Annotated in this window: 98 protein-coding genes and 2 pseudogenes (2 of these 100 running past the window's edge); 43 read left to right on the top strand and 57 right to left on the bottom strand. The window is 58.7% G+C overall.

Annotated elements, in window-relative coordinates; genetic code table 11:
• Positions 1-1,115: the 3' portion of a YccS/YhfK family putative transporter gene (locus JK232_RS04290; protein ID WP_072927439.1), read on the top strand. The gene continues 1,024 nt to the left of window position 1, outside the view; only the last 1,115 of its 2,139 coding nucleotides appear in the window; its start codon lies off the left edge, out of view; the stop codon is at positions 1,113-1,115.
• On the opposite strand, the gene argD is transcribed toward JK232_RS04290, so the two are convergent.
• From argD to ppiA, 5 genes are all read right to left on the bottom strand, one after another.
• Complete coding sequence (gene argD / locus JK232_RS04285; protein WP_212588861.1) at positions 1,105-2,322, bottom strand: bifunctional acetylornithine/succinyldiaminopimelate transaminase; 1,218 nt, start codon at positions 2,320-2,322, stop codon at positions 1,105-1,107. The genes JK232_RS04290 and argD overlap by 11 nt on opposite strands.
• Before the next feature lie 155 nt (positions 2,323-2,477).
• A complete protein-coding gene (locus JK232_RS04280; RefSeq protein WP_101827739.1) occupies positions 2,478-3,053 on the bottom strand; it encodes an aminodeoxychorismate synthase component II in 576 nt (191 codons plus the stop codon).
• 32 nt (positions 3,054-3,085) lie between these two features.
• Positions 3,086-3,688, bottom strand: a complete 603-nt coding sequence (locus tag JK232_RS04275; RefSeq protein ID WP_072927444.1) for a putative adenosine monophosphate-protein transferase Fic — start codon at positions 3,686-3,688, stop codon at positions 3,086-3,088.
• A complete protein-coding gene (locus JK232_RS04270; protein WP_072927445.1) occupies positions 3,678-3,848 on the bottom strand; it encodes a YhfG family protein in 171 nt (56 codons plus the stop codon). The genes JK232_RS04275 and JK232_RS04270 overlap by 11 nt, the downstream gene beginning before the upstream one ends.
• A gap of 163 nt (positions 3,849-4,011) precedes the next feature.
• Complete coding sequence (ppiA, locus tag JK232_RS04265; protein ID WP_072927447.1) at positions 4,012-4,581, bottom strand: peptidylprolyl isomerase A; 570 nt, start codon at positions 4,579-4,581, stop codon at positions 4,012-4,014.
• Between the two features lie 403 nt (positions 4,582-4,984).
• Here ppiA and tsgA point away from each other — a divergent pair, with 403 nt between their 5' ends.
• Positions 4,985-6,178: an MFS transporter TsgA gene (tsgA, locus tag JK232_RS04260; protein WP_101827740.1), complete on the top strand. Its 1,194-nt coding sequence runs from the start codon at positions 4,985-4,987 to the stop codon at positions 6,176-6,178.
• 113 nt (positions 6,179-6,291) lie between these two features.
• Here tsgA and trpS read toward each other — a convergent pair whose 3' ends face one another.
• The 12 genes from trpS to pilM all read right to left on the bottom strand — a co-directional run bounded on the left by trpS (position 6,292) and on the right by pilM (position 16,460).
• Positions 6,292-7,296 (bottom strand): tryptophan--tRNA ligase, encoded by a 1,005-nt coding sequence (gene trpS / locus JK232_RS04255; protein ID WP_072927450.1) that lies wholly within the window; start codon positions 7,294-7,296, stop codon positions 6,292-6,294.
• 1 nt (position 7,297) lies between these two features.
• On the bottom strand, positions 7,298-8,005 hold the full coding sequence (locus JK232_RS04250; RefSeq protein ID WP_101827741.1) for a phosphoglycolate phosphatase: 708 nt from the start codon (positions 8,003-8,005) through the stop codon (positions 7,298-7,300).
• Entirely contained in the window at positions 7,998-8,675 is a 678-nt protein-coding gene (rpe, locus tag JK232_RS04245; protein WP_072927453.1) for a ribulose-phosphate 3-epimerase, read from the bottom strand. Before rpe ends, JK232_RS04250 begins: the two co-directional genes overlap by 8 nt.
• A 67-nt stretch (positions 8,676-8,742) precedes the next feature.
• Entirely contained in the window at positions 8,743-9,561 is an 819-nt protein-coding gene (gene dam / locus JK232_RS04240; RefSeq protein WP_072927455.1) for an adenine-specific DNA-methyltransferase, read from the bottom strand.
• Between the two features lie 81 nt (positions 9,562-9,642).
• Positions 9,643-10,584, bottom strand: a complete 942-nt coding sequence (locus tag JK232_RS04235; protein WP_072927457.1) for an SPOR domain-containing protein — start codon at positions 10,582-10,584, stop codon at positions 9,643-9,645.
• A 113-nt stretch (positions 10,585-10,697) separates the two neighbouring features.
• Positions 10,698-11,789 (bottom strand): 3-dehydroquinate synthase, encoded by a 1,092-nt coding sequence (gene aroB, locus JK232_RS04230; protein WP_072927458.1) that lies wholly within the window; start codon positions 11,787-11,789, stop codon positions 10,698-10,700.
• Between the two features lie 69 nt (positions 11,790-11,858).
• On the bottom strand, positions 11,859-12,380 hold the full coding sequence (gene aroK, locus JK232_RS04225; protein WP_072927460.1) for a shikimate kinase AroK: 522 nt from the start codon (positions 12,378-12,380) through the stop codon (positions 11,859-11,861).
• A gap of 386 nt (positions 12,381-12,766) precedes the next feature.
• Positions 12,767-14,011, bottom strand: a complete 1,245-nt coding sequence (hofQ, locus tag JK232_RS04220) for a DNA uptake porin HofQ (RefSeq protein ID WP_420847729.1) — start codon at positions 14,009-14,011, stop codon at positions 12,767-12,769.
• Between the two features lie 179 nt (positions 14,012-14,190).
• Positions 14,191-14,535: a HofP DNA utilization family protein gene (locus JK232_RS04215; RefSeq protein WP_212588859.1), complete on the bottom strand. Its 345-nt coding sequence runs from the start codon at positions 14,533-14,535 to the stop codon at positions 14,191-14,193.
• A gap of 11 nt (positions 14,536-14,546) precedes the next feature.
• Positions 14,547-14,981 (bottom strand): hypothetical protein, encoded by a 435-nt coding sequence (locus tag JK232_RS04210; protein ID WP_165699698.1) that lies wholly within the window; start codon positions 14,979-14,981, stop codon positions 14,547-14,549.
• Positions 14,953-15,633, bottom strand: a complete 681-nt coding sequence (locus JK232_RS04205) for a PilN domain-containing protein (protein WP_212588858.1) — start codon at positions 15,631-15,633, stop codon at positions 14,953-14,955. The genes JK232_RS04210 and JK232_RS04205 overlap by 29 nt, the downstream gene beginning before the upstream one ends.
• Positions 15,630-16,460 (bottom strand): pilus assembly protein PilM, encoded by an 831-nt coding sequence (pilM, locus tag JK232_RS04200; RefSeq protein ID WP_101854206.1) that lies wholly within the window; start codon positions 16,458-16,460, stop codon positions 15,630-15,632. The genes JK232_RS04205 and pilM overlap by 4 nt, the downstream gene beginning before the upstream one ends.
• 119 nt (positions 16,461-16,579) lie before the next feature.
• Here pilM and mrcA point away from each other — a divergent pair, with 119 nt between their 5' ends.
• Positions 16,580-19,132 carry a peptidoglycan glycosyltransferase/peptidoglycan DD-transpeptidase MrcA gene (mrcA, locus tag JK232_RS04195; RefSeq protein WP_072927468.1) on the top strand — a complete coding sequence of 851 codons (2,553 nt, stop codon included), beginning with the start codon at positions 16,580-16,582 and terminating at the stop codon, positions 19,130-19,132.
• A 65-nt stretch (positions 19,133-19,197) separates the two neighbouring features.
• Here the strand turns inward: mrcA and nudE are convergent, their stop codons facing one another.
• On the bottom strand, positions 19,198-19,752 hold the full coding sequence (nudE, locus tag JK232_RS04190; protein ID WP_072927469.1) for an ADP compounds hydrolase NudE: 555 nt from the start codon (positions 19,750-19,752) through the stop codon (positions 19,198-19,200).
• A gap of 583 nt (positions 19,753-20,335) precedes the next feature.
• Between nudE and JK232_RS04185 the strand changes: the two genes are divergently transcribed.
• The 7 genes from JK232_RS04185 to JK232_RS04155 all read left to right on the top strand — a co-directional run bounded on the left by JK232_RS04185 (position 20,336) and on the right by JK232_RS04155 (position 27,280).
• Positions 20,336-22,480 (top strand): intracellular growth attenuator family protein, encoded by a 2,145-nt coding sequence (locus JK232_RS04185; RefSeq protein ID WP_072927471.1) that lies wholly within the window; start codon positions 20,336-20,338, stop codon positions 22,478-22,480.
• A 116-nt stretch (positions 22,481-22,596) separates the two neighbouring features.
• Complete coding sequence (yrfG, locus tag JK232_RS04180; RefSeq protein WP_072927473.1) at positions 22,597-23,271, top strand: GMP/IMP nucleotidase; 675 nt, start codon at positions 22,597-22,599, stop codon at positions 23,269-23,271.
• A 21-nt stretch (positions 23,272-23,292) separates the two neighbouring features.
• Positions 23,293-23,700, top strand: coding sequence for a ribosome-associated heat shock protein Hsp15 (gene hslR, locus JK232_RS04175; protein WP_072927474.1), 408 nt, complete (start codon positions 23,293-23,295; stop codon positions 23,698-23,700).
• A gap of 25 nt (positions 23,701-23,725) precedes the next feature.
• The gene (hslO, locus tag JK232_RS04170; RefSeq protein ID WP_072927476.1) at positions 23,726-24,628 is read left to right on the top strand and encodes an Hsp33 family molecular chaperone HslO; all 903 of its coding nucleotides are present in this window, start codon (positions 23,726-23,728) and stop codon (positions 24,626-24,628) included.
• 205 nt (positions 24,629-24,833) lie between these two features.
• Entirely contained in the window at positions 24,834-26,453 is a 1,620-nt protein-coding gene (gene pckA / locus JK232_RS04165; protein ID WP_212588857.1) for a phosphoenolpyruvate carboxykinase (ATP), read from the top strand.
• Positions 26,454-26,564: 111 nt separating this feature from the next.
• Positions 26,565-26,807, top strand: a complete 243-nt coding sequence (locus JK232_RS04160) for a FitA-like ribbon-helix-helix domain-containing protein (protein ID WP_072927480.1) — start codon at positions 26,565-26,567, stop codon at positions 26,805-26,807.
• Positions 26,807-27,280, top strand: a complete 474-nt coding sequence (locus JK232_RS04155; protein WP_072927481.1) for a type II toxin-antitoxin system VapC family toxin — start codon at positions 26,807-26,809, stop codon at positions 27,278-27,280. Before JK232_RS04160 ends, JK232_RS04155 begins: the two co-directional genes overlap by 1 nt.
• Positions 27,281-27,500: 220 nt before the next feature.
• Here the strand turns inward: JK232_RS04155 and envZ are convergent, their stop codons facing one another.
• A complete protein-coding gene (envZ, locus tag JK232_RS04150; protein ID WP_241506085.1) occupies positions 27,501-28,904 on the bottom strand; it encodes a two-component system sensor histidine kinase EnvZ in 1,404 nt (467 codons plus the stop codon).
• Positions 28,901-29,620: an osmolarity response regulator transcription factor OmpR gene (ompR, locus tag JK232_RS04145; RefSeq protein WP_009635740.1), complete on the bottom strand. Its 720-nt coding sequence runs from the start codon at positions 29,618-29,620 to the stop codon at positions 28,901-28,903. Before ompR ends, envZ begins: the two co-directional genes overlap by 4 nt.
• A 463-nt stretch (positions 29,621-30,083) precedes the next feature.
• Here ompR and greB point away from each other — a divergent pair, with 463 nt between their 5' ends.
• The 15 genes from greB to JK232_RS04070 all read left to right on the top strand — a co-directional run bounded on the left by greB (position 30,084) and on the right by JK232_RS04070 (position 48,323).
• Positions 30,084-30,632: a transcription elongation factor GreB gene (greB, locus tag JK232_RS04140; protein WP_212588856.1), complete on the top strand. Its 549-nt coding sequence runs from the start codon at positions 30,084-30,086 to the stop codon at positions 30,630-30,632.
• 130 nt (positions 30,633-30,762) lie between these two features.
• A complete protein-coding gene (locus JK232_RS04135) occupies positions 30,763-33,102 on the top strand; it encodes a Tex family protein (RefSeq protein WP_101827748.1) in 2,340 nt (779 codons plus the stop codon).
• A 383-nt stretch (positions 33,103-33,485) separates the two neighbouring features.
• The gene (gene feoA, locus JK232_RS04130) at positions 33,486-33,710 is read left to right on the top strand and encodes a ferrous iron transporter A (protein WP_072927483.1); all 225 of its coding nucleotides are present in this window, start codon (positions 33,486-33,488) and stop codon (positions 33,708-33,710) included.
• A gap of 38 nt (positions 33,711-33,748) precedes the next feature.
• The gene (gene feoB, locus JK232_RS04125; RefSeq protein WP_101827829.1) at positions 33,749-36,058 is read left to right on the top strand and encodes a Fe(2+) transporter permease subunit FeoB; all 2,310 of its coding nucleotides are present in this window, start codon (positions 33,749-33,751) and stop codon (positions 36,056-36,058) included.
• A 10-nt stretch (positions 36,059-36,068) separates the two neighbouring features.
• Positions 36,069-36,320: a FeoC-like transcriptional regulator gene (locus tag JK232_RS04120; protein ID WP_072927485.1), complete on the top strand. Its 252-nt coding sequence runs from the start codon at positions 36,069-36,071 to the stop codon at positions 36,318-36,320.
• A 209-nt stretch (positions 36,321-36,529) separates the two neighbouring features.
• A complete protein-coding gene (locus JK232_RS04115; RefSeq protein ID WP_072927486.1) occupies positions 36,530-38,209 on the top strand; it encodes an alpha-amylase family glycosyl hydrolase in 1,680 nt (559 codons plus the stop codon).
• A 19-nt stretch (positions 38,210-38,228) separates the two neighbouring features.
• Entirely contained in the window at positions 38,229-39,521 is a 1,293-nt protein-coding gene (locus JK232_RS04110) for an ABC transporter substrate-binding protein (protein ID WP_072927488.1), read from the top strand.
• Between the two features lie 116 nt (positions 39,522-39,637).
• Positions 39,638-40,456 carry a carbohydrate ABC transporter permease gene (locus JK232_RS04105; RefSeq protein WP_241506095.1) on the top strand — a complete coding sequence of 273 codons (819 nt, stop codon included), beginning with the start codon at positions 39,638-39,640 and terminating at the stop codon, positions 40,454-40,456.
• A complete protein-coding gene (locus JK232_RS04100; RefSeq protein ID WP_072927490.1) occupies positions 40,443-41,288 on the top strand; it encodes a carbohydrate ABC transporter permease in 846 nt (281 codons plus the stop codon). The genes JK232_RS04105 and JK232_RS04100 overlap by 14 nt, the downstream gene beginning before the upstream one ends.
• Before the next feature lie 40 nt (positions 41,289-41,328).
• A complete protein-coding gene (locus JK232_RS04095) occupies positions 41,329-42,381 on the top strand; it encodes a zinc-dependent alcohol dehydrogenase (protein WP_101827749.1) in 1,053 nt (350 codons plus the stop codon).
• A 29-nt stretch (positions 42,382-42,410) separates the two neighbouring features.
• Positions 42,411-43,202: a sugar phosphate isomerase/epimerase family protein gene (locus tag JK232_RS04090; protein WP_072927493.1), complete on the top strand. Its 792-nt coding sequence runs from the start codon at positions 42,411-42,413 to the stop codon at positions 43,200-43,202.
• A 14-nt stretch (positions 43,203-43,216) separates the two neighbouring features.
• On the top strand, positions 43,217-44,275 hold the full coding sequence (locus JK232_RS04085) for a Gfo/Idh/MocA family protein (protein WP_212588855.1): 1,059 nt from the start codon (positions 43,217-43,219) through the stop codon (positions 44,273-44,275).
• A complete protein-coding gene (locus JK232_RS04080; RefSeq protein WP_246538260.1) occupies positions 44,272-46,518 on the top strand; it encodes a glycosyl hydrolase family 65 domain-containing protein in 2,247 nt (748 codons plus the stop codon). Before JK232_RS04085 ends, JK232_RS04080 begins: the two co-directional genes overlap by 4 nt.
• 9 nt (positions 46,519-46,527) lie before the next feature.
• The gene (pgmB, locus tag JK232_RS04075) at positions 46,528-47,229 is read left to right on the top strand and encodes a beta-phosphoglucomutase (RefSeq protein ID WP_394853995.1); all 702 of its coding nucleotides are present in this window, start codon (positions 46,528-46,530) and stop codon (positions 47,227-47,229) included.
• A 2-nt stretch (positions 47,230-47,231) separates the two neighbouring features.
• Positions 47,232-48,323 carry an ABC transporter ATP-binding protein gene (locus tag JK232_RS04070; RefSeq protein WP_101827751.1) on the top strand — a complete coding sequence of 364 codons (1,092 nt, stop codon included), beginning with the start codon at positions 47,232-47,234 and terminating at the stop codon, positions 48,321-48,323.
• Positions 48,324-48,368: 45 nt separating this feature from the next.
• Here JK232_RS04070 and JK232_RS04065 read toward each other — a convergent pair whose 3' ends face one another.
• The 3 genes from JK232_RS04065 to bioH all read right to left on the bottom strand — a co-directional run bounded on the left by JK232_RS04065 (position 48,369) and on the right by bioH (position 50,931).
• The gene (locus JK232_RS04065) at positions 48,369-49,406 is read right to left on the bottom strand and encodes a LacI family DNA-binding transcriptional regulator (protein WP_212588854.1); all 1,038 of its coding nucleotides are present in this window, start codon (positions 49,404-49,406) and stop codon (positions 48,369-48,371) included.
• Between the two features lie 156 nt (positions 49,407-49,562).
• Positions 49,563-49,823 (bottom strand): YdgH/BhsA/McbA-like domain containing protein, encoded by a 261-nt coding sequence (locus tag JK232_RS04060; protein ID WP_072927888.1) that lies wholly within the window; start codon positions 49,821-49,823, stop codon positions 49,563-49,565.
• A gap of 310 nt (positions 49,824-50,133) precedes the next feature.
• On the bottom strand, positions 50,134-50,931 hold the full coding sequence (bioH, locus tag JK232_RS04055; RefSeq protein ID WP_101827752.1) for a pimeloyl-ACP methyl ester esterase BioH: 798 nt from the start codon (positions 50,929-50,931) through the stop codon (positions 50,134-50,136).
• A 47-nt stretch (positions 50,932-50,978) separates the two neighbouring features.
• On the opposite strand from bioH, the gene gntX reads away from it, so the two are divergent.
• Positions 50,979-51,659, top strand: coding sequence for a DNA utilization protein GntX (gene gntX / locus JK232_RS04050; protein WP_072927889.1), 681 nt, complete (start codon positions 50,979-50,981; stop codon positions 51,657-51,659).
• A 59-nt stretch (positions 51,660-51,718) separates the two neighbouring features.
• A complete protein-coding gene (nfuA, locus tag JK232_RS04045; RefSeq protein ID WP_072927501.1) occupies positions 51,719-52,294 on the top strand; it encodes a Fe-S biogenesis protein NfuA in 576 nt (191 codons plus the stop codon).
• A gap of 151 nt (positions 52,295-52,445) precedes the next feature.
• Here the strand turns inward: nfuA and malQ are convergent, their stop codons facing one another.
• Together malQ and malP are read right to left on the bottom strand one after the other, a co-directional pair.
• Positions 52,446-54,527, bottom strand: a complete 2,082-nt coding sequence (gene malQ / locus JK232_RS04040; RefSeq protein ID WP_212588853.1) for a 4-alpha-glucanotransferase — start codon at positions 54,525-54,527, stop codon at positions 52,446-52,448.
• Between the two features lie 9 nt (positions 54,528-54,536).
• Complete coding sequence (gene malP / locus JK232_RS04035) at positions 54,537-56,942, bottom strand: maltodextrin phosphorylase (protein WP_212588852.1); 2,406 nt, start codon at positions 56,940-56,942, stop codon at positions 54,537-54,539.
• A 350-nt stretch (positions 56,943-57,292) separates the two neighbouring features.
• On the opposite strand from malP, the gene malT reads away from it, so the two are divergent.
• Positions 57,293-60,007 (top strand): HTH-type transcriptional regulator MalT, encoded by a 2,715-nt coding sequence (gene malT / locus JK232_RS04030; RefSeq protein WP_072927507.1) that lies wholly within the window; start codon positions 57,293-57,295, stop codon positions 60,005-60,007.
• 280 nt (positions 60,008-60,287) lie between these two features.
• Here the strand turns inward: malT and JK232_RS04025 are convergent, their stop codons facing one another.
• The 6 genes from JK232_RS04025 to ulaA all read right to left on the bottom strand — a co-directional run bounded on the left by JK232_RS04025 (position 60,288) and on the right by ulaA (position 64,828).
• Positions 60,288-60,983, bottom strand: coding sequence for an L-ribulose-5-phosphate 4-epimerase (locus JK232_RS04025; protein WP_101854245.1), 696 nt, complete (start codon positions 60,981-60,983; stop codon positions 60,288-60,290).
• A 2-nt stretch (positions 60,984-60,985) separates the two neighbouring features.
• On the bottom strand, positions 60,986-61,867 hold the full coding sequence (locus JK232_RS04020) for an L-ribulose-5-phosphate 3-epimerase (protein WP_212588851.1): 882 nt from the start codon (positions 61,865-61,867) through the stop codon (positions 60,986-60,988).
• A gap of 9 nt (positions 61,868-61,876) precedes the next feature.
• Entirely contained in the window at positions 61,877-62,533 is a 657-nt protein-coding gene (locus JK232_RS04015) for a 3-keto-L-gulonate-6-phosphate decarboxylase UlaD (protein ID WP_101834453.1), read from the bottom strand.
• A 13-nt stretch (positions 62,534-62,546) separates the two neighbouring features.
• The gene (ulaC, locus tag JK232_RS04010; protein WP_072927511.1) at positions 62,547-63,026 is read right to left on the bottom strand and encodes a PTS ascorbate transporter subunit IIA; all 480 of its coding nucleotides are present in this window, start codon (positions 63,024-63,026) and stop codon (positions 62,547-62,549) included.
• Positions 63,023-63,343, bottom strand: a complete 321-nt coding sequence (gene ulaB, locus JK232_RS04005) for a PTS ascorbate transporter subunit IIB (RefSeq protein ID WP_072927513.1) — start codon at positions 63,341-63,343, stop codon at positions 63,023-63,025. Before ulaB ends, ulaC begins: the two co-directional genes overlap by 4 nt.
• Positions 63,344-63,427: 84 nt before the next feature.
• The gene (gene ulaA, locus JK232_RS04000; protein WP_072927515.1) at positions 63,428-64,828 is read right to left on the bottom strand and encodes a PTS ascorbate transporter subunit IIC; all 1,401 of its coding nucleotides are present in this window, start codon (positions 64,826-64,828) and stop codon (positions 63,428-63,430) included.
• A gap of 441 nt (positions 64,829-65,269) precedes the next feature.
• Here ulaA and ulaG point away from each other — a divergent pair, with 441 nt between their 5' ends.
• The 6 genes from ulaG to glpD all read left to right on the top strand — a co-directional run bounded on the left by ulaG (position 65,270) and on the right by glpD (position 71,898).
• The gene (gene ulaG, locus JK232_RS03995; protein WP_212588850.1) at positions 65,270-66,334 is read left to right on the top strand and encodes an L-ascorbate 6-phosphate lactonase; all 1,065 of its coding nucleotides are present in this window, start codon (positions 65,270-65,272) and stop codon (positions 66,332-66,334) included.
• Positions 66,335-66,462: 128 nt separating this feature from the next.
• A complete protein-coding gene (gene ulaR / locus JK232_RS03990) occupies positions 66,463-67,218 on the top strand; it encodes an HTH-type transcriptional regulator UlaR (RefSeq protein WP_072927518.1) in 756 nt (251 codons plus the stop codon).
• Positions 67,219-67,665: 447 nt separating this feature from the next.
• The gene (glpE, locus tag JK232_RS03985) at positions 67,666-67,995 is read left to right on the top strand and encodes a thiosulfate sulfurtransferase GlpE (protein WP_072927519.1); all 330 of its coding nucleotides are present in this window, start codon (positions 67,666-67,668) and stop codon (positions 67,993-67,995) included.
• A gap of 499 nt (positions 67,996-68,494) precedes the next feature.
• Complete coding sequence (gene glpG / locus JK232_RS03980; protein WP_212588849.1) at positions 68,495-69,331, top strand: rhomboid family intramembrane serine protease GlpG; 837 nt, start codon at positions 68,495-68,497, stop codon at positions 69,329-69,331.
• 35 nt (positions 69,332-69,366) lie between these two features.
• The gene (locus tag JK232_RS03975; protein WP_072927522.1) at positions 69,367-70,125 is read left to right on the top strand and encodes a DeoR/GlpR family transcriptional regulator; all 759 of its coding nucleotides are present in this window, start codon (positions 69,367-69,369) and stop codon (positions 70,123-70,125) included.
• Positions 70,126-70,386: 261 nt separating this feature from the next.
• Positions 70,387-71,898, top strand: coding sequence for a glycerol-3-phosphate dehydrogenase (gene glpD / locus JK232_RS03970; RefSeq protein ID WP_072927524.1), 1,512 nt, complete (start codon positions 70,387-70,389; stop codon positions 71,896-71,898).
• Between the two features lie 97 nt (positions 71,899-71,995).
• Here glpD and JK232_RS22810 read toward each other — a convergent pair whose 3' ends face one another.
• From JK232_RS22810 to asd, 8 genes are all read right to left on the bottom strand, one after another.
• Positions 71,996-72,298 carry an Abi family protein gene (locus tag JK232_RS22810; protein ID WP_246538257.1) on the bottom strand — a complete coding sequence of 101 codons (303 nt, stop codon included), beginning with the start codon at positions 72,296-72,298 and terminating at the stop codon, positions 71,996-71,998.
• A complete protein-coding gene (locus tag JK232_RS03965) occupies positions 72,299-72,961 on the bottom strand; it encodes an Abi family protein (RefSeq protein ID WP_246538255.1) in 663 nt (220 codons plus the stop codon). It lies immediately after the preceding gene.
• Between the two features lie 222 nt (positions 72,962-73,183).
• A complete protein-coding gene (gene glgP / locus JK232_RS03960; protein ID WP_072927528.1) occupies positions 73,184-75,631 on the bottom strand; it encodes a glycogen phosphorylase in 2,448 nt (815 codons plus the stop codon).
• Positions 75,632-75,757: 126 nt separating this feature from the next.
• Positions 75,758-77,194: a glycogen synthase GlgA gene (gene glgA / locus JK232_RS03955; RefSeq protein ID WP_072927530.1), complete on the bottom strand. Its 1,437-nt coding sequence runs from the start codon at positions 77,192-77,194 to the stop codon at positions 75,758-75,760.
• Positions 77,195-77,332: 138 nt separating this feature from the next.
• Complete coding sequence (gene glgC, locus JK232_RS03950; RefSeq protein WP_072927532.1) at positions 77,333-78,628, bottom strand: glucose-1-phosphate adenylyltransferase; 1,296 nt, start codon at positions 78,626-78,628, stop codon at positions 77,333-77,335.
• A gap of 20 nt (positions 78,629-78,648) precedes the next feature.
• Positions 78,649-80,634 (bottom strand): glycogen debranching protein GlgX, encoded by a 1,986-nt coding sequence (gene glgX / locus JK232_RS03945; protein ID WP_072927533.1) that lies wholly within the window; start codon positions 80,632-80,634, stop codon positions 78,649-78,651.
• A complete protein-coding gene (gene glgB / locus JK232_RS03940; protein ID WP_072927535.1) occupies positions 80,631-82,820 on the bottom strand; it encodes a 1,4-alpha-glucan branching enzyme in 2,190 nt (729 codons plus the stop codon). Before glgB ends, glgX begins: the two co-directional genes overlap by 4 nt.
• 331 nt (positions 82,821-83,151) lie before the next feature.
• A complete protein-coding gene (gene asd / locus JK232_RS03935) occupies positions 83,152-84,255 on the bottom strand; it encodes an aspartate-semialdehyde dehydrogenase (protein ID WP_072927536.1) in 1,104 nt (367 codons plus the stop codon).
• A 265-nt stretch (positions 84,256-84,520) separates the two neighbouring features.
• Here asd and JK232_RS03930 point away from each other — a divergent pair, with 265 nt between their 5' ends.
• Positions 84,521-85,114 carry a YhgN family NAAT transporter gene (locus tag JK232_RS03930; RefSeq protein WP_072927538.1) on the top strand — a complete coding sequence of 198 codons (594 nt, stop codon included), beginning with the start codon at positions 84,521-84,523 and terminating at the stop codon, positions 85,112-85,114.
• Between the two features lie 51 nt (positions 85,115-85,165).
• Here JK232_RS03930 and JK232_RS03925 read toward each other — a convergent pair whose 3' ends face one another.
• The 5 genes from JK232_RS03925 to gntT form a co-directional block, all read right to left on the bottom strand.
• Positions 85,166-86,173: a fimbrial protein gene (locus tag JK232_RS03925; protein WP_212588848.1), complete on the bottom strand. Its 1,008-nt coding sequence runs from the start codon at positions 86,171-86,173 to the stop codon at positions 85,166-85,168.
• Between the two features lie 13 nt (positions 86,174-86,186).
• Positions 86,187-88,691: a fimbria/pilus outer membrane usher protein gene (locus JK232_RS03920; RefSeq protein ID WP_212588847.1), complete on the bottom strand. Its 2,505-nt coding sequence runs from the start codon at positions 88,689-88,691 to the stop codon at positions 86,187-86,189.
• A 43-nt stretch (positions 88,692-88,734) separates the two neighbouring features.
• Entirely contained in the window at positions 88,735-89,445 is a 711-nt protein-coding gene (locus JK232_RS03915) for a fimbrial biogenesis chaperone (RefSeq protein WP_246538253.1), read from the bottom strand.
• A 58-nt stretch (positions 89,446-89,503) separates the two neighbouring features.
• Positions 89,504-90,061, bottom strand: a complete 558-nt coding sequence (locus JK232_RS03910; RefSeq protein WP_079205186.1) for a fimbrial protein — start codon at positions 90,059-90,061, stop codon at positions 89,504-89,506.
• Positions 90,062-90,359: 298 nt separating this feature from the next.
• Entirely contained in the window at positions 90,360-91,676 is a 1,317-nt protein-coding gene (gene gntT / locus JK232_RS03905) for a gluconate transporter (protein ID WP_072927894.1), read from the bottom strand.
• A gap of 281 nt (positions 91,677-91,957) precedes the next feature.
• Between gntT and JK232_RS03900 the strand changes: the two genes are divergently transcribed.
• Positions 91,958-92,476 carry a gluconokinase gene (locus tag JK232_RS03900; protein ID WP_072927545.1) on the top strand — a complete coding sequence of 173 codons (519 nt, stop codon included), beginning with the start codon at positions 91,958-91,960 and terminating at the stop codon, positions 92,474-92,476.
• 47 nt (positions 92,477-92,523) lie between these two features.
• Here JK232_RS03900 and gntR read toward each other — a convergent pair whose 3' ends face one another.
• The 6 genes from gntR to JK232_RS03870 form a co-directional block, all read right to left on the bottom strand.
• On the bottom strand, positions 92,524-93,519 hold the full coding sequence (gene gntR / locus JK232_RS03895; RefSeq protein WP_101827759.1) for a gluconate operon transcriptional repressor GntR: 996 nt from the start codon (positions 93,517-93,519) through the stop codon (positions 92,524-92,526).
• A gap of 78 nt (positions 93,520-93,597) precedes the next feature.
• Positions 93,598-94,518, bottom strand: a complete 921-nt coding sequence (locus JK232_RS03890) for a LacI family DNA-binding transcriptional regulator (RefSeq protein ID WP_101827760.1) — start codon at positions 94,516-94,518, stop codon at positions 93,598-93,600.
• Between the two features lie 36 nt (positions 94,519-94,554).
• Positions 94,555-94,857, bottom strand: coding sequence for a PTS lactose/cellobiose transporter subunit IIA (locus JK232_RS03885; protein ID WP_175558133.1), 303 nt, complete (start codon positions 94,855-94,857; stop codon positions 94,555-94,557).
• Positions 94,854-96,287: a glycoside hydrolase family 1 protein gene (locus tag JK232_RS03880; RefSeq protein ID WP_165699057.1), complete on the bottom strand. Its 1,434-nt coding sequence runs from the start codon at positions 96,285-96,287 to the stop codon at positions 94,854-94,856. The genes JK232_RS03885 and JK232_RS03880 overlap by 4 nt, the downstream gene beginning before the upstream one ends.
• 37 nt (positions 96,288-96,324) lie before the next feature.
• A complete protein-coding gene (locus tag JK232_RS03875; protein ID WP_072927562.1) occupies positions 96,325-97,647 on the bottom strand; it encodes a PTS sugar transporter subunit IIC in 1,323 nt (440 codons plus the stop codon).
• Positions 97,648-97,944: 297 nt separating this feature from the next.
• Positions 97,945-98,115 (bottom strand): hypothetical protein, encoded by a 171-nt coding sequence (locus tag JK232_RS03870; RefSeq protein ID WP_165698454.1) that lies wholly within the window; start codon positions 98,113-98,115, stop codon positions 97,945-97,947.
• Positions 98,116-98,597: 482 nt separating this feature from the next.
• Here JK232_RS03870 and JK232_RS23115 point away from each other — a divergent pair.
• Positions 98,598-99,173 (top strand): annotated as a pseudogene (locus tag JK232_RS23115) (BigA/YdbA N-terminal beta-barrel domain-containing protein); the annotation flags it as partial.
• Between the two features lie 69 nt (positions 99,174-99,242).
• A pseudogene (locus JK232_RS22995) lies at positions 99,243-100,508 on the top strand (autotransporter outer membrane beta-barrel domain-containing protein); the annotation flags it as partial.
• A gap of 64 nt (positions 100,509-100,572) precedes the next feature.
• Here JK232_RS22995 and JK232_RS03860 read toward each other — a convergent pair.
• Positions 100,573-101,268 (bottom strand): pirin family protein, encoded by a 696-nt coding sequence (locus tag JK232_RS03860; protein ID WP_072927565.1) that lies wholly within the window; start codon positions 101,266-101,268, stop codon positions 100,573-100,575.
• 379 nt (positions 101,269-101,647) lie between these two features.
• Between JK232_RS03860 and JK232_RS03855 the strand changes: the two genes are divergently transcribed.
• On the top strand, positions 101,648-102,145 hold the full coding sequence (locus JK232_RS03855; protein ID WP_101827763.1) for a GNAT family N-acetyltransferase: 498 nt from the start codon (positions 101,648-101,650) through the stop codon (positions 102,143-102,145).
• Between the two features lie 109 nt (positions 102,146-102,254).
• On the opposite strand, the gene iolE is transcribed toward JK232_RS03855, so the two are convergent.
• The 4 genes from iolE to iolD all read right to left on the bottom strand — a co-directional run bounded on the left by iolE (position 102,255) and on the right by iolD (position 107,232).
• Entirely contained in the window at positions 102,255-103,151 is an 897-nt protein-coding gene (gene iolE, locus JK232_RS03850; RefSeq protein WP_101827764.1) for a myo-inosose-2 dehydratase, read from the bottom strand.
• Between the two features lie 34 nt (positions 103,152-103,185).
• Complete coding sequence (locus tag JK232_RS03845; protein WP_072927571.1) at positions 103,186-104,070, bottom strand: sugar phosphate isomerase/epimerase family protein; 885 nt, start codon at positions 104,068-104,070, stop codon at positions 103,186-103,188.
• A gap of 62 nt (positions 104,071-104,132) precedes the next feature.
• Positions 104,133-105,155, bottom strand: a complete 1,023-nt coding sequence (gene iolG, locus JK232_RS03840; protein ID WP_072927573.1) for a bifunctional inositol 2-dehydrogenase/D-chiro-inositol 1-dehydrogenase — start codon at positions 105,153-105,155, stop codon at positions 104,133-104,135.
• A gap of 136 nt (positions 105,156-105,291) precedes the next feature.
• Positions 105,292-107,232, bottom strand: a complete 1,941-nt coding sequence (gene iolD / locus JK232_RS03835) for a 3D-(3,5/4)-trihydroxycyclohexane-1,2-dione acylhydrolase (decyclizing) (RefSeq protein WP_212588845.1) — start codon at positions 107,230-107,232, stop codon at positions 105,292-105,294.
• Positions 107,233-107,706: 474 nt separating this feature from the next.
• Here iolD and JK232_RS03830 point away from each other — a divergent pair, with 474 nt between their 5' ends.
• Both JK232_RS03830 and JK232_RS03825 read left to right on the top strand, forming a co-directional pair.
• Positions 107,707-109,641 (top strand): bifunctional 5-dehydro-2-deoxygluconokinase/5-dehydro-2-deoxyphosphogluconate aldolase, encoded by a 1,935-nt coding sequence (locus JK232_RS03830; RefSeq protein WP_212588844.1) that lies wholly within the window; start codon positions 107,707-107,709, stop codon positions 109,639-109,641.
• A 217-nt stretch (positions 109,642-109,858) separates the two neighbouring features.
• On the top strand, positions 109,859-110,728 hold the full coding sequence (locus tag JK232_RS03825) for a MurR/RpiR family transcriptional regulator (RefSeq protein ID WP_072927578.1): 870 nt from the start codon (positions 109,859-109,861) through the stop codon (positions 110,726-110,728).
• 104 nt (positions 110,729-110,832) lie between these two features.
• Here the strand turns inward: JK232_RS03825 and iolB are convergent, their stop codons facing one another.
• On the bottom strand, positions 110,833-111,651 hold the full coding sequence (gene iolB, locus JK232_RS03820; RefSeq protein WP_212588843.1) for a 5-deoxy-glucuronate isomerase: 819 nt from the start codon (positions 111,649-111,651) through the stop codon (positions 110,833-110,835).
• A gap of 45 nt (positions 111,652-111,696) precedes the next feature.
• Positions 111,697-113,202: a CoA-acylating methylmalonate-semialdehyde dehydrogenase gene (locus tag JK232_RS03815; protein ID WP_072927581.1), complete on the bottom strand. Its 1,506-nt coding sequence runs from the start codon at positions 113,200-113,202 to the stop codon at positions 111,697-111,699.
• Between the two features lie 519 nt (positions 113,203-113,721).
• Between JK232_RS03815 and JK232_RS03810 the strand changes: the two genes are divergently transcribed.
• Together JK232_RS03810 and JK232_RS03805 are read left to right on the top strand one after the other, a co-directional pair.
• Entirely contained in the window at positions 113,722-115,176 is a 1,455-nt protein-coding gene (locus JK232_RS03810; RefSeq protein WP_212588842.1) for a sugar porter family MFS transporter, read from the top strand.
• 24 nt (positions 115,177-115,200) lie between these two features.
• A protein-coding gene (locus tag JK232_RS03805; RefSeq protein WP_072927584.1) for a TIM barrel protein crosses the window boundary here: on the top strand, positions 115,201-115,343 show its 5' end (the start). 694 nt of this gene lie beyond the right edge of the window; only the first 143 of its 837 coding nucleotides appear in the window; the start codon lies at positions 115,201-115,203; its stop codon lies beyond the right edge, outside the window.

The following is a 115,343-nucleotide window of genomic DNA, read 5'->3' as shown; positions in this document are numbered from 1 at the left end:
CGGCCCAGAACCGCCTGCCGTTCTGGCCGGCGCTGCGCCGCTATCTGTCGTGGAAATCGATGTCACTGCGCAATGCGGCGCGCGTGGGAGTGATGCTGGCGACCGGCAGTACCCTCGGCCTGTTCTTTGACCTGCCCAAACCTTATTGGATTTTGCTGACCGCCCTGCTGGTCATTCAGAACGGTTATAACGCCACCCGCGTGCGCATCCAGCACCGGGCAGTCGGCACGCTGGCCGGGCTGGTGATTGCCGCCGGGGTGCTGCACCTGCAATTGCACCAGGGCATTATGCTGGGCCTGATGGTGCTGATTATGCTGCCCTCCTATCTGGTACTGCGCAAAAACTATGGGCTGGCGATGGTCGGGCTGACCGTCACCGCCGTGTACACCCTGCAACTGGTGACGCAGAACGGCATTAATTTCCTGATCCCCCGCCTGGTGGATACCCTGCTCGGCTGCGGGCTGGCGCTGGGCAGCACCATATGGCTCTGGCCGCAATGGCAGAGCGGATTGCTGCGGGAAAATGCCTACCAGGCGCTGGAAGCCGATCAGGAGGCCATCCGCCTGCTGTTGCAGGAAAACCCTGACCCGGCGAAGCTGGCCTATACGCGCGTAATGGCCAACCAGGCACATAACACGCTGTACACCTCGCTGAATCAGGCGATGCAGGAGCCGGGCTTTAACTCCCGCTACCTGGCGGACATGCGCCTGTGGGTGATGCACAGCCAGTCGATTGTGGAACACCTCAACGCGATGACGATCCTGGCGCGTGAGCATGACATGCTGTCGGCAGAACGCGCGCAGGCGTATCTGGAAACCAGCGAAATCGCCATTCAGAGCTGTCAGCAGCGGCTGATGTATGACGGCCCGGCTGAGGGCAGCCAGAACCAGCGCCCGCTGTTCCGCGCACCGGAGAGCGAGCCTGACATGCCGGTCACCGAGATGGAGCGCCATCTGCAACGTATCATCTCCCACCTCAGCGTGATGAATACCATTTCATCGCTGGCCTGGCCGCAGCGCCCGCACCACGGCATCTGGCTCAGCCGCCACCTGAAACAGGACAAAAAAAACCGCCCGGAGGCGGTTACACAAGACGAAGAGACCGCTACGCGCTAATGACGGTGGCGATCGCTTTCTCCAGCCGGGCCATGCCCTCTTTGATATCGTCAAACTCAATCACCAGGGACGGCGCAAGGCGCATCACATCCGGCCCGGCGTTCAGCAGCATCAGCCCATGCGCCGCGGCCGCCATCAGAATATCGCGTGCTTTGCCGCGGTACGCGTCATTGAGTTCAGCGCCGATCAGCAGCCCCATGCCGCGCACCTCTTTGAACACCTGATATTTCTGGTTAATGGCCTCAAGTGCCTGCAGGAAATGCTGGCGGCGCTCCTCAATCCCTGCCAGCACCGCCGGGGTGTTGATGGTATCCAGCGCCGCTTCAGCCACCGCACAGGCCAGCGGGTTGCCGCCATAGGTGGTGCCGTGGGTGCCGACCGTCATCGCCGAGGCGATTTCATGGGTGGTCAGCATCGCGCTGACCGGGAACCCGCCGCCCAGCGCTTTGGCGGTGGTCAGGATGTCAGGCGTCACGCCGTAATTCATGTAGCTGAACAGCTTGCCGCTGCGGCCCATGCCGCTCTGCACCTCGTCAAACACCAGCAGGGCCTGATGCTCGTCACACAACGCACGCAGCCCCTGTAAGAAGGCCGGGTCGGCCGGGGTGACCCCGCCCTCGCCCTGGATTGGCTCAACCACAATGGCGCAGGTATGGTCATCGATCACTGCTTTCACGGCATCAAGATCGTTATACGGCACATGGACGATGTCTGCCGGCTTCGGGCCGAAGCCATCGGAGTATTTCGGCTGGCCGCCGACCGACACGGTAAACAGCGTGCGGCCGTGGAAAGCGTTATGGAACGCGATGATTTTGCTTTTGTAGGGGCTGTGGCGATGGGAGGCGTAATAACGCGCCAATTTGAACGCGGCTTCATTGGCCTCGGCGCCGGAGTTGGCAAAAAACACGCGCTCTGCAAACGTGGCATCAATCAGCTTTTGCGCCAGCCGCAGCGCCGGTTCATTGGTAAAGACGTTGCTGACATGCCACAGGGTTTCCCCCTGCTGTTGCAGGGCGGCCACCAGCGCCGGGTGGCAGTGGCCGAGCGCCGTCACCGCGATGCCGCCGGCGAAATCTACGTACTCTTTGCCCTGCTGATCCCAGACGCGGCTGCCTTTGCCTTTTACCGGGATAAACTGCGCCGGTGCATAAACAGGCAAAATTACCTGATCAAAGGTGTCGCGCCCTACTGCTGCTTTATCTGTCATACCGCTCTCCATCTGCCGTTAGATCAGCCGGCACGAGCTTCGCCCGCGTCAACATGTGAAATTATAATCACGAAATATGCATAATAAATCACACTCAGGCAACCTGAAAGGCCACTGTATAGAAAAATAACCGCGCGTTTTACCCAGGCGGAACATTACAGCTGAAGAAAATTATCCAGCAGCTGTAATCCTTGTTCACTCAGGATGCTTTCAGGATGGAACTGCACGCCTTCCAGCGGCAGGCTGCGATGGCGGATGCCCATAATTTCATCCCGCGCACCATCACGGGTTGTCCAGGCGGTCACGCTGAAACAGTCCGGCAGGCTGTCCGGGTCAATCACCAGGGAATGGTAGCGCGTTACCGTCAGCGGCTGATTAAGTTGCCGGAATACACCTTGCCCGTCATGCGTAATCTGCGAGGTTTTCCCGTGCATCACCTGGCGCGCCCGCACGATCTTCGCCCCAAAACTCTGCGCCATCGCCTGATGCCCCAGGCAGACGCCCAGAATCGGTAATTTCCCGGCAAAATGGCGGATCGCTGTGAGCGAAATCCCGGCTTCATCCGGCGTGCACGGCCCCGGTGAGATCACCAGCCGTTCAGGCGCCATCTGCTCAATCATTGTCAGGGTCAGGTGATCGTTACGGACAACCTGTACCTCTGCCCCAAGCTGGCAGAAATATTGGTACAGGTTATAGGTGAAGGAGTCGTAGTTATCTATCAGCAACAGCATAAGTCATTCCGGCAAACTATCTCCGGGCAATTCTACGCATTTTCGCCGGGTTCACTCACGACTTTATTGAAGATGGCCGTCAGCGCCGTGAGGTCGCCAAAGGCAGCCTTTTCATTGGCGTCCACCCAGGCGGCATGATCGGTCTGCGACCAGTCGATCACATACCCGGCGTGAATCACCAGTTGCTCAAAGAAGATGCGTTGCGCACGGCCATTCCCTTCACGGAACGGGTGCAGCACATTCAGCTCACAATAGTAATAGGCCAGGCGCTCCACCAGCGTGTCACGCGGCAGATCCGCCAGGTAATCCTCATCTTCCAGCGCCTGCATCAGCGCATTGCCCTCTTTTTCGATATAGGCAAAGTGGCAGAAACGCGTGTCTTGTTTGTAGATATCCATCTCACGCAGCTCACCGGCCCAGGCGTAGAGATCCTGAAACAGGGCCTGATGGATGGCACACAAGTGCGGCAACCCACACTCACGCGGGCCAAGCTCAATGGTGGCGGCCCGCAGCGGTGTCAGCGCCAGCTCCGCTTCACGCAAGGTGGCCGCTTTACGGATGCCCAGCTTATTTTTCAGCACCTGTGAGTTGGCATACAGATAGGGATCGGCCCCGTCACCAAACTTATCGTTCATACTTTGCCCTCACCTGCTCAAGCTGTGCCAGCGCCTGCTCCGCAGAGAGCGCAACGGCTTCTACCTGATAGCCATCAAGCGCCATGCTCGCCTGGAAATTGGCATTTCGGTGTTGCTGAAACAGTTTCTCTTTCTGTTTCTGCGTCATTTTCTTCGCCACAGCAGACCTCCTTTTGGGCGGGTGATGCCTCCGGTAATAGCAGGACAATGCCTGCCGGTATGCGGCTAAGTATAGACAGTGGTATCGGGGGAAGCGGGCCGGAAGAAAGGATTATCGCGAGGCGGGCGTATCAGGCCGGCGTGATGGCCGGCCTGACAGCAGGTTACGGCAGAACTTTGGCGGACTGGATAACGATCGGTTTGGACGGCACATTCTGGTACGGGCCGACGTTCTCGCTTTTCACCTGCGAGATCTTATCTACCACGTCCATGCCTTTGACGACCTTACCAAAAACGGCGTAGCCGAAATCACGCTGGCCGTGATCCAGGAAGGCGTTGTCCGCAACGTTGATAAAGAACTGGCTGGTGGCGCTGTCTTTATCGGCAGTACGGGCCATTGCGAGGGTACCGCGCAGGTTACGCAGGCCGTTGTCCGCTTCGTTTTTGATCGGCGCGTTGGTGATTTTTTGCTGCATATCCGCGGTAAAGCCACCACCCTGCACCATAAAGCCAGGGATCACGCGATGGAAAATGGTGTTGTTATAGTAGCCACTCTGGACGTAATCGATAAAATTCTTTACGGAAACCGGGGCTTTCTGACTATCCAGCTCCAGCTCAATATTTCCCGCTGACGTGGTAAGCATGACATGTGTCTCTGCCGCGGCCAGGGCCGCCGGGGACAATGCCGTCAGGGAAAACAGCGTGGCCAGGGCCACCATAGTACGTTTGAACATGAACGGGTTCCTTTCTCCGGATACAAACAACACAAACGCCTTGATTCTAAAGAGGCTCCCCTACCCGCGCCAGCGCTTTACCTATATTTACTTTAACAAACGTGCAGGCCGGGCTACCGGGTAGGATGGAAGGTCACATTCACACGGCATTTTCCTGCAAACGCCTGTGATTTTTAGCGTTATGTCTGCCCTTCAAGGCGTTACGGCTACAGTGTACCGGGATGAAACCCGTGAAACCCGACAGACTTTTGCGCTTTATTGCATTCATTACACTTGAACTACGATATACGTCACAAATTATTACATGCCCTGTGTTACGATTCTGCGCTTCACGCCTGACCCTTCAGGCGGATTGCCAGTTCACACCCCCATACTTATGTTCAACTGACAACCAGGCACGTCTATGACTAACAGCAATCGAATCAGGCTCACATGGATTAGTTTCTTCTCTTACGCGCTTACCGGCGCGTTGGTGATCGTCACCGGGATGGTGATGGGCAATATCGCGCAGTACTTCAACCTGCCGATTTCCAGCATGAGTAACACCTTTACCTTCTTAAACGCCGGGATCCTGGTCTCTATTTTCCTTAACGCCTGGCTGATGGAAATCATCGCCCTGAAGCGCCAGCTGGTCTTTGGTTTCTTCCTGATGCTGATTGCCATTGTCGGCCTGATGAACAGCCACAGCCTGGCGGTATTCTCCGGCTGCATGTTCATTCTCGGTGTGGTCAGCGGCATCACGATGTCGATCGGCACCTTCCTGATTACCCATTTGTATGAAGGCCGTCAGCGCGGTTCACGCCTGCTGTTTACCGACTCCTTCTTCAGCATGGCCGGTACGCTGTTCCCGATCATCGCGGCCGCCCTGCTGGCACGCAGCATTGCCTGGTACTGGGTGTATGCCTGCATCGGCGTGCTCTATATCGCCATCTTCATCCTGACGCTGATGTCTGACTTCCCGAAACTGGGCAACGACGCACCGAAAGCGGCGCAGTCAGTGAAAAAAGAGAAATGGGGCATTGGTGTGCTGTTCCTGTCAGTGGCCGCACTGTGCTACATCCTTGGCCAGCTGGGCTTTATCCAGTGGGTGCCGACCTATGCCGCCAAACAGTTCAATATGGACATCACGCAGGCGGGCAGCCTGGTCAGTAACTTCTGGACGGCGTATATGGTCGGCATGTGGGTATTCAGCGCCGTGCTGCGTTTCTTCGACCTGCAACGCATTGTCACTATTCTGGCTGCGGCCTCGACCCTGCTGATGTACCTGTTTATCAGCACCTCTGATGCCGCGATGCTGCACTATTACATTCTGGGCCTGGGCTTTGTTTCCAGCGCGATTTACACCACGCTGATTACCCTTGGCTCGCAGCAGACCAAAGTCTCGTCACCGAAGCTGGTGAACTTTATCCTGACCTGCGGCACCGTCGGCACCATGCTGACCTTTGTGGTTACCGGCCCGATTGTGGCGAAAAGCGGTGAACACGCAGCGCTGGCCACCGCCAATGGCCTTTACCTGGTGGTGTTCGTAATGTGCCTGCTGTTGGGCTTCGTGACCAAACACCGGATGCACAGCCACGCAGCCGATGCGGCCCACTGATTTCCTGTCAGATTGACCCCAGGGTGCCCTTGCGGCACCCTTTTTTATGCCTGCGCCCCCGGGTTTCCGGCACAAAAAAACCGCCCGCAGGCGGTTTTTTTACAGCGTCAGGATTATGGCTGCGCCACAAAGCCTACTGCATCATAAACCTTTTTCAGGGTCTCCTGCGCACGGGCGCGGGCTTTGGCTGCACCATCACGCATGATCTGCTGCAACAGCGCCTCATCATTGCGGAAATGGTGGTAGCGTGCCTGCAGGTCAGTCAGCATACCGGACACCGCATCCGCCACCGCACCTTTCAGGTGGCCATACATCAGCCCCTCAAATTCCGGCTCCAGCTCGGCCACCGGTTTGCCGGTCACGCCTGACAGGATATCCAGCAGGTTGGACACACCCGCTTTGTTGGCAACGTCATAGCGTACCACCGGCGGCTCATCAGAGTCCGTCATGGCGCGTTTGATCTTCTTCGCCACCGCTTTCGGGTCTTCCAGCAGGCCAATCACGTTGTTGCGGTTTTCGTCCGACTTGGACATTTTTTTGGTCGGTTCCTGCAATGACATCACGCGCGCGCCGGATTTCGGGATAAACGGCTCCGGCACCTTGAAGACATCGCCATACAGGGCATTGAAACGGGCCGCCACGTCACGGCTCAGCTCCAGGTGCTGTTTCTGGTCTTCGCCCACCGGCACCTGATTGGTCTGGTAAAGCAGGATATCCGCCGCCATCAGCACCGGGTAACTGAACAGACCGGCATTGATGTTTTCCGCGTAACGGGAGGATTTATCCTTGAACTGCGTCATGCGGCTCAGCTCACCGAAATAGGTGTAGCAGTTCAGCACCCAGCTCAGCTGCGTATGCTCCGGCACATGCGACTGAACAAAGATGGTGCTTTTTTGCGGGTCAATGCCGCAGGCCAGGTAGAGCGCCAGCGTATCCAGCGTGGCTTTACGCAGCTTTTCCGCATCCTGACGCACGGTGATGGCATGGAGATCAACGATGCAGTAAATGCACTCAAACTCATCCTGCATCGTGACCCACTGACGCAGCGCACCCATGTAGTTACCAATGGTCAATTCACCAGACGGCTGCGCACCGCTAAATACAATGGGCTTACTCATTTTATGCTTCCTGATTCTTAAAGGATGACAGCCCAAGAGTGGGCAACAAGTCGGCAAAACGATCTATGGCTTGATCGGGCTGACTGAGCGCGATCGCCTCACCGTAGTTATAACCGTAGGTCAGGGCGATTGACGGGCAACCGGCTGCCTGTGCGGCCTGAATATCGTTACGCGAATCGCCGACAAACGCCATTTCGCCGGCCCGCATCCCCAGTTTGCCCAGCATCAGATAGAGCGGTGCCGGGTGCGGCTTCTTCACCACCACATCATCACCGCCGATGATCAGTGAGAAATACTCAGCAATGCCCAGGGCACTCAGCAGCGGTGCAACAAACGGCGTCGGCTTATTGGTGATAATGCCCATCGGCAGAGCGTGGCGGGCCAGTTGCGCCAGGGTATCGCGCACTTCCGGGAAAAGCTGGCTGCCGTGTTCCACGGTCTGGGCATAGAAGTGATCAAAGCGTGCACGCATCGCGGCGCGGCCGGGCAGGGTTGCGCCCTCACTTTCCGCCTGCGCCCACGCCAGCGCGCGTTCTACCAGCACATCAGCACCGTTGCCGATCCAGGTGCTTACCCGCGCCTCACCGGCCTGCGGTAACCCTGCTTCCGCCAGCGCCAGGTCAATGGCCTGCGCCAGCCCCGGCGCGCTGTGCACCAGCGTGCCGTCGAGATCAAATGCCAGCGCGCGGATCGCGCTGAAATCAGCCACGTGAAACCTTCGCCAGTTCGTCACGCATCTGGTCGATTACCGTGCGGTAGTCCGGCGCATTGAAAATGGCTGAACCGGCCACGAACATGTCGGCGCCTGCCGCGGCAATTTCGCCGATGTTTTCCACTTTCACCCCGCCATCCACTTCCAGCCGGATGTCATAGCCGCTTTCGTCAATGCGCTGACGCACCTGGCGCAGTTTGTCCAGGGTGTGCGGAATAAAGGACTGGCCGCCAAAGCCGGGGTTTACCGACATCAGCAGAATCACGTCCAGCTTGTCCATGACGTAATCGAGGTAACTCAGGGGAGTCGCCGGGTTAAAGACCAGGCCGGCTTTGCAGCCGTGGCTTTTGATCAGTTGCAGTGTGCGGTCAATATGCTCGGAGGCTTCCGGGTGGAAAGAGATGTAACTGGCCCCGGCTTCCGCGAAATCCGGCACCAGCCGGTCTACCGGTTTCACCATCAGGTGAACGTCAATCGGTGCGGTAATCCCATAATCACGCAGCGCTTTGCACACCGCAGGGCCAATGGTCAGGTTCGGGACATAGTGGTTGTCCATGACATCGAAGTGCACCACGTCCGCGCCTGCCGCCAGTACACGGGCGGTATCGTCACCCAGGCGGGCAAAGTCTGCCGACAGAATAGACGGCGCAATCAAAAATTGTTTCATCCGCATCTCCAAACGGTAAGGGTTAGTCAGCCTCAGGATCACGGACCGCGACCGGCCAGCGCCATCCTCAGCGTCTATACAGTGCCAAAAGCTCGTCCACTTTGCTACGCCCGAACGCATTGCTGCTGATGGTGCGGCGCACCTGAACCACGTGCATTTCGGCCGCCTGCTGATACCAGTCACGCGTCAGCGCCGTGTCATGGTTGGAAATCAGCACCGGGATCCGGCGTTCAGACGAAAGCAGCGATGCGAGGCGTGCCAGCTCCTGCTGATCGGCCATGCCGAAACCATTGGTATGGTAAGCCGTGAAATTCGAGGTTGCAGAAAGCGGTGCATAAGGCGGATCGCAATACACCACTGCGCCGGGGGCGGCGTTGGTCAACGTTTGCTGGTAAGTCTCACAGACAAAGGTGGCGTTTTGCGCTTTTTCGGCAAACCAATAGAGCTCATCGTACGGGAAATAGGGCCGCTTATAGCGCCCAAACGGCACATTGAACTCACCGCTCAGGTTGTAACGGCAGAGGCCGTTGTAACAGTGGCGGTTGAGATAAAGGAAAAGGGTTGCCCGCTCGTAAGGATCGCGGCTCAGGTTGAACGCCGTCCGCAGGGTGTAGAACGCCTCGGCGTTGTTGTAAGACTCGCTGAATAACAGGCGCGCATCACGTACAAAGTCATCCGTGCGGGTTTTAACGATGTTATACAGGTTAATCAGATCACTGTTGATGTCAGCCAGTACATAGGCATCATAATCCGTGTTGAGAAACACAGAACCTGCACCAACAAAGGGTTCGATCAGGCAGTCACCTGCAGGCAGGTGGCGTTTGATCTCCTCAATAAGGGGATATTTGCCACCGGCCCATTTTAAAAATGCGCGGTTTTTCTTCATGCCGTCGTTTAGCTACTTATACAATTCAGAGCCGCGGATTGTACTCTAGTTTCAGACAGCACATCAGCGCACAACTAAGGTTTATTTCTTCAGGTCCTGCTGTACCTGACGTACAGGTTTGACCCACGGTTTTTTGGCCTGCACCTCTGCCGGCAGCCGGCTGATCGCCTGTTTTGCTTCTGCTGATGACGCATAGTTGCCGCTCACCAGCACAAACCACGGTTTCCCGTCACGGCTGGTCTGGTAGACCTGATAGTTGGTCAGTTTTTGCTGGCGGGCAAAAGCATTCAGTGAATCCGCACGGGATGCGCTGCTCAGTTGCAGGGTGTAATGGCTGGCAGGGGCATTCCGCAAAGCGCTGCCGCTGCTGCCTGAGGCAGCCGGGGCCGTACGGGCCGGGGCAGCAGGTGCAGTTTTCACCGGGGCTTTATGCGGCGTAGCGGCATGGGTTTCCGTACGCGTCTGTGGGGCAGCCGGTTTTACCGCCGCCGGGCGCGGTGCCTGAACAGCGGACGGCGAAAGCGTTGCCGGCGCGGTTGGCAAGGTAGAGGTGCCCTCCCCGCCCATCATCTCCTGGGAAGCGGTATCCACCTGGCTCTGCTGCTGGGAAAGCGCATCCGTCATGTTGCCGGGCAGATCAAGGCGTTGCTGGCCGGTGGCCGGCTGGGCCGGGGCGGCTTGCGTCGGGGTGTCAGAAATCGGCGGCACGCTGATGTCCTGCGGCTGGCCCGCCGCCGGCGCATTGGCCGCAGCAGATGCCGGGGCACTCTCATTATTGCCGGACAAATTGATATCTTTCGGTGCATTGCTCTGCTGGCTGGCTTCCTGCGGGGTTGGCGCTTTTAAGGCAGAACCAATGCCGAGGATCAGCAGCAACAGCACCAGAATCCCGATGGCGATCATCAGGTGCTGGCGCGAAATGGCAAATCGGGGAGCGGAGGAGCGGGAGGCGGAGCGCCGGCGTGCAGGGCGGCGATCGCTGGTATCCGGTTTCAGGTCGTCTTCGGGTCTTAACTCATCCATCGTCATCCTCCAACTCAGAGGTAAAGCCTGCACCGCATGGGGTGCCGGCTGATTAACCTGTGTGCATCATTATAGAACCGGCCACCAATACAGCGCCGGGGTAAAAGTCAGGGTCACGCCCCGACCCGACAATCATCAATTGAGGCCAGCACCAGCTCATGCGGTACGCCGCTGCGCACTTCCGATTGGCCGATGGCCGTAGGCAGCACCAGGCGCAATTCGCCGGCCAGCACTTTTTTATCACGCAGCATATGGGGAAGATAGGCGGCGGCCGCCATTTCCTGCGGGCCGTTAACCGGCAGGTTGGCGCGTTGTAACAGCGCCTTGAGGCGTGCCACGTCTTCCTCACTGAACTGGCCGAGACGGCGTGCGGTATGCGCTGCCATCATCATGCCTGCCGCGACGGCCTCGCCGTGCAGCCAGTTGCCGTAACCCATTTCTGCTTCAATGGCATGGCCATAAGTATGGCCTAAATTCAGCAGGGCACGCTGACCGTTTTCACGCTCATCCGCCGCCACAACCTGGGCTTTCAGCTCGCAACAGCGACGGATGCAGTACGCCAGCGCCGTCATATCCAGCGCCATCAGGGCATGAATATTCTGTTCCAGCCAGACGAAGAACTCCGCGTCGAGAATCACGCCATATTTGATGACTTCCGCCAGACCTGACGACAGCTCACGCGGCGGCAGGGTTTGCAGGCAGTCAAGATCGACAATCACAGACACCGGCTGGTAAAACGCGCCGATCATGTTTTTGCCGAGGGGATGGTTGACGGCCGTTTTGCCGCCGACTGAGGAGTCAACCTGCGCCAGCAGCGTGGTGGGCACCTGAATGAAGCGCACACCACGCTGATAGCAAGCGGCAGCGAAACCGGTCAGGTCACCGATGACGCCGCCGCCGAGGGCAATAAGGGTGGTATCACGGCCGTGGGGTTTCTCCAGCAATGCGGAGAAAACCTGTTCCAGCACCGCGAGCGATTTGAACTGCTCGCCGTCCGGCAGGATAACGTGGTCAACACGCACGCCTGCCAGCTCCAGCACTGAACGCACCTTATCCAGATAGAGCGGGGCCAGGGTCTGGTTGGTTACCAGCATGGCCTGCTCACCGGCTTTCAGCGGGATAAAAGAAGCCGGATCGTTAAACAATCCGGCAGCAATCGTGATGGGGTAACTGCGATCCCCTAACGTTACGGTAATCTTCTCCATGTCGCGCTCAGTGACCTTTTTGACGTTTACCTGCTGTTAACCTGCACCCTCAGAGATGACGGGAATGAATCAATTGCTTTCCAGCATGTTGATGATCTGGTTAGCCACGACTTTGGCGCTTTGATCATCGGTGCGGATGGTGACATCAGCAATCTCTTCGTACAACGGATTGCGCTCTTTCGCCAGCGCTTCGAGCACTTCACGCGGCGGCGCATCAACTTGCAGCAGCGGACGTTTTTTATCGCGCTGGGTACGGGCAAGCTGTTTTTCGATGGTGGTTTCCAGATAGACGACAACGCCGCGCGCGGACAAACGGTTACGGGTTTCACGTGATTTCACTGAACCTCCGCCTGTCGCCAGCACAATGCCCTGTTTTTCCGTTAACTCATTAATGATTTTTTCTTCGCGATCGCGGAAACCTTCTTCGCCTTCCACGTCGAATACCCAGCCCACATCAGCTCCGGTGCGTCGCTCAATTTCTTGATCGGAGTCGAAAAACTCCATATTGAGTTGCTGAGCTAACTGACGGCCAATAGTGCTTTTGCCGGCACCCATAGGCCCAACCAGAAAGATATTGCGTTTCTCTGCCATGTTTTTCGGTATTACTAAGACAATTCGTTAATGATAACCCGCCCCGCCAATCAAATCAGCGGCGGGACCTAAACTGAAACCTCATGAGCGATAGTGCGAGATCAGACGAAAAATTATCTCAACACTCTTGGTAGTTTGGCAACCGAATAAATCGTTACTCTGCCGCAGGAGGGAAACCATACGTTTTTATCGGCATTTCTCGTGGAATAAGAATCTCGGTGCGCAATTCGGTAACCCTTGTATGCTAAATCGGTCGCAGCGTCAAACGCAGATGTCTCTGCCGACACAAAAAGTTGCATAACGCTGCCCGGATCGCCCCCGAATAGTTCCCCCTATTCAACCCCCTATCCTGTGGGCTGCCCGGTCACCCTCATGCTTTTTCACCCTCAGGATGCGCTGACCAGCGCAGGCGTGACAAAAATCACTAATTGGTGCTGGCTGTGCTTTTTGCGGTCGTGGGTAAACAGCGAGCCCACCCACGGAATGCTGGCAAGCCCCGGCACGTTGTCCTGGGTGTTTTCATGGTGTTGCTGAAAAATGCCGCCTAACACCACGGTTTCGCCGTCTGCTACCGTGACCTGGGTTTTGATCTCCTGCTTGTCGATCGCCAGCGCCTCCCCTTCCGCCTGCTGGATGCTGCGGCCGGGCATGTTCTGGGAAATTTGCAGGGCCAGCTGAATTCTGCCGTTACTCAACACTTTCGGCGTGACTTCCATGCCCAGCACGGCCTCCTTGAACTCAATGGAGTTGGCACCGCTGTCCCCATTGGAAACCTGATACGGGATCTCGGTGCCCTGTTTGATGCTGGCGGTCTGCAAATGTGCCGTCAGCAAACGCGGGCTGGCGATAATTTCCACCTGGTTTTCCTGCTCCAGCGCACTCAGCTCCAGGCTGAGCAAGCGGCTGTCTATCCGGGCCAGGGTAAAACCGGCAGTGGCGGTGCTGTCTGCCACCGGCAGGCCGACCGCAAAATTATTCAGGCGGAAGCTGCCTGCCGCCCCTTCGGCCTCAGCCAGCCCCCAGGTGACCCCCAGCTCACGCAGGCTTTCATTACTGATAGTCACGATATGTGCCGTCAGCTGAACTTGTTGCAGGGGCTGATCCAGTTCCGTGATCCACTGCTCCAGCGCCGCCAATTTTTCTTCTGTGTCATGAATAAGCAAGGTATTGGTGCGCGTATCAGTCACGATGCTGCCGCGGGGTGACAGCAAGGTCGCACGCTGTGCGTTGAGGCTGGCAGCAACGCCGGCCGCCTCTGCGTTTTCCAGCGTGATGCTCAGGGTGCTGAGCGGATGGTCGTCCGCTTGTTGCTTCTGCCGGGCGCGCTGCTGTTGCTGCTGTTCATCCTGATAGGTTTGCGGAAAGATCATCAGCACATTCTTTTCCCGGTTTTGCACCAGGTTGCCCATTTTGAGCACCACATCCAACGCCTGTTGCCAGGGCACATCGTTCAGCCGCAGGGTCAGGTTGCCCTCAACGCCCGGTGCCAGCACCAGATTCAGCTGCTGGTGATCGGCCAGTGCCTGAAGCACCACGCTGACCGGGGCGTCATGAAAAGCCAGATCCAGCGTGCCGGGCGGGGTTTGCGCGCCACAGCCAGCAGACCATAGCAGCAGCCCGCCTCCGGCCAGGGAAAAAACGGCACGCAGTGCGCTTGATAGTACGTGTTGTAACCAGTCTGCCGTGCAGGCCGGGAGAGAATAATAAAGGTGCAGAACCCAGTTTTTCATCAGATATCCTTATCGTTATGGCTGTTTTTTGCCCGCTTTATGGCGTATTGGTTTTCCACCGCTAATGGGTTTCCCACGCCTTATTTTTCCCATTGCAACCGGAGGGTGCCGGGGGCCGGGCACACATCCGGGTCGGCGGTCAGCGTCACGCCGCCTGCCGTAATCTGTTCTACCTGCCAGCCGGTTGTTCCCATCCGCACGCCGGGCATGACTTTTTGCCAGTGGCCCGCGGCATCCCGCAGCCAGGCGTGTTGCACTTCCCCTCCCTGCACAATGCCGCCCAGCGTCAGTGAAGCGACGTCTGCACAGGGTGGCAGCCTCTGCGGGGCGAACGGGTCACGGCCCGGTGTGGCAGCCCCCGCGTCCAACACACTGATAAGTAACCCGCAGGCCAGCCCGCCAAGCCAATAATGGGACGCGTTCATCGGTAACCCCTTCATTTTGCAGAGTCCGGCGCCGTCGCCAGCACTAAGGTGACGTCCAGCCCGTGCGGCCCCGGCTCAATGCCCATCTGTTCGATACCGGGCAACGGCAAACCAGCGACCGCCGCCAGAAAATGTTTTAACCCGTGGTAAGAGGCACGGATCGCCAGCCGCCAGCGCAGGGGCGACGCAGGAGACGGCCCGGTTACCGGCTCCCAGTTCAGCAGTTCGCTGTCGGACTGCCGGAGCGGCGCCGCCAGCAGGAAAGGCATCTCCTTTTCTACCGCGAGCGGGCGCGTCTGTTGCGCCTCAAGCTGCGCGATCTGTTGGTTCAGCCAGGCCGCGGGGGCCAGTGCAGCCAGCCGGGCCTGATGCTGGTCAATCGCCTGCCGGGTCGTGACGTGCGTTGCAGCGAGGGCGTTAACCTGCCGCCAGCCGGGCAACAACATGACCCGGCAACCGAGGCCGGTGAGTAATAAAAGCAGCAGCGAGGCCGCGCCGATCTGTTGCCTGCGCGGCCGGTGTTGCCACTGCGCCAGACTCTGTTGCAGACGAGGAGTCATCCTGTTCCCTCCCTTTCCATGTTGCCTGAAGCACAAAGTGAAGCAGCCCATCAGGTTGCTGGCGGACGCTTTCCAGCCTCACCGCCGCTGTTTCCCGGCCCTGCTCCAGCGCACGCGTAAACGCAATCACCCGGTCATAGCGCGCGCTCAACCCTTGCCAGCGCACGCTGCCCGGTTGCTCCTGCCAGTGGGTCAACCACACGCCCCCGGGAATAGCAGCTTCCACCTCTTCCAGCAGCCGCAGCGCGCGGCGGCGGGCGGTATGGCGCTGCTGCGCCTCATGCGCCTGTTGCAGTAATAATGTATGGCGCGCCATGAGTGCCTGTCGCTGAGCCAGTTGGTGCGTAAGCGCCTGCAACTGTGCGCCGGCCACCGCCTGCCGGGCTTTCAGGGTGACGGCCCGCAGATGCAGCCACCCACCGCCGCTTGCCAGCATGATAACCAGGAGCAGTAAGACGGCGGCTGTGGCGTAAATCGTCTGTTGCCAGCGCACCTGGCGCCGGCGCTGCCGCCACGGCAGCAGATTCACCTGCATCATTCATGATCCTCCGGCCGTACGGCTAACCCTGCCGCCAGCGCAAATGCCCCCGGCGGCGCACCCTCGGTCGGGCAGGCGCCCGGTAAAGAGGCAAAGGGTGTCCAGCCTTGCATACCGTCAGGGTTAGGCTCCGTCTGCTCAGAGGAGAAAAAGCAGGGCAACGCACGCAACGGTGCCGGCAGGGCGGCCAGCACGTCACCGGCGTTTTCTGCGGCGTCTGCCATGCCGGACTGGAAAGGACGATGGCGCGGCGACACCCAGACCCACCCTTGCCGCAGATGGTGGAGCATCAACGCATCAGCCGGTACGCCCGACAGCGCACCGATGTAATGCAGTGCACAAGGTGAGATGTCCACGGCGTCCGGGTACAGGCCCGCCGCCTGCAACAGGGCGAGCCAGGCAGCCAGCTCCTGCCGGTGCGCCGCCGTGACCAGCATCTGATCCGGCTGGCCGGGTGCGGTGCGGTAATCAAACACCAGTGCATCACGGTCCAGCGGGAAAAGCCGGGCCGCGTGCGCCAGCAGGAAAGCCTCACGGTGCGGTTCCTGCAATTGGGGAGCCGGCGACGGCAGGGTGCGTTGCAGCACTCTGGCGGCAGGCAACGCCAGCCGCAGAGAGAACTGCCGGGGCAACCCGCCACGCCAGCGGCGCAGCGTTTCTTTCTGGATATCCGGTGACGGCAAACCACCGGAAAGCGGGGCCGTACCGGCCAGCGGCTGGTGCCAGCAGCCGCGAAGCTGCCACTCACCCCGCCTGCGGACAACCGCGACCGCGTAATACGCATGCGGTTGAATATCCAGACCAATCTGCCATTTTTCCCTGGCCATCCTGTCCCCCCTCCCTGGCGTCTGATGATAAAAGAACGTATCTATGCTGTAGGGTTGCCTTTATACTACGCCGCGATTGTTTATAAACTGCCCAAACGACATTAAGTGGGAAATCTCAGGTGAAGTTCGTAAAGTATTTTTTGATTCTTGCAGTGTGTTGCATTGTGCTGGGAGCTGCCTCGATCTATGGCTTGTACAAATATATCGAGCCGCAGTTGCCGGATGTGGCCACATTGAAAGATGTGCGCTTACAGACCCCGATGCAGGTGTACAGCGCAGAGGGCGAGCTGATTGCCCAGTATGGCGAGAAGCGCCGTATCCCGTTGACGCTTGACCAGATCCCGCCGGAAATGGTGCATGCCTTTATCGCGACAGAAGACAGCCGGTTCTATGAACACCACGGCGTTGACCCGGTAGGGATTGTGCGTGCCGCGTCGGTGGCGCTGGCCTCCGGCCATGCGTCGCAGGGGGCGAGCACCATTACCCAGCAGCTGGCCCGTAACTTCTTCCTCAGCCCGGAACGCACGCTGATGCGTAAGATTAAGGAAGCGTTTCTGGCGATCCGGATTGAACAGTTACTGACCAAGGATGAAATCCTGGAGCTGTATCTGAATAAGATCTACCTCGGCTACCGGGCTTACGGTGTCGGGGCGGCTGCCCATGTCTATTTCGGTAAGGATGTCAGCCAGCTGACGCTGGGCGAAATGGCCGTGATTGCCGGCCTGCCGAAAGCGCCTTCCACCTTTAACCCGCTCTATTCCCACACCCGCGCGTTGTCACGCCGCAATGTGGTGCTGTCGCGAATGCTGGAAGAGAACTACATCACGCAGGCGCAGTATGAGCAGGCGCGGGATGAAGAGCTGGACGCGGATTACCACGGGCCAAGCATCGCTTTCTCAGCGCCTTACCTGTCAGAGATGGTGCGTCAGGAGATGGTGAAGCGTTACGGTGAAAACGCCTATAACGACGGCTACCGGGTTTACACCACGATTACCAAAAAGAACCAGCTGGCTGCGCAGGCCGCGGTGCGTAATAACGTGCTGGCCTATGACATGCGCCACGGTTACCGCGGCCCGTCCAAGGTGCTGTGGCAGCGCGGTGAGCCGGAATGGGATCAGCAGCAGATTACCAAAACGCTGAAAGCCCTGCCGGTGTATGGCCCGCTGTTCCCGGCGGTGGTGACGCAAGCCACGGCCGATCAGGCCACGGCGATGCTCTCTACCGGCGAAGCCGTTACCCTGCCGCTGGCAGGTGTCCGCTGGGCGCGGGCGTTCAAGTCTGACAACCTGCAAGGGCCGACGCCAAAGCGGGTGTCGGATGTGGTGCAGCCGGGCCAGCAGATTTGGGTACGCAAAGTTGAGAACGACTGGTGGCTGGCACAGGTGCCGGACGTCAACTCCGCGCTGGTTTCGCTTGACCCGAAAGACGGCGCGGTGAAAGCGCTGGTGGGCGGCTTTGACTTTAACCAGAGTAAATTTAACCGCGCCACGCAGGCGTTGCGTCAGGTCGGCTCCAACATCAAGCCGTTCCTTTACACTGCCGCGATGGACAAAGGGCTGACGCTGGCGACCATCCTCAATGACCTGCCGATCTCCCGCTGGGATGCCGGTGCCGGTACGGACTGGCGGCCGAAAAACTCCCCGCCGGTGTATGACGGGCCAATCCGTCTGCGCCAGGGGCTGGGGCAGTCTAAAAACGTGGTGATGGTACGTGCGATGCGCGCAATGGGCGTGGATTATGCAGCAGAATACCTGCAACGCTTCGGTTTCCCGGCGCAGAATATCGTTCACTCTGAATCGCTGGCGCTGGGTTCCGCCTCGTTCACCCCGCTGCAACTGGTCCGGGGTTATGCGGTGCTGGCCAACGGCGGTTTCCTGGTAGACCCGTATTTCATCACCAAAGTGGAGGATGAGAACGGTAACACGGTGTTTGAAACCACGCCGAAAGTGGTCTGTGAAAGCTGTAATCTGCCGGTGATCTACGGCGAAACCCAGCGTTCTGTGATGCTGTCGGATGATAATGTGGAAAACGTGGCCGTCTCGCAGGACCCGAATGCCAACGCCACCGCCCCGATGCCGCAACTGGAGCAGGTCAGCCCCGGCCAGCCGGCAGGCAATCAGCAGTATGCGCCGCATGTGATAAGCACCCCGCTGGCCTTCCTGATGCACGACGCGCTGAACAGCAACATCTTTGGTGAACCGGGCTGGATGGGTACCGGCTGGCGTGCCGGCCGTGAACTCAAGCGCCATGATATCGGCGGCAAAACTGGTACCACCAATAACTCGAAAGATGCGTGGTTCTCAGGTTACGGCCCGGATACCGTGACCTCGGTCTGGATCGGTTTCGATGACCATCGCCGCGATCTGGGCCGCAGCACGGCCTCCGGTGCCATTCCCGACCAGATTGCCGGGGCAGAAGGTGGGGCGAAAAGTGCCCAACCCGCCTGGGATGAGTACATGAAAACCGCGCTGGAAGGCATCCCGGAACAGACGGTGACCCCACCGCCCGGCATTGTCAGTGTGACGATCGACAAGCGCACCGGCAAACTGGGTGACGGCGGTGCCGGCAGCCGCAGTGAGTACTTTATCGATGGGACACAGCCCACCGAGCACGCGGTGCATGATGTCGGCACCACCCTGATGGACAACGGCCAGACACACGAGCTGTTCTGACGTCTCTTCAGGCAATAAAAAAGCCGGTCAGCAATGACCGGCTTTTTTTATACCTTGTGCGGTGTTTACAGCGACTGCTGGAAGAACTGCTGGGCCAGGAACAGTGCACTCACATTGCGTGCTTCCCGGAAATCCGGCTGTTGCAGCAGTTCCATCATGCGCGCGAGCGGCCAGCGCACCTGTACCAACGGCTCCGGCTCATCCCCTTCGAGCTTTTTCGGGAAGAGATCGCGGGCAATCACGATGTTCATTTTGCTGGAGAAATAGGAAGGCGCCATCGTCAGTTTGGTCAGGTAGTCAAAACGCTGCGCACCGTACCCTACCTCTTCCATCAGTTCCCGGTTGGCGGCCTCAAGCACCCCTTCACCCGGATCGATCAACCCTTTCGGGAAACCGAGCTCATAATCCTCAATACCCACCGCATATTCGCGGATCAGCAGCAGATCATCACCGATAACCGGCACAATCATCACGGCTTCACGCTCTGAGGGGCGCATCCGCTCATAGACGCGCTGTTCACCATTGCTGAATGCCAGGTCAACCGATTCCACGTTGAACAGCCGCGAGCGCGCCACGGTTTCAACTTTCAGGATTTTTGGTTTTTGCAGAGGTTTTTCCATGTCATCCCCAAGAATTCGAGCCTGCGACAGGCGTTAACCATGACCCTGTCATGGCATGCTACATTATGGCGTGTTACATCCCCATTGCGTACGATTACCCCAGGGCGTGCTGCCGCCCCGCGCGCTCAGGGTGCAATGGGCAGCCGGTGGCGTAGTGACCCGGCACGCGGTCCATTGTGCGTTACCCGGTATGGCCGCGGCAATTGCCTGCTGAGTTTTTACTTATTATTAACAGAGCCGGCCCGCTTGCTACAGGCTTTTTTCTGCACAGAACGCGCTTTTTTCCAGCATACCGTGACGGCGGGTGATTTCTTTTCGCCGCTTTGCAAGATCTTTTTCTATCAATTGGTTACGCTTACGGCGATTCGCAGGCAAAATAGGATTATGCCGATATTGGCAGGGCAAGCTGATTGTTATCATCCAATGAGGTCTATATTTGCCCTATCCTTTTGTCACCGCTGGTTAAGCCCGGTATACCGTTCTCTCTGGTGGTACGTTAAGCTGCTTGCATGTCACAACACACACTTAATATACTGTTTTTAAAAGAGTTGACACACGTCAGCGTCGCCCTAACGGGGAATAGATGAGCACAATAGCCGTAATATTGGCTGCACTGTTTGCCATGCTGATCGTTATCGGGGGTTATTTGAGAAGTATTTTGCGTCATCGTACGCCCTTTGCTTCGTCGCTGCCTTTCATGAAGCCAACCCATCGTAAACTGACACCAGAAGAACGTCAGGCCGTCGAGCGCTACCTGCGCCAAAGTGACCGGCTGAGCCTCAGCTCGCTCTCTGCCAGCAATAATATTTTCTCCCTGCGGGACAAACTCACCTTAACGCCGAAGAGCGATACCGTCTATTCACTGACCAAAGCGATCACCCGTTATGGGGTCGCCAGTGATGAGCCGAATAAATGGCGCTATTACCTGGATACGGAAGAGGTACACCTGCCGCCGTTCTGGGAGCCTTACATCACGCAGGACAACCAGGTTGAGATTATCCGCACCCAGACCATTCCGCTGGTGATCTCCCTGAACGGCCATTCGCTGCTCAACCATGTGTATGACCGCCGCACCCCGCCGGCCCCGGTCGTGGTGGCACCGTCGCAGAACGCCTCTATCCGCAAGGAAGAGAGCGAACACATTGAGCTACTGACCATCCGCCGTGAAACGCCGGAAGAGCACGCGCTTTATCAGTCCAATGGCGTGCGTGAAGCGTTGGCGCTGTCCGGCGCGATGATCCTGCTGTTTTTCAGCCTGACCAGCCCGATGGTGTTCCTGCCGTGGCTGATTTTGCTGGCCGTGATCCTGAGCGCCTGGGCAGGCTGGCGCCTGCTGCGCCGCCCGCAGGAGCGTGACCTGCAGGAGATCCACTGCCTGCGCGGCGCGCCGAAACGCTGGGGGCTGTTTGGCGAATCGAATCAGGGCAACATCAGCAATATTTCCCTCGGCATCATTGACCTGATTTACCCGGCGCACTGGCAGCCTTATGTCTCGCGCGATCTCGGGCAGGTCACGGATGTGGACATCTACCTCAACCGGCAGGTGGTGCGCCAGGGCCATTACCTCTCCCTGCATGACGAGGTAAAACATTTCCCGCTGCAACGCTGGGCCAAAAGCCTGGTGCTGATGTGCGGCTCGCTGCTGGTTCTGCTGATGCTGACCAGCTACATCTCCCTGAGCCTGCCGCTGAAACTGAGCCTGGCGTGGATCCAGGGGGCCAGCAGCACGCAGGTCACCAGCGTACAGGCGTTGGAAAATACGCCGCTGCGCATCGGGGATACCCTGCGGGCGCAGGGGAACGGCATGTGCTATATCCCGCCCCATTACCAGACCAGCAAACATTACGCCTTTATGCCGTTTGATTGCTCCGGCATTTACTGGAACAACGCCGCGCCGCTGCCGCTGCCGGAGTCTGACACCATTGATAAAGCCTCTGCCCTGCTGGCGGCGGTGAATAACCAGTTGCACCCGGCGGGCGGTACAGACCAGAACATCAACCCGCAACTGGCGACTGCCATTGAGAAATCGGGCATGATCCTGCTGGATAACTTTGCGGATATCGTGCTGAAAACCCAGGCGTTGTGCAGTAACGATGAAGATTGTGTGCGGCTGAAGAATGCGTTGGTCAACCTGGGGAATGCCCAGAACTGGAGCGCGCTGGTCAAGCGGGCGCAGTCCGGCAGTATGCGCGGCATGAATGTGCTGTTGCGCCCGGTAAGCGCAGAATCGCTGGATAATCTGGTTAACAGCGCGGCGTCTTCCTTCTTCTTCCACGAGACCCACCGCGCGGCAGAAGCGTTAAACAGCCCGCCGCCGGGCGGCTTCCTGATCACCAGTGATGAGGGCAAGCAACTGGTGAGCCATGCGCAGCCTGCCCTGTCGCTCTACGATTACAGCGCACAGGAACAGTGGCATGAGTTGCAGCGCCTTTCCGGCCTGCTGCTGCATACGCCGTTCCGGGCCGAAGGGATCATCACCAACATCACCATTGATGCCAACGGCACGCGGCACATCTCGCTGCACAGCGAGCCGGACATGATCACGTTGTGGCGCTATATGGGCACCAGCCTGTTGCTGCTGCTGGTCACGGTGAGCTTTATCGTGAATGCCGTGCTGCTGGTGAAACGCCTGCGCCGCCACCAGCGCCGGATCAGTGATATTCAGCACTATTACGATCACTGTTTTAACCCGTCACTCTCCCCGATGCCGCTGCGCCCCTTCAGCTGATCGCCTTCCTGCAAGACGCCGGGCAGAACCGCCCGCGTCTGTGCTAGGCTAAACGTTTAACGGCGCGCCCTCTTCCCCTTCTGCACGCCGCGGATTCACACAGACAGGAACTTTTTATGCCGCCGGATTTTGACTGGACCTGCATCGATACCGTTTTGCTGGACATGGATGGCACGCTGCTCGATCTGGAGTTTGACAGCTACTTCTGGTTGAAGCATGTACCGCAAACGCTCAGCGAACGGCGCGGGATCCCACTGGCGCAGGCGCAGGCACTGATTGAGGCGCAGTATCAGGCGGTGCAGCACACGCTGAGCTGGTATTGCTTTGATTACTGGAGCACCACGCTCGATCTGGACATCCACAGCATGACGCACGCCCTGGGCCACCGCGCCAGCGTCCGGGAAGATACCCTGCCCTTCCTCGACGCCCTGCGTGCGCAGGGAAAACGGACGATTTTGCTGACCAATGCGCACCCGCACAGCCTGGCGGTAAAAATGGCGCATACCGGCCTCGATGCGCACCTTGATTTATTGCTATCTACCCATACATTTGGTTATCCCAAAGAGGATCAGCGCTTGTGGCAGGCGGTGCAGCAGCACACCGGGTTCGATCCGGCGCGCACATTATTTGTGGATGACGGTGAACCCATTCTGGATGCGGCCAAACAATTCGGCATCCGCTACTGCCTGGGCGTTGAAAACCCGGACTCCAGCATGGCGAGAAAGACCTTTTTGCGCCATCCCTCAATGCATGACTACCGCACGTTGTTACCGGCCGCTTCCCGCCCATAACGACCCGTTCAGGAGGTTGCGATGAAGGAGACCCATCAGGATGACAATGCCGTCCGTCTGGATAAATGGCTGTGGGCCGCACGCTTCTATAAAACCCGTGCCCTGGCCCGTGAAATGATTGAAGGCGGCAAAGTGCACTATAACGGACAGCGCACCAAGCCGAGCAAGCTGGTTGAGGTGAATGCCGAGATCAAACTGCGTCAGGGAAATGACGACCGGACCCTGACTGTGCTGGCCGTGACCGCACAGCGGCGCGGCGCCCCTGAGGCGCAGCTGCTGTATGAGGAGACGGCGGCCAGTATCGAAAACCGGGAGAAAGTGGCGCTGGCGCGTAAAACCCAGTCGCTGACCATGCCCCACCCGGACCGGCGCCCGGACAAGAAAGAGCGCCGCAACCTGATCAAATTTAAATATGGCGAAGGTGAGTGAGCCTCCGCTGCACAGAGAGACTATTATGGCTAATCAAGATTCCAACGCGACGCACGACCAGCTGCATCGTTTCCTGTTCCAGAACCAGGCCGTGCGCGGCGAACTGGTGACCCTGAGCGACACCTATCAACAGGTGCTGGAAAACCACCACTATCCGGCACCGGTGAAAACCCTGCTGGGCGAATTGCTGGTGGCCACCAGTTTGCTGACGGCCACCCTGAAATTTGACGGTGACATCACCGTGCAGATCCAGGGCGACGGCCCGCTGAAGATGGCCGTGGTCAACGGGAATAACCGCCAGGAGATGCGCGGCGTCGCCCGTGTGCAGGAAGAAGCCGCCATCGCGCCGGAAAGCACGCTGAAGCAGATGATCGGCAACGGTTACCTGGTGATCACGATTACCCCGGCGGAAGGCGAGCGCTATCAGGGTGTGGTCGGTCTGGAAGGGGACACCGTGGCAGAATGCCTGGAGAATTACTTCCTGCAATCTGAACAGCTGCCGACCCGCCTGTTCATCCGTACCGGCGAAGCCGACGGCAAACCGGCCGCTGCCGGGATGCTGTTGCAGGTGCTGCCGGCGCAGAACGCCTCCACCGATGATTTCGACCACCTGACCCAGCTGACCGCCACCGTGAAAAACGAGGAGCTGTTCGGCCTGCCGGCGCATGAGGTGCTGTACCGCCTCTACCATCAGGAAGAGGCCACGGTATATGAGCCGCAGTCCGTGTGCTTCCGTTGCAGTTGCTCGCGTGAGCGCTGTGCGAATGCCCTGCGCGCCCTGCCGGATGAAGATCTGCAAAGCATTCTGGAAGAAGAAGGCCAGATTGATATGCATTGTGATTACTGCGGTGCTGACTACGTATTCGACAAGGTCGATGTCGGCGCGCTGCGCAATGCGGGCAATGAGCAAAACCCACAAATTCATTAATTTTTCTGAGGCAGCCTCCCGGCTGCCCTTTTTTTGTCCGATCCCCCGCCAATCTTGCCTGCGTTTCATTTTATGACGTGTGCTATCTCGCAGAATTGTTAAAAATAAGTGTTCTCTATTATTTTTTTTGACCCCCATCGCGTTTAATACAGACCGTGACCCTACACACTGTGTTAGTAACGTATAGCAACTAAGGAGTAGTGAAATGCGTGATCACGGTATAACACCTGATACCCTGGCCGCCTACGGCATCCATAATGTCAGCGACATCGTCTATAACCCGGACTATGCGCGTCTGTATCAGGAGGAGACTGCACCGGGGCTGGAAGGCTATGAGCGTGGCATTGAAACCAGCCTGGGCGCGATTGCTGTGGATACCGGCATCTTCACCGGCCGTTCGCCAAAAGATAAGTACATCGTCCGGGATGACATCACGCGGGACACCGTCTGGTGGGCGGATAAAGGGACCGGCAAGAATGATAATAAACCCTTAAGCCAGGAAACCTGGAACGCCCTGAAAGCCTGCGTGACGGATCAGCTCAGCGGCAAGCGCCTGTTTGTGGTGGATGCTTTCTGCGGTGCCAACCCGGACAGCCGCCTGAAAGTACGTTTTATTACCGAAGTGGCCTGGCAGGCCCATTTCGTTAAGAACATGTTTATCCGCCCGACTGACGAGGAACTTGCTGATTTTACGCCGGATTTCATCGTGATGAACGGCGCGAAATGCACGAACCCGAACTGGCGTGAACAGGGGCTGAACTCCGAGAACTTTGTGGCGTTCAACCTTACGGAAAACATCCAGTTAATCGGCGGCAGCTGGTATGGCGGCGAGATGAAAAAAGGGTTGTTCTCGGTGATGAACTACCTGTTACCGCTGAAAAACATCGCCTCTATGCACTGCTCAGCCAATGTGGGCGAGCAGGGCGATGTGGCGGTCTTCTTCGGCCTTTCCGGCACCGGCAAAACTACCCTCTCCACCGACCCGCAACGCCAGTTGATTGGTGATGATGAACACGGCTGGGATGATGACGGCGTGTTCAACTTCGAAGGCGGCTGCTACGCCAAAACCATCAAACTCTCCGAACAGGCTGAGCCGGAGATCTACCACGCTATCCGCCGCGATGCGCTGCTGGAAAACGTGGTAGTGCGCGAAGACGGCACCATCGATTTTGATGACGGCTCGAAAACGGAAAATACCCGTGTCTCTTACCCGATCTACCACATCGACAACATCGTCAAGCCGGTGTCGAAAGCGGGCCACGCGACCAAAGTGATTTTCCTGACGGCTGACGCCTTTGGTGTGCTGCCGCCGGTGTCGAAACTCACCGCCGACCAGACGCAATACCACTTCCTGTCCGGGTTCACGGCCAAACTGGCCGGTACCGAACGTGGCGTGACAGAACCGACCCCGACCTTCTCAGCCTGTTTTGGCGCGGCCTTCCTGAGCCTGCACCCGACGCAGTATGCAGAAGTGCTGGTGAAGCGTATGCAGGCGGCAGGCGCCCAGGCGTATCTGGTCAATACCGGCTGGAACGGCACCGGCAAACGCATTTCGCTCAAACATACCCGTGCCATCATCAATGCCATCCTCAGCGGTGAGCTTGATCAGCAGGAAACCTTCACACTGCCTGTCTTCAACCTGGCCGTGCCGATGGCGGTACCGGGCGTGGATGAGCACCTGCTTGACCCGCGCAACACCTACAGTGATGCCGCGCAGTGGCAGGCGAAGGCGGACGATCTGGCACGCCAGTTTATCGCCAACTTCGACAAATACACGGATACCCCGGCAGGCGCAGCCCTGGTGAAAGCTGGCCCGGCGCTCTGATCCCCCTCTTCAGGCGCACGCCGTGCGCCTGAATTCTTCTTTTGCCGGGTGCTTTTACCGCGCAAATTCTGTGTTATGCCTGTTTCCCCGGTTTATTGATAAGTGTTCCCTATGGCTACTCTGACGATCCGCAATCTCGATGATGAAATAAAAGAACAACTGCGCCTTGCCGCAGCACGCAACGGCCACTCAATGGAAGAAGAAGTGCGCGCCATCCTCCGGCAGGCGATGCTGGGCAGCACGCCCAATTACGGCCTGGCCAGCCGGGTCCGCCAGCGCTTTGCTGCGTTAAGTGACAGCGAACTGACCATCCCGGCACGCGATATGCCGACGCGCCAGCTGGAGATCGAATAATGATCGTGCTTGATACCAGCATTATCACCGAAATCATCCGGCCGGACCCGCACCGGCAGGTGATGCAGTGGCTGGACGCGCAAGACGCCAACCAGCTCTGCCTGACTGCTGTCACCGTGGCGGAACTGTTTACCGCCATCCAGTCCCTGCCCGGCCCGCGGCAGCGCCAGTTGAATACGGCACTGCTGGCGCTGCTGAATGAGGAGTTCACCCACCGGCTGCTGCCGTTTGATGCGCATTGCGCCCTACGCGCCGCCGCCCTGTCCGCAGAATTGCGCCGCCAGGGCCTGACCCTCGCGCAATCTGATCTCTACACCGCGGCAATCTGCCTGCACCATCAGGCGCAACTGGCCACCCGCCGCCCGGAAGATTTCCACTACTGCGGCCTTGCCGTGCTTAACCCATGGGGCGAACAGGGTAAACCGCGCTTCCACGAAGACGCGGCAGAATATTATGTGATGAGCCGGAAATAGCCTGAGCGGGAAACAGCCCTGAGCGGGAGACAGCCCTGAGCGGGAGACAGCCCTGAGCGGGAGACAGCCCTGAGCGGGAGACAGCCCTGAGCGGCAAATAACGATAGGCAAAACGCGGCGGGCAGGAAAGCGTGAGATAGGGCGCGGGGGCGGCCGATCCTGGCGGAATGCAGCACCGGGCATCACCCCCTGACGGTGAGCGATGGCCGGAACGTTTCCCTTAAGACGCAGGCGTTTCCCGGCTGTCTGATGCCGCTTTCGGCGGCTGCCCCGCACCGGGGGTATCGCCGTTCTTGCCTTTTACCGCCGGTAGCGGCAGATAGGCCCGGATGCGTAACCCGCCACGTTCGCTGGAGCCGATGTCCAGCGTCCCGGCGTGGGCGTCGATGATGCGCTGGACAATCGCCAGCCCCAGCCCGGTACCGCTGGTGCTGCGGGCGCTGTCACCCCGCACAAACGGCTGGAACAGGTGCTTGAGCTGATCGGGGCGGATACCCGGCCCGTCATCCTCGACCTGGAACCAGGCGCGCTGCAACTCATGGCCGCTGCTGACTTTAATCCAGCCATTGCCGTAGCGGGCGGCGTTGACCACCATGTTCACTGCGGCACGTTTCACCGACAGCGGATGCACATCCACCATCAGTTCTGCCGGGGCAAGATCGCTCTCAATCTCCCGCTCATAGCCGCTTTCTGCCGCAATCACCTCACCGAGAATGGTGTTGAGATCGCTGAGTTCCGTCTGCATCTCCTGGCCGGTGCGCAGGTAATCGATGAACTGCTCGATGATGGCGTTGCACTCTTCAATATCCTTATTGATCGACTCCGCCAGGTAGCCATCTTCATCGCCCATCATCTCCGTCGCCAGCCGGATGCGCGTCAGCGGGGTGCGCAGGTCATGGCTGACACCTGCCATCAGCAGCGTGCGGTCATCGGCCAGTTGCTTGACGCCCGCCGCCATCTGGTTAAAGGCACGGGTCACTGACCGCACTTCCGATGCGCCATACTCGCGCAACGGCGGCGGAATAATCCCCTTTCCGACCTGGAATGCCGCATGTTCCAGTTCCACCAGCGGGCGGTTCTGCATCCGGATAAACAGCCAGGCACCGCCAATCGCCAGCAGCATAATCGCCAGCGTGTACCGGAACAGTGGGGAGAAGTCGCCCTGGTGGATTTCGGTGAGCGGCACGCGCACCCAGATGTCCGGCGAGAGCCAGGTTTTCAGCCACACCACCGGGGTATTCTTGTTCATCTCGACGCGGACGTCCGTCGGGCCGCCCAGTTGCTGCGCCATCTGCTGGCTGAGGAACTGGTAATGCTGCGCCCAGCGCAGGCCGCTCTCTTCCGCCGCCGAGTTGGTGTAGAGCGAGATGCCCAATTCACGGTAGATCTCCCGCCGGAAGGCCGGCGGCACCTCCAGCAGGGTGCCGTCTTCCAGTTGCAGGCGATCTGTCATCAGCATCCGGACTTCATAGGCCAGCACTTTATTGAACTGTTGCAGGCTGGGCAGGATGGCGAAGTTCAGGACCACCAGGTAGGTCGTCACCAGGCTGACGAACAGCAGGGTGACGATCAACAGCAGGGTTCGGGCAAACGAGCTACGCGGTGAAAAGCGCAATCGCCTCATGCTTTACTGCCGTCCGGGACGAAGACGTAGCCAAGACCCCACACGGTCTGGATATAACGCGGGTGCGCCGGGTCCTCTTCCACCATGCGGCGCAGGCGGGAGATCTGTACGTCGATGGAGCGCTCCATGGCGCTGTATTCACGGCCGCGCGCCAGGTTCATCAGCTTATCGCGTGACAACGGCTCACGCGGGTGGCTCACCAGCGCTTTCAGCACCGCAAACTCACCGCTGGTCAGCGGCATCGGTTCATCTTCGCGGAACATTTCACGGGTGCCGAGGTTCAGCTTGAATTTGCCGAAGGAGATCACGGCCTCTTCCTGGGACGGCGCGCCCGGCAGTTCATTGGCCTGACGGCGCAGCACGGCACGGATACGGGCCAGCAGCTCACGCGGGTTGAACGGTTTCGGGATGTAGTCATCGGCACCGATCTCCAGGCCGACGATACGGTCAACCTCTTCACCTTTCGCCGTGACCATAATGATCGGCATCGGGTTACTCTGGCTGCGCAGGCGGCGGCAGATAGAGAGGCCATCTTCACCCGGCAGCATCAGGTCCAGCACCATCAGATGGAAGGATTCACGCGTCAACAGGCGGTCCATCTGTTCGGCGTTCGCCACACTGCGTACCTGGAAGCCCTGCTCCGTCAGATAGCGCTCTAACAGGGCGCGTAAACGCATGTCGTCATCCACCACCAGAATCTTGTGATTCTCTTGCATCTCTTTACTCCCAAAGGCTTAAGCCTGAACCCTCGCGGGCATAATTAACCCGGAAAACCTGTCGCGTGGACGGCCGGTTACCGCAGCCATACTCACTTATCTTTTCGCTCAGGCGCACCCTTTTTGCCGGTACGTCATGCGGCGTCGTAAACACGGGCTATTGTTAAAAAACTCCGCCGCTTCAGACAGCGTTATATGGTATATATTCTAGACGAAATTGTTACAAAGATTATTGATTTGCCCAATTATCAATACTTTTGCCGCTTCGCTGCTCACCTTCCGTTTCTCTGCCGCGCTGATGACGCTTTTCCGGCCGCTTTCTAAACTCCGGTGTTTATACCCCGTAACGCAAGCTTATTTCACTGACTTTGTGACAGAGCGGGCAGGCGGCAATAAGCGGTGTTAATTCCTGCCGTCAGAGGCTATAAAGAGCCGATGAGAGTGACACCGTAAAAGGCGCCGGATGAAAAGTGATTTGATCACCCGTGAAGGGTACAACAGGCTGAAAAAAGAGCTCGATTTCCTGTGGCGCGAGCGCCGCCCGGAGATTACCGAAAAAGTGGCGTGGGCCGCCAGCCTGGGCGACCGCAGCGAAAACGCCGACTACAAATACAACAAGCAGTTACTGCGTGAAATCGATCGCCGGGTGCGGTTCCTGCGCAAGCGGCTGGAAGTGGTGCGGGTCATTGATTACTCGCCGCAGCAAGACGGCAAAGTCTTTTTCGGTGCCTGGGTTGAGGTGGAGAATGAGGCGGGCGACGTCAAACGCTTCCGCATCGTCGGGCCGGATGAGATCTATGGCCGCAAACAGTACATCTCGATCGACTCGCCGATGGCGCGGGCGCTGATCAAAAAAGAGGTGGATGACGAGGTCAACGTCCCGACGCCGCTGGGCATTAAAGTCTGGTGCGTGAACCTGATTGAGTACCTGCCGGATGAACCCGATCAGCCGGTTGACCCTGACCTCTCCGGTGAGCAGGAACAAGACAACCCGGAGCCGCCGCCCGGCTGACGCACACGGCGGTAAATGTTCCGAAACCGCCCCACATCGCCGCCAAATGCCGCCCGCTGCTGGCATTTTGGCGGCACACTCCGTATAACGGTGCCCTGATTTGACAACCCCTTAGCTTACGACAGATACCATGATGAATGATCCCCTGAGCCGCAGTATTGCAAGTGAGTTGCAGGCCAGACCGGAGCAAGTTGACTCCGCTATCCGCCTGCTGGACGAAGGAAACACCGTGCCGTTTATCGCACGTTACCGCAAGGAAGTGACCGGCGGATTGGATGACACCCAACTGCGCCAGCTGGAGAGCCGCCTCGGCTACCTGCGCGAACTGGAAGATCGTCGCCAGAGCATCCTGAAATCGATTGAAGAGCAAGGCAAACTCACTGACGCGCTGGCCGCCTCGATTAACGGCACCCAGAGCAAAACCGAGCTGGAAGACCTTTACCTGCCGTATAAACCCAAGCGCCGTACCCGTGGGCAGATTGCCCTGGAGGCCGGGCTGGCCCCGCTGGCGGAGAGCCTGTGGAACGCGCCGCAGCAGGTGCCGGAAAACGCGGCCGCCGCGTTCGTGGATGCCGAAAAAGGCGTGGCGGATGTGAAAGCCGCACTGGACGGCGCACGCTATATCCTGATGGAGCGTTTCGCCGAGGATGCCGCCCTGCTGGCCAAAGTGCGTGACTACCTGTGGAAAAATGCCCATCTGGTTTCCCGCGTGGCAGAAGGCAAAGAGGAAGAAGGCGCAAAATTCCGCGATTACTTCGATCACCATGAACCGATTGCCACGGTGCCTTCACACCGGGCGCTGGCGATGTTCCGTGGCCGCAATGAAGGCGTGCTGCAACTCTCGCTGAATGCCGATCCGCAATTTGATGAGCCGCCGCGTGAGAGTTACGCCGAACAGATCATCATGGATCACGTCGGCCTGCGGCTGAACAACGCCCCGGCAGACAGCTGGCGCCGGGCAGTGATCAACTGGACATGGCGCATCAAAGTGCTGCTGCACCTCGAAACCGAACTGATGGGCAGCGTGCGCGAACGCGCGGAAGAAGAGGCGATCAACGTCTTCGCCCGCAACCTGCATGACCTGCTGATGGCCGCGCCGGCCGGGCCGCGCGCGACGATGGGCCTCGATCCGGGCCTGCGTACCGGGGTGAAAGTGGCGGTAGTGGATGCCACCGGCAAACTGGTGGCCACTGACACCGTCTACCCGCACACCGGCCAGGCGGCCAAAGCCGCTGCCGCCGTGGCTGCACTCTGTGTGAAGCACCAGGTGGAACTGGTGGCGATCGGGAACGGCACCGCCTCACGGGAAACCGAGCGCTTCTTCCTGGAGCTGCAAAAACAGTACCCGGCTGTCATCGCCCAGAAAGTGATTGTCAGCGAGGCCGGGGCGTCCGTTTATTCCGCGTCTGAACTGGCGGCGCAGGAGTTCCCGGATCTTGATGTGTCGCTGCGCGGGGCCGTCTCCATTGCCCGCCGCCTTCAGGACCCGCTGGCCGAGCTGGTGAAAATTGACCCGAAATCAATCGGCGTCGGCCAGTATCAGCATGACGTCAGCCAGAGCCAGTTGGCGAAAAAGCTGGATGCCGTGGTCGAGGACTGCGTAAACGGCGTTGGGGTAGACCTGAACACCGCCTCTGTGGCGCTGCTGACCCGTGTCGCCGGGCTGACGCGGATGATGGCGCAAAACATTGTCAGCTGGCGCGATGAGCACGGCCGGTTCAATAACCGTGCACAGTTGCTGAAAGTCAGCCGCCTGGGGCCGAAAGCCTTTGAACAGTGTGCCGGCTTCCTGCGCATCAACCACGGCGACAACCCGCTGGATGCCTCTACGGTGCACCCGGAAACCTACCCGGTGGTGGAGCGCATTCTGGCCGCCACCGAGCAGGCGTTGCAGGATCTGATGGGTAATCCCTCTGCCCTGCGCAACCTCAAAGCCAGCGATTTCACCGACGAACGCTTTGGGGTGCCGACCGTGACTGACATCCTGAAAGAGCTGGAAAAACCAGGCCGTGACCCGCGCCCTGAGTTCAAAACCGCGACGTTTGCGGAAGGCGTCGAAACCATGAATGACCTGACGCCGGGCATGATCCTGGAAGGTGCCGTCACCAACGTGACCAACTTCGGCGCCTTTGTGGATATCGGCGTCCATCAGGATGGGCTGGTGCATATCTCCTCACTGGCGGACAAATTCGTGGAAGATCCGCATACGGTGGTGAAAGCCGGGGATATCGTCAAAGTGAAGGTGCTGGAAGTGGATCTGCCGCGCAAACGTATCGCCCTGACCATGCGTCTGGACGAACAGCCGGGAGAAACCGCTGCGCGCCGCGGCGGCAGCGCCCCGGCCGGAAAAACGCAGACACGCACCGCAGGCCGTCAGGATGCACGCGGCGGCAAGCCGCGCGCTGCCCAACCCGCCGGGAACAGCATCATGGGCGACGCCCTGGCGGCTGCGTTCGGTAAAAAACGTTAATGCCGGCTCCGCCATCCTCCGGGGTGGCGGAATATTTCCTCTTCTGCCTTCCCGCCTCCCGATCCTCACATTTACATCATCACCACACTTTCGCCATAAAAAATTAACTTATATTACTGATTATTCACCATTAATCTCTCACAACCGTGTCGTTTACTCCGACGACAAAAGCCGCAGATTGGTTATTTTTTAGCTAAATTTGCCATAAATTTGATCTGGATTAGGTAAGGGCGAGATCGTGCCCGTTACCCGATTGCATACGATAACGCTTCTCAATACTCTCATGCTCGCCTGCCAGCACTGGCGATAAAAGAGGCACCCAGGCGCACGCATAACTGCCGCGTGTAACACGTTTTCAGCCCCCGCGAAAGAAGGTGACCGCCATGCCGCTTCAACCTCTGCATCACTACAAAATTGCCGGTTTTGCACCGCACATCAGCCCGGCTTACCGGCAAAAATTGCTCTCCCTCGGTATGCTGCCCGGTTCACTGTTTAAAGTGGTACGGGTTGCGCCGCTGGGCGACCCGATCCAGATCGAAACCCGCCGCGTGAGCCTGGTGCTGCGCCGCAATGATCTGGCGGCGCTGGTACTGGAAACCTGCGCCTGATCTTTACGGACGTTTCTTTTCCCACGGCGATACGCATGATGAACACATTAACGATTGGCCTGATTGGCAACCCAAATGCCGGCAAAACCACCCTGTTCAACCAGTTAACCGGCGCCCGCCAGCGGGTCGGCAACTGGGCAGGTGTGACGGTTGAACGCAAAGAGGGGCAGTTTTCCACCCCCCGCCACCAGGTGACGCTGGTTGACCTGCCCGGCACCTACTCCCTGACCACCATCTCTGAGCAGACCTCGTTGGATGAGCAGATCGCCTGCCGCTATATCCTCAGCGGCGAGGCTGATCTGCTGATCAACGTGGTGGATGCTGCCAATCTGGAACGCAACCTCTACCTGACTCTGCAACTGCTGGCGCTGGGCATTCCCTGCATCGTTGCGCTGAATATGCTGGATATCGCCCAAAACCAGCAGATCACCATTGATACCGCGGCGCTGGCCGACCGGCTGGGCTGCCCGGTGGTGCCGCTGGTTTCCACCCGCGCGCAGGGCATTGCCGAACTTAAACAGCAGATTGACCGCCCCTTCAGCGCGCCGCAGCCGGTTGCGCTCGACTACCCTGCACCGCTGCTTGACGCGGCCCAACAACTGGCCGCCGTCATGCCGGAAACCCTGACCGACAGGCAGGCGCACTGGCTGGCGCTGCACATGCTGGAAGGCGACATTTGCAGCCATGCCGTGGCCCCCCGCGCGGCGGCCCTGTTGCCCCAGGTACGCAGCACCCTGCGCCATGCCCTGCCGGATGATGCCGCCCTGCTGATTGCCGGTGCGCGTTACCAGTGCATCATGGCCATTTGCGCCGCCGTGAGTAATACCCACCAGGCGGCGTCCGACCGGTTGACGCAGCGGCTGGACCGGCTGATCCTCAACCGGCTGCTTGGCGTGCCGATTTTCCTGCTGGTGATGTACCTGATGTTCCTGCTGGCGATTAACCTCGGCGGGGCATTGCAGCCGATATTTGACCTTGGTTCCGCGGCTATTTTCATTCACGGCGTGCAATGGCTCGGCGCGGTGCTGCACTTCCCCGGCTGGCTGACGCTGTTCCTGGCACAGGGCATCGGCGGCGGCATCAACACCGTGCTGCCGCTGGTGCCGCAAATCGGCATGATGTATCTGTTCCTCTCATTTCTGGAGGACTCCGGTTATATGGCACGTGCCGCGTTTGTGATGGACCGGCTGATGCAGGCGATTGGGCTGCCGGGAAAATCGTTTGTGCCGCTGATTGTTGGGTTCGGCTGTAATGTGCCGGCCATTATGGGCGCCCGCACGCTGGATGCCCCGCGCGAGCGGCTGATCACCGTGATGATGGCGCCGTTTATGTCCTGCGGGGCGCGGCTGGCCATCTTTGCGGTCTTTTCGGCCACCTTCTTCGCGCAGGGCGGTGCGCTGCTGGTCTTCTCCCTCTACCTGCTCGGCATCGTGGTGGCGATCCTCACCGGGTTAATGCTCAAACATACGCTGATGCGCGGCGATGCTTCCCCGTTCGTGATGGAACTGCCGGTTTACCACGTCCCGCATGTGAAAAGTTTGCTGCTGCAAGCCTGGCAACGGCTGAAAGGGTTTGTGCTGCGGGCCGGGAAAGTGATCGTACTGGTGAGCATTTTTATCGGCGCGCTGAACAGTTTCTCCCTGAGCGGCAAACCCGCCGACAACCTCACTGATTCCGCGCTGGCCTCCGTGAGTAAAGTAATGACCCCGCTGCTGGCACCGATTGGCGTGCAGCCGGACAACTGGCAGGCCACCGTGGGGCTGGTTACCGGGGCGATGGCGAAAGAGGTGGTGGTGGGTACGCTGAACACGCTTTATACCGCCGAAGCCATTACCGACGCGCCTTTTGACCCGGCAGCCTTTTCGCTGGCAGATGAACTGACCCAGGCCGTGACCGAAACCTGGCAAGGCGTGAAAGAGACGTTCAGCCTGAGCGTGCTGTTCAACCCGATTGAAGCCAGTAAAGGGGATGGCGAAATGGCCTCCGGCCCCATGAGCATGATGGGCAGCAAATTCGGCAGCGTCGCCGCCGCCTACAGTTACCTGATTTTTGTGCTGCTCTATGTGCCCTGCATTTCTGCGATGGGCGCGATTGCGCGTGAGGCGGGACGGAACTGGATGATCTTCTCGGTGCTCTGGGGGCTGAATGTCGCCTATTCGCTGGCGGCGCTGTTCTATCAGGCGGCCACATTCCGCGCGCACCCGGCAGTCAGCCTGTTGACCATCACACTGGTCGTGCTGGTTAACCTGGGAATTTTCATCGGCCTGCGCCGTGCCGGCCATCACCCCGGCACACCCCCGTCACGCCCACCGGCAGTGACATCCCCGCACCAGCCGGCGTGCCATTGAGGAGAACGGCATGAATCCTCTGCTTGAGGTTTACCATCTTCTCGCGCTGCATGGGTCGCTGGACATGGCGCAGTTACAGCAGCGTTGCCGGGTCCCCCCGGCGATGCTGACGGCCCTGCTGAGCCAACTGGAAAGGATGAAAAAGATTGAGCCGGTGCCCGCTGCGGCCACCGGCTGCCCCACCGGCGCGTGCGGTGATTGCCCGGCAAGCACCCGCTGCGCGCCGGTGCGTTACCGTGTGTATAACGCCAGCAACATATAATTCGAATGAATATAAATAAAGCCTGCCATTTAATTAAATAGGGCTACCCTCCACGTATTTCCCTCCTTAAATTTGATTACCCTCACAAATAAAGAAAATATCTCCCTGTAACCCTGTCCCTGATCCTCGTCGCCCTGCGGTGCCGTTGACTTGGTTTATACGCCAGCGTAGCCTTTTTGTGGGAGCGCTCCCACGGACAAAGGTGCAACATGGAAACTATTAAAAAAATTCTGACTTCGATTTATGGAAATACGCTTCAACAGCACTATTTTGCTGAATTAAGCGATCTTATTCTGACTGCTAAAGCGGCTATTACGCGTTCGCGTAAATTGCATTGGGATGAAGAAGACATCGTATTAATTACTTACGCCGATCAATTCAGTGAAGATAACAGACCCACGCTGGAAACATTTACCGGCTTTTATAACCGCTGGTTAAAAAATACGTTTTCACTGGTTCATCTGTTGCCGTTTTATCCTTACTCTTCAGATGATGGTTTTTCAGTCATTGATTATCACCAGGTTAACCCGGTAGCCGGTGACTGGCAGCACGTGGCAGAACTGAACCGCTCAACCCGGCTGATGTTTGATTACGTCTGCAACCATATTTCTGCACAAAGCAGCTGGTTCCAGGGCTATCTGGCGCAACAGCCGGAGTATGACGATCACTTCATTGAGATGGACCCGGAAACCGATCTGCATCAGGTCACGCGCCCGCGTACCTCGCCGCTGCTGACGCCGTTTATGCTGGCCAATGGCGACACCCGCTACATCTGGACGACCTTCAGCGCCGACCAGATTGACCTCAACTTCGCCAGCCCGGCGGTATTGAAACGCATGGTGGATGTACTGCTTACCTACCTGGCGCGCGGCGGGGATTACATCCGGCTGGATGCGGTGGGGTACATGTGGAAAGAGCCGGGCACCTCCTGCATCCACCTGGAGAAAACCCATCTGCTGGTCAAATTATTCCGCGCCATTGCGGATTTTGTCGCGCCCGGCACCGTCCTCATCACCGAAACCAACGTCCCGCACCGGGATAACATCAGCTATTTCGGCCAGGGCGACGAAGCCCAGATGGTTTACCAGTTCCCGCTGCCGCCGCTGGTACTGCATGCTATCCACCGTGGGGAGGCCGGCACGCTGAGCCGCTGGGCCGCCTCGCTGGAGACTCCGGCCGCAGGCTGCACCTTCTTTAACTTCCTCTCTTCGCATGACGGCATCGGCCTCAATCCGCTGCGCGGCCTGCTGCCGGAAGAGGAGATTCTGGCGCTGGCGCAGGCGATGGAAAATCAGGGCGCGCGCGTCTCATATAAAAATAACCCGGACGGCAGCGCCAGCCCGTATGAAATCAACGTCACTTATCTGGACGCGCTGAATAAGCAGGACGACGATGACGCCCTGCGCGTGCGCCGCTTTATGCTGGCACACGCTATTTTGCTGGCTTTCCCCGGCGTCCCGGCGATCTATATCCAGAGCCTGCTCGGTTCACGTAATGATGATGAAGGCGTGATGCTCAGCGGCCATAACCGGGCAATTAACCGCCAGAAATACCCGTTAAGTGACATTGAACCACAAATTTCCGGCGGCAATACCTTACGCACCGATATATTTGTCGGGCTGCGCCATCTGATTGCCCTGCGTAAAACCTTACCGGCCTTCCATCCTGATTCCGCGATGCAGGTCATCACGCTGGATAGCGCCGTTCTGGCATTCCGGCGCACTGATAAAAATAATCACACGCTGCTCTGCCTGTTTAATGTCAGCGATCGTCCGATCACGGTGACATTGCCGGAAAATAATTACCTCGATGCCATCAGCGGGCAGGAAATAACCGGTGATCACGCCTTTACGCTGCAACCCTACGCCTATTACTGGCTTCACTCCTAAATAAAAACAGGAAATCATCATGAATAAGAAAAATACGCTTCTTATTTCAGCCCTGCTCAGTGCCCTGGCATTAACCGGCTGTGACGATAAAAAAACGGAATCCGTCACCATCGAATTTATGCACTCCTCTGTCGAGCAGGAGCGGCAGGCGGTTATTAACGATCTGATTCAGACATTTGAGCAGCAAAACCCTGGTGTGCACGTTAAACCGGTACCGGTGGAAGAAGATGCTTACAACACCAAGGTGATTACCCTGGCGCGCAGCGGCGCGCTGCCGGCGGTGATCGAAACCAGCCACGACTACGCCAAAGTCATGGATAAAGAGCAGCTGATTGACCGCGACGCGGTGAACGACGTCATTACCGGCATCGGCGCTGACAACTTCTACGACGGCGTGCTGCGCATTGTGAAAACCGAAGACGGCACCAGCGCCACCGGCGTGCCGATCAGCGGCTGGATCCAGGGCATCTGGTATCGCAAACAGCAACTGGCGGATGCCGGCTTCAGCGAGCCGCAAAACTGGCAGCAACTGCTCAGCATCACCACCGCCTTTACCCACCCGGAACAGAAAAAGTTCGGCATCGGCCTGCCGACCGCAGAAAGCGTAATGACGGAGCAATCCTTCTCACAATTTGCGCTCTCCAACGGGGCCAACGTGTTTGACGCCAACGGCGCAATCACCATCGACACCCCGGAAATGCAGCAGGCACTCGGCTTCTATCAACAACTGGCCAAAACCACCCTGCCCGGCTCCAACGACATCATGGAGATCAAAGACGCCTTTATGAACGGCACCGTGCCGATGGCCGTCTACTCCACCTACATCCTGCCGGCGATTTACAACGAAGGGTTTGCCCAGGACATCGGCTTTGCCGTGCCGGCAGAAAAATCACAGGCGGTCTACGGCACCATTACCTCCCTCACCATCACCGCCGGGCAGACCGAAGCACAGCGTGACGCCGCCAAAAAATTCATCACCTTTATGGAGCAGTCTGACAACGCCACCCGCTGGGTGCTGATGTCACCGGGCGCTGCGCTGCCGCTCACCAAACTGGTGACCAGCAACAGCAACTGGCAGGACAACCCGGTGGTGAAAGCGTTCGGCCCGCTCTCTATGGAGCTGGTGCAGCAGTTCGCCAACGTGCAGGTGTTCGGCTCAGTCGGTGAGAAAAACTTCACCAGCATGGGTGACATCACCGGTTCAGCCGCACTGAGTGAAATGGTGAACGCCGTGACGGTCGGCAATAAAGACGTGCCTGCCACGCTGGCGCAAACCCAGGGCCGGGTGACCCACCTTGTCCAGAAACGCTGAGTGAGGATTTGATGAAGCCTGCTTGTCAACCTTCCCTGCTGCCGGCGAAACGCCTGAGCCTGGGAAAACGCTTAAAAACGGACACGGCGTTTGCCTGGTATCTGCTGGCACCGAGCATGGTTCTGCTCGCGCTGCTGGTGGTCTACCCGATGATCGCCAACCTGCAACTGAGTTTCCTGCAGTTGCCGCTTAACCCACGTCTGTCCGACCGGTTTGTCGGGCTGGATAACTACCTGAGCATCCTCAGCGATCCGGAGTTTTACCACTCGCTCTGGGTTACCTTCTGGTACACCGCGCTGGTGGTGCTCGGCAGCACCGGCGTGGGGCTGGGGGTCGCGCTGTTCTTCAACCGGGAGTTCCGCTTCCGTAAAACCGCGCGCTCGCTGGTGATCCTCTCCTATGTGACGCCGTCCATCTCGCTGGTGTTCGCCTGGAAATACATGTTCAACAGCGGCTACGGCATCGTCAACTGGGTCGGCGGTGACCTGCTGCACCTGTTTGACCAGGCCCCGCTCTGGTTCGACAACCCCGGCAGCAGCTTTGTGCTGGTGGTGCTGTTTGCCGTCTGGCGCTATTTCCCGTACGCCTTTATCTCCTTCCTGGCGATTTTGCAGACCATCGACAAATCGCTGTATGAGGCGGCGGAAATGGACGGGGCCAACCTGTGGCAGAAATTCCGCATGATCACCCTGCCGGCGATCATGCCGGTGCTCGCGACGGTGGTGATCCTACGGGCGATCTGGATGTTCTACATGTTTGCCGACGTCTACCTGCTGACCAACAAAGTCAACATCCTGGGCGTTTACCTCTACAAAACGGCCTTTGCCCTCAATGACCTGGGCAAAGCAGCGGCGCTGTCTGTGGTGCTGTTCGGCATTATTTTCATTGTGATCCTCCTCGCGAGAAAACGGGTGAATCCTCATGGCAACAACTAAACGTTCCCTGCTGCGCCGCTCCGGGTTCTATCTGGCGCTGGCTGCATTTCTTGCGGTGGTGCTGTTCCCCTTCTTCATCATGCTGATGACCTCGTTCAAAAGCAGCAAGGAGGCGATTTCCCTGCACCCAACTCTGTGGCCGGAAAACTGGACCTGGCAGCACTACGCGGACATCTTCAACCCGACGATTTTCCCGTTTATGTCCTACTTCAAGAACAGCCTGAGCGTGTCACTGGTCGCCTCCGGCATTGCGGTGCTGCTCGGCATTCTGGGCGCCTATGCCCTGTCGCGGCTGCGCTTCAAAGGCCGGCTGACCATCAACACCAGTTTCTACACGGTGTATATGTTCTCCGGCATTCTGCTGGTGGTGCCGCTGTTCAAGATCATCTCGTCGATGGGGCTGTATGACACCCTGACCGCGCTGGTGATCACCATGGTGGTACAGACCCTGCCGACCGCCATTTTTATGCTGAAAAGCTACTTCGACACCATTCCAAAGGATATCGAAGAAGCGGCGATGATGGACGGCCTTAACCGGCTGCAAATCATCTTCTACATCACCGTGCCGCTGGCGATCTCCGGCATCATTTCCGTGTTCGTCTACTGCTTCATGGTGGCGTGGAATGACTACCTGTTCGCCTCGATTTTCCTCTCTGACGCGAAGCACTTCACCCTGCCGGTGGGCCTCAACGCCCTGTTCAGCACGCCTGATTACATCTGGGGCCGCATGATGGCCGCCTCACTGGTGACGGCGCTGCCGGTAGTTGCGATGTATGCCCTGTCGGAAAAATTCATCAAAGGCAATCTCACTGATGGCGGCGTCAAAGGCTGACGCCCGCCCTTACCCGTCGTGAACTTATAAAGGAGTCAGCATGAAAAAGTTAGTCGCCGTTGCACCGCGCGTTGCCGCACTGGTGGAGTATGAAGATCGCCCGTTGCAGGCCCATGAAGTACGCATCCGTGTGCAGTTCGGCGCACCGAAGCACGGCACCGAAGTGGTGGATTTCCGTGGCGTCAGCCCGTTTATCGATGAGGCCTTCTCCAGCGAATGGAACCTGTTTGTGCCGCGTGCGGAAGGCGAGGCGCGCGGTATCGAGTTCGGTAACTTCACCCTGGGCAATATGGTGGTCGGCACCGTCGAGGAGAAAGGCGGGCAGGTCACGCAATATCAGCTGGGCGACCGCGTCTGCACTTACGGGCCGTTGCAGGAGACGGTGATCGTCAACGGCGTGGACAACTACAAACTGCGTCACATGCCGGAAGGGGCCGCGTGGCAAAACGCCGTCTGTTATGACCCGGCCCAGTTTGCCATGAGCGGCGTGCGTGACGGCAACGTGCGCGTAGGTGACGTGGTGGTGGTGATTGGCCTGGGCGCGATCGGCCAGATCGCGGTGCAGCTGGCGAAAGGTGCTGGTGCAGCGCTGGTGATCGGCGTGGATCCGCTGGCCCACCGCGGCGAGATCGCCTGCAAACATGGCGCGGATGTGGCCCTCGATCCGACGGCCTGCGATTTGGGTCTTGAGATCAAACGCCTGACCGACAAACGCGGCGCAGACGTGATCATCGAAACCAGCGGCAATGCGCAGGCGTTACAGGCATCCCTGCGCGGCCTGGCTTACGGCGGCACCATCTCCTATGTGGCTTTCGCCAAACCCTTCCCGGAAGGCTTCAACCTGGGCCGTGAAGCGCACTTCAACAATGCGCGCATCGTGTTCTCCCGCGCCTGCAGCGAACCCAACCCGGATTACCCGCGCTGGAACCGCAAACGCATTGAAGACAGCTGCTGGCAGTTGCTGATGAACGGCTACCTCGATTGCCGTGACCTGATCGATCCGGTGGTGACGTTCCGCGACAGCGCCGAAAGCTACATGCGCTTTGTCGATCAGCACCCGGAACTGAGCATCAAAATGGGCGTTACCTTCTGATTACGTGTGACTTTACAGGAAATATTTAGATGAAAATCGGTACCCAAAATCAGGCGTTCTTCCCGGAAGGGATTCTGGCGAAGTTCCAGTACATCAAAAACATGGGCTTTGACGGCTTTGAAATTGACGGCAAGCTGCTGGTGAACAACCTGGCAGAGGTGAAAGCCGCGATTGCAGAAACCGGCCTGCCGGTGGTCAGCGCCTGTGGCGGCTATGACGGCTGGATCGGGGATTTCATTGAAGAGCGCCGCCTGAACGGCCTGCAACAGATTGCCGCCATACTGCGGGCGCTGGCTGAAGTCGGCGCGAAAGGCATCGTGGTGCCGGCCGCCTGGGGCATGTTCACCTACCGCCTGCCGCCGATGACCTCACCGCGCAGCGTGGCCGGTGACCGCCTGGCCGTCAGCAGCTCGCTGAAATTCCTCGACGGCATCGCCGCCGACACCGGCACCAAAATCTTCCTGGAGCCGCTGAACCGCTATCAGGATCACATGATTAACCTGCTGTCAGATGCCCGCCGCTACATCGAAGAGAACCAGCTGCACCACACGCAGATCATTGGTGACTTCTACCACATGAGCATTGAGGAAGATGACATCAGCGCCGCGCTGCACCAGCACCGCGACCTGCTGGGGCATGTCCACATTGCAGATAACCACCGCTATCAGCCGGGCAGCGGCTCGCTGGACTTTGCACGCCATTTCAACCAGCTCAAACAAGATGGCTATGACGGTTACGCCGTCTACGAATGCCGCGTGCGGGCGGCCGATCCGGCCAAAGCCTATCAGGATTCCCTCGACTATCTGCGCACCTTGCGCTAATCGGCAGGAAAAACATGGAGTTTACTGCTTACGCATCGCGGCCCTTGCGGGCCGCGATTATTGGTGCGGGCCAGGTGGCGGAGAAAGTGCACGCCGCCTATTACGCCACCCGCAAAGACGTCACGCTGGTTGCGGTGGTCGACAAAGAGGCTGAACGCGCTGACGCCTTTGCTGCCCGCAATAACATCCCCCGCGCCTACACTGACGCAGACGAGATGTACCGCCTTGAACAGCCGGATGTGGTCAGTATCTGTTCGCCAAACCGTTTCCACTCGGCACAGGTGCTTCAGGCGTTGCAGCATGGCTGCCACGTCATGTGCGAAAAGCCCCCGGCCATGACGCCGCCTGAGGCGCTGGCGATGGCCGACGCCGCCGACCGTGCCGGGAAAGTGCTGGCCTATGATTTTCACCACCGCTTCGCCGAGGATTGCCGCATTCTGCGGGAAAAAGTGGCAGCCGGAATGCTGGGCGAGGTTTACGTCACCCAGGCGCGCGCCCTGCGCCGCTGCGGCGTGCCGGGCTGGGGCGTCTTTATCGACAAAGAACAGCAGGGCGGCGGGCCGCTGATCGACATCGGCATCCATATGCTGGATGCCGCGATGTATGTGCTGGGCTTCCCCCAGGTCACCCGCGTCAGCGCCCACCAGTTCTGCAAAATCGGCAACCGCAAACACCGGGGGCTGTTTGGTGAATGGCAGCCGGAAAAGTACACGGTGGAAGATGCCCTGTTTGCCACGCTGGAGTTTGAGGGCGGCGGCATTTTACGGCTGGAAACCTCCTTTGCGCTGAATATCCCGGAAGAGTCAGTGATGAACGTGCAGTTTTGCGGGGCCGAGGCGGGGGCCACCCTCTTCCCGGCGCACATTTACACCGATGACGGCGGCAAACTGCTGACGCTTTACCAGCGCCAGGAAGCGGACAGCCAGCGCCACCACAACAGCATGAAAGCTTTTGTTGACCGCGTGATGGGGCAAGAGAGCGACGTGGCCGATGGCCGCCAGGGTTACCGCATTCAGCAACTGGTGGCAGCAATCTATCAGGCCGCTGAACAGGGTGAGAGCGTGACGTTATGATGACTTCCCCTTCCGCCCCGTTCTCCGTGCTGTGCGAGCCGGGTTTCAGCCCGCACCAGCTGAACAAATACGCCACCCTGATGACCTGCGGCAACGGGTATCTCGGCATCCGTGGCGGCCACGAAGAGGCCTACACCGATCAGGTGCGCGGCATGTTTGTGGCCGGGTTCTACCACCGCGCCACGCCGGATGAGGTCACTGAGCTGGTGAACCTGCCGGACATCACCGGCTGCAAAATTGAGCTGGGAAACACGCCTTTTTCACTGCTGGCCGGGACGCTGCTTTCCTACCGGCGGGAATTCCACCCGGAGTTGGGTGAGCTTTGCCGCGAACTGATCTGGCAATCGCCGGAGGGCGGTTTGTTCAGCCTGAAAAGCGCCCGGTTTGTGGCGCGTGCGCCGCAGCAACTGGTGGCCGCCACCCTGACACTGACCGCGCTGGATCAGGCGACGCCCCTGCGCCTCTCCACCGGCATTGACGCCACGCAGACCAACAGCGGCCGCCAGCACCTGACGGAAGCGAGCGTGCGCGTGATGCACCAGCACACGCTGCAAGGCTGCTACCGCACGCCCGAAGGTGACATGGCGCTGATGCTCACCAGCCATTGCCGTCTCTCCACTGATGACGTGAGCATCAGCTATGCCGCAAAAAACCGCCGGCTGACCCAGCAGTTCAGCACCACCCTACAGGTGGGCGTGCCGCTGACGCTGGAAAAATTCAGCTGGGTTGACGTTTGCCTGCCGGGCGATGCGGAACCGGCAAGCTGGGACGAACACTGCCTCGCGCAACTCGCCCCGCATGTTGAACAAGGTTACGCGGCGCTGCGCGCAGCCAGCCTGCAACAGTGGCAACACTGGTGGCCGCAGGCGCGGGTGGAGGTTGACTCCAGTGATACCTTTGACCAACTGGCGCTGGACATGTCCGCCTACCATCTCGCCGCCATGACGCCTGCGCATGATGAGCGGTGCAGCGTGGCGGCCAAAGGGCTGACCGGCGAAGGCTACAAAGGCCACGTGTTCTGGGATACCGACATCTTTATCCTGCCCTATCACCTGCTGACCCGGCCGGAAACCGCGCGGGCGCTGTTGCGCTACCGTTACCACCGTATCCCGCAGGCGCAGCAGAAAGCGGCCCGTTGCGGGTACGAGGGCGCGTTGTTCCCGTGGGAGAGCGCCTTTACCGGTGAAGAGGAGACGCCGGCTTTCGGCTTGATCAACATCCGCACCGGTCTGCGCCAGCCGGTGGCGTCGGCGCTTGCTGAACACCATCTGGTCGCGGATATCGCCTACGCCACCGTGGGCTACCTTCAGGCCACCGGTGACGCCGCCTTCCAGGCCACCGAAGCCCAGGCGCTGTTGAAAGCGTGCGCGCTGTTCTGGCTGAGCCGCACCACGGAAGTCAATGGCCGGCTGGAGCTGCATGATGTGATTGGCCCGGACGAGTACACCGAGCACGTCAACAACAATGCCTACACCAATTATCTGGCGCACTACAGCGTGGCGCAGGCGCTGCATTACCTGCCGGACACACCGGAACATGCCGGCTTCCGCGCCCGCGGGCGGGATTTCCTGGCCCGTTGCGTGTTGCCGCAGCCGGATAACGATCGGGTTATCCCGCAGGATGACAGCTTCTTCAGCAAACCGACGATAGACCTGACGCGCTATCAGGCAAAAGCCGGCACCCAGTCGATTCTGCTCGACTACTCGCGGGCGGAAGTCAACGAGATGCAGATCCTCAAGCAGGCCGACCTGATCATGCTGTTCTTCCTGCTGCCATCGCTGTTCAGCCGGGACGTGCAACGCGCCAACCTGGATTACTACCTGCCGCGTACCATCCATGACTCATCGCTCAGCAAGGCGATCTACGCGATTGTCGCCTGCCGCAACGACATGGCAGACCTCGCCTGGCCGCTGTACCGCGAGGCAATGGCTATCGATCTGGGGCCGGAGCCGCACAGCTGTGATGACGGCATCCACGCCGCCGCCACCGGGGCCATCTGGCTCGGGGCGATCATGGGCTTTGCCGGGCTGGAGTATCAGGAGGGGCAACTGGTGCTCTCGCCGCGCCTGCCGCCGCACTGGAAAACACTGCGCTTCCCGCTCCGCTGGCGGGGTGAACAGCTCCAGGTCAGCATCAGTCATCAGCACTTGCAGATTGAAAAAGCCACTGACGCCCCGCTGAGCATCAGCGTCCACGGCACGCTGCACTCTTTCACCCGCCGGCTGGTGCTGGCACTTCACTAAGGAAGCATGATGGCAATGAAGCCTTTACCCCAGGCGGTCGTGTTTGATCTGGACGGAGTGATCACTGACACCGCCGAATTCCATTTTCTCGCCTGGCAACAACTGGCGCAAAAACTGGGCATCAGTATCGATCGTGCTTTTAACGAGCAGTTAAAAGGCGTAAACCGCGCTGACTCCCTGACGCGTATTTTGCAGCGCGGCGGCCAGGCTGACGCCTATACCCCGGCGCAGCGTCAGCAATTTATGACGGAAAAGAACGATCTTTACCGGGAACTGCTGGCAACCCTCAGCCCGGCGGACATTCTGCCCGGCATTCTGCCGCTGCTGGCTGACCTGCGGGCGGCCGGGTGCCGCATCGGGCTGGCCTCCGTGTCGGAGAATGCCCCGCAAGTGCTGGCATCGCTGGGGTTATGCGACTGGTTCCATTTTTGCGCCGATGCCCGCGCATTAACCCACTCCAAACCGCATCCGGAAATTTTCCTGACCGCCTGCCGCGGGCTGGGGGTTGCGCCTGACCAGGCCATCGGCATTGAGGATGCGCAGGCCGGGATCACCGCCATCAACGCCAGCGGCATGTACTCGGTAGGGATCGGCGCATCGCTCACCGGGGCGGATTACCGGCTGAACCACACCGGGGAGCTGGCCTGGCCAGATCTGCTGGCCCATTGGCAGGCAGAACAGGCTTGCCCCACACCCATCACCAGGAGCTGAGCATGGCCCAGATTTCTTTACAGCACATTCAGAAGATTTATCCCAACAATGTCCACGTCGTAAAAGATTTTTGCCTGGAGATTGAAGACAAAGAGTTCATCGTGTTCGTCGGTCCCTCGGGGTGCGGCAAATCCACCACCCTGCGGATGATCGCCGGGCTGGAGGAGATCAGCGACGGCGACCTGCTGATTGACGGCCAGCGCATGAATGACGTGGCCGCCAAAAACCGCGGCATCGCGATGGTGTTCCAGAACTACGCGCTCTACCCGCACATGTCGGTGTATGACAACATGGCGTTCGCGCTGAAGCTGATGAACGTGGATAAAGCGGAAATTGAGCGGCGCGTGGCCTATGCGGCACAGATCCTCGGGCTGAAAGACCTGCTGCAACGCCGCCCGAGCGCACTTTCCGGCGGCCAGCGCCAGCGGGTCGCGTTAGGCCGCGCCATCGTGCGCGATGCCAAAGTGTTCCTGATGGACGAACCGCTTTCCAACCTCGACGCTAAATTGCGCGTCCAGATGCGGGCGGAGATCAGCAAGCTGCACCAGAAGCTCGACACCACCATGATCTACGTTACCCACGACCAGACCGAAGCCATGACCATGGCGACGCGGATTGTGGTGATGAAAGACGGCATTGTGCAGCAGGTCGGCAGCCCGAAAACCATCTACAACCGGCCATGCAACATGTTTGTCGCCGGGTTTATTGGCTCCCCGGCGATGAACTTTATCCGCGGGGCGCTGGATGGCGGGCACTTTGCGACGGAAAGCCTGCATATTCCGATCCCGGCGGCGGCGCTGGAGAAACTCAACGCGGCCGGGTATCAGCGCCAGCCGCTGATCCTCGGCATCCGCCCGGAGTCAATCCAACTGGCACAACCGGGCCAGCAGCAGATTGAGGCCAGCGTCTCCGTGGCGGAGCTGACCGGGGCTGAATTTATGCTGTATTGCCAGATTGGCGGGCATGAACTGGTGGTGCGCACGGACGCGCAATGTGACATTCACGCCGGGGAGAAACTGGGCCTGCGGCTGGACATGGCGCACGCCCACTTCTTTGACAGCGAAACCGAACAGGTGATCCCAACGCTTTCGTAAGCGCCGGGCAACCACACAGGGAGGGTGATGGCACCCTCCCTTTTTTTATGCCTTATGCCTGGGGGCCGGGGCGGCCGTTGAGCGGGCGTAACGGATTTCAGTCTCCACCAGCGTATGCATCTGCGAAGGTTCGCGCCCGGCAATGCGGGCAAACAGGAGGTCGCCGCCCTGCCAGCCCAGTTGGGCAGTCGGCACGTCGATGCCGCTTAACGGCGGCGTCAACAGCGGTGAAATACCGGTATTGCTGAACCCCATCACGGAGAGCCGGTCGGGAATGCTGCACCCCTGCTCCTGCGCGGCCCGGTAGAGGCTGAGAATTTTCAGCGCATCGGTCGCCAGCACGGCGGTCGGCAGCGACGGCAGCGCCAGCAACCGGCAAGCCGCCTCATACCCCTCCTCCACGCTGTTGCCGCCATCCACAATCCAGGCCGGGTCTACCGGCAATCCCGCGTCCGCCATTGCCTGCCGGTAACCGGCCAGCCGGTCAATCGACACATGGAAATCCAGCGAGGCGTGCAGGCAGGCGATCGCCCGGTGCCCCTGCGCAATCAGCACCTGGGTCATCCGGTAGCTGTCATGCACATTGTCGGTGTCCACCGAAAAGATGTGGCGGTACTGCCCTTCCACCCGGCCGATCACCACCACCGGAATGGTGTAGCTGTCGAGCTGGGCGAAAAAGGCCTCATCGGCCGGGGAGCTGAGCATGATGATCCCTTTCACCATCTTCTCTTTGATCTTTACGAGACATTTTTGCAGATCGTCCTCGCTGTTACGGGACGTCTGCAAAATCACGTCGAACCCCTCCTCTTCGGCCCTGGAGGCGATGGCGTGCACAATGTCTGCAAAGAAAGGGTTGCCGAGCGTGCTGCGGGTCGGGCGGGTGGAAATCACCATAATGGCGTCAAAGCCTGAGGACGTCAGCGCCCGTGCCAGTTTGCTGGGCTGGTAATTCAGCGTGTCGATCGCCTGCAACACCCGGTCACGGGCCTCAGGGGAAATATTGGGCTGATTGTTCAGCACACGAGACACGGTCGATTTGGAGACCCCGGCCATCCGTGCGATGTCATAAATCGTAGCTGCCACTGATACGCATCTCCGCGTCAACGTGAGGGTAAATTCGGGGCAATTATACCGTAACGGGGAAGGATGTAATCCGGCAGAGGGCGCGGGGAAAGAAGAAGGCGGACGCAGTAATAGAAAAGGCGCCGTTTGGCGCCCCGTTGACCGATCAATCAGAGATTATTTATAGACTTCGGCGATGGCGCTGACTTTGCCGTGTTCGCGGCCGGCGATCACAACAAAGTATTTACCGCCTTTCTCATCGGCCAGTTTGGAGAGTTCTTCTTTGGCATCCATTGGCGAGGTGGTTTCCGCCGTCGTGGTAACGGTGCCCACTTTCTCATACTTGGTGGCTTCTTCTTTGGAGATCTCCTGCGCTGCCAGTGCGCCAAATGACATCACACCCGCCAGCACCGCTGCCGTCATCGCTGAAGCCTTCATTGCAGACATAAATTTCATGACCTTACCTCTCGTAGAATGATTAGTGTTTAAGAAAGCAGTCAAGATAAGCAGGTAACGAACACCACGGAGACAGCATCATCCTTGTGCGAATGAACCCCGGCGATATCCCGCCCAGAAGCGTGACAGTCGCGTGAACAGGGCTGACGCGTTTATCCGCCCTGTTCACACCGTCTGTCAGTTAATCAGTTACCTGCCTGATACCTAAGTATTAAGCAGATTGCTGATTTATCCACTCGGGCCCCTAAATAATTCCACTTTATTGCGCTAAATAAACTCCATAAACAGCGGGTTATCGGGGCAAGGCCAGGCCGCCCGGCGAGTGTTCCGCGAGGAAATCAAGCAGCACCTGGGTGAAATCGTCCGGATGGGAAACAAAAGGCGCATGGGCGGCTTTGTCGAGGGTAACGGACGTTGACTGCGGCCACGCCTCATCCAGTTCCGGGATAATCTTACGCGGCACCAGGCCATCGAGCCGCCCATAGATGCGCAGGAACGGCAGCGTCAGCGCACGCAAAGGTTCACGCAGATCGGCCTGCCGCAAAATCTCCAGCCCGCCGTTCAGCACGTCCACTCCCGGCATCGGCTGCTCCAGCACCACCGCCTTCAGCAGCCGGACGTCGCGCCGGGCGCTCTCGGTACCCAGGGTTTGCAGCGCCAGAAAACGTTCCACCGTGCGCTGGAAATCCTCACTGAGCTGATGCTGGAACCCCTGTAATACCTCAGGGCGGATGCCGGGCCACTCCCCCTGCGCGGCAAAACAGGGGGACGAGGCTACGGTAATCAGCGAGTCCACCTGCGCCGGGGCGTCCAGCGCAATCTGGCTGGCCACCAGCCCGCCCAGCGACCAGCCGAGCCAGTGGGCGCGCGGCGGGGCATTTTCCCGCACCCGTGCGGCCATCTCTGCCAGCGTCATCGCGCCGAAACCGGTGCTGCGCCCGTAACCAGGCAGGTCGACCAGGTGCAGCCGGAAATGCGGCGCAAGCCGCACCGCAGCCTGTTGCCAGACGTCGGCGTTCAACCCCCATCCGTGAAGCAGCACAAGATCGCGATCGCCTTCGCCCATTGTCTGCCAGTAAAGCTCCGTCATAGGTTATTGTCCTGTTTCTGTATCTCTGCAAGGAAGCCAAGATGAGTATGCTAACAATCGGCGGCCTGTGTTGGCTATGCCGGATGCCGCTACACCTCAGCCGCCACGGCATTTGCAGTTACTGCCTGCGGCACCTGACCGCGCCCCCGGCGTGCCCGCGCTGCGGCCTGCCCTCAGCCTCGCCCGATTTGCCGTGCGGCCGTTGCCTGCGGCAGCCGCCGCCCTGGCAGGCGCTGGTTGCCGTTACCGATTTTCGCCCGCCGCTCAGCCACCTGGTGCACCGGCTGAAGTTCAGCCACACCCCGGAGCTGGCCCCGGTGCTGGCGCGCCTGTTGCTGCTGCGCTGGCTGGAGGCCCACCGCCACGGGCGGGTCGTGCGGCCGCACCAGGTGATCAGCGTGCCGCTGCACCGGCGGCGGCAATGGCGGCGCGGCTATAACCAGAGTGATTTGCTGGCAGTGCCGCTGGCGCGCTGGCTGGGCTGCGGTTACCGGGAAGATACGCTGCAACGCACCCGCGCGACGCCTGCCCAGCGCGCACTCACGGCCGCCCGGCGGCAGCGTAACCTGCGCGGCGCGTTTCACTGCGGGCAGAATCTGGCCGGTTGCCATGTGGCGCTACTGGATGATGTGGTCACCACCGGGAGTACGGTGGCAGAGATTTGCGCGTTGCTCAATCGTGCGGGTGTGGCGTCGATTCAAATCTGGTGCCTGTGCCGCACCTTGTAGTGATGCCGTCATTGGGCGTATTATAACCTACTAGAGAAGTCAACTATTGAGTGAATGCTATGATCCGTATTACCGACGCAGCCCAAGCACACTTTGCCAAATTGCTGGCGAGCCAGGAAGAAGGCACTCAGATTCGCGTATTCGTGATTAATCCGGGTACACCTACCGCTGAGTGCGGCGTCTCCTATTGCCCGCCGGACGCAGTAGAAGCCACCGACACCGAATTGAAATTTGATCAGATCTCCGCCTATGTGGATGAGCTGAGCGCACCTTATCTGGAAGACGCCGAAATTGACTTCGTGACTGACCAGCTCGGCTCCCAGCTGACGCTGAAAGCCCCGAACGCCAAAATGCGTAAAGTCTCGGATGACGCACCGCTGATGGAGCGTGTCGAGTATGAACTGCAATCCAAAATCAACCCGCAACTGGCGGGCCACGGCGGCCGTGTGTCGCTGATGGAAATCACCGATGACGGCTATGCCATCCTGCAATTCGGCGGGGGTTGCAATGGCTGCTCGATGATTGATGTGACCCTGAAAGACGGCATTGAAAAAGAGCTGCTGGCTAACTTCCCGGAGCTGAAAGGCGTGCGGGATCTGACCGAACACCAGCGCGGTGAGCACTCTTATTACTAAGGCCGTATTATCAAGGCCGGCCTGAGTAAGGCACGGCTTGTCGGGGCATGAACGTTGCAGGTTCAGCACCGACAAAAAAGGGCACCCTACAGGGTGCCCTTTTCTTTTCCGGGTTATCTCCGGGTTGTCATTTTCCAGGCCGGCTACAGGCTCAGACCGACACCTTACGGCGGCGCTTATCCAGATCCTTCAGCAGCCGGTTGACCTGCGGGTCAGCAAACATCGCCTCCAGCGTCTGAGACAGCTTGCGCCGCCAGTTGGGGTACTGGTCTGTGGTGCCGGGCACGTTCACCGGCATTTTCATATTCAGCCAATCTTCCGGCTGTAACCCCAGCAACGCACTGGCGCTGTCTGCGATATAGCGTTGCAGGCCGCGGTTCAGCGTCGGGGTCATCGCCATCATAGAGGCCTTATGCCCCAGCTTTTTCGGCACACACCCGTACTGGTGCAGGCCGTTGAGCAGCCCCTGGCGCGCTTTATCCCGATCCTCCTGTAACCCGGCGAACACCTCTTTGTCCGGGTACAGGCCCAGCTTCTGGCCGAGCGTCAGATCCCCGCTCTCCCAGAACCCGCGCAGGGTCGGCAGATCGTGGGTGGTGATGGTTGCCATCGCCTGCACCGGGTAGGATTGCGGCGCGCGGTAGATATTGTCGCGATCGCGCTCGAAATAGAGCACTTTGTATGAGTACACGCCGCTGTCACGCAGCCGGGCGACAATCTCAACCGGCACGGTGCCCAGATCCTCACCAATCACCATGCAGCGGTAGCGCTGGCTCTCCAGCGCCAGAATCGCCAGCAGATCATCCACCGGATACTGGACATATGCACCCTGATCGGCCGTTTCCCCATAAGGTATCCACCACAGCCGCAGCAGCGCCATCACGTGGTCAATCCGCAGTGCACCGCAGTCAGTCATGTTGGCGCGCAGCAAATCGATAAACGGCTGATAACCGCGCGTCTGCATCACGTTCGGGTCCATCGGCGGCAGGCCCCAGTTCTGGCCGAGCGGGCCGAGAATATCCGGCGGTGCGCCGACTGAGGCACGCAAACAGTACAGCTCACGGTCACACCAGGTTTCTGCGCCCCCCTCTGACACCCCGACCGCCAAATCACGGTAGAGGCCGATCGGCATCCCCAGGGCTTCACTATGGGCGTAACAGTCAGCGAACTGGCTGTGCGCCAGCCATTGCAGCCACTGGTAAAATTCGACGTCATCGCGGTTGGAGTGATAAAACGCTTCCGCCGCCTCGGTGCCGTCACGGTATTTTTCCGGCCAGGCCGGCCAGCCCCAGCACTCTTTGTTCTCTTTGATCAGCTGTTCATGCAGCGCATCAAAAGCAGCCTGCTGGCGCAAACTGCTGCCGGCCTGCTCTACGAATTGCAGGTAGGCACGCTTGCGGGCATGGGTCGCGGGCAGCACCTCGAAGTCAGGGAAGGCCAATCGCAGCGCCTCCCGCTTCAGGGCCGTCACCGTGCTGTAATCCACCCATTCTGACGCGCGCGCTTTCTCCAGCGCCGCCTGGGTGTCAGGCTGTTTCCACCAGCGCTGGGCCGCCTTACTGTGACGGAACTCATCTACCGCATTCACGTCAATGTAGAGGATATTCAGCCAGCGGCGTGATGAGGGGCTGTAGGGGCTGGCGCTCTCCGGCATCGCCGGGTAGAGCGCGTGGATCGGGTTCAGGCCGATAAACGCCCCGCCCCGTTTCGCCGTCTCTTCCAGCATCATCCGCAGGTCACCGAAATCACCGATGCCCCAGTTTTGCTCTGAGCGCAGGCTGTAAAGCTGCACGCAGGCACCCCAGAGTTTTTTGCCGGTCAGCAGCGCTTCCGGTTCATAACAGCGTTTCGGGGCGACGATAAGGCGACAGCTCCAGCGCTGCCCTTTCTGCTCCAGCGTCAGCTGGTGGTAACCCGCCGGCAGCCGCCCCGGCAGGGTCAGACGTTTGCTTCCCCCGGCGCGCCCTTCGGCCCGCGTGCCGTTCTCCTGCTCCAGCACCCAGCTGAATTCACCCTTTCCGGCCAGCGACAGGGAAATCGGCCGCCCCTGGGTGAAGACTTTCACCGGCGGCAGCGGCCCGGCTGCCGGCGAGGTCTCTTCATCACGGCCCATTGCGGTCAGCAATTTCATTTTGGTCTGCGCTGAAATTGCCTGCTGTTTGCCGTGCGCGTTGATAAAGCTGGCGGAAATACCCGCCAGCGTGGCCGCCTGATCAATCTGTTTCTCGTCCATGCGGTCTCCTTACCGTTTTGCCTGCCAGATGCGTTGCTGATAATCCCGGATCGAACGATCCGAACTGAAAATCCCAACGCGTGCTGTATTCAGGATAGCGCGTCGTGTCCATTCTTCCGGGTCACGGTAGAGTGCGTCCACGTTCTGTTGCGCTTCTTCATAGGCGGCGAAATCGGCCAGCACCAGATAAGGGTCGCCCCCGCCCAGCAGGCTGTTCAGCAACATTTCAAACGCCTGCTTGTCGCCGTTGCTGAATTCGCCGCTCTCCAGCGCTTTCAGTACCGCATTGAGTCGTTTATCTTTTTTACGCCATTTCACCGGGTCATAGCCACCGGCTTTCAGCGCTTTGACCTGCTCCACGGTATTGCCGAAAATAAAGATATTCTCTTCGCCCACCTGCTCGGCAATCTCGACGTTAGCGCCATCCAGCGTGCCGACGGTCAGCGCGCCGTTCAGGGCCAGTTTCATATTGCCGGTGCCGGACGCCTCTTTCCCGGCAGTGGACACCTGCTCGGAGACATCTGCCGCCGGGATCATCAGCTCCGCGACCGACACTTTATAATCCGGGATAAACACGACCTTCAGCAGATCCTTCACCCGCGGATCGTTGTTGATCGTCGCCGCGACCTGGTTGATCGCATAGATGATATTTTTTGCCAGGTAGTACCCCGGCGCGGCTTTGGCCCCGAACAGGAACACCCGCGGCACCCGGTCCGGGCCCTTTTTACTCAGGATCTCCTGATACCGCGCGATGATATGCAGCAGCGTCAGGTGCTGGCGTTTGTACTCATGCAGCCGTTTGATCTGGATATCGAAGATCGCCTCCGGATTGATCACAATGCCGGTGACATCCTTCACATACGCTGCCAGTTTCTCTTTATTCCGGTGCTTGATTTGGCGGAATTTCTCCCGGAACCCGGCGTCTTCGGCATAAGGTTCCAGCCCTTTCAGCGCGTCCAGATCCGTGACCCACTCGGTGTTCAGCGTTTCATCGATCAAGGCTGACAGCGCCGGGTTACACTGCTTCAGCCAACGGCGCGGGGTGATGCCGTTGGTGACATTATGGAATTTCTGCGGCCAAAGCTGGTGATATTCCGGGAAGAGATCCTTCACCACCAGATCAGAGTGCAGCGCCGCTACCCCGTTCACCGCAAAACCGGCCACCACGCACAGGTTGGCCATGCGTACCTGCTTGTTATGCAGCACCGCCAGCTTGCCCCACAGCGCCTCATCGCCCGGCCACTGCTTATCCACGATCTTTTTGAAGTGCGCGTTGATCTGCTTAATGATGGCGAAGTGGCGCGGCAGCAGGCTGCGCACCAGTTTTTCATCCCAGCACTCCAGCGCTTCCGGCATCAGCGTGTGGTTGGTGTAGGCAAAGGTGCGGCTGGTGATCTGCCAGGCGGCCTCCCACTCCAGCTGATGCTCATCCAGCAGGATGCGCAGCATCTCAGGGATCGCAATGGTAGGGTGGGTGTCATTGAGCTGGATCACTTCATAATCCGGCAGCTCCGCCAGGGCACGGCCCGCGCGATGGTGGCGGCGCAGGATGTCCGCTACCGCACAGGCACACTGGAAATATTGCTGCATCAGGCGCAGCCGTTTACCGGCCTGATGGTTGTCATTTGGGTAGAGCACTTTGGTGAGTTTGGCGGCGTCGATGCCATGCTGCTCAGCGTGCAGGAAATCCCCGTCATTGAATTTACCCAGGTCAAACGGGGCGGGATGGGTAGCTTCCCAGAGGCGCAGCGGCTGGCTGATGCCGTTGCGGTAGCCCACTACCGGCAAGTCCCATGCTTCACCGCGCAGGATGAAATCGGGCCGCCATACCGTGCGGCCGTCGGCCTGTTTCTCCAGTTTGCCGCCCATACCGACGTCCACCGCCAGCGAGGCATTATGGGTGAACCACGGGTAATTTTCGCGCTGCCAGATGTCAGGCGACTCATGCTGTTTGCCGTCAACAAAGCGCTGGCGGAACAACCCGTACTGGTAGTTCAGCCCATAGCCGGTGGCCGGCTGGCTGAGGGTCGCCATGGAATCCAGGAAGCAGGCGGCCAGCCGCCCAAGGCCGCCGTTGCCCAACGCCGGATCCACCTCCTGTTCAAGGATGTCAGTCAGCGACAGGTTAAAGCCTTTCAGGATAGCGGCAATGTCGTCATACCAGCCGAGGTTGATCAGGTTATTGCCGGTCAACCGGCCAATCAGGAACTCCATTGAGATGTAGTTCACATGCCGCTGCCCCTTCTCAGCCGCTTCCGGCCGGGGCGGAGGAGTCAGTTGCTCGGCAACGGCGGCGCTTACCGCCTGCCACCACTGATGCGGCGTCATTTCTTCTGCGGCATGAAGGCCGAAATGATGCCACTGGCGCGACAGCGCAGCCAAAAAGACATCCTTTTTAAATGTGGGCTGTGACATAGCAGGTCTCATTCCTGTAGTTAAACCAGTTAACGCTAACCAGTTAAATGTTGAACATGTGAATTGGGCATGACGGACAGGCGCTTAAATAATTAGCGCTATCCTGCCGGGCAGTGAGCGGCGCGGCATCATCCCGCCGGACGCTTAGCTGGGGAGGAGAAGCAGGGCGTAGCCGTGAAGTGTGATCGACTGCAACTTACCATCACCTCAAAACCGGCAGTTATTGCATTAGAAAGTGGCTTAGCTGAACTTAACGGCTAATGATTAATTACAAGCCGTAAAATAATCATGGTGTATTGGATGGCTACCTTTCCGCCACCTCCGCCGCTGTCAGAGAAGATGGAAACCTCATGCTGATCCCTTCAAAACTCAGCCGTCCGGTACGGCTGCAAAATACTGTGGTGCGCGATCGTTTGTTGACCAAACTGGCCAGCGCAGCCAATTACCGTCTGGCGCTGGTTAACTGCCCGGCGGGTTACGGTAAAACCACCCTTGTCGCCCAGTGGGCGGCCGATATCGCGGAGTTGGGATGGTATTCACTGGATGAAAGTGATAACCAGCCGGAACGCTTTGTCAGTTATCTGGTGGCCGCTATCCAGCAGGCCACTGGCGGGCATTGCAGCAAAAGCGAGGCCATGAGCCAGAAACACCAGTACGCCAGCCTGTCAGCACTGTTTTCCCAACTGTTTATTGACCTGAGCGAATGGCACCGGCCGCTCTACCTGGTGATTGATGACTATCACCTGATCACCAATGAGCAGATCCATGAGGCGATGCGCTTTTTCCTGCGCCACCAGCCGGAAAACCTGACGCTGGTGCTGCTCTCACGCTCGCTGCCGCCGCTCGGCATCGCCAACCTGCGGGTGCGCGATCAACTGCTGGAACTCGGCAGCAGCCAGCTCGCCTTCAACCACCAGGAGGCAAAACAGTTCTTTGACTGCCGCCTCCATGCGCCGCTGGAACAGGGTGACAGCAGCCGTTTATGTGACGACGTTGAGGGCTGGGCAACCGCCCTGCAACTGATCGCCCTCTCTGCCCGCCAGTCCGGGGCGGCGGCGCATAAATCAGCCCAACGGCTGGCCGGGCTGAACGCCAGCCACCTGAATGATTACCTGGTGGATGAGGTGCTCGACCGTATTGACGTCGATACCCGCCACTTCCTGCTGCGCTGCGCGGTGTTGCGCTCCATGAATGATGCGCTGATTGTGCGGCTGACCGGCGAGGATTACGGCCAGCAACGGCTGGAGGAGCTGGAGCGCCAGGGCCTGTTTATCCACCGTATGGATGACAGCGGTGAATGGTTCTGCTTCCACCCCTTATTTGCCGCATTTCTGCGCCAGCGCTGCCAGTGGGAACTGGCGCTGGAGCTGCCGGCCATCCACCGCAGCGCCGCCGAAGGCTGGCTGGCGCTGGGCTACCCGGCTGAAGCCATCCACCACGCGTTAGCAGCCGGTGACATTGAGATGCTGCGCGACATCCTGCTGCATCATGGCTGGATGCTGTTCAACCAAAGCGAACTGACTCTGCTTGAACAGTGTTTGAATGCGCTGCCCTATGAGCGGCTGGTGCAGAACCCCAAACTGGCGCTGTTACAGGCGTGGCTGGCGCAAAGCCAGCACCGCTTCACGGAAGTCGATACCCTGCTGGATCGCGCTGCCGAGGCGATGCAGGCCCAACAACTGGAAATTGATAAAACCCTGGCGGCCGAATTCAACGCGCTGCGCGCGCAGGTCGCCATTACGGCCGGCAAACCGGAAGAGGCCGAGCAGCTCGCCGGTGAGGCGCTGAAATTCCTGCCGCTGTCGAGTTACTACAGCCGCATCGTGGCAACCTCCGTGACCGGCGAAGTGCACCACTGCAAAGGCGAGCTGGCGCGCGCGCTGCCGATGATGCAGCAAACCGAGCAGATGGCGCGGCGGCATGAGGTCACCCATTACGCGCTTTGGGCGCTGCTGCAACAGAGCGAAATCCTGATCGCCCAGGGCTTTTTACAGGCCGCCTTTGAAACCCAGGACAAAGCCTTTGAGCTGGTGCGCGAACAGCATCTGGAGCAGTTGCCGCTGCACGAGTTCCTGCTGCGCCTGCGCTCCCAGCTGTTATGGTCATGGGCACGGCTGGACGAGGCCGAAGGGGCCGCCCGGCGTGGCCTGGAAGTGCTCAATAACCACCAGCCGCAACACCAGTTACAGTGCCTGGCGATGCTGGCGAAATGCTCGCTGGCACGGGGCGATCTCGACAATGCCGGGCGGCACCTTCAGGGATGTGAAACCCTGTTGCTCAGCAGCGCCTATCACCGTGACTGGCTCACCAACGCGGATAAAGCCCGGGTACTCTATTGGCAGATGACCAATGATGTCACTGCCGCGGCTAACTGGCTGCGCCATACGGAAAAACCGGGCATGGCGGATAACCATTTCCTTCAGGGGCAATGGCGCAATATTGCCCGCACACAAATCCTGCTCGGCCAGTTTAATGAAGCCGAAGTGGTGCTGGATGAGCTGAACGACAACGCCCGGCGGCTGAAGCTCTACAGCGACCTCAACCGTAACCTGCTGCTCAGTAACCGGCTCTACTGGCTGTGTGAGCGGAAAGCGGATGCCCAGAAAGCGCTGATGGAAGCCCTGACGCTGGCCAACCGCACCGGTTTTATCAGCCATTTCGTGATTGAGGGCGAACTGATGGCCCAACAATTACGCCAGCTTATCCAGCTGAATGCCCTGGCAGAACTGGAGCAACACCGGGCGCAGCGTATTCTTCGCGATATAAATCAGCATCATCGTCACAAGTTCGCGCATTTCGACGAAAGCTTTGTGCTGAAGCTGCTGACTCACCCGCACGTGCCGGAACTGATCCGCACCAGCCCGCTGACCCAACGCGAATGGCAGGTGCTGGGCCTGATCTACTCCGGTTACAGCAATGACCAGATTGCCGGTGAGCTGGATGTGGCGGCCACCACCATCAAAACTCATATCCGTAACCTTTATCAGAAGCTGGGTGTCACCCACCGCCAGGAAGCCGTGGTGCAGGCGCAGCGGCTGATGCAGCTTATGGGGTACAGCGCCTGAGGTTATCAATCAGGCGCTGCCACTGATCCTCTTTACAGAGGATCACTTCTGCAGATGAACCGGCGGCCACGGCCGCCGTCACTCAGCGCTGTTGCCACTCTCCGCGACGCCTGCCGCCATTCAACGCGACGTGCTGCCACTCCATGCGACTTGCTGTCACCTGACATTGCCCTCGCACGCCGCGGCCACTCAGCGCAATCTTCATCTGCCGCCACTATCATTTATCGCCATTCTCACCTACCGCTTGCCGCCCTTTACCGCGAAGGCCAGGTGGTGCGGGTCACTGCGCTGGCTTCTGCCCGTAATAGGCATCGGCACCATGTTTACGGCTGAAGTGCTTTTTCATCAGGTAACTGTCAATCGGGTGCAGGTGTGGGTTAACGCTGCATGCAATCCAGGCCATTTTGGCGACCTCTTCCATCACCACGGCATTATGTACCGCCTCTTCCGGTGAGCGTCCCCAACTGAATGGGCCGTGCTGGCTGACAATCACGCCCGGCGTATGCAGCGGATCGCGGTCCGTGAAGGTTTCCACGATGACCCGGCCGGTTTCCCGCTCATAGTCGCCCTCCACTTCCTCACGCCGCAAAGCGCGGGTACAGGGGATGTCGCCCAGAAAATAGTCCGCATGGGTCGTGCCGAGTGCCGGGATGGTCAGCCCGGCCTGCGCCCAGGCGGTAGCGTGAGTGGAATGGGTATGCACAATACCGCCCAGTGCGGGGTAACGCTGATAAAGCACCCGATGGGTCGCAGTATCTGACGAAGGCCGGTAGCGCCCTTCCACGATGTTCCCGTCCAGATCAACCACCACCATATCCTCTGGCTGCAACTGTTCATACGCCACGCCGCTGGGCTTAATCACCATGAGTTGCCGGTCACGGTCGATACCGCTGACGTTGCCCCAGGTAAAGGTCACCAGCCGGTGTGCCGGCAGTGCCAGGTTGGCGTCAAACACCTGTTGTTTCAGAGACTCCAGCATCATTGCACTCCTGTTTCCCGGGCTTCCCGTGCCGGCACGGGAAGCCCGGCCCGGCGCATTTTCTCACATACCCAATGGCGCGCCGCCGCCACCTCCGCTGCCGGATCGGGGGCCGTCTCACTCCACATCTCAATCAGGTAAGGGCCGCGGTAGCCGCTGGCCTGCAAGGTGGCAAAACAGCGTTCAAACTCCACCACCCCTTCGCCGAACGGCACATTTTTGAACAGGCCGGGGCGGGTATCTTTAACATGCACCGCGACGATGTGCCCGGCACCCGAGGCGAGTTCCATCTGCACATCGTTGTCCCAGGCGGACAGGTTGCCGATATCCGGGTAGAGCTGAAACCACGGGTTATTGAGGTAATGCGCATAACCCAGCGCCTTGCTGATGGAGTTCATCAACGGGTAATCCATGATTTCCATCGCCAGCGTCACCTGCGCCCGGCTGGCCATCTCGACCGCCTGCACCAGCCCATCACGGAAACGCGCCCTGGTGCGGTCGTTGGCCTGCTGGTAATAGACGTCATAACCCGCCAGTTGAATCACTCGGATGCCGACATCCTGCGCCAGCCGGATCGCCTTGCGCATAATCGACAGCCCCTCCTCGCGCACCTCATCCTCTTCCGCGCCCAGCGGAAAGCGGCGATGGGCGCTGAGGCAGAGCGAGGGCACGCGTACGCCGGTCGCGGCTACTGCCTTCACCAGCGCCATACGCTGTTCGGGTGACCAGTCCAGCCGGGCCAGACGCGCATCAGATTCATCGATCGACATCTCGATAAAATCAAACCCCAGCGATGCCGCCAGTTGCAGGCGGGCAAGCCAGTCTTCGCCCCCCGGCAGTGCTTTTTCATAAATGCCGAGCGGAACGGCTTTATGTAACATGCCGGCTCCTTAGCCCCAGAGCTGCTGAATGGTACGCTTGAACTGACGCGCAGCCTCAACCGGGTCTGCGGCGTCACGAATGCTGCGCCCGGCGATAAACACATGCACCGGAATACCCTGGAACAGCGGCAGATCCGCCAGCGCCAGCCCCCCGGTCACCGTGACCTTAAAGCCCATCTCTGACAGGCGTTTGATCGCCGCAATATCGGCCTCGCCCCAGGCCACGCCGGCAGCCTGAGCATCACGGCTACGGTGATAAACCACCTGCCCAATGCCGGCCGCACGCCACTCCGCGGCTTGCTCCCAGGTCCAGAAACCGGTCAGCTCAATCTGCACATCGCCATTGAACGCATGGGCGACTTCCAGTGCCCCTTTGACGGTGTTGATGTCGGCACAGCAGATCACGGTTATCCAATCCGCATCGGCTTCAAAACACATGCGCGCGAGGATGTGCCCGGCATCAGCAATTTTGGCATCAGCCAGCACAATTTTTTCCGGGTAGAGTGCTTTGAGGTCACGCACTGCGCGCACGCCTTCCGCCACACAAAGAATGGTGCCGACTTCAATGATATCGACCTCCGCCGCAATCTGCCGGGTGGTGTGGTAGGCATCAGCCATGCTCTGGTTGTCCAGGGCGACTTGTAACATCGGTAAGACGTGAGACATAACAACGCTCCTTTTAGTGGGCGGCCGCGTCAGCGGCGGCTGAGGTTTCATCAATGAGTGCCAGCACGTCCTGTTCAGTGCGGCAGGCGCGCAACCGGTCAAAATTGGCGTCATCTTCAAACAGGTTCACCACTTGCATGATGCCGACTTCCTGATGTGCCTGAGCATCTACTGCCGCCAGCGTAATCAGGATATCGACCGGATCATTTTCTTCATGGTTAAACACCAGGGGCGTTTTCAATGTGACCAGTGCAAAACCGGTTTTGTTGACCCCTTCCTCCGGGCGGCCATGCGGCATCGCCAGCCCTGGGGCAATCACAAAATAGGGCCCGAAACGCGCCACGCCGTCCAGAATGGCCTGGTAATAACGGGGTTCCACCACCCCGGCTTTCACCAGCAGATCAACGCCGATTTTCACCGCCTCCTGCCAGGTGGCCGCCTCCGCCTGAAGGGCGATAGCGTGGTTTTCCGCTAACGAATCACGCAGCTTCATACCGGCTCCTGTTTTTTAAGGTCATGGGGAAAATGCGCGGTGATCACCTCCAGCAGCTTTGGCCCGAAGTCCGCTGCGGACAGCATATTGCGTACACCGACCACATATTTATTGCCGCTGACGGTGATCTCATCCGCCACATGGGTAGAGGCGATGATAATGTCTGCGCCGCCCAGCTCGGATTTGTATTCCCCTACCGCACAACTGTTTACGCTGTGATTAATGCCTTCCTGTGTCAGGAACTGGCCGACTTTCATCTTCATGATCATCGAGCTGCCTTGCCCACATCCACATACCGCCAGAATGCGCACGGTCATAATTTTGGCTCCTTATGGTTCAACAGAGTGTTGCTGTTTAATTGGCTGTTATTGTTTAACCGGCTGTGGCTGTTTAACTGACAGTCATTGTTCGACCGGTTGTTCTGAAGCAATTTTTTCTGCGTCCTCTTCGGCGCGCAGGGTACGGCCGGCAAAGAACATGTAGATCGCGGCAATCATGAGGATCACCCCGATAAACCACAGGCCGGTGGTGAAACCCTGCATCATCGGCGGGGCCAGAATCGACCAGTCCGCCATGCCCATCCAGGCGCTCAGCCCCGTGAGTTTTACCGCCCAGACACAGCCAAAGATCTCGACCATGCCCATGACCAGGCAGATCTTCAGCGCAGCACGCCAGCCGCCAAAGTGATTGGCAAATACGCCGATAGTGGCGTTGGAGAAGAACATGGGAATAAAGCCCGGGATGATCATGATGGAAGAGCCGATCGCCAGCAGGATACCGACAGCAATCAGCTGGCCGATGGTGCCCCACATAAAGCCCCACACCACGGCATTGGGTGCAAAGCTGTAGATGGCGGCACAATCAATCGCCAGCACCGCCCCCGGAATCAGGCGTTGGGAGATGCCGTTAAACGCTTCCGTAAGCTCCGCCACGAACATCCGCACACCCTGCACAATGATGAAGATAGCCACAGAGAACATCAGGCCGGTCTGGAGGATATAGATCGTCCAGTGGGTTTTCCCGGCCATTGTTTGCAGGGTTTCCAGGCCGAATGAGCAGAGGATGATGCCGAAAAACAGCGTCATGACGATGGCCGTGGAGACGATATTGTCATGGAAAATATTGAGCCAGCCCGGCAGTTTAAGATCTTCCACGCTTTCCTCTTTTTTGCCGAGGAAAGGGGCAAGTTTATAGGCCAGCCAGGCAGCAAATTGTTGTTGGTGACCGATAGAGAAACCACAGCCGTCCGTCACTTCCTGGGTAGGTTTGTACATCATGTTGGCGGTGATGCCCCAGTAGAGTGACACCAGCACCGCCGTGCAGAGCACGGTCGTCCACATCGGGTAGCCAAGGATGTAGAAGAACACCGCGATGAGCCCCGCCTGCTGAAACATGATGTGGCCGGTCAGCATGATGGTACGGATGCCGGTAATGCGGCGCAGCAGCACATACCCAATGTTCAGCGCCAGGGCCAGCAGCACGGCATACCCTACCCAGCTGTAGGCATCGCCCATGCGCTCAATGGTCGCCATCATGGCGGCATAGGTGTCTGAGATGGCGCCGTTGATGCCATACACTTCGGATAGCTTGGCGACCACCGGTTTGAAAGTGCTGGTCAGAATGCCTGACCCTGCCTGCAACAGCATGAAACCAATGATGGTTTTCAGCGTCCCTTTGATGATGACGGTAGCGCTTTTACGTAACAACGCGTAGCCCAGCAGCGTCACCAGCCCCAGCAGCAGCGGGGCGTTAGTCATGACCTGATTAAAAAAAACGGTAAACAGGGTATAGAGGGTTTCCATAAGGCTCTCCATGAGAAAGCGCTCCGTGAGGCTTTCCGCGTTGGGCCGGACATCCTGCAAGTGTATATCCGGGTAAAGGCACAACAATCTTAAGGTTGTCGCACTCTACCGCTCACCTCCTCTCACAAAAAGATGCTTTATGATTATTTGTGAGCATCTTCTCAAGATATTCACTCAACGACAGCAACACTCCATAATGGATGCGCAGAATGCCTGAACAGTCCTTTGTTTTTAAATGGAAATAAATCATTCATATCAATATCTGATAACATGATGCGTGAATATCAATGCCGGAATACCTGTCGTAAAAACTGAGATACGACGTTGTAAGCCCCCATAAACAGTGCTAGATTCCTCTCAAATAAATCATAAATAATCACATAATGATTGATTATGACTAAGCGGTTTGTATGCTTATCACCAACCCGATGAGGAAATGCTATGAGTAAAGTAACCACCCTTACCCGTGAAGCCTGGATCCTGAATACTTTCCCTGAATGGGGCAGCTGGCTGAATGAAGAGATTGAGCAGGAGCAGGTCGCGCCCGGCACATTTGCCATGTGGTGGCTGGGGTGTACCGGCATCTGGCTGAAATCAGAGGGCGGCGCCAACCTGTGTGTGGATTTCTGGTGCGGCACCGGCAAACAGAGCCACGGTAACCCGTTGATGAAGGCCGGCCACCAGATGCAGCGTATGGCCGGGGTGAAAAAGTTACAGCCAAACCTGCGTACCACGCCGTTTGTGCTGGATCCGTTTGCCATCCGGCAGATTGACGCAGTGCTGTCCACCCACGATCACAACGATCATATTGACGTGAATGTGGCGGCGGCTGTGATGCAGAATTGTGATGCCTCCGTGCCGTTTATCGGGCCGCAAACTTGCGTCGATCTCTGGGTTAGTTGGGGCGTCCCGGCAGAGCGCTGCATCGTGATGACGCCGGGTAAGGTCATTACCGTCAAAGATGTGGAAATCCGCGCGCTGGAAGCCTTCGACCGTACGGCACTGATTACGCTGCCAACCGGGCAGCAGGCAGCCGGGATATTGCCGGACGGCATGGATCAACGCGCCGTCAATTATCTGTTCACCACGCCGGGCGGCTCGCTCTACCACAGCGGTGATTCGCACTACTCGAACTATTACGCCAGGCACGGCAATGAGTATCACGTTGATGTGGCGTTAGGGTCTTATGGGGAAAACCCGCGCGGTGTCACCGACAAGATGACCAGTGCCGATATTTTGCGGATGGCCGAGGCGCTGAAAACCCAGGTGGTGATTCCGTTCCACCATGACATCTGGTCAAACTTCCAGGCAGACCCGCAGGAGATCCGTATGCTGTGGGAGATGAAAAAAGATCGGCTGCGTTATGGCTTCAAGCCGTTTATCTGGCAGGTGGGCGGCAAATTTACCTGGCCGCTGGACAAGGATAATTTTGAATATCATTACCCGCGTGGGTTTGACGATTGCTTTACCCAGGAACCGGATCTGCCCTTTACCTCGTTCCTTTAAGATAACGTCAGGCGCGGCAGGGCGCGCCTCCCTTGCCCGGCCTGACGCGGTAAGGCACAACGAAAAATACAAATGCGCATGATGCTCGCGTATAATCACCGGATAATCATTATCCACGCGGGGCAATCATGACTGAAGCACAACGACACAATGCTATCCTTGGGCTGCTTCAACGTCAGGGGCAGCTCTCTGTCGCGGATGTCATCACGCAGTTTGCCATTTCACCGGCAACGGCACGCCGCGACATCACCAAGCTCAATGAGCTGGGAAAATTACGTAAAGTACGCAACGGGGCAGAGGCCATCAGCACGCCGCGCCAGAGCTGGACGCCACTGAATATCCACCAGACGGCGCATCTCAATGAAAAAATGCGCATTGCTAAAGCGGCGGCGGCGCTGTGCAGCCCGGATCAAAGCGTCGTGATTAACTGCGGCTCCACGGCATTTTTACTGGGCCAGGAGATCTGCGGAAAACCGGTACAGGTGATCACCAATTATCTGCCGCTGGCGAATTACCTGATTGAGCAAGAGCATGAGAGCGTGGTGATCATGGGCGGGCAATATAATAAAAGCCAGGCCATCACCCTCGCGCCACAAGATGGCGATGCCACCCTGTATGCCGGGCACTGGATGTTCACCAGCGGTATCGGGTTAACCGCAGAAGGGTTGTATAAAACCGATATGCTGACTGCGATGGCCGAGCAGAAGATGCTCAACACTGTGGGGAAACTGGCTGTACTGGTGGACAGCAGCAAGCTGGGGCAGCGCGCCGGTATGCTGTTCAGCCGCACCGAGCAGATTGATGTGGTGATCACCGGGCAGGCTGCGGATGCTGCCCTGGTCGAACACTTACGCAAGCAGGGTGTTGAGGTCGTTTTGGTGTAAAGCGGGGTGATAGCGGTGGGATATCGATGTAATCGCGGTGGGATAGCCGGATGCAGTACGCCGCCCGGCTAATCAGAGGTATTAGCGGTGTTACAGGCACACCGGGCGCATACAGGGCAGGTGCGTTAAAATTCAGCAGTGGCGGGTGAAAATTGCTGCTGCCGAAAATCGGCTGCGAGACGAGAGAATGGCTTATTGCGGCCGGAAACCATCGGCTGTGTAACATGCCAGGCTGTATGCCGGCCGTCACTGATGGCTGATGAAAATTGCCTGCTGCACAGAATGTTAGGGCGATACACCGGTAACCGCGCTTATGGTTGCTGAAATCGGGTAAGACAGCGCTAAGCCTCTTTTCATAATAGCCCTGCATTACGCCGGGTCTTGTCCGGTAAAAAATTAGGTACACTGTTGCCGTGTTTTTCCCCTAATTCAGAGGCACCCTGCAGTATGGAACAGTTCGAAGCAATCAGCGTTGAGCAGGCACACACCCGGTTAAGCCAGGGTGACGCCGTGATGGTGGATATCCGCGATCCGCAGAGTTTTGCCGCCGCCCATGCGCCGGGGGCCTTTCACCTGACTAACGGCAATTTGCCTGATTTTATCCAGCAAACCGCCTTCGATAAGCCGGTGATGGTGATGTGCTATCACGGCATCAGCAGCCGCGGTGCGGCGCAGTATCTGCTGACCCAGGGCTATGACGCAGTCTACAGTATTGATGGGGGCTTTGAAGCCTGGGCGCGCCAATTCCCTGATGCCGTGCAAGCTGACAACACCTGACAGCCTCCCTACGCCTTGCCTGCCATCGGCTTTGCCGGTGGCTTTTTTTTGCCTGTGCTTCCAGTTTGATACAGGAAACAGTGGGTCGGGAGCTCCCCCATAAAAGTACCGTCAGGCAGCCGGGCAGGCTATGCGCCCGATAACACGCGCACGCTCAGTGCGGTATACCCTTATGGCCACAGGCGCGCATGTACTATGGAATGCCGTGCGCAAAGGCGGCGTAGCTGCGCGGATAAGCGCTATAGGGATCACGTGGATATAGGCCATATCAATCGCACTTCTCTTATCGCCGGTATACTCAACATGAACTGTTATGCAAACAGAACCGGGTACAACAAGGTAACTGTGAGGCAGCGCATACGGCAGAAAGCAACGGGCACGCGTCATGATGCGGCAGGTATAATCAGGTTGCCGCGCCCACAGGGTGAATGGTAAGTTGCAAAATCATGATTAAAAATCAATCTGTTAAAACACCGCCAGTGAAGGTTGCAAATAAACTATGGTGCGAATAATTACGTTGTCCAACCCCAGGGTTGCCCTGGCGTTTGTGGATTACATGGCGACTCAGGGCATCCGGCTGGAAAGCCGCCCGCAACAGGGGCATACCGTTGAGTTATGGCTGGCGGATGAGTCACGGCTGAGCGAAGTCGAAAATCAGCTTGAGCAGTTCCTGCGCGATCCTGCCCATCCGCGTTATCAGGCAGCCAGTTGGCAGACCGGCAACACAGAAAGCACGCTGTCTTACCCACGCTACTCCTACCTGGCGCGCATCCGCAGCCAGGCCGGGCCGCTGACGCTGGCCATCATGGTGCTGAGCATTGTTATCTATCTGCTGATGCCGGTGATGGGGGATGACCGCATCATGAACTGGCTTGGCTGGCCGGCCGACAGCAGCCAATACTGGCAACTCTGGCGGTGGGTCAGCCATGCACTGCTGCATTTCTCGATTTTGCACATTATGTTTAACCTGCTGTGGTGGTGGTATCTGGCCGGGCCGCTGGAAAAGCGCCTTGGTACCGGCAAACTGCTAACGATTGCGCTGGTTTCCGCCTTTTTCAGTGGTTGGGCGCAATCCCTTTACAGCGGTATCTATTTCGGCGGCCTTTCCGGCGTGGTCTATGCGCTGATGGGCTACGTCTGGCTGACCGGCGAGCGCGCACCGAAGGTGGGGCTTTCGCTTCCGCGCGGGTTAATGGTGTTTTCACTGGTGTGGCTGGTTGCCGGTTACTTTGATGTGTTTGGCCTGGCGATTGCCAATGCTGCCCACGTAGCCGGGTTAATCCTGGGCTTACTGATGGCTTTCAAGGATACGCGCCATCTGCGCAATCAGCGCTAACCGCCGGCTTTTTAAGGTCTTTTTAGAGGTGTAATGTGAAGCAAACGCAGCGTCATGACGCGATTATTGAACTGGTGCGTCAGCAGGGGTATGTCAGTACCGAGGAGCTGGTGGAACATTTTGCCGTCAGCCCGCAAACTATCCGCCGTGATCTGAACGACCTGGCGGATCAGAATAAAATTCAGCGCCATCACGGCGGCGCGGCCCTGCCTTCCAGCTCGGTGAATGCCGCCTACCATGACCGTAAAATCATGTGGCCGACTGAAAAGGCGCGCATTGCCCAGCGCGTCGCCAGCCAGATCCCGGATGGTGCCACGCTGTTTATTGATATCGGCACCACGCCGGAAGCGGTCGCCCATGCCCTGATGAACCACAAAAACCTGCGCGTGGTCACCAATAATCTGAACGTGGCTACGCTGCTGACAGCCAAAGAGGATTTCCGCCTGATTCTGGCCGGGGGTGAAGTACGCACCCGTGACGGCGGCATCATGGGGGAAGCCACGCTGGATTTCATCTCCCAGTTCCGGCTCGATTACGGCATTTTGGGCATCAGCGGCATTGATATGGATGGCTCGCTGCTGGAGTTTGACTATCATGAAGTGCGCACCAAGCGCGCTATCATTGAAAATTCCCGTTGCGTGATGCTGGTGACTGACCATTCCAAATTTGGCCGCAACGCGATGGTCAACCTCGGCAACATGAACCTGATCGACTATTTATTCACAGACAAAATGCCGCCAGCCAGCGTGATGAAAATCATTGAGCAGCATGAGGTGCAGCTCGAGCTGTGCTGATCCCGCCTGCGGCCTGAAGCCGTTTTCTGCCCCCCATCCTCACGGCCCCGTTTTTTAACGGGGCCGTGCTGTTTCTGCATATCCCCTTTTTTACTGCGGAGTCAATGATCTGACGACGTAATAAAGCCGGAAAAGTGTTAGCTGCATCACGCCTAAATGTTTTTATTCGGTTAAGTCTTGGCTTATTTGTTGGTTTTTGATTACAATCATGAGCGAAAACGAACATTAAAGAACTGTTACGAACATCTGGAGGAAGATGACGTGGAAACCAAAGACTTGATCGTGATCGGTGGCGGCATCAACGGGGCCGGCATCGCAGCGGATGCTGCCGGACGCGGGCTGTCCGTACTGCTGCTGGAAGCGCAAGACTTGGCGTGTGCCACCTCTTCCGCCAGCTCGAAGCTGATTCATGGTGGCCTGCGCTACCTGGAACATTACGAATTCCGCCTGGTGAGCGAAGCGCTGGCCGAGCGCGAGGTGCTGCTGAAGCTGGCACCCCATATCGCCTTCCCGATGCGCTTCCGCCTGCCGCACCGCCCCCACCTGCGCCCGGCGTGGATGATCCGTACCGGCTTGTTCCTGTACGATCACCTTGGTAAACGTACCAGCCTGCCGGCCAGTAAGAGCCTGCGTTTTGGCGCGGATTCGGTCCTTAAGCCGGAAATCACGCGCGGTTTCGAATATTCTGACTGCTGGGTAGACGATGCGCGTCTGGTCGTCCTGAATGCGCAGGAAGTAGAACGCCGCGGCGGCGAAGTGCGTACCCGCACCAAAGTCACCTCAGCCCGCCGTGAAAATGGCCTGTGGGTCGTTGAAGCGCAGGATGTAGAGAGCGGCAAAACCTTCACCTGCCGCGCACGCGGTCTGGTGAATGCCACCGGCCCGTGGGTGAAAAACTTCTTCGATAATGGCCTGAAGCTGAAATCACCTTATGGTATCCGCCTGATCAAAGGCAGCCATATCGTGGTGCCGCGCGCCCATAATCAGAAGCAGGCTTATATCCTGCAGAACGAAGATCACCGAATCGTGTTTGTGATCCCGTGGATGGAGGAGTTTTCCATCATCGGTACCACCGACGTCGAGTACAAAGGCGATCCGAAAAATGTGCAGATTGATGAGCAGGAAAAAGATTACCTGCTGAAAATCTACAACAGCCACTTCAAGAAACAGCTGGGGCGTCAGGACATCGTCTGGAGTTACTCCGGTGTGCGCCCGCTGTGTGATGATGAGTCTGACTCGCCGCAGGCGGTCACCCGTGATTACACGCTCGACGTGCATGATGACAACGGCCAGGCACCGCTGCTGTCGGTGTTTGGCGGCAAGCTGACCACTTACCGCAAGCTGGCTGAACATGCGATGGAAAAGCTGGCGAAATACTACCCGAGTGCCGGCCCGGCCTGGACGAAAAACGGCAGCCTGCCGGGGGGCGACATCGGGGGCGACCGTGAGAGCTATGCTGCGCAACTGTGCCGCAAACACAGCTGGCTGCCGGATTCTCTGGCCCGCCGCCTGACCAACACCTACGGCAGCCACAGTGAGTTGATCCTGGCCGGTGCGAATAGCCTGGCCGACCTGGGCGAAGATTTCGGCCACCATTTCTTTGAGGCCGAGTTGCGCTACCTGGTGGAGAAAGAGTGGGTCAAGGAGCTGGATGACGCCATCTGGCGCCGCACCAAGATCGGTATGTGGCTGAATGACGCGCAACAGCAGCGCGTTGCAGCTTGGCTTGCCAACCGCATCGCCCCTGTGAAGAAACTCTCACTGGCGTCCTGATCGCAGGCATTACGCCACAAAAAAGCCCGGCAGCGATGCCGGGCTTTTTATTTTCGGGTGAATATATTATCTAGTAAATAAACCCGTATATTTTATCTCATTGCCAAAACGGGTCATTTTCCCAGTGAACTGGGAAGCCAGTATCATGCAGATAAAGCATGGCAGCTCGATGACTGTTGAATAATGAATGTAACGCTTCACGCATGTTAACATCATGCATACCCAGCGTTTTCACCATCTTTTGAATAACGGCAATAGACAAATAAGGCCGGTTAGGCTGTGTCGCATCGATAATAAGTTCATTGGCAATGCCACTTGGCACAGCGAGCTTTGCATTCCACAGGCGGCTATGATGTGCACACCGGTTACGGATATCGCGTAAACGCTGTATCCAGTTCACCTATGCCTTAAAATCACGGGCACCAAACTCTGCGGCCAACTCATCAAGGATCTTATTTTGTGGTGAGGGTAAAGATTTAAAGTAATAAAAATCAATGGCATTTACTATCTTATAGAGGCATCCAATTGTCATGAACTCACTGGCTATCCAGAAAGGGGGCAGCGTTGGATATTCTGGATGTACATTGTTATGGTATTTTTCTTTATAATTTCTGGCATACATCTCTTTTTCACGTTCAAAATCCTTCTTAATAACATCCCGGATAGCATTGATAGCCTGTACATTCCCTTGGGGTGTGAAAAAATACGTATCATCCAAATACCAAAATGCATTATTTGTATAACTGGAAAGCGTTTGATCAAGGCGGCTTCTTAGTTTTACCTCAAGGCGCGCTATTATACCAAACAGGCAGGCCCGGAGTTTTTCATCAAAACGATACAGCTCGATACCATATTCAAAATACTCATTCTCTCTGTAATGCTTTCCATCAGGGCTGGTTGAATCTAAAAGAGGGTGCAGATAGATTTTAAAATGGTAGTAACTTATCTGATTTAACACCCGTATGGCTTCTTGCTCATCCAGGAAAGAGAGATGCTTACGTTTTAAATCAGCGAGGAGTTCTGAGGGCGAACGATAGGGTTTACGGTAAAGGGTGGTTGGCATCGTTGTATCATCCCTGAATTAACGCCAAAAAAAAGCCCACTAACTTCCCCGAAGGGTTGTTGCAGGCGTCATTAAGGCAAATATTACGCCTTCTGACAGCAGGGTCAATACTATTTTGAGCGGGGCACCATGCCATCGCTCCTCCAACAAACATCAACGCCGTCAACAAAAAACCCGCCGGAGCGGGTTTTTGGCTGTGAGGCAGCGGAACAGCAGACAGGATCAGAGCTTCACCGGTTTGATGTGCCAGATCTCGTCGGCGTACTCCTGGATGGTACGGTCGGCAGAGAAATAGCCCATATTGGCGATGTTCAGCAGCGCGCGGCGGGTCCACTCTTCCGGTTGCTGGTAGAGTTCGTCCACTTTGTCCTGGGTATCCACATAGCTGCGGTAGTCGGCCAGCAGTTGGTAGTAATCCCCCAGGTTGACCAGCGAGTCAAACAGGTTGCTGTAACGCTTAGGTTCGCCGGGGCTGAAAACGCCGGTGGCAATCTGCGTCAGCACCTGGTGCAGTTCGTGGTCCTGCTCGTAATACTGGTGCGGGTTGTAACCGTTGCGGCGCAATGCCTCCACCTCTTCAGTGGTGTTACCAAAGATAAAGATGTTCTCCTCACCCACATGCTCCAGCATCTCCACGTTTGCGCCATCCAGCGTGCCGATGGTCAGCGCGCCGTTCAGGGCAAATTTCATGTTACTGGTGCCGGAGGCCTCAGTACCGGCCAGTGAGATCTGTTCGGAAAGATCGGCCGCCGGGATGATCAACTGTGCCAGGCTGACGCTGTAATTCGGAATAAACACCACTTTCAGCTTGGCATGGGCGCGCGGATCGTTGTTGATCACCTGTGCCACATCGTTGATCAACCGGATAATCTGCTTGGCCGCATAGTAGGCCGAGGCCGCTTTACCGGCAAAAATCACCGTGCGCGGCACCCAGTCACGCTCCGGCTCCGCCAGAATGCGGTTATAGCGGGTGATGACGTGCAGCACGTTGAGCAACTGGCGTTTGTACTCGTGGATACGTTTGATCTGCACATCAAACATCGATGCCGCATTCACCACGGTGTTCAGCTGGCGGGCGATGTAGACCGCCAGCCGCCGTTTGTTCTCCAGCTTGGCTTTTTGCAGCGCCTGCAGGAAGCTCGGGTAATCCACATTCTGTTTCAGCTCGCTGAGCTGGCTGAGGTCGGTACGCCAGGTCTGGCCGATGCTGTCATCCAGCACGGAGGCCAGCGGCGGGTTGGCGAGCGCCAGCCAGCGCCGCGGCGTCACGCCGTTGGTTTTGTTGCAGAAGCGGTCTGGGTAGAGGCGGGAGAAGTCGGCAAACAGTGACTGCACCATCAATTCTGAATGCAGCTCAGACACGCCGTTAACTTTGTGGCTGGCGATCACCGCCAGCCAGGCCATGCGCACCCGGCGGCCATGGTTTTCGTCGATGATCGAGACACGCGCCTGAAGATCCGCATCGTTCGGTGCCTCTTCCGCGACAAACTTCAGGAAGTGCTCGTTGATCTCGAAGATCAGTTGCAGGTGGCGCGGCAGGATCTTGCCGAGCATGTCCACCGGCCAGGTTTCGAGCGCCTCACTCATCAGCGTGTGGTTGGTGTAGGAGAAGACGCGGCTGGTGACGTCCCAGGCTTTTTGCCAGCTGAATTTATGGTCATCAATCAGCAGGCGCATCAGTTCAGGGATTGCCAGCACCGGATGGGTGTCGTTCAGGTGGATGGCGATCTTATCGGCGAGGTTTTCAAAGGTCTGGTGCATCATCCAGTGGCGGTTAAGGATGTCCTGCACGGTGGCAGAGACCAGGAAGTACTCCTGGCGCAGCCGCAGTTCACGCCCGGAATAGGTGGAGTCATCCGGGTAGAGCACCCGCGACACGTTCTCGGAATGGTTTTTGTCTTCCACCGCCGCGAAGTAGTCGCCCTGGTTAAATTTACCGAGGTTGATTTCGTTACTCGCCTGCGCGCCCCACAGCCGCAGGGTGTTGGCGGCATCGGTGTCAAAACCGGGGATCACCTGGTCATAGGCGCAGGCCAGGATCTCTTCCGTCTCCAGCCAGCGGGTTTTCGCGCCCTCCTGCTGGATGCGGCCGCCGAAGCGCACTTTATAACGGGTATTGTGGCGCGGGAACTCCCACGGGTTGCCATATTCCAGCCAGTTATCCGGGGACTCTTTCTGTTCGCCGTTCACAATCTTCTGCGCGAACATGCCGTATTCATAGCGGATGCCGTAGCCGCGCCCCGGCAGGCCGAGGGTCGCCAGTGAGTCGAGGAAGCAGGCCGCCAGCCGCCCAAGGCCGCCGTTACCGAGGCCGGGATCGTTCTCTTCTTCAATCAGTTCGTTCAGGTCCAGCCCCATCTCATTCAGCGCCTGGCGCAGATCGTCGAAGATACCCATCGAGAGCAGCGCATTGGAGAGGGTCCGGCCCAGCAGGAATTCCATAGAGAGGTAATACACCTGGCGCACATCCTGCGATAACTGCGCGCGGTTGGAGCGCAGCCAGCGCTCGACCATACGGTCACGGACTGCATACAGGGAGGCGTTGAGCCAGTCATGTTTGGTGGCGACTGACGGATCTTTTCCCACCATAAACATCAGCTTGTACGCAATAGAGTGTTTCAGTGCCTCAACGCTGACGGTCGGCGACGTGTAGTTAAAAGGTGAAGTCATAGCGTTTTCCCATCCAGATGAATACTGCAACCGCTCAATGACATTAGCCACGCCGCCCGGATGTGCGGCGTGGCCCAGACGTGCCTTGATCTTTACAGGGCGTGCCGACAGGGCGGCACGCCGGAATTACTTCAGTAAACGCTTGTACAGCAGGTTGTAGGCGTGTGCGGCCACTTGCCAGGTGAAGTCCAGGCTCATGGCGTGTTGCTGCACGTGCCGCCAGTGTTTTTGCCGTGTCCAGAGCACCATTGCGCGGCGTACTGCCTGGCTCAGCGACTCAACCGTGCTGTCTTCAAACACAAAGCCGCTGGCGGTGCCGTCGGCCAGGTTTTCCAGCGAGCAGTCCACCACGGTGTCGGCCAGCCCGCCGGTGCGGCGTACCAACGGCAGCGTGCCATATTTCAGGCCGTAAAGTTGGGTCAGCCCGCACGGTTCAAAGCGGCTCGGCACCAGAATCACGTCTGCCCCGCCGATAATGCGGTGGGAGAAGGCTTCATGGTAGCCAATCTGTACCCCGACCTGGCCGGGGTAATCGGCGGCGGCGGCCAGAAATGCCTGTTGCAGCACGGCGTCCCCGGCCCCGAGGATCACCATCTGCCCGCCCTGCTCCAGGATGCCCGGCAGCGCGCCCAGCACCAGATCCAGCCCTTTCTGGCTGGTCAGGCGGCTTACCACCGAGAACACCGGCTTGGTGTCATCGACATCCAGCCCCATCACCCGTTGCAGATAGGCTTTGTTGATCGCTTTCGCCTTAAGGTTATCGGCACTGTAGCGCGCCGACAGCAGGATGTCGGTTTGCGGGTCCCAGATCGCCTCATCCACGCCGTTCAGGATGCCGCTCAGCCGCCCTTCGCTTTCGCGTTCCTGCAATAAGCCTTCCATGCCGTAGCCAAAGGCCGGCAGGGTTATCTCATGGGCATAGGTCGGGCTGACGGCCGTAATGTGGTCAGCAAAGAACAGCCCGGCTTTGAGGAAGGAGATCTGGCCGTAAAACTCCAGCCCGTACACCTGGAAGAAGGATTCCGGGATCTGCAGTTCATGCAGGTGCACGGCAGAGAACAGCCCCTGGTAGGCCAGGTTATGCACCGTAAACACGGTTTTCACCGGGTGGCCGCGCGCGGCGATATAGGCGCACGCCATGCCCGCATGCCAGTCATGGGCGTGGACAATGTCCGGCGTCCAGAAGTTGTCCAGCCCCAGCGCCATTTCACTGGCGATCCAGCCCAGCAGCGCAAAGCGCCGGTGGTTGTCCGGGTAGGCATACAGTGACTGGTCATGGTACGGGCTGCCGGCACGGTCAAACAGCGCCGGCGCATCAATCACATACACCCCCACGCCGCGGAAGTGGCCGAAGCGCACCCCCACCGGCCCGGCAAAAGTATCAATATTACGCACCAGTTCGGTGTCCGGGATACCCTGCATAATGTCAGGGAAGCCGGGTATTAACACGCGGACGTCGGTGCCCTCCGCTATCTGAGCGGCGGGCAGCGCTCCGGTTACATCTGCCAACCCGCCGGTTTTCAGCAGGGGGAAAAGCTCAGAACACACATGTAAAACCTGCATCGTCGCTCCTGATTGTCGGCTCCGGCGCCTCTGCGACCGGACATCAACGTAAGACATTCTGGGGGGCGAAAAAACCCGCGGCGGCTCCTGATGCCGCGGGTCTGGCTTCACCCAAGCTGTTGCGCTTCCCGGCAGTAATTACTGCGCGCGTTCGCCTTCCAACCTGGCCAGCATCGCCCGGGTTACTAACACAATTCCTTCATCAGACCGGTAAAAACGGCGGCTGTCCTCGTCCGCGTTTTCCCCGATCACCATGCCCTCAGGAATATGGCAGGCACGGTCAATGATGCAGCGCCGTAAACGGCAGGAGCGGCCGATATTGACGTCCGGCAGCAGCACTGATGAATCGATGGTACAAAACGAATTGACCCGCACCCGTGGGAACAGCACCGAATGCACCACCACCGAGCCGGAGACAATACAGCCGCCGGACACCAGCGAGTTCATGGTCATCCCGTGGCTGCCGGAACGGTCCTGGACAAATTTCGCCGGCGGCAGCGGTTCCATGTGGGTGCGTATCGGCCAGCGGCGGTCATACATGTCCAGCTCCGGCGTGACCGAAGCGAGATCAAGGTTGGCGCGCCAGTAGGCATGCAACGTGCCGACATCACGCCAGTAGGGCTTGGCATTCGGGCTGGACGTCACGCAGGAGAGCGTAAACGGGTGCGCCCAGGCTTTGCCCTGCTGGGTAATTTTCGGGATCAGGTCTTTACCGAAGTCCCGTTCTGATTCCGGCAACTGGCGATCTTCCTCCAGCAGCCGGAACAGGAAATCGGCATTAAAAATGTAGATGCCCATGCTCGCCAGCGCCAGGTCAGGATTACCCGGCATGGCCGGCGGATTGGCTGGTTTTTCAACAAAGTCGCGCACGCGCCCTTCGTCATCCACATGGATCACGCCGAAATCACGGGCTTCCGCGATCGGCACCGGCATACAGGCCACAGTGCATTCCGCATCTTTCTGCACGTGGTCGATCAACATGCGCGAGTAATCCATTTTGTAGATATGGTCACCCGCCAGGATCACGATGTACTTGGCCTGGTAGCGGCGGATGATGTCCAGGTTCTGGTAGACCGCGTCCGCCGTGCCTTTGTACCAGTTGTCTTCCTCGTTGCGCTGCTGGGCAGGCAGCAGGTCAACGAATTCGTTCATCTCCTCGTTAAGGAACGACCAGCCGCGCTGGATATGCTGCACCAGGGTATGCGACTGGTACTGGGTGATAATGCCGATGCGCCGGATGCCGGAGTTCAGGCAGTTCGACAGGGCAAAATCGATAATGCGGAATTTGCCGCCAAAATGGACAGCGGGTTTTGCACGGGTAGAGGTTAAATCTTTCAGCCGCGAGCCACGGCCCCCGGCCAGGATCAGCGCCACCGAATCGGCGGGCAGTTGCCTGGCCAGCATCAAGGCATCTTCGTTATCGAACTTAACCATGGCTGACTCCTTTTCTTTTTTTATTCCCGCGCAAACACGCAGAGGGCACGCGCGGGTGCATGCCAGAGCCCATGCTCCGGACGGTTTTCATCCTGATTGAACGGGTCAACCGCCACCCACGCGCCCGGCGGCAAAGCCATGCCGTCGTCACGTTCTGAGGCGTTGAGAACCAGCAACCATTTGTCCGACAGCAGGATTTGCAGCTGTTGCTGCGGCCCCCGCTCCCAGCGTTGCACGGTCATCGGCTGCCCTTCCCCATTAAACCACTGCACATCGTTGCTGCCGTCCTGCCACCAGCCCTCGTGCTGCAAAGCAGGGATCTGGCGGCGCAGGCGTAACAACGCAGCGGTAAAGGCGGTCAGGGAGGCGTCTGCGTCGGCCCAGTTAAGCCAGGTCAGTTCATTGTCCTGGCAGTAGGCATTGTTGTTGCCCTGCTGGCTCTGTCCCTGTTCGTCACCGGCCAGCAGCATCGGCGTGCCATGCGCCAATAGCAGGGTGGTCAACAGGGCGCGCTGCGAACGGCGGCGGCGGGTTTTCACCGCCTCGTCCGCATCCAGCCCCTCATGGCCGTGGTTGTTACTGTGGTTCTCACTGGTCCCGTCACGGTTGTGCTCACCGTTTGACTGGTTGTGTTTGTGGTTAAAACTCACGGTGTCCTGCAGGGTGAAACCGTCATGGGCCGTGAGCATATTGATGGCGGCGATCGGCTGCCGCCCGTCATGGCCGAAAAAGTCCTGGGACCCGGCAAAGCGGGTGGCGAACTGCCCCAGCGGAAGGTGCCCGTGCAACCAGAAGCGGCGGACATCATCCCGGAAGCGGTCATTCCATTCGGCAAAGGGTGCGGGGAACCGGCCAAGCTGGTAACCGCCGAGGCCGATGTCCCACGGCTCTGCGATGAGCTTGCACCGGGAGATGACCGGGTCAGCCAGCATCGCCTTAAACAACGGCGCGTCTTTGGAGAACGCCGGGGTGCGGCCCAGCACCGGCGCGAGGTCAAAGCGGAAACCGTCAACGTGGCACTCCTCCAGCCAGTAGCGCATACAGCCGATGGCCCACGCCACGGTCTCCTCATCCATTAACCGGATGGCATTGCCGCAGCCGGTCATGTTGTCGTAGTCGCCGTTGTCGTGCAGCCAGTAGTAACTTTTGTTGTCCAGCCCGCGCAGGGAGAGCGTCGGGCCGGTGAGGTCAATCTCCGCGGTATGGTTAAAAACGATATCGAGGATCACCTCAATGCCGTGCTTATGCAGCGTTTTGACGGCGTCCCGGAACTCATTGATCGCCGCTTCCGGCCCCGGCCGGCTGGCGTAGGACGGCTCCAGCGCATAGAGCGCCAGCGGGTTATACCCCCAATAGTTGCTCAGCCCTTCGCGCTGCAAACGCGGCTCATCGGCGAAATGCTGGATCGGCAGCAGCTCCAGCGCAGTGATGCCGAGATCGGTAAGGTGTTTGATCATCACCGGGTGTGCCAGCGCCGCATAGGTGCCGCGGATCGCCTCGGGGATCGCCGGGTGGCGTTTGGTCAGCCCGCGCACGTGGGCTTCATAGATAACCGTCTGCCCCCACGGCGTGCGCAGCGGGGCGTCCCCTTCCCAGTCATACGCGGGGGCGACCACCACGCTTTTCGGCGCGACGGCGGCGCTGTCCTGCTCATCCGGCTGATCCCACCCGCCGTGCAGGCGCGGGTCGTCCATGACATCGCCCTCAACCGCACGGGCGCACGGGTCGAGCAGCAATTTATTGGGGTTGAAGCGGTGGCCGTTGTGCGGCTCAAACGGGCCGGAGGCACGGAAACCGTAACGCAGGCCGGGTTTGCCGTCCGGCAGGAAACCGTGCCACCAATTGCCGGTGCGCCCCGGCAGCGGCAGCCGCTGCTCATGGCCCTCGTCATCAAACACACAGAGTTCAATGCCGGTGGCGTGGGCTGAAAACACGCTGAAATTGATGCCGTGTTCATCAGCCTGCGCACCGGCGGGGCCGGGACTGCCGGGTTCCAACGCCGTCATTCCACCTCCCGGAGCAGGTAAAGCGTCGCCAGCGGCGGGATGGTGAGCACCAGGGAGTGCGGGCGCTGGTGGCTGCCAATCTCCTGGCTCTCAATCAGGCCCTGATTGCCGACATTGCTGCCGCGATAGAATTCCGAGTCGGTGTTGAGGATTTCGCGGTACGTGCCCGGCGTGTCGATGCCGATGCGGTATTCATAGCGCGGCACCGGCGTGAAGTTGCTGACCGCGATCAGCTCATTCCCGGCGCGGTCGCGGCGCACAAAGGCAAACACCGAGTTGTCGCTGTCATCCACCACCAGCCAGTCAAAGCCCTGCGGCTGGTAGTCCAGCTCGTACAGGGCCGGTTGCTGCTGGTAGGTATGGTTGAGGTCACGCACCAGGCTCTGCACGCCGCTGTGCCAGCCGTCATAGCCCTCTTCCAGCAGGTGCCAGTCGAGGCTGTTGTTGAAGTCCCATTCGCGGCCCTGGGCGAATTCGCAGCCCATAAACAGCAATTTCTTGCCGGGGTGCGCCCACATAAAGCCGTAGTAAGCGCGTACGTTGGCGAATTTCTGCCAGGTGTCGCCCGGCATCCGGTCGAGCAGCGAGCCTTTGCCGTGCACCACTTCGTCATGCGAGATCGGCAGCACGAAGTTTTCGGTGTAGGCGTAGAGCATCCCGAAGGTCAGCTGGTTGTGGTGGTGCTTGCGGTAGACCGGGTCGAGTTTGAAATAGTTAAGGGTGTCGTGCATCCAGCCGAGGTTCCACTTGTAGTGGAAGCCCAGCCCACCGGCATCCGGCGGGTTGGTCACGCCGGGGTAGTCAGTGGATTCCTCCGCCAGCGTCACCGCGCCCGGCAACGATTTGCCCAGCGTCTGGTTGGTGTAGCGCAGGAAAGCGATCGCCTCGAGGTTTTCGCGGCCGCCATAGTAGTTCGGCACCCACTGGCCTTCGGCGCGGCTGTAGTCGCGGTAGATCATCGAGGCCACCGCATCCACCCGCAGCGCGTCGATGCCGTAGCGCTCGACCCAGTAGAAAGCGTTACCGGCCAGGAAGTTACGCACCTCATGGCGGCCATAGTTGTAGATAAGCGTGTTCCAGTCCTGGTGGAAGCCTTCGCGCGGGTCGGCGTATTCATACAGCGCGGTGCCGTCAAACTGCGCCAGGCCATGATCGTCGGACGGGAAATGGCCCGGCACCCAGTCGAGGATCACATTAATCCCGGCCTCGTGCGCTTTGTCGATGAACGCGCGGAACTCCTCCGGCGAGCCGTAACGCCGGGTCGGCGCATACATGCCGAGCGGCTGGTAGCCCCAGCTGCCGTCAAACGGGTGTTCATTGATCGGCATCAGCTCGATGTGGGTAAAGCCCATCTCTTTCACATACGGGATCAGCTGGTCAGCCAGCTCACCGTAGCTCAGCCAGAAGTTGTTGTCGGTATGGCGTCGCCAGGAGCCGAGATGCACTTCATAGATCGAGATGGGCCGGTCGAAATCATTGGCGCGCTGGCGCTCCGCCGTACGCGGCACCGGCGGCGGCAGGGTGCTGACCTGGGACGCGGTTTCCGGGCGCATCTGCGCCTCGAACGCATAGGGGTCCGCTTTCAGGCGGGTATGGCCGCGGCAGTCGATGATTTCATATTTGTAGAGCTGGCCCGGCTTGACGCCCGGCAGGAACAGTTCCCAGATGCCGTTCTCTTTACGCAGGCGCATCGGGTGGCGGCGGCCGTCCCAGAAGTTGAACTCCCCGACAACCGACACACGCACCGCGTTCGGTGCCCAGACGGCAAAACTCACGCCTTCGACGCCGTCAAGCGTCGTGGGGTGCGCGCCCATACGCTCATAGGGGCGCAGGTGCGTGCCTTCAGACAGCAGCCAGATATCAAGGTCCTGCAACAGCGGGCCGAAGCGGTACGGGTCTTCGATCATCACCGTGTCGTTTTCCCACTTCACCTGTAACTGGTAGTGGAAAGGGTTTTTGCGCCGCGGCAACAGCCCGACAAAAAAGCCCCGCTCATCCCGGCAGTGCAGGTTGGCCACTTTCCGGTTGCTTTGAGCGTCAACCACCCAGACTTCGCGCGCATCGGGCAACAACGCCCGCACTTCCAGCCCGGCAGCCACGCTGTGCATACCGAGCAGGGAAAAAGGGTCAGTGTAATGACCGGTAATAAGTTGGTTGATCACATGTTGATCGGGAAGAACTGACATGGCATTTCATCCTGTGATTAATGGCAACAATAAAATCAATGAATTCATTAAAGTACCAAACGATCGTCCTGACCCATCATTTCTCCCTTTTATCGTTAAAAGCGTGAGCCACGGCAATCATTTACATCTTTTTTAAGATTATCCCGCAGGTTAAGGAGCCATCTGGCTCATCCTGCTAAGCATAGTCAAAACATGTGAAGAAACGCGCCAAAGAATAAGGATTTTTACCGCCCGCGCCTGATGGAGAGAAAAGAGGGAAAAAAGGCAGGAAGGCGCGGGCCGGAAAGGGCAAAAAAAGAGGCACCCGCAGGTGCCTCGTCAGCTGTTCCTATCAGAGCAGGATGCGCAACATACGGCGCAGCGGTTCGGCCGCGCCCCACAGCAGCTGGTCGCCCACGGTAAACGCGGAGAGGTACTCCGGCCCCATGTTCAGCTTGCGCAAACGCCCGACCGGGGTGTTCAGCGTGCCGGTGACCGCCGCCGGGGTCAGCTCGCGCACCGTCAGGTCGCGGTCATTCGGGATCACCCGCACCCAATCGTTGTGGGTGGCCAGCAGGTTTTCAATCTCCGGGATGGAGACATCTTTCTTCATCTTGATGGTGAAGGCCTGGCTGTGGCAGCGCAGCGCGCCGATGCGCACGCAGAGGCCATCTACCGGGATAACCGACTGGGTATTCAGGATCTTGTTGGTTTCAGCCTGCCCTTTCCACTCTTCTTTGCTCTGGCCGTTGTCGAGCGCCTTGTCGATCCACGGGATCAGGCTGCCGGCCAGCGGTGCGCCGAACTGGTCGGTCGGCAGGGTGCCGCTGCGGGTCAGCGCGGTGACTTTGCGCTCGATGTCGAGGATCGCCGAGGCCGGGTTTTGCAGCTCTTTCGCCACGTCGTTGTGCAGCATACCCATCTGGGTCAGCAGTTCGCGCATATGGCGCGCGCCGCCGCCGGAGGCCGCCTGGTACGTCGCCACAGAGACCCACTCCACCAGATCCTGCGCGAACAGGCCGCCGAGGGACATCAGCATCAGGCTCACGGTGCAGTTGCCGCCGACGAAGGTTTTGATGCCGCGATCCACACCCTGGCGGATCACGTCATGGTTGACCGGGTCGAGGATGATGATGGCGTCATCTTTCATGCGCAGCGAGGACGCCGCATCAATCCAGTAGCCCTGCCAGCCGCTGGCGCGCAGTTTCGGATAAATTTCGTTGGTGTAGTCCCCGCCCTGGCAGGTGATGATGATGTCCAGCGCACGCAGCGCCTCCAGATCGGACGCATCCTGCAGCGTGCCCTGCTGGCCGCCGAAGGCCGGAGCCGCCTGGCCATGCTGGGATGTGGAGAAGAAGACCGGGCGGATGGCATCAAAATCGCGCTCTTCGACCATGCGTTGCATGAGAACAGAGCCGACCATGCCGCGCCAGCCAACGAAACCTACATTTTTCATAATTACTTGCCCTGTGGTGTAAGGGGTGAAGAGAGGGGGAAAGGCGCCGGAAACGCCGTATGCCCTCCACCTTACAAAATGTATAAGAAGTCGCAAGTGAATTTATTCGATGTCATCGTGCGGGTTAGCAGAGTTGCTAATATACTCCGCGCTGGTGACGGGCAAGCGCGCCGGTTGTGCCCTCAATGGCAGCATGAACCGTCACTGCACCCAATAATAAAAGCATATTCTGCCGGTCAGGCCGGTGACTTACTCTGAGGTGATAATGACTGAAATGATCGCGGCAACGGTGTTGCTGTTTTTAATCATGGACCCGCTCGGCAACCTGCCGATTTTTATGTCAGTGCTCAAGCACCTGGAGCCGAAACGCCGCCGGGTGATTGTGATCCGCGAGATGCTGATCGCGCTGCTGCTGATGCTGGTCTTTTTGTTCGCCGGTGAAAAAATCCTGGCGTTCCTGAACCTGCGCACCGAAACGGTTTCGATCTCCGGCGGGATTATCCTGTTTCTGATCGCGATTAAGATGATTTTCCCGTCGCACGAGTCCAACAGCACCGGCCTGTCGGCAGGCGAGGAGCCGTTCCTGGTGCCGCTGGCCATCCCGCTGGTGGCCGGGCCGTCGATTCTGGCGGCGCTGATGCTGCTGTCGCACCAGTACCCGAATCAGATCTCGCATCTGGTGCTGGCGCTGCTGATCGCCTGGGGGATTTCAGTGGCGATCCTGATGCTTTCCGACCTCTTCCTGCGCCTGCTGGGTGACAAGGGCGTCAGCGCGCTGGAGCGGCTGATGGGGCTGATCCTGGTGATGCTCTCCACCCAGATGTTCCTCGACGGCATCCGCGCCTACCTGAAAATTTAGCCCGTCTTGACGCAGGCGGGCGAACGCCGCCTGCGTCCCTCAGCCATCCCGTCAGCGATAGGTCATCTCAAAGGTGGCGGTGGCATCCGCCTCACCGCTCCCTAATGCGCCGTCCAGCCGGATATAGCGCGCCTGGAACGGCAACGACAGCAGCCCGGCCGGGGCGGATTGCTTCATCGCGTACTGCCTGCCGAAGTGCAGCGGGGTGCTGCTGCCCGCCTGAAGAATCTGTACCCCGACCCCTTGGGCGCTGCCCGCTGCCCCGGCGTTATCCAGTTGCAGCGTGTCCGGCTGCCCGCTGACGACCGTGCCGGTATAGGTGATATTGACGTTGGTGCCTGCGTCACAGAGCACGTCCACATTGAAATTTACCGGCGCAGAGGTTTTCCCCGGCTGGTCCAACAGCGCGGCGGAGGTCTCACCCAGCGGCACCTGGATATTGCCGGTCTGGATCTCACAGGCGTTGGCGATCACATGGATTGTCGGCGAACTGTATTGCAGGCGGGTCGCCAGCAGGTCGTCATACCACAGCCCGGCGGTGAAATGGCTGAGATCCAGCGTGCCGTCCTCTACCGGGCCGGTCACCACCAGCTGGATCCGGTAGTTGGCCGACGGCACATAACCGGTCATGCCCTCATTGTTATTGCTGCCAATATGTTTGGGTAACAGCACGTTGCGGTCAGTGACCAGATAGCGGGGATCATTGCCGCTCCAGCCGCGCACGCCGATACCGGGAATATTGGTTTTATACACATGGCGGACGCCCGGTGCCACGTCAGCCTCGGTGATGAGGTCATACCCGACCCAGGTGCTGAAGCGTGACGAACAGGTAATGTCCGTGCGCCCGTTGGCGGCGTCCCAGGTGCCGATCACCGTGTTCACCGGCGCGCCTTGCTGCACGGTGATCTCCGCAGGCAGCGTCATCATGGCGGTGGAAGTGGCCGCACCATTAACAAAATAGCAGACCCCGGCGACGACAGGTTGGGCGGTCAGCAGGCCGGTGAGTGCCAGCCCTGAACAGATCAGCGTGCGGCGGAAAAGCGTGTTTAGCGTCAACATCAGTTCTCTCTGGTTAATGGCAGGTGACGGTTTGCCGCACCACGGCAGCCGATGCGTCGGCCTGTGCCGGGGGCGTGATCAGGGCGCGGCACTGCTCGTAGGCCTCATCGCCCCATTTCACCCGCAGCGCAGTGCGGTGGTTAATCCCGCTCAGGTAGACTTCCCCCTCTTCACCGACGATGCCGGTCTGCCCGGTGGCACCGTCGACGGCGGCGATAGCGCCGAACGGCACCGGTTTGTGGCCGTAACGCAGGGTCACCAGCATCCGGCTGCCGAGATGGGTATCAAAGTCGGCCAGCACCACCGCCCCCCGGCTGGGGATCACCGTCTGCACCGGTTCCGGGATATCAATGCCGCGTTTGCCCTGGGTATTCAGGGCGACGCGGTTTTTCCGGTAACCGGTCAGGTTCGGCACCACGGCGTAACCGCGGCGGTCGGTATAGAGGCCCTGGGTATTCTCGACTTTCACTCCGGCCGCCCCCGGCGCGCGTACCAGCGCCACGGTTTCCGGCAGGGATTGCGCCAGTGTCACGCCATAGGGGTGCACCACCAGCCCGCCTTGCAGGCTGTAATTCATCTGCCGGTTATCCGGTGATGTGTTGTAGCCCAGGGTGGCCACCCCGCGTGACCCGCGATAAGTGGCCGATGCGCTGCTGCTGGTGCTGCCGTCTTCCGGTGTGACGCTCTGCTGGAGGTTGTAGCTCAGGCGGTCGTCCGCCAGCGCGGTGCCGCTCATGCCCAGTTGGTGGGTGGCGCTCCCGCCCAGCGAGCGGTTCAGGCTGTAATTCGCCCAGGCGTTATGCAGCCATTTCTCCAGCGGCACGCTGAGGGTAAAGGCGATCTGCTTGTCCACCGCCTCGCCGGGGGTTTGGGTCTGGGTGTAGTTCAGCGAGTAGCGCACCTGTTCAATGGACGAATTCACGCCGACACTGATGTTGCGCTCGTGCCCGCCCATCTCCCAGTAATCCTGCTGATAGCCGGAGGCATACAGCGATCCCCATTTCCCCAGCGGCTGGTTGATGGTGAGCTGAAGGCGGCTGCGGCGGGTGTTGCTGTCACGGTAGGCGTAGATGCCCTCTTCCGCGTAACCGGCCCGCCGGTCGGTCGCCTCTTCAAAGGTGTAAAACCCGGCGGTGGAGTAGCGGTAGCTCGCCAGCGTCAGGGAGGTCTGAGTGGTGCTCAGGCTTTTGGCATACTGCGCACGGTAAGAGGTGCCGGCATAGTTGCCGTTGCCGTCATCCAGATCGCTGGTGGCGGCGGTGGCGTCCAGCGAGAGCGAGCCCAGCGAATGCAGGTCAATCCCCAGCCCCAGCGCCGCCGCGTGGTAAAAGTTTGCCCCCTGTGCGCCGCCGTACAGCGTCACGCCACGCGGCAGGCCATAGATCAGCGTCGCCTGCGCCATCTCCGGGGCGGCGTCATTGTCTTCACTGCGGTAGCGGCCACCGGCCAGGCTGTATTTCAGCGCCCCCTGGCGCTGCATGATCGGCACCGAGGCGCTGGCCTGGGTGAAACGGTGCTCGCTGCCGTCTGCCTCCGTGACGGTGACATCCAGATCGCTGCCCGACGACACCTGATTGAGGTCGTTGATTTCAAAGGGGCCAGGCGCAACGTAGGTCTGGTAAATCACATAGCCGTTCTGCTTCACGGTGACTTTGGCGTCACTCTGCGCGATGCCGTGTATCGCCGGTGCAAACCCCTGCTCGCTGAACGGCAGCATGTCGGTGTCGGTTTCCAGCTGGAGTCCGGTCAGCGGCAGGCTGTCAAACACCTCCCCGGCGGTGTAGGTTTCGCCCAGCACAAACTGGCTGCGCCAGGGTTTGATGTCCCGTTGCAGGTAGGTATACCGTGACTGCGGGCCTTCATCACTGCTGTGGCCGGAAGCATGGCGCAGCCGCCAGGCACCGACGTTCAGCCCGGCGTTCAGGTCGAGGTAATGGTTTTCGGTGTCGTCGCCTTGCGCATGGTGTTCACGCGCGCCGCTGTAGTAGTAGTCGAGCAGCAACGCCGGCAGCCCGTCGTCCCACTGCGCCGGGTCGATGTAATCCCTGGCGTGCTGGTCCAGCGCCACCTGCGGGATGCGGATGTCGAGCCGCTGCGTGTCCGGCTGGAATTCGTAGCGTGCACCGGGAATATACCCGGCCAGATCGCCCAGTATTCTGGCATCCGCCACGCGCTTCAGCGCCGGTACGGCTTCTACCTTCACGCCGAAGGTGTGCAGCTCCGCACGGCTGAACTGGGGGATCAGCGCTTTTTTATCGGCTGACACAGCATACTGGACATTCAACTGGCCGAAATAATCATTATTGACATACACCGCCGACAAATAACGGCCGGGCATCAGCGCATTATTATGGATAAAGTGTTTAAGCTCAGCGGTATTTTCCAATGGGGAATTAAATTCCAGCGCATTCAGGTTAAATTCCTCGCTGGCAAAAAGTGTGGGCGCGGCAAATAACAGGCAAATGATCAGCGGGGCGTGCGGAAAGCGCCTTAATAATCTCAAGGTTAACGATGTCATGGTGATTTTCCGCGTTAGACAGCCCCAGGCCAGGTGATAAGGATTATTGGGTTAATGGTTTCGTCCGGCCGCCATAATCGGTAATGGCTGACCAAGTCACCGCACCGTGGGCATTTCCCGGCACGGAATAATTCTGTTCACTGAACGGCGAAATCATCATTGATAACGCCGGCAGGCTATTTTCCGGTGGCATCACCTGAATACCGCCGACGGTAATATCCTGTAGCGTGATATAAAACGGCGTCGGGTTCGTAACATGCAATGTATTTCCCTGACGGGTAAACGTCAGTTTTTTATACGCCTCCTGTGCGCTTTTATTCGTCAGCGCCGCGGGGCGGTAAAAAAGTTTGATGCGGGTTTTCGCCGCAATCTGTAATTTGCTTTTCTCTTTTACTGCGTCCGGGGTCGCGGCAATCGATTTAATATTCGCCCAGAATACCGATTCCCGATCCTGCGGCAAGGCAGCGGCCGTGCCGGAATAGATAAAATGCAGCTGCATTTCATGTTGTGCGGCCAGCTTAAACAGCGGCGGGGTCACAATAAATGCCGGTTTCCCCTGGTCGTCAAGGTTACTGACCCAGGACTGCACCAGGTGGCTGGCCTCCTGATCGTTATTTTTAACCGGTAACTGCACTTCCTGCTGGTCGGCATTATAAATAATACGGGTTGCGCCCACGACGACACCGGCACTGGCTGCGCCTGAGAGTGCCAGCATCAGCGGCAGCAATAACGCGGTGAAACGGAAATTCATCATGCTTACTCATCATAAAGCAGACACAGAGCACCATGCCCTCTGTGTCTGACAGGCATTATTAAGGGTAATAGACCGTGAAATCCGCAGAGGCGGTAAAATCACCGTTCGTCATGTCGCTGACTGATTTGGTAGAAATTAATTTCGCGGTATAAGAGAACGTTGATTCCCCGCTCTCCGCCAACGTTTTATTATGGGCCGCATCGATTGATGAATCGAATTTCACCTTATCAGTGCTGCCTTTATGATAAACCACAATACCTACCCCTTTACCGGCGCTGCTTTCATCCACCGCCAGCGTGGTATTTGCGCCATCCGTCGGCCCGCTGAACCCGACATTAATGGTGGTGTCCGTCGGGCAATTTTTCAGGATAATATCAAAGTCACGGCTTTCGCTGCCTTCAACCCCAATCTGGTCATTAAAGGTATTCGCCCCCACACTGCTGAATGCCGCCACATTGGTGACGGTATTTGAGGCGTCGACTTCACAAGGCGGTGCAATAATTTTCCCGGAGAAATTCACTTTCCCGGTATCGGCAGAATATCCAGATGATGCCATTCCCAGCGCGGCAAATGTCAGGCCGGTTAACAGCGCTGTTTTCTTCAATGTGCTCTTCATGTTGGTGCTTCCCTGTGGGCGTAAGTTTAAAAATGTATGATTAGCTTGATAACGAAAATAGGAATATATTTAGGTTGGCAGGGGAAAGCAAATGAAGGGGTTTCGTAACAGGAACGTATTATTCGCAAGCAATCAATCATCTATGAATCAATTTAATATTAATTAATTCAAAATTAACTAAATTTAAAATCTCATTGTTAAATATAATCAAGGTTAATGATGAGATGAGTTATTCAGATGTAAAAAAAGCGGGCCAATGCCCGCTTTTTTGTGCTGCCCGGCGTTATACCGCTCTCCGTTACACCACCATCGACAACAGCAGGCAGCCCGCCAGCCCGCATACCGAGATAATGGTTTCCAGCACTGACCAGGATTTTATCGTCTCGACAATCGTCAGGTTGAAGTACTCCTTGAACAGCCAGAAACCGGGGTCATTCACGTGGGAGAAGATCACGCTGCCGGAGCCGACGGCGATTACCATCAGTTCCGGGCTGACGCCGGTAGTGGCGATAAGCGGTGCGGCAATGCCCCCGGCGGTGATCGCGGCCACGGTGGCGGAACCCAGTGCGATGCGCAGCACGGCAGCGATCGACCACGCCATCACCAGCGGTGATACGTTGCTGCCGCTCATCAGCGCCGCGATGTATTTGTCCACCCCGCTCTCTACCAGCACCTGCTTGAACGCCCCGCCGCCGCCGATAATCAGCAGCATCATGGCGATCAGTTTGATGGAGTCAGTGAGGGTGTCCATCACATCTTCCATCGGGCGGCCACGGTTCAGGCCAAAGGTGAAAATACCGATAAGCACGGCAATCAGCGTTGCCATCACCGGGTCACCAAAGAACTCGGCATACGGCAGCAGCGCGTGGCCTTTCGGCAGCACCATCTCCGCCACGGCGCGCGCAGCCATCAGGATAACCGGCACCAGTGAGGTCGCGACGCTGACGCCAAAGCTCGGCATTTCTGCTTCGGTAAACTCTTTCGGGTTGTACATCCCCTGCGGCACCGGCTTGTCGATACCTTTCAGGAAGCGGGCATAGACCGGCCCGGCCAGGATCACCGTCGGGATGCCGAGCAGCGCGCCGTAAAGCAGGGTTTTGCCCATGTCCGCGTGGAACAGGGTGGCGATGGCCGTCGGGCCGGGGTGCGGCGGCAGGAACCCGTGGGTCACGGAGAGCGCGGCCGCCATCGGCACGCCGACATACAGCAGCGGGATGCGCGCCGAGGCCGCGATGGTAAACACCAGCGGCAGCAGCAGCACAAAGCCCACTTCGTAGAACAGCGCGAAGCCGACGGTGAAGCCGGTGAGCACCACCGCCCACTGGATGTAGTCACGGCCAAACTTGTTGATCAAGGTGGTGGCGATGCGTTGCGCGCCACCGCAATCGGCCAGCAATTTCCCGAGCATGGCACCAAAGCCCATGATCAGCGCCAGGCTGCCGAGCGTGCCGCCTACCCCGGCTTTAATCGCGGCGATCACTTTGTCCACCGGCATTCCCTGCATGATGCCTACCGCCAGTGCGACCAGGATCAGCGAGATAAACCCGTTTAGTTTCAGTTTGATCATGAGTATCAGCAACAGGACAACGCCAATCGCGACAATGACTAAGGGCATAATGTTTTCCACCTTTTTACCGCATTCTCCCCGCAAAACGGGGCGCGTTCATTTTCAGTAAGACGTTTGCCGGTGAGGCGAAACGTTGCAGGTATCAGTTCGCGGGTTACGCGTAAATAATCGGTTCTTTCTTTTATGTAAATGTGAAAAGAGGAGAGTGTTCTATCCTGTGATAGTAGTCACATCTCCCCTTGTTACCGGTATCATGATACCGGTAACATGCTAAGATACGGAACCCGAGTCACTGGCGAAATTCGCATTTTGAGATAGAGATCAAACTTATGGCAGGACACAGCATTATCTTGATGGGCGTTTCAGGCAGCGGTAAAACCACCGTCGGCGCCCGCGTCGCCGGCCTTATCAAGGCCAAATTCATCGATGGCGATGATCTGCACCCGCGCGCCAACATCGATAAAATGGGCAGCGGCACGCCGCTGAATGATGAAGACCGTGCACCCTGGCTGGTCCGCCTGAGCGATGCCGCCTACAGCCTGGCCCACAAAAATGAGAACGGCATTATTGTCTGTTCCGCCCTGAAGCGCCGCTACCGTGATGCGCTGCGCGAAGGCAATGACAAGATGGTGTTTCTCTATCTCAAGGGCAGTTACGACGTCATCCTGCAACGCATGAAGGCGCGAACCGGCCACTTTATGCCGACTGACCTGCTGAAAACGCAGTTCGCTGCGCTGGAAGAACCGGGTGCGGATGAGAAAGACGTGCTGTTTGTGGATATCGACGGGGCGGACATTGATGAAGTGGTGCGCCGCTGCGTCGAGGCGCTTAAGGATTATCAACGTTAATAAACACGCCGCGCAGGCGCCCGGCGGGGCTTACCCCGCCGGGTGGGTCAGATACTGCCGCCCGGCGAGAGCGTAAAGCCGACGTCTATCATGCGCGGCGTCACGGTTTCACCGCGTAACCGCGCCAGCAAGCGCTCCGCCCCAATCTGCCCCATCTTTTCACGCGGCGTGACGACGCTTGCCAGCCGCGGCTCCATCGACTGGCCGATGTCATGGCCGTGGAAGCCTGCCACCGCCATATCCTGCGGGATGCGCAACCCCTGCCGCTGGCACTCAAACACCGCGCCGACCGCCAGATCGTCATTGGTACAGAAGATGCTGTCGATCTCCGGGTACTGCTGCTGCGCCTGGCGCAACAACTCGCCACCGGCAGAATAGGACGACGAGCGCGTGGTCATCACACTGGCGGGCTGTAACCCCGACTCACGCATCGCCTGCTCGTAACCCTGGAATTTAATCAGCGTCCGCTCGTCCTGCCGCGCGCCGAAGTAGACCACGTGGCGGTGGCCGCGGGCGATGATCTGCTGGGTCATCTGGCGCGCTGCCTCAAAGTTATTGAACCCCACCGCCAGATCCAGGCAGGGCGACACGCAATCCATCAGCTCCACCACCGGAATGCCCGCCACCTCAATCATCTTCAGCGTGCGCAGCGTGTGCTGGCGCTCGGAGAGGATCAGCCCGTCAATATTGTAAGAGAGCAGTGAGGTCAGCCGCTGTTCCTCACGCTGCTGATGGTAGCCGTAGTGCGCCAGCATGGTCTGGTAGCCGTGCGCGTCGGTCACGCTTTCGATACCGCGCAACACTTCGGCGAATACCTGGTTGGTCAGGGAGGGCAGCAGCACGCCGATGGCGCGGCTTTTGGCGTTGGAAAGAATATCCGGCGCGCGGTTGGGAATGTAGCCCAGCTCATCCAATGCCGCAGAGATTTTTGCCTGTAATGCCTCGGAAACCTGTTCCGGGTTACGCAGAAAACGGCTCACCGTCATTTTGGTGACGCCGACGCGGTCGGCAACATCCTGAAGCACTGGCCTTTTTTTCTTCATTATCAACGCGCTAAGTAGAGGTGAGCGGGGCGTTAGTGTAGCAAAAAAAATGCCCCGGTGATATTGCGCGCCCGGCGTTCAGGGGGTGATTAAGCGCCCGCGCAGCGGGTCGCTGTTGCCGCCGCCTGCCAGCCGCTCCACCACCTGCCGCGCCAGGGTATCGAGTGAATAGGTAATGGCGGGCAACGGGGGTGCGCCGGGCAGCGTTTGCGAACCATCGAGGCTGAACACCATCATCTGTTGCGGCACCGCGCGCCGCAGGGCTGCCAGCGCGGCTATCGCCTCCCGCCCCTGGTGATCGTCCGTGACCAGCAACGCATTGCAGCCCGGATCGTGCCTGAGCAGCGTCGCCAGCGCCGTGGCCACCGGCTCATCCACCGTCAGCAGCCGCTGGCGGTGGTAAGGGATCAGGTGGCTTTCCAGCGCCTGCCGGTAGCCGAACAGGGTGTTTTCGGCGGCATCCCCCGCCGGGTAGTTAAGCAAGGCGATGTTGCGCCGCCCCTGCGCCACCAGGTAACGGGTGGCCGTCTCCGCGGCGAAACGGTGGTCAACGCCGATGCTGTTGGCGGTGGGCGGGGCCAGGCAATCGAGCAGCAGCACGTTTTCCGGCAGCGGCGGCAACGTGAAACGCGCGCCGATCACCACCATCGCATCGCACAGCCCGCGCCCCAGCTCACGCACCGCATGGGCCACGCCGTCAGGATCATTGGCGAACCGCAGCAGCAGGTGTTTGTTATGGCGGCGCAACTGCCCTTCCAGCGCATAGAGGTAACCGGTGCCCTGTTGCATATGTTCTGTGGCACAGATGACCCCGACACAGCCGGTGGACTGGCTGGTGAGTGACTGGGCAATCACGTTCGGCTGGTAGCCGAGGATCTCGACGGCCCGCAGCACCGCCTCGCGGCTCTCCTGCCGCACGCCCCGGCTGCCGCTCAGCACCCTGGATACCGTGGCTTTTGAAACCTGCGCCAGCCGTGACACATCATTGATATTGGCCATAGCCTGTTCCCCTTCTGCGGCCGCCCGCGCCGGACGTCAGCGCTGATAAAGCCTGACCATCTCTTCGATCAGTTCGCGCGCCAGAATAGCATTCATCAGGTGATCCTGCGCATGTACCATGATCAGCGTCATCGGCGTTTTGCCCTCCCCTGCGTCCTCCTCAATCAGCTGGGTCTGCACCCGGTGGGCGGCGTGGGCGTAGGTGTCTGCCTCTTTCAGCAGGGCCTGCGCCTGGTCAAAATTGCCTTCGCGGGCGGCATACAGCGCCTCGAAACAGAGGCTGCGCGTCTGCCCGGCGTTGACGATAATTTCCATGACGGTCGTTTCCAGATCTCTCATGATGCCTCTCCCTCAGTGGTGTTGGTGGTGTCAGTAAACCCATTATTGGCAGCCGTGGCCGCAAACCATTCGCCGCTTTTTTTCACCGTGCGCTGCTGGCTGGCGAGGTCGAGCTGCACCAGGCCGTAACGGTTTTTGTAGGCGTTGCACCAGGACCAGTTATCGATAAAGGTCCACATGTGGTAGCCGAGGCAGCGGCTGCCTTCGGCAATACCGCGATGCAGCCAGGTCAGGTGCTCACGCACGAACGCGATCCGGTAATCATCCTGAATCTGCCCCTGTTGCAGGAAGCGCTGCTCGTTCTCCACGCCCATGCCGTTTTCGGAGATAAAGCAGCGCGGGTTGCCGTAGTTTTCCCGCAGGTTGGTCAGGATGTCGTAAATGCCCGGCTCGTAAATTTCCCAGCCACGGTACGGGTTCATCTTGCGCCCCGGCATCTCGTAGCTCTCAAAGAACCATTCCGGCATAAATGGGCTGTCCGGGTTGACCAGGCTGTCGCGGCACTTGATGCGGCGCGGCTGGTAGTAATTGATGCCGAGCAGATCCACCACGCCGCCGGCCAGCAGTTCGCGGTCACCGTCACGGCACTCCGGCAACTGCCCATGCGCCTTCAGTAGCGCCACCAGGTCGTCCGGGTAGTGGCCGCGCAGCGCCGGGTCGAGGAAGCTGCGGTTAAACATCAGATCGGCGATATGCGCCGCCTTCACATCCGCCGGGTTCTGTGAGCGCGGGTAGGAGGGCGTCAGGTTCAGGATAATGCCGATCTGCGCGTCTGTGTGCGCCTGCGGCTGTTGCTGCCAGCGGCGGAAACGGCGCACCGCCTCCGCATGGGCCAGCATGGTGTGGTAGGCAACGGTGGCAGCGCGTTTGAAATCCACCACGTTCGGGTAGTGGAAATCGTAGAGGTAACCGCCCTCGACCGGCACCACCGGCTCATTAAAGGTGAACCAGTGCGCCACCCGATCGCCGAACAGCGCAAAGCAGGTTTCTGCGTAATCAGCATAGGCGGCCACCACTTCCCGGCTCTCCCAACCGCCCTCCTCCTGCATACACATCGGCATGTCGAAGTGGAACAGGTTGATAAACGGCGTAATGCCCTGCGCCAGCAGCTCATCAATCACCTGGTTGTAGAACGCCACCGCCTGCGGGTTCGGCTCGCCGCGCCCATTTGGCAGCAGCCGCGCCCAGGAGATCGAGGTGCGGAAGCTGTTATGGCCGGTGCGTTTTAACAGCGCGATGTCTTCGCGCCAGTGCTGGTAAAAGGTCGAGGTGGTCTGCGGGCCGACCTGTTGGTGAAAACGCCCCGGCTGCTCGCGGAACCAGCGATCCCAGATGGTTTCGCTTTTGCCGAAGTTCAGGCTCTCGCCCTCGGTTTGCGGCGCCGAGCTGGCGCTGCCCCACCAAAAATTGTCCGGAAACTGATAGTGCATGTTGTCCCTCACGTTACGTTGACGGCAAAAGCCGGAATCACTGGCTGACCGCGACACCTGCGCGTTCCTGTTGGGCGGTTTCCTGCTCCTGACGCAGCAGGGTGCGCTCGTAGGCTTTCAGGAACGGGTAATACATCACCGCGGAAAGCACCATACAGAACAGGCACATAATCACCGGGCTGAAGGCCCAGTTGGCGGCCCAGGAGGCCCCGATCGGCGCTGGGGTGGTCCACGGTGTCAGCGACACCACCTGCGCGACCCAGCCGAGTTTGGTGGCGATGTAGGCAAAGGTGGCATTCAGCATCGGCACCAGGATGAACGGCAGGAACAGCACCGGGTTCATGATAATCGGCGTGCCGAACAGGATCGGTTCGTTGATGTTGAAGAAGCTCGGCACCACGCCCATTTTGCCGATGGTGCGCAGGTGCACCGCCCGGCTGCGCAGCAGCAGGAACGCCAGCGGCAGGGTGGAGCCGACGCCGCCAATCAGCAGGTAGTGATCCCAGAAGCCCTGCAAATAGATGTGCGGCAGCGCGCCGCCGGCAGAGAGCGCACTCTGGTTCAGCGCCAGGTTGGTCATCCAGAACGGGTTCATGATGCCGGTGACAATCAACGCGCCGTGGATACCGGCAAACCACAGGATCTGGCAGATCAGCACTGAAATCAGGATGGCCGGCAGGGAGTCTGACGCCGACACCAGCGGGGCCAGCAGGTGCATAATCGCTTCCGGGATGATCATGCCGGTGGTGGACTGGATCAGCAGGTTAAGCGGGTGCAGCGTGGCGACGATGACGATCACCGGGATCAGGATCTCAAAGGAGCGCGCCACGCCGGTCGGCACCTCTTTCGGCAGGCGGATGGTGATGTTGCGCCGCTTCAAAAAGTGGTAGACCTCGGTGCAGTAGATGCCGGTCAGGATGGCGGTAAAAATGCCCTGGCCGGAGAAGTATTGCGTGGAGATCTGGCCGTCATGGTAGGGTGCGGCCACCAGCAAAAAGCCGCTCAGCGCCAGCAGCCCGGTCATGATCGGGTCAAGCTGGTACTGTTTGCCGAGGCTCGAGCCGATGCCGACCGCGATAAAGAAGGTCATCACCCCCATGCTGAGGTTAAACGGCAACATCAGCTGTTCGCGGTAGCGCAGCGAGAAGTCCAGCCAGGCGCGGGCAAAGCCGAGCGTGGTATCGGCGGCAAATGGCGGGAAGATAAACACCAGCATAAACGAGCCGATGATCATAAACGGCAGCGCCGAGGTGAAGCCGTCGCGGATGGCAATAATGTATTTTTGCTGACCCAGTGCACCGGCCAGTGGGGTAATTTTTTGCTCAATTACCTCCACCATCGCCTGATATAACCTGCTCATAACCCTACCCCGTTCAATCGTTCAAAAAGAAGAATCGGGCATGTTACCGCTATGCTGCATGCCATATTCCAGCCACGGCCTTTGGGCCGGGTTCTATTTGAAACAGACATGGAAACCGGTTTCCATCCTCACACCGGGAATTTGGGAGCGCTTTCAAAATTCTGCGAAATGCCCTGTTACCATTGTGAAGTGCTTCACGGATTGCGCTGAAATTTCAACCAGCCTATACACGGCAGGCTAACGGTGGGCAAGATGCGCGCCGGTCAGCGCGCAGAAAGGGGCAGACGCCAGGGGGCATCAGTACTTCATCAACACGACCAGATAGATCCCGCAAATAATCACCGTGACGGCGATAGCGACAATCATCGCGATCCGGCTGTCGGAGTTTTGCTTGTTTTTCCAGTTCACAATGCAGCCGCCGGTAATCAGGCTACAGATCCAGCTCATCACAGCAAATGTCATCAACATAAACGCTTATCTCCTTATTTTTGTTCTCACCAGTCAGTAATGGTAACCCTGTCATAGTGTTAGTTTAGCTGACTCTCCGCGTTGCGTTGGGCGGCGCTGGTTTTCACATAAGCTGCTTTATGAGAAGCAGTAGTGAACAATGCTTCAGTAAATAAAGATGCCGCATGTCACCTGAATTATTATGAGAATCATCTTATGCATTATTCTTAAAAATAGCGGCGTCTTGCCTATTTAATTTTAAATTAATTTAAATTTGAATTAATTAGATTTTAATAGAAAAAATAAACCAACATTACCCATTGTATTTATTGATAAAAAAATAAGTGATCTCCATAAAACCTTATTCCTGACAAATAGCCACCATTACTTTCTTTGTATTAGCATTCCCGCGATTTTTTGTCCTTCGATCTGTTGTTGTTATTTATTCCTGCCTGTTCGCGCATGGCAGGAAACCCCTGGTTGAAAATAAGATAAGGAACCGTATGCAACGGAAAATGCTTTCTCTTTGTATCGCCTTCGCTATCAGTACGCAGAGCGTGGCCGCCACCCCGCCTGCGGCGTCAGCGGATTGCCCTGCTGATCTTCAGACGTTAACCAAAGCACAACGGGACGCCCTGCCGGAATCGTGCCGGAAAGTGGCCCCGGCGGCAGCGCATTCAGAGCAAGGCAATGGGGCGCTGTGGGCCACACTCGGCAGCCTCGCTATTGCGGGCGCCGGGGTAGCCATCAGCGCCGCCGCCGGCGGTGGGGGTGATGATTCGCCGTCCGACCCGACCCCTACGCCCTCTAATGACCCTGATAAGACGCTGTTTGTCTATGGCAATGGCGTGACGCTGGATACCCGCGCCAAAACCCTGACCTTTGGTGAGCTGACGGTAAACAACCAAACCTATTACAATACGGCGTTTACCTACACGCCCTATGGCATCGACTACCAGTTAACCTCGCCGGATGGCAAAACGCTGATACTAAACGGATGGTATACATCCTATGGCGACCTGTTGCTGGAAGGCACCTACGGTGATGACAATCTGACGTGGACGTATAACGCTGCCGGCTACATGACACTGGAAAGCGCGGATACATTATCCCGTGGCCGGGCATCGCCGGTGCTGACTGCCCGCCTGACGGATGGCGCTGCCCGCGCGAAACGCATCGCCGTAACCGGTGTTCGCATCGGTACCGGCTTTACTGCCGGGACAGACGCGCAACAGGTGGTGTTACAGGATGCGTTGGCCAGCGGCCAGATCAACGAGCAGAACATCCGCTCCGCCAGCGTGGTATGGCAGGCGCAGGCCGATAAAGATGAACACGGCAACATCGACATCACCATGACCAAAAACAGCTACGCCGGGCTGGTCACTGACCCGCAGGCGAGTGGGGTCGCGCAGGCGCTGGATAAGGGTTACACCAATAACGAACTCTTCACCAGCCTGAACCTCAGCACGACGCAAGCGCTGAACAACGCGCTGAAACAGATCTCCGGCAACCAGGCGACCTCATTAACGCGTGAAGCCAGGGTGCTGAGCAACCGCTTCTCCATGCTGGCTGACAGCGCGCCGCAGTTTGGCAACGGGCTGGCATTCAATGTGGTAGCACAGGGCGACCCAAGGGCAGAACTGGGCAATGACACGCAATATGACATGCTGGCGCTGCGTAAGTCGTTGGCATTCGGCAGCAATCAGGCGCTGGAAGTGGAGTACGGCATCGCGCGGCTGGCCGGCAACGGCAGCCGGCAACCGGGTGACAACGGCGTGACCGGCGGTTACAGCCAGTTCTTTGGCCTGCAACATACGCAGCCGCTGGGTGATACGCTGATGTGGCGCAACGCACTGCATTATGACGTTCACTCGCTCGACAGCCGCCGCGCCATCCGTTACGACGGCATCAACAAAAGCAGTGATGCCAGCCAGCGTCAGCACGCGTTATCGTTCCGAAGCGAAGCCGCCAGGCCCCTGACGCTGGGTGAAAACCTGACGGTCACGCCGTTTGCCGGGCTGGCACTGCGCCATGTGATGGAAGAGGGATATCAGGAGCGCGGCGCCGGAGATTTTAACCTGAACATGGGCGCGGGCGCGGAAACCGCAGTAGATGCCGTGGCCGGGCTGAAACTGGCCTATGAGGGGCAAAACGGCTGGCGCGCGACGGCGCTGCTGGAGGGCGGGCCGAATCTGAGTTATCACCAACGCCAGCGCAGCGCATCACTGGCGGGCGCGGCGGGGCAGACGTTCCGGGTAGATGACGGCCAACAGGGCGGTGGTATCAATGGGCTGGCCCAAATTGGGCTGGCCTACCAAAGCAACGCCGCCACGCTGGGGCTGGATGCCTATCACTGGAAAGAGGATGGCCTCATGGATACCGGCTTTATGCTGAACCTTAGCCAAAGGTTCTGACGCATAAAAAAGGGCGATGCCTGCGCATCGCCCTTTACCTGTCCCTGCCTGTGTACCGTGTGGCTTACACCGGCGGCAGGTCAAACAGCAGCACTTCACTCTCTTCTGTCGCGCGGATGTCGAGATGCGGTTCATCCCAGACGGCGAACGCATCACTTTTCCCGGCCGGCTGGCCGTTGACCGTCACTGACCCGCGTACCACCTGAATCCAGATGCGGCGGCCGTTTTCGATCGCGTAGCTGTTTTGCTCATCCTGGTTCAGCGCCCAGCGCCACAGCGTCATGTCCTGGAACACTTTCAGCGAGCCGTCACGCGCGTCCGGCGACAGCACCAGCTGGCGGCCCTGCGGGGCGTCGAACATCCGCTGCTCATAGCGCGGCGGCAGGCCCTGCGTATCCGGGATAATCCAGATCTGGTAAAGGTGCAGCGGCGCATCGTCGCGGCCATTGTACTCCGAGTGTTTCACCCCGGTACCGGCGCTCATGATCTGGAACTCACCGGCATGGATCTGCTCTTTGTTGCCCATGCTGTCCTGATGCTCAACAGTGCCGGAGAGCACGTAAGTCAGGATTTCCATATCTTTGTGCGGGTGCGTACCAAACCCCTGGCCGGCATCGATAACATCCTCATTAATCACCCGCAGGGCGGAGAAGCCCATAAAGCTCGGATCGTAATAATTCGCGAATGAGAAGGTGTGCCAGCTGTCCAGCCAACCATGATTGGCGTGTCCGCGTTCTTGTGCTTTACGTAAGTAAATCATGTTCAATTCTCCTCAATGTTTTCACTTAGTCTAGCGGCGGGCCGGGAATATGAAAGCGCAAAAACTTAACGCCTCTGGTCAAAAAAAGTGAATGACTTTTCGAGGTTTGCGCAGGGAAATTGGGCGAGGGGGAAACAGCAGGCAAAAAAAAAGCCAGCACCCGAGCTGGCTTAAAATAATACTGGAAGCAATGTGAGCAATGTCGTGCCTTCGCAGGGAAACCTCAGCATGTCAGTGCGGTCTCCCCGGAACGCATGACAATAATAATCATTATCATTCGTATCTGTAAAGTATTTTTTTGCCCAATTTTTGGCTTGCACAAAAAAATAAAGCAGATAATTTAAGGGGTTATTATCACGCCCTCAACAAGGAGCCTGTTATGGAGATCACTGTCCGCCACGCCATCCCGGAAGATGCCGCTGCTTTGCACCGCCTTTACAGCGAGCCGGCGCTATACCGTGATACGTTGCAACTCCCCTACGCACCGCTTGCCCGTTGGGAGGAACGCCTGAAAAACCCTGCCCCGGATACCTGCAACCTGGTCGCGCTGCTGGACGGCACCCTCGCCGGGCAACTGATGCTGAGCCATAACCTGACGCCACGCCGCCGCCATGTGGCGACGTTCGGCATGGGCGTGTCAGTGGAGTATCAGGGGCATGGCGTCGGCAGCCGCTTGCTGGGGGCAGCCATCGATCTCTGTGACAACTGGCTCGCGGTGCGGCGCATCGAACTGACGGTTTACACCGATAACCACGCAGCGCTGGCGCTTTACCGCAAATTTGGGTTTGAGGTGGAAGGCACCAGCCCGCAATTTGCCATGCGCGATGGCCTGTTCGTGGATGCCTACCATATGGGCCGGCTGAAAGGGGGCCACTGACGCAGATGCCCACATCGCGGCGGATAGCGGCTCAATCGGCGCTTTTCGCCGCCATAAAGCAAAAAGCCACCGGCAATCCCGGTGGCTTTTTCAATGCATTGATGCCGGCTTACAGCCCGGCAACCTCACGGATATAGCGGCGCGCTTTAACGGCGTATTCAAACGGGTTGGCCAGCGCCGGGTCTTGCTCCGCCTCAACCACCATCCAGCCTTTATAGCCGCGCTGGTCCAACAGCGTGAACACCGGGCGGAAATCAATGACCCCGTCGCCCGGCACCGTAAAGGTGCCCATGCGAACGCCGTCCAGGAAGCTGCGGCGATGCGCCCGCACGTCAGCGACTTTCTCATCACGTACATCTTTCAGGTGGATATGGTTGATGCGCGGCAGATGTTTTTCCAGTACGTCCATCATCACCTGCTGGGAGCCTTCGGAGTAGTAGAGGTGGCCGGTATCAAACAGCAGGTAGACATCGTCATTCACCAGCGCCATAAAGCGATCAATCTCGGCCGGGGTCTGGATGGCGGTGCCCATATGGTGATGCAGGCAGACCTGCATCCCCTTCTCCGCTGCGATCTTCGCCAGTTGGTTATATCCGTCCGCCACCCGCTGCCACTCTTCATCGGTAAAGTACGGCTTCTCATCAAACACCGCTTTGGTGGTGCACTGGATGCTTTTGCTCTGCTCGGAACAGCCAATCACCTTCGCGCCCATTTCATGCAGGAAATTCATGTGGTTGACGAACTCGTCAATGGTCTTCTCTTTCTGGCCATCGGCGAAAAAGGTGCTGAACCAGGCGTTGCAGATGCGGATGCCGCGCGCGTCCAGCATCCGTTTCAGCAGCGCGGTATCACGTGGGTATTTGCTGCCCACTTCACTGCCGGTAAACCCGGCCAGCGCCATTTCACTGACGCACTGCTGGAAAGTGTTTTCACTGCCCAGATCCGGCATGTCGTCGTTGGTCCAGCCAATCGGCGCGATGGCCAGTTTGATGTTGTCTTTGTTCATGGGTAAGCCTCCCCCACCCGCAGGCAGGAAAACGTTATTTGACCAACAGTTCCCGCTCGATGCGCTCGCGGGTTTCGACAGCCTGATATTTCATCTTTTCCGGGTAACCAAACAGCGACGCCGCGATAATCGGCTCGCCGCCGACCTTGAAGGTTTTATTGGCGAAATCCATCTCACGCAGGGTTTTGAACAGCGTGTCGAAGTCCACTTCCCCTTCACCGATGCCGACGTGCTGATGCACCGCGGCATCCACCCCCGGCGGGTTGACGATGTAACGGCAATGTTTGGTGTGGTTATGGGTGTCAGCGATCAGCACGTGGGAGAGATCGTCCCCGGCGTAACGCAGCATGTTCGCCACGTCGCCCACGCCTTTGTCATAGAAGAAGGTGTGCGGCACGCTGTAGAGGTATTTCACATGGTCACTGCGCAGGGATTTCACCAGATCGCAGGTTTCGTTGTTCAGCTCGCAAAAATCCCACGGGTGGGACTGGATTTCCATGCGGATGCCTTCACGTTCGATGATCGGCAGCAGCTCCTCCATCGATTTGTACCACAGCTCCTCACAGATCTCCGGCTCGTTCGGGTTACCGGCCAGCTCGGTGTTGATCACCTGCACGCCCATCTCGACGGCAATCTCAATCATGCGTTTCCAGTTCTTCACCGCCGCCACACGGCGATCCTCGCCGGGGCCGGACCAGCGATACACCACGATAAACGACGAGATCTCGACGCCGGTGGCCTTCAGCGCATTGCGGTACTCCGTCATCACTTCACGGCTGGCTTTCGGGTGCTTGTAGAACGGGTTAATCTGCGGGTGTGGCGACTGCTCAATGTAGTTGTAGCCCCACTCCGCTACCTGATGGACCATTCTGGTAATGCCCATATCTTTGATGACGTCGACATCAAACGCGATTTTCATGGTGTCTCCCTAAGTCAGTGTGGCAGCAGCCGGGCCGCAGGCAGCAACCCGGCAAAATAAGGTCAGCCCGCCGGCTGGTTATAAAAGGCCGGGCGCGGCGGCATGGTCACCGGCACGATCTCGCCGCTCAGCTGCGCGGCCACGCAGGCATCGGCGGTGACGGCAGCGGCGTAACCATCCCAGGCAGACGGCCCGGTGAGCTGCCCGGCCAGCACGTCATTGATAAAGCCCTGCAACTCGACGTCATAGGCGTCGATGAAGCGATCTTTCCAGTCCATAAGGATCGAGGTAGAGAGTTTTGCCTCGCTGCGCAGTTGCACCGAAGAAGGCTCCGGCAGGCGCGCGATGCCGGTTTCACCCACCACCTCACACTGGATGTCATAGCCGTAACGGCAGTTCACGAAGATCTCGACGTCAATCCGCGTGCCTTTCGCCGTTTCGAACAGCACGATCTGCGGATCTTTCAGGTGGCTGTAGGCATTGGACGTTCTGCGCGGGAACACCACCTGCACCGACACGTAGTCGTCATCCAGCAGCCAGCGCAGCACGTCGATTTCATGGATCAGCGTGTCGGTGATCGCCATATCCGTGGTGTAGCTGTCACCCACTTCCGGGTTGCGGTGGGCGCAGTGCAGCATCAGCGGCTCGCCGATCTGGCCGCTGCCGATTACCGCTTTCAGCGCGCGGTAGCCGCTGTCATACGGGCGCATAAAGCCGACCTGCACCAGCCGTTTGCCGTGCCGTGCCTCCGCTTCCACAATGCGTTTGCAGCCTTCCGCCGTCACCGCCAGCGGCTTCTCGCAGAACACCGGCTTACCGGCCTGGATGGCAGACAGCACAAACTCTTCATGGCTCGGCCCCCAGGAGGTGACCAGCACCGCATCGACGTCCGGCGCGTTGATCAGGTCGTGCCCGTTTTCATAGACTTTGGCCTCGAGGCGCTGGTTGATTACCACCTTTGCCGCATGGTCAGCATTGATGTCGTTTACCGCCACGACACGCCCACCCTGAAGCACTTTGTTGCAACGGCGAATATGTTCCTGGCCGATCGCACCGGTGCCGATAACGCCAATATTCAATGACATAGTGGAAACTCCTCTGGATTCAGATCAACGGGCTGCCCGCCCGCATACGTTTTCTTCATCGCATACGGCTTAATTGCGTTTAAGGGTGTAAAAGGCGTGACGCGGCTTATCCGGGCAGCCGGGGCTGCCCGGCGGCTCAGTAGTCGCGGGCCTGGCTGATGTTTTCGTTCAGCATATCGGCCACCTGCCGGATACGGGGGCTGTCTGACACCTGCGCGCCGCCTACCCGCCACCAGCTGAAATACTTGTGCACCATGGTTTTCGGCAGCACTTTGATGTCGATAAGCGTGGAGACGGTTTGCTTGCGCGCATCCTCCAGCGCCTCGCGCAATTGCGCATAGGTGGTCACGCGGTAGGTTTTGCAGCCATAGGCCTGCGCCAGCATGGCGAAGTCCACCGGCACGAAGCCGCCGGTCAGGCTATTCGTCTCATGGTCACGGAAGCGGAATTCGGTGCTGAAGCTGTCCATGCCGTGCTCCATCTGCAAATTGTTGATGCAGCCGTTGGTCATGTTGTCGAGCAGTACCACATTGATTTTGCAGCCTTCCTGAATTGAGGTGACCAGTTCGGAATGCAGCATCATGAATGAGCCGTCGCCCAGCAGGGTGTATACCTCGCGGTGCGGCTCCGCCAGTTTGACGCCCAGCGAGGCGTTCACCTCATAGCCCATGCAGGAGTAGCCATATTCCACGTGGTAGCCGTTGATGCCGGTGGTGCGCCAGACGCGCTGCAAATCGCCCGGCAAACTGCCGGAAGCAGCCACGATCACCGCATCTTGCGGCAAACATTCGTTCAGCGTGCCGAGCACTTTGCTTTGCGTCAGCACAGAGTTTGTCTGTTCAATAAATTCGGCGAACACCGCCTTACGGTCGAGATGGTCGTCGATTTCCGGTACAAACGCCTCGCCGCTGTACTCCACCTGATAGACCCGGTCTACTTCACGGTAGAGGCTTTCGCGCGCCGTGCGGATCGCATCGCCCCAGGCGGCGTGGTAGCCCGTGGCAGCCAGCCGCGGTGTCAGGGCTTCCAGCGCCTCACGGGCATCCGCCAGGATCTGTACGCCGTCGAGTTTGCCGGCATCAAACGCACTGACGTTGATGTTAAGGAAGGCCACCTCCGGGTTCTGGAAAATCCATTTCGAGGAGGTGGTGAAGTCGGTGTAACGGGTGCCGATACCTATCACCAGATCGGCCTCTTTGGCCAGCGTATTGGCGGCCAGGCTGCCGGTTTCACCGATGCCGCCGAGGTTCAGCGTATGCTCAGAGAGAATCGCGCCCTTGCCCGCCTGGGTTTCCGCAAACGGGATGCCGAAGCGTTCGGCAAACTGTTGCAGCGCGGCCGCGGCCGCGCCATATTTCACCCCGCCGCCGCACACGATCAACGGCTTGCGTTTACCGGCCAGCAGGGTGAGCGCATCCTGCATCATGCCCTCAGTCGGCAGGCGGCGATCCATACGGTGCACGCGTTTCTGGAAGAAATAATCCGGGTAGTCATAGGCTTCGCCCTGCACATCCTGCGGCAGGCAGAGCGTGACCGCACCGGTTTCCGCCGGGTCAGTCAGCACACGCATCGCGTTGATGCAGGCGCTCATCAGCTGTTCCGGCCGCGTAATGCGATCCCAGTATTTGCTCACGGCGCGGAAGGCGTCATTGGTGCTGATGCTGAGGTCATGCGGCTGCTCAATCTGTTGCAGTACCGGGTCAGGCTGGCGGGTGGCGAACACATCTCCCGGCAGCAGCAACAGCGGGATCCGGTTGGCGGTGGCGGTGGCGGCAGCCGTCACCATATTGGCCGAGCCCGGCCCCACCGAGGCACTACAGGCGTAGATTTCACGGCGCAGCTTCTGCTTGGCGTAGCCAATGGCCGCATGGGCCATGCCCTGCTCGTTGCGTCCCTGATGCACCACCAGCCCGCCGCGGTCCTGCTCCAGCGCCTGGCCCAGCCCCAGCACGTTGCCGTGGCCGAAAATGGCAAAAATCCCTTTGACGAACTTGTGCTCCGCCCCATCCACCAGGACATATTGGTTATCCAGGAACTTAACCAGCGCCTGCGCCATCGTGAGTCTCGTCTTAGCCATTGTTGTACCCTTCCTGTTTGCGTTGTCTGGTGGCACCGGGCCGTAGAGCGGCTGCTTTTTAGCCCGTCGGGGTGAAACGTGGAGCGATTATAAACAAATTTTTTTTCCACAAAATCCCATTCCAGAAGAAACATTTCATTTTGCGAGAGAGATCAAAAAATGAAATAAAACGTCCATTCACCGTTCTGCCACAACCCTGTTACCCATACATGACAATTCAAGGGGTTATCCCAGGCAGCAGCCGGGTTTCCCTACGCAGGGCACTGAGGTGCGGCACGGGGGGCTTCTCCAGAAAAACGAGACATGACGCGGCTTCCGGCCTTGTTTTGATGAAAAATTATTTACTCTCTTTGGCCGTTGTTTTATCCCTCTCACAATTCTGGTTTTCAAGTTTCATTCTTTCTTGTTTTTGAAATTTTTATTCCTCATACTGCGGAAAAATGCTTCTTCACCCTTTCAAAGAAGGAATCTGGTATGGCGACACACCCAAAACAGCTGGATGTCATCTGTATTGGCCGCATCGCGGTTGACCTTTACGGCCAGCAGATCGGCGCCCGGCTGGAAGATATGAGCACCTTTTCCAAATATCTCGGCGGTTCATCCGGCAATGTGGCCTACGGCACAGCCATCCAGGGGCTGAAGTCCGCCATGCTGGCGCGTGTTGGTGATGAGCATAACGGCCGTTTCCTGCGTGAAACGCTGCAACGGGCCGGCGTAGACACGCAATACCTGATCACCGACACCCAGCGCCTGACCGCGCTGGTGATGCTCGGCATCAAGGATGAAGAGACGTTCCCGCTGATTTTCTACCGCGATAACTGCGCAGACATGGGGCTGGTGCCGGACGATATTGACGAGGACTACATCGCCTCTGCCCGCGCCGTGGCCGTGACCGGTACCCACCTTTCACACCCGGACACCCGCGCTGCCGTGCTGAAAGCGCTGGATTACGCCCGCAAACATGGCCTGCGCACCGCGCTGGACATTGACTACCGCCCGGTGCTCTGGGGGCTGACCTCGCTGGGCGACGGTGAAACGCGTTTCATCGAGTCCGGCCCGGTCACCCGCCAGCTCCAGCAAGTGCTGGACAAGTTTGACCTGATTGTCGGCACCGAAGAGGAGTTCCATATCGCCGGCGGCAGCACCGATACCCTGACGGCGCTGGCCAACGTGCGCCGCCACAGCCAGGCAACGCTGGTGTGCAAACGCGGCGCACAAGGCTGCTCGGTGTTTGAGGGCGCGATCCCGGAGGGGTGGGATCAGGTCAAACTGCATTCGGGCGTCCAGGTGGACGTACTGAATGTGCTGGGGGCAGGCGATGCCTTTATGTCCGGCCTGCTGCGCGGCTACCTGAATGATGAGGGCTGGGATCAGGCCTGCCGCTACGCCAATGCCTGCGGCGCGCTGGTGGTGTCACGCCACGGCTGCGCCCCGGCAATGCCGACCAAAGAGGAACTGGACGATTACCTGAAACGTGACCGCGAAGTGAAACGCCCGGATCGCGATGCGCGCCTCAACCACCTGCACCGCGTCACCACCCGCCAACAGGCGTGGCCGGAGCTGTGCGTGTTCGCCTTCGACCACCGCAAACAGCTGGAAGAGATGGCCGATGACGCGGGTATCAGTTACCAGAACATCCCGCCGCTGAAACAGTTGCTGTTACAGGCCGCCAGGGAAGCGGCCGCCGAGGCCGGGCTGGCGCACAACAGCGGCATCCTGGCAGACACCACCTACGGCCAGCCGGCGCTGAATGCTATTACCGGCCAGGGCTGGTGGATTGGCCGCCCGATTGAAATGCCCGGTTCACGCCCGCTCCGGCTGGAACACGGTAATCTTGGCTCGCAGCTGGTGAGCTGGCCGCTGGAACATGTCGTGAAATGCCTGGTGTTTTACCATCCGCAAGACCCGGCGGCCCTGCGCCAGGAGCAAGAAGCGCAGCTGCTCGACGTATGGCGCGCCTGCTGCCAGAGCGGCCATGAACTGCTGCTGGAGGTGATTCTGCCGGAAGGGAGCGCTGATAAAGATGAGCGTTTCTATGTGGCGTCACTGTCGCGCTTTTATCAGCTCGGCATTCAGCCTGACTGGTGGAAACTGCCGCCGCTCTCCGTCGCCGGCTGGACACAGGTGGGTGAGGTGATTGAGGCTAACGACCCGCATTGCCGTGGGGTGGTGATTCTCGGCCTGGATGCACCGGAAGCGGAGCTGAAAGCGGGCTTTGCCCAGGCAGCCGCCGCACCGTGTGTGAAAGGGTTTGCCGTCGGGCGAACTATTTTCGGCCAGGCGTCACGCCAGTGGCTGCAGGGCGAACTGGATGACGCCGCGCTTATCCGGCAAGTGAAACAGAACTACCTGACGCTGATCGGCTACTGGCGGGACGTGCGCCCGCTGCCGGATGCGCTGAAACAGTAGCGGGTTGAAACGGCTCCTGCGGGGGCCGTTTTTTATGGCCTGCCACTGTGCATTTTTGTTATTTTTTGAGCAATCTGTGAGCCTTTTCAAGGTCCGATGAAATAAAGCTGGGGATCTGCCACATTAAATGAAATTTTCGATTCGTCTGGTAGAATAGCCGCAATGAAAACATGTTTCGTTTTCCTGATCCCCTGTCTTCTCTCTGTGAGCCACTGACATGACTAACCCGACCCAACTCTCGTTGTTACAGGATGAGATCCGCCGTCGCTACGACACGCTGAGCAAGCGCCTGAAGCAGGTGGCCCGCTATATTCTTGATAACAGTAACAGCATTGCCTTTGACACCGTGGCCTCAATCGCCGCGCAGGCCAGCGTGCCGCCCTCGACCCTGATCCGTTTCGCCAATGCCTTTGGTTTCAGCGGCTTTAATGAGATGAAACAGGTTTTCCGCCAGCATCTGATGGAAGAGACGGTGAGCTATACCGAGCGTGCGCGCCTGTTCCGCCAGACTTCCACCGAAGAGAATAACGTCCCGGAAAAACCGGCTGAGATCCTGAACGTCTTCACGATGGTGAATGCACAGGCGTTGCAGCAACTGGCCATGCAAATCAGCCCGGACCAGCTTGAAAAAGCGGTCGATCTGCTCAACAACGCCGACACCATTTATGTGATTGGCCTGCGCCGCTCCTTCAGCGTGGCCTCTTACCTCACCTACGCCCTGCGCCACCTGGAACGCCGCGCCTTCCTGATCGACGGGCTGGGCGGCATGTTCACCGAGCAGCTCAGCATGGTGAAACCCAAAGATGTGGTGATTGCCATCAGCTACTCGCCATACGCACAGGAAGCGGTGGATCTGGTGCAACTCGGCGCGAAACAGGGCGCGCAGCAGATTGCGATAACGGACAGCCAGGTCAGCCCGCTGGCCGCTTTCAGCGATGTCTGTTTTGTGGTGCGTGAAGCACAGGTAGACGGTTTCCGCTCACAGGTTGCCTCGATGTGCCTCGCCCAGACCCTCGCCGTCTCCCTGGCGCTCACTAACGCCCGTCACGGCCCCGTCGACGCCCTGAACGCCCAGCCCGCCAAATAGGGCAGCAAACCGGCCCTCTGACAACCATAACGGCCACCCTGGGGTGGCCGCTTTTCGTTGGGTCACAATCATGCGTCAAACGCGATCCGGCTTGAAATGCGCGATCACCCTTTGGGATAGTGATCGCTGTTGATCCAGGCGTGATCTTTTTCCCAGGTGAATTTCCATTTCCGTACCGGCCCGGCCATCACGTTAAGGTAGTAACTGTCGTAACCGGCCAGGGTGGCGACCGGGTGGTAACCACGCGGCACTTTCACCACATCGCCGTTATAAACGGCCATGCACTCATCCAGGGAGCGGTCATCCGTGTAGACGCGCTGCATACAGAACCCCTGCGCCGGGTCGAGCCGGTGATAATAGGACTCCTCCAGATAGGTTTCGTCCGGCGAGTTTTTGTCATCATGCTTGTGGCTCGGGTAGGAACTGGTATCCCCTTCAGCGGTATACACCTCCACCACCAGCAAGCTGTCGGCGGGTTCGCTGTCAGGCAGGATGTTATGTACCCGCCGTTTGTTGCGCCCCTTACCGCGATGCTCTACGCCGACCTCTTCCGGCGAAATCAGCCGTGCAGGGAGCGAACCGGCTGAAGGTGAACGACACACCGCCAGCTCCAGGTCGCTTTCGGCCAGCACGTTCACTCTCTCATGGTGCGGCACATAGACCGAATAGGGCGGCACCCGCTCAAACGGGCTCATGCGTTTGCCGATATGCGGAAACTCCGCTTTGCTGGTCGAGACAGAAGCCAGCCCGGCCACCAGCACCAGGCAGAGTTCATTGCCGTCACTTTGCAGCGTCAGCGACTGGCCTGCGTTGAGCTGGTAGACGTCAAACCCGACATACTCCCAGCCGGCATTCTCTGGGGTGACGTGCTGGACGCGCCCCTGCGCGTCCGGTTTCTGGCATTTGGAAAGCAGTGAAGACATCGTTCCCTCCTTTACTGTCGGTTAACTGTCGTCTTGTCCGTTCACTTAGCCCAGCGTCGGCATACTGTATTCAGACACCGTTTGCTGGCCGGTCGGCCAACGGGCGGTAACGGTTTTCATGCGGGTATAGAAGCGCACGCCGTCATTACCGTGGACGTTCAGCGCGCCGAACACCGAGCGTTTCCAGCCGCCGAAGCTGTGGAAAGCCATCGGTACCGGCACCGGCACATTCACGCCGACCATGCCCGCCTGCACGCTGCTGACGAACTCGCGTGCGTAGCGGCCGTTGCTGGTGAAAATAGCGCTGCCGTTGCCGTATTCATGGCCGTTTACCGTCTCGATGGCGGTCTGGTAGTCCGGCACCCGCACAATGCCCAGTACCGGCCCGAAGATCTCTTCGCGGTAAATCACCATCTCCGGCGTCACGTGGTCGAACAGTGTGCCGCCCACGAAGTAGCCGTCCGGCGCACCCGGCACCTTGTAGTTGCGGCCGTCGGCCACCAGCGTGGCTCCCTCTTCCACCCCTTTGTCGATGTAGCCCAGCACTTTTTTCTGGTGATCTGAGGAGACCAACGGCCCCATCTCGTTTTCTTCACCGCCCTGTTGCAGGCCGGGCCCCACCCGCAATTGGGCAATCAGCGGTTTGAGTTTTTCCACCAGCTTATCGGCGGTGCTGTCACCCACTACCACGGCGATCGGCAGCGCCATGCAACGTTCGCCCGCTGAGCCGAACGCGCCGCCCATCAGGGCATTCACGGTGGCGTCCAGATCGGCATCCGGCATGATGATGGCGTGGTTTTTCGCCGCGCCGAACGCCTGCACACGTTTACCGTGGGCGCTGGCGGTTTTGTAGATATATTCCGCCACAGTGGAGGAGCCGACAAAGCTCACCGCCTGCACGCGTGGGTCGGTATAGAGTTGTTCGGCATGTTCATTGGCGCAGTGCACCACGTTGAATACGCCGTCCGGCAGGCCCGCTTCTTTCAGCAGTTCCGCCATGCGGACGGAGGCAGACGGCACCAGTGCCGGTGGCTTCAGCACAAAGGTATTACCGCAGGCCAGCGCAATCGGGAACATCCACATCGGCACCATCGCCGGGAAGTTAAACGGCGTAATGCCCGCCACCACCCCCAGCGGCTGCTGCATGGAGAAGCTGTCTACGCCGCTGCCGACATCCGGCGAGTATTCGCCTTTGATCAGGTGCGGAATGCCGCAGGCAAACTCAACCACTTCCAGCCCGCGGGTCAGTTCTCCCAGTGCGTCGGAGTAGACCTTGCCGTGCTCACTGACGATCAGTTCAGCCAGTTCATCACGGTGCTGCTCCAGCAGGGCTTTGAAGTTGAACAGGATGCGGGCGCGGCGCAGCGGCGTGGTGGCGGCCCAGGCCGGGAAAGCCTGGTGTGCCGTTTCAATGGCCGCCAGCACCTCTTCGCCGGTGCTTTGTGTGACTTCACGATCTGCCTTGCCGGTTGCCGGGTTATAGACCGGCAGCGTCTGGTTGCTGGTGCTGACGCTGGTTTTGCCGCCAATAAAGTTACCCACGATGTTCATGTCTCACCCTCGTTATGTGATCGGTGGAGCCGGGCAGTGCCGGGTTTGCGGGGGCATAAACCGGTGTGCACCCTGCACGCCCGGTTCAGCCGCTGTTGGCAAAAACTCTATTTCATTGAAAAAAAAGTTTCAAATATTTTATTTTGGAATGTTTTATTTTAGCGGCACACCTCGCAAAAATGTGAATGTGACCAAGAAAGTGCAGGCAGCTTTGCGAGCCCCTTTCCAGGGCTTCGTCCAGCATTCACAAAAAGTTAACAGAGCCGCGCGCCTGCTGGGAGGACAACGCCTATGCAGGCCGTGGATTTATCCTGGAAGCTGGCTCGCATGTTGCAATGGTGTTGCGTGAAAAGCCGATGAATTTTTTGAACCGTGTCTAAAAATCAATATTTCATTATTTTAAATTTATGGAATAAATGTTCTTTTAAAACCCGGAAGCGTGGGTTCCCTCACGGCACGAATTACCCTGATGTTCCTCACAGCACGCGAGCCACTGTCGTGCGCGCAAACGGAGTCTGTATGGTCATTCAACGAAAGCATAATACCGGGTACATCCTGCGCATCTGCGCCATCGCCGCCCTCGGGGGCATCCTTTTCGGCTATGACACGGCCGTGATCTCGGGGGCGATTGAATCCTTAAAGATTTACTTCCAACTGACTCCGGCTGAAACCGGCTGGGCGGTGTCGAATGTCGTGATCGGCTGTGTGGCGGGGGCCTTCTGTGCCGGCGGCGTGGCGGCACGCTGGGGGCGTAAAAAAGCGCTGATGCTGGCGGCCGTGCTGTTTACCGTGTCCGCCGTTGGGGCGTCGCTGGCCCACACCTTCACCGGGTTTGTGATTTTCCGCATCATCGGCGGCGTGGCCGTCGGGCTGGCGGCCACGGTGTCACCGATGTACATGTCAGAAGTGTCGCCCAAAGACATGCGCGGCCGGGCGTTGAGTATGCAGCAGTTCGCCATCGTGTTCGGCCAGATCCTGATTTTCTATGTGAACTACAAAATCGCCAGCATCGCCACGGAACAGTGGCTGGTCGACATGGGCTGGCGCTGGATGTTCGCCTCCGGCGTGCTGCCCTGTGTGTTGTTCTGCATTTTGGTGCTGTTTATTCCTGAATCCCCGCGCTGGTGTGCCATGACCGGGCGTGATGAGCAGGCGCTCACACTGCTCTCCCGGCTTTCGAACCCCACCCATGCCGCCCATGTGCTGGCGGAGATTAAGGAATCACTGCGTCAGGATGCACAGCAACACAGCGCCCGGCTGAGCCTGCGGGACGGCAATGTGCGCTTCATCCTGTTTGTCGGCGCGATGATTGCGGTGCTGCAACAGGTGACGGGTGTGAACGTGATGATGTATTACGCGCCGGTGGTGCTGAAAGAGGTGACCGGCAGTGCCGAAACAGCAATGTTCCAGACCATCTGGATCGGCGTGGTGCAACTGGCCGGGTCCGTTATCGGCGCGTCCCTGATGGACCGCATGGGCCGCATCCCGTTGATGCGCGCCGGAACAGCCGGGGCGGTCATCGGCCTCCTGATCACCTCTTATGGCCTCTACACCCAGGACAGCGGCTACATCGCGCTGTGCGGCATGCTGTTCTTTATGACGTTCTATGCGCTCTCCTGGGGCGTCGGCACCTGGGTGCTGATCGCTGAGGTGTTCCCCAACCGGATGCGGGCGCAGGGCATGAGCCTGGCGGTGGGCGCCATGTGGATCGTGAATTTTGTGGTGTCACAGTCGTTCCCGATGGTCAATGACCACCCTTACCTCTTCTCCCATTTCCACGGCGCGTTCCCGATGTGGGTCTTCGCTGGGCTCTGCGTATTCAGTTTCTGGTTTATTTCCCGCTATGTACCGGAAACCAAAGGTGTCTCTCTGGAAAAAATGGATGATGTGATCCTGGCGAAGCGCGACCGCCGGCCGCTGACGGCCCGGCAGCCCCCCGCCGCGCAGGACACGTCAACGTCAACCTCGTCATAACGCTACCGCGTATGGAGTAACAACATGGCTATCGCGCAACATCGTTTTTGTATCAACCGTAAAATTGCCCCCAACCTGAGCCTTGAGCAGTTTTTCAGGGTGGTGAAGAAATGTGGCCTGAATAAGGTGGAGTTACGCAATGATATGCCCAGCGGCCAGGTCACGGA

Source organism: Nissabacter archeti, from assembly GCF_018257325.1.
GTDB lineage: Bacteria > Pseudomonadota > Gammaproteobacteria > Enterobacterales > Enterobacteriaceae > Chimaeribacter > Chimaeribacter arupi.
Note: the sequence above shows the minus strand (reverse complement) of the source record. Positions and strands in the feature narration are given on the sequence as shown.

What these genes read in the sequence shown, in the direction of transcription:
- JK232_RS04205 (WP_212588858.1), bottom strand. Translation starts at nt 15,633, where the DNA reads ATGATGCAGGTGAATCTGCTGCCGTGGCGGCAGCGCCGGCGCCAGGTG.
- yrfG (WP_072927473.1), top strand. Translation starts at nt 22,597, where the DNA reads ATGCCGCCGGATTTTGACTGGACCTGCATCGATACCGTTTTGCTGGAC.
- gntX (WP_072927889.1), top strand. Translation starts at nt 50,979, where the DNA reads ATGCTAACAATCGGCGGCCTGTGTTGGCTATGCCGGATGCCGCTACAC.
- pgmB (WP_394853995.1), top strand. Translation starts at nt 46,528, where the DNA reads ATGGCAATGAAGCCTTTACCCCAGGCGGTCGTGTTTGATCTGGACGGA.
- JK232_RS03860 (WP_072927565.1), bottom strand. Translation starts at nt 101,268, where the DNA reads ATGATTTACTTACGTAAAGCACAAGAACGCGGACACGCCAATCATGGT.
- pilM (WP_101854206.1), bottom strand. Translation starts at nt 16,460, where the DNA reads ATGGCCAGGGAAAAATGGCAGATTGGTCTGGATATTCAACCGCATGCG.
- nfuA (WP_072927501.1), top strand. Translation starts at nt 51,719, where the DNA reads ATGATCCGTATTACCGACGCAGCCCAAGCACACTTTGCCAAATTGCTG.
- glgB (WP_072927535.1), bottom strand. Translation starts at nt 82,820, where the DNA reads ATGTCAGTTCTTCCCGATCAACATGTGATCAACCAACTTATTACCGGT.
- JK232_RS04275 (WP_072927444.1), bottom strand. Translation starts at nt 3,688, where the DNA reads ATGAACGATAAGTTTGGTGACGGGGCCGATCCCTATCTGTATGCCAAC.
- JK232_RS04210 (WP_165699698.1), bottom strand. Translation starts at nt 14,981, where the DNA reads ATGTTGTTGCCCGGCTGGCGGCAGGTTAACGCCCTCGCTGCAACGCAC.
- JK232_RS04090 (WP_072927493.1), top strand. Translation starts at nt 42,411, where the DNA reads ATGAAAATCGGTACCCAAAATCAGGCGTTCTTCCCGGAAGGGATTCTG.
- JK232_RS04080 (WP_246538260.1), top strand. Translation starts at nt 44,272, where the DNA reads ATGATGACTTCCCCTTCCGCCCCGTTCTCCGTGCTGTGCGAGCCGGGT.
- malT (WP_072927507.1), top strand. Translation starts at nt 57,293, where the DNA reads ATGCTGATCCCTTCAAAACTCAGCCGTCCGGTACGGCTGCAAAATACT.
- asd (WP_072927536.1), bottom strand. Translation starts at nt 84,255, where the DNA reads ATGAAAAATGTAGGTTTCGTTGGCTGGCGCGGCATGGTCGGCTCTGTT.
- pckA (WP_212588857.1), top strand. Translation starts at nt 24,834, where the DNA reads ATGCGTGATCACGGTATAACACCTGATACCCTGGCCGCCTACGGCATC.
- malQ (WP_212588853.1), bottom strand. Translation starts at nt 54,527, where the DNA reads ATGGACGAGAAACAGATTGATCAGGCGGCCACGCTGGCGGGTATTTCC.
- JK232_RS04100 (WP_072927490.1), top strand. Translation starts at nt 40,443, where the DNA reads ATGGCAACAACTAAACGTTCCCTGCTGCGCCGCTCCGGGTTCTATCTG.
- JK232_RS03915 (WP_246538253.1), bottom strand. Translation starts at nt 89,445, where the DNA reads ATGATGAATTTCCGTTTCACCGCGTTATTGCTGCCGCTGATGCTGGCA.
- iolG (WP_072927573.1), bottom strand. Translation starts at nt 105,155, where the DNA reads ATGTCATTGAATATTGGCGTTATCGGCACCGGTGCGATCGGCCAGGAA.
- aroB (WP_072927458.1), bottom strand. Translation starts at nt 11,789, where the DNA reads ATGGAGAAGATTACCGTAACGTTAGGGGATCGCAGTTACCCCATCACG.
- glpE (WP_072927519.1), top strand. Translation starts at nt 67,666, where the DNA reads ATGGAACAGTTCGAAGCAATCAGCGTTGAGCAGGCACACACCCGGTTA.
- JK232_RS03875 (WP_072927562.1), bottom strand. Translation starts at nt 97,647, where the DNA reads ATGAGCAGGTTATATCAGGCGATGGTGGAGGTAATTGAGCAAAAAATT.
- glgC (WP_072927532.1), bottom strand. Translation starts at nt 78,628, where the DNA reads ATGGTTAAGTTCGATAACGAAGATGCCTTGATGCTGGCCAGGCAACTG.
- JK232_RS04085 (WP_212588855.1), top strand. Translation starts at nt 43,217, where the DNA reads ATGGAGTTTACTGCTTACGCATCGCGGCCCTTGCGGGCCGCGATTATT.
- ppiA (WP_072927447.1), bottom strand. Translation starts at nt 4,581, where the DNA reads ATGTTCAAACGTACTATGGTGGCCCTGGCCACGCTGTTTTCCCTGACG.
- gntT (WP_072927894.1), bottom strand. Translation starts at nt 91,676, where the DNA reads ATGCCCTTAGTCATTGTCGCGATTGGCGTTGTCCTGTTGCTGATACTC.
- dam (WP_072927455.1), bottom strand. Translation starts at nt 9,561, where the DNA reads ATGAAGAAAAACCGCGCATTTTTAAAATGGGCCGGTGGCAAATATCCC.
- feoB (WP_101827829.1), top strand. Translation starts at nt 33,749, where the DNA reads ATGAACACATTAACGATTGGCCTGATTGGCAACCCAAATGCCGGCAAA.
- iolD (WP_212588845.1), bottom strand. Translation starts at nt 107,232, where the DNA reads ATGGCTAAGACGAGACTCACGATGGCGCAGGCGCTGGTTAAGTTCCTG.
- JK232_RS04015 (WP_101834453.1), bottom strand. Translation starts at nt 62,533, where the DNA reads ATGTCTCACGTCTTACCGATGTTACAAGTCGCCCTGGACAACCAGAGC.
- JK232_RS04060 (WP_072927888.1), bottom strand. Translation starts at nt 49,823, where the DNA reads ATGAAGGCTTCAGCGATGACGGCAGCGGTGCTGGCGGGTGTGATGTCA.
- bioH (WP_101827752.1), bottom strand. Translation starts at nt 50,931, where the DNA reads ATGACGGAGCTTTACTGGCAGACAATGGGCGAAGGCGATCGCGATCTT.
- iolE (WP_101827764.1), bottom strand. Translation starts at nt 103,151, where the DNA reads ATGAACAAAGACAACATCAAACTGGCCATCGCGCCGATTGGCTGGACC.
- rpe (WP_072927453.1), bottom strand. Translation starts at nt 8,675, where the DNA reads ATGAAACAATTTTTGATTGCGCCGTCTATTCTGTCGGCAGACTTTGCC.
- JK232_RS04280 (WP_101827739.1), bottom strand. Translation starts at nt 3,053, where the DNA reads ATGCTGTTGCTGATAGATAACTACGACTCCTTCACCTATAACCTGTAC.
- ulaR (WP_072927518.1), top strand. Translation starts at nt 66,463, where the DNA reads ATGACTGAAGCACAACGACACAATGCTATCCTTGGGCTGCTTCAACGT.
- ulaB (WP_072927513.1), bottom strand. Translation starts at nt 63,343, where the DNA reads ATGACCGTGCGCATTCTGGCGGTATGTGGATGTGGGCAAGGCAGCTCG.
- JK232_RS03885 (WP_175558133.1), bottom strand. Translation starts at nt 94,857, where the DNA reads ATGAGAGATCTGGAAACGACCGTCATGGAAATTATCGTCAACGCCGGG.
- JK232_RS03880 (WP_165699057.1), bottom strand. Translation starts at nt 96,287, where the DNA reads ATGCACTATCAGTTTCCGGACAATTTTTGGTGGGGCAGCGCCAGCTCG.
- JK232_RS04135 (WP_101827748.1), top strand. Translation starts at nt 30,763, where the DNA reads ATGATGAATGATCCCCTGAGCCGCAGTATTGCAAGTGAGTTGCAGGCC.
- hslO (WP_072927476.1), top strand. Translation starts at nt 23,726, where the DNA reads ATGGCTAATCAAGATTCCAACGCGACGCACGACCAGCTGCATCGTTTC.
- hslR (WP_072927474.1), top strand. Translation starts at nt 23,293, where the DNA reads ATGAAGGAGACCCATCAGGATGACAATGCCGTCCGTCTGGATAAATGG.
- nudE (WP_072927469.1), bottom strand. Translation starts at nt 19,752, where the DNA reads ATGGAAAAACCTCTGCAAAAACCAAAAATCCTGAAAGTTGAAACCGTG.
- JK232_RS03890 (WP_101827760.1), bottom strand. Translation starts at nt 94,518, where the DNA reads ATGGCCAATATCAATGATGTGTCACGGCTGGCGCAGGTTTCAAAAGCC.
- JK232_RS04105 (WP_241506095.1), top strand. Translation starts at nt 39,638, where the DNA reads ATGGTTCTGCTCGCGCTGCTGGTGGTCTACCCGATGATCGCCAACCTG.
- glgA (WP_072927530.1), bottom strand. Translation starts at nt 77,194, where the DNA reads ATGCAGGTTTTACATGTGTGTTCTGAGCTTTTCCCCCTGCTGAAAACC.
- JK232_RS04120 (WP_072927485.1), top strand. Translation starts at nt 36,069, where the DNA reads ATGAATCCTCTGCTTGAGGTTTACCATCTTCTCGCGCTGCATGGGTCG.
- aroK (WP_072927460.1), bottom strand. Translation starts at nt 12,380, where the DNA reads ATGGCAGAGAAACGCAATATCTTTCTGGTTGGGCCTATGGGTGCCGGC.
- ulaC (WP_072927511.1), bottom strand. Translation starts at nt 63,026, where the DNA reads ATGAAGCTGCGTGATTCGTTAGCGGAAAACCACGCTATCGCCCTTCAG.
- ompR (WP_009635740.1), bottom strand. Translation starts at nt 29,620, where the DNA reads ATGCAAGAGAATCACAAGATTCTGGTGGTGGATGACGACATGCGTTTA.
- greB (WP_212588856.1), top strand. Translation starts at nt 30,084, where the DNA reads ATGAAAAGTGATTTGATCACCCGTGAAGGGTACAACAGGCTGAAAAAA.
- glgX (WP_072927533.1), bottom strand. Translation starts at nt 80,634, where the DNA reads ATGACGGCGTTGGAACCCGGCAGTCCCGGCCCCGCCGGTGCGCAGGCT.
- JK232_RS04115 (WP_072927486.1), top strand. Translation starts at nt 36,530, where the DNA reads ATGGAAACTATTAAAAAAATTCTGACTTCGATTTATGGAAATACGCTT.
- JK232_RS03900 (WP_072927545.1), top strand. Translation starts at nt 91,958, where the DNA reads ATGGCAGGACACAGCATTATCTTGATGGGCGTTTCAGGCAGCGGTAAA.
- JK232_RS04070 (WP_101827751.1), top strand. Translation starts at nt 47,232, where the DNA reads ATGGCCCAGATTTCTTTACAGCACATTCAGAAGATTTATCCCAACAAT.
- ulaA (WP_072927515.1), bottom strand. Translation starts at nt 64,828, where the DNA reads ATGGAAACCCTCTATACCCTGTTTACCGTTTTTTTTAATCAGGTCATG.
- JK232_RS03910 (WP_079205186.1), bottom strand. Translation starts at nt 90,061, where the DNA reads ATGAAGAGCACATTGAAGAAAACAGCGCTGTTAACCGGCCTGACATTT.
- JK232_RS03845 (WP_072927571.1), bottom strand. Translation starts at nt 104,070, where the DNA reads ATGAAAATCGCGTTTGATGTCGACGTCATCAAAGATATGGGCATTACC.
- JK232_RS03870 (WP_165698454.1), bottom strand. Translation starts at nt 98,115, where the DNA reads ATGTTGATGACATTTGCTGTGATGAGCTGGATCTGTAGCCTGATTACC.
- malP (WP_212588852.1), bottom strand. Translation starts at nt 56,942, where the DNA reads ATGTCACAGCCCACATTTAAAAAGGATGTCTTTTTGGCTGCGCTGTCG.
- JK232_RS04160 (WP_072927480.1), top strand. Translation starts at nt 26,565, where the DNA reads ATGGCTACTCTGACGATCCGCAATCTCGATGATGAAATAAAAGAACAA.
- gntR (WP_101827759.1), bottom strand. Translation starts at nt 93,519, where the DNA reads ATGAAGAAAAAAAGGCCAGTGCTTCAGGATGTTGCCGACCGCGTCGGC.
- JK232_RS04095 (WP_101827749.1), top strand. Translation starts at nt 41,329, where the DNA reads ATGAAAAAGTTAGTCGCCGTTGCACCGCGCGTTGCCGCACTGGTGGAG.
- iolB (WP_212588843.1), bottom strand. Translation starts at nt 111,651, where the DNA reads ATGTCTTCACTGCTTTCCAAATGCCAGAAACCGGACGCGCAGGGGCGC.
- argD (WP_212588861.1), bottom strand. Translation starts at nt 2,322, where the DNA reads ATGACAGATAAAGCAGCAGTAGGGCGCGACACCTTTGATCAGGTAATT.
- JK232_RS03830 (WP_212588844.1), top strand. Translation starts at nt 107,707, where the DNA reads ATGGCGACACACCCAAAACAGCTGGATGTCATCTGTATTGGCCGCATC.
- JK232_RS03920 (WP_212588847.1), bottom strand. Translation starts at nt 88,691, where the DNA reads ATGACATCGTTAACCTTGAGATTATTAAGGCGCTTTCCGCACGCCCCG.
- JK232_RS04155 (WP_072927481.1), top strand. Translation starts at nt 26,807, where the DNA reads ATGATCGTGCTTGATACCAGCATTATCACCGAAATCATCCGGCCGGAC.
- JK232_RS03810 (WP_212588842.1), top strand. Translation starts at nt 113,722, where the DNA reads ATGGTCATTCAACGAAAGCATAATACCGGGTACATCCTGCGCATCTGC.
- ulaG (WP_212588850.1), top strand. Translation starts at nt 65,270, where the DNA reads ATGAGTAAAGTAACCACCCTTACCCGTGAAGCCTGGATCCTGAATACT.
- feoA (WP_072927483.1), top strand. Translation starts at nt 33,486, where the DNA reads ATGCCGCTTCAACCTCTGCATCACTACAAAATTGCCGGTTTTGCACCG.
- JK232_RS04235 (WP_072927457.1), bottom strand. Translation starts at nt 10,584, where the DNA reads ATGGATGAGTTAAGACCCGAAGACGACCTGAAACCGGATACCAGCGAT.
- JK232_RS04185 (WP_072927471.1), top strand. Translation starts at nt 20,336, where the DNA reads ATGAGCACAATAGCCGTAATATTGGCTGCACTGTTTGCCATGCTGATC.
- JK232_RS04020 (WP_212588851.1), bottom strand. Translation starts at nt 61,867, where the DNA reads ATGTTACATAAAGCCGTTCCGCTCGGCATTTATGAAAAAGCACTGCCG.
- tsgA (WP_101827740.1), top strand. Translation starts at nt 4,985, where the DNA reads ATGACTAACAGCAATCGAATCAGGCTCACATGGATTAGTTTCTTCTCT.
- trpS (WP_072927450.1), bottom strand. Translation starts at nt 7,296, where the DNA reads ATGAGTAAGCCCATTGTATTTAGCGGTGCGCAGCCGTCTGGTGAATTG.
- JK232_RS04215 (WP_212588859.1), bottom strand. Translation starts at nt 14,535, where the DNA reads ATGAACGCGTCCCATTATTGGCTTGGCGGGCTGGCCTGCGGGTTACTT.
- JK232_RS03925 (WP_212588848.1), bottom strand. Translation starts at nt 86,173, where the DNA reads ATGTTGACGCTAAACACGCTTTTCCGCCGCACGCTGATCTGTTCAGGG.
- JK232_RS03855 (WP_101827763.1), top strand. Translation starts at nt 101,648, where the DNA reads ATGGAGATCACTGTCCGCCACGCCATCCCGGAAGATGCCGCTGCTTTG.
- glgP (WP_072927528.1), bottom strand. Translation starts at nt 75,631, where the DNA reads ATGACTTCACCTTTTAACTACACGTCGCCGACCGTCAGCGTTGAGGCA.
- envZ (WP_241506085.1), bottom strand. Translation starts at nt 28,904, where the DNA reads ATGAGGCGATTGCGCTTTTCACCGCGTAGCTCGTTTGCCCGAACCCTG.
- JK232_RS03965 (WP_246538255.1), bottom strand. Translation starts at nt 72,961, where the DNA reads ATGCCAACCACCCTTTACCGTAAACCCTATCGTTCGCCCTCAGAACTC.
- JK232_RS03930 (WP_072927538.1), top strand. Translation starts at nt 84,521, where the DNA reads ATGACTGAAATGATCGCGGCAACGGTGTTGCTGTTTTTAATCATGGAC.
- glpG (WP_212588849.1), top strand. Translation starts at nt 68,495, where the DNA reads ATGGTGCGAATAATTACGTTGTCCAACCCCAGGGTTGCCCTGGCGTTT.
- JK232_RS03815 (WP_072927581.1), bottom strand. Translation starts at nt 113,202, where the DNA reads ATGAACATCGTGGGTAACTTTATTGGCGGCAAAACCAGCGTCAGCACC.
- JK232_RS04110 (WP_072927488.1), top strand. Translation starts at nt 38,229, where the DNA reads ATGAATAAGAAAAATACGCTTCTTATTTCAGCCCTGCTCAGTGCCCTG.
- JK232_RS03825 (WP_072927578.1), top strand. Translation starts at nt 109,859, where the DNA reads ATGACTAACCCGACCCAACTCTCGTTGTTACAGGATGAGATCCGCCGT.